99 protein-coding genes, 2 tRNA genes and 2 pseudogenes (2 of these 103 cut by a window edge) are annotated in these 115,343 nt (G+C 60.7%); 47 read left to right on the forward strand and 56 right to left on the reverse strand.

Going from position 1 to position 115,343, the window contains the following annotated elements; genetic code table 11:
• The 6 genes from ptsP to JH25_RS07460 all read right to left on the reverse strand — a co-directional run.
• On the reverse strand, positions 1-705 hold the beginning of the coding sequence (ptsP, locus tag JH25_RS07485; protein ID WP_032879625.1) for a phosphoenolpyruvate--protein phosphotransferase. Its footprint begins 1,806 nt before the window's first position; only the first 705 of its 2,511 coding nucleotides appear in the window; its start codon is at positions 703-705; its stop codon lies off the left edge, out of view.
• A gap of 30 nt (positions 706-735) precedes the next feature.
• Positions 736-1,746, reverse strand: a complete 1,011-nt coding sequence (locus JH25_RS07480; protein WP_032879626.1) for an SIS domain-containing protein — start codon at positions 1,744-1,746, stop codon at positions 736-738.
• Entirely contained in the window at positions 1,739-2,845 is a 1,107-nt protein-coding gene (nagA, locus tag JH25_RS07475; RefSeq protein WP_032879627.1) for an N-acetylglucosamine-6-phosphate deacetylase, read from the reverse strand. Before nagA ends, JH25_RS07480 begins: the two co-directional genes overlap by 8 nt.
• A 10-nt stretch (positions 2,846-2,855) precedes the next feature.
• Positions 2,856-3,614: a GntR family transcriptional regulator gene (locus JH25_RS07470; protein WP_005791139.1), complete on the reverse strand. Its 759-nt coding sequence runs from the start codon at positions 3,612-3,614 to the stop codon at positions 2,856-2,858.
• 261 nt (positions 3,615-3,875) lie between these two features.
• Positions 3,876-4,379: a L,D-transpeptidase family protein gene (locus JH25_RS07465; protein WP_032879628.1), complete on the reverse strand. Its 504-nt coding sequence runs from the start codon at positions 4,377-4,379 to the stop codon at positions 3,876-3,878.
• A gap of 37 nt (positions 4,380-4,416) precedes the next feature.
• A complete protein-coding gene (locus JH25_RS07460) occupies positions 4,417-4,965 on the reverse strand; it encodes an NUDIX hydrolase (RefSeq protein ID WP_032879629.1) in 549 nt (182 codons plus the stop codon).
• Between the two features lie 147 nt (positions 4,966-5,112).
• On the opposite strand from JH25_RS07460, the gene JH25_RS07455 reads away from it, so the two are divergent.
• From JH25_RS07455 to purT, 5 genes are all read left to right on the forward strand, one after another.
• The gene (locus JH25_RS07455; protein ID WP_005791136.1) at positions 5,113-5,715 is read left to right on the forward strand and encodes a CoA pyrophosphatase; all 603 of its coding nucleotides are present in this window, start codon (positions 5,113-5,115) and stop codon (positions 5,713-5,715) included.
• 35 nt (positions 5,716-5,750) lie between these two features.
• A complete protein-coding gene (locus JH25_RS07450) occupies positions 5,751-6,275 on the forward strand; it encodes a gamma carbonic anhydrase family protein (protein ID WP_032879630.1) in 525 nt (174 codons plus the stop codon).
• Entirely contained in the window at positions 6,272-6,487 is a 216-nt protein-coding gene (locus tag JH25_RS07445) for a DUF1289 domain-containing protein (RefSeq protein ID WP_032879631.1), read from the forward strand. The genes JH25_RS07450 and JH25_RS07445 overlap by 4 nt, the downstream gene beginning before the upstream one ends.
• A 151-nt stretch (positions 6,488-6,638) precedes the next feature.
• Positions 6,639-7,106: a preQ0 transporter gene (locus JH25_RS07440; protein ID WP_005791131.1), complete on the forward strand. Its 468-nt coding sequence runs from the start codon at positions 6,639-6,641 to the stop codon at positions 7,104-7,106.
• Between the two features lie 70 nt (positions 7,107-7,176).
• Positions 7,177-8,358, forward strand: coding sequence for a formate-dependent phosphoribosylglycinamide formyltransferase (purT, locus tag JH25_RS07435; RefSeq protein ID WP_019817237.1), 1,182 nt, complete (start codon positions 7,177-7,179; stop codon positions 8,356-8,358).
• A gap of 95 nt (positions 8,359-8,453) precedes the next feature.
• Here purT and JH25_RS07430 read toward each other — a convergent pair whose 3' ends face one another.
• The 3 genes from JH25_RS07430 to JH25_RS07420 form a co-directional block, all read right to left on the reverse strand.
• Positions 8,454-9,764 carry an MFS transporter gene (locus JH25_RS07430; RefSeq protein ID WP_005791128.1) on the reverse strand — a complete coding sequence of 437 codons (1,311 nt, stop codon included), beginning with the start codon at positions 9,762-9,764 and terminating at the stop codon, positions 8,454-8,456.
• A gap of 365 nt (positions 9,765-10,129) precedes the next feature.
• The gene (locus tag JH25_RS07425; protein WP_032879632.1) at positions 10,130-11,368 is read right to left on the reverse strand and encodes a transporter associated domain-containing protein; all 1,239 of its coding nucleotides are present in this window, start codon (positions 11,366-11,368) and stop codon (positions 10,130-10,132) included.
• Between the two features lie 12 nt (positions 11,369-11,380).
• Positions 11,381-12,193, reverse strand: a complete 813-nt coding sequence (locus JH25_RS07420; RefSeq protein ID WP_032879633.1) for a cytochrome C assembly family protein — start codon at positions 12,191-12,193, stop codon at positions 11,381-11,383.
• 232 nt (positions 12,194-12,425) lie between these two features.
• On the opposite strand from JH25_RS07420, the gene ffh reads away from it, so the two are divergent.
• From ffh to JH25_RS07390, 6 genes are all read left to right on the forward strand, one after another.
• Positions 12,426-13,802, forward strand: a complete 1,377-nt coding sequence (gene ffh, locus JH25_RS07415) for a signal recognition particle protein (RefSeq protein ID WP_017139724.1) — start codon at positions 12,426-12,428, stop codon at positions 13,800-13,802.
• A gap of 251 nt (positions 13,803-14,053) precedes the next feature.
• Positions 14,054-14,305, forward strand: coding sequence for a 30S ribosomal protein S16 (gene rpsP / locus JH25_RS07410; RefSeq protein ID WP_003175899.1), 252 nt, complete (start codon positions 14,054-14,056; stop codon positions 14,303-14,305).
• Between the two features lie 5 nt (positions 14,306-14,310).
• On the forward strand, positions 14,311-14,847 hold the full coding sequence (rimM, locus tag JH25_RS07405; protein WP_003175898.1) for a ribosome maturation factor RimM: 537 nt from the start codon (positions 14,311-14,313) through the stop codon (positions 14,845-14,847).
• Complete coding sequence (gene trmD, locus JH25_RS07400) at positions 14,829-15,602, forward strand: tRNA (guanosine(37)-N1)-methyltransferase TrmD (RefSeq protein WP_173664496.1); 774 nt, start codon at positions 14,829-14,831, stop codon at positions 15,600-15,602. Before rimM ends, trmD begins: the two co-directional genes overlap by 19 nt.
• 45 nt (positions 15,603-15,647) lie before the next feature.
• Positions 15,648-15,998 carry a 50S ribosomal protein L19 gene (rplS, locus tag JH25_RS07395; protein WP_003175895.1) on the forward strand — a complete coding sequence of 117 codons (351 nt, stop codon included), beginning with the start codon at positions 15,648-15,650 and terminating at the stop codon, positions 15,996-15,998.
• An 81-nt stretch (positions 15,999-16,079) separates the two neighbouring features.
• Positions 16,080-16,493, forward strand: coding sequence for an acyl-CoA thioesterase (locus JH25_RS07390; RefSeq protein ID WP_005791095.1), 414 nt, complete (start codon positions 16,080-16,082; stop codon positions 16,491-16,493).
• Here JH25_RS07390 and JH25_RS07385 read toward each other — a convergent pair whose 3' ends face one another.
• Positions 16,494-18,302 carry a cation:proton antiporter gene (locus JH25_RS07385; protein ID WP_032879635.1) on the reverse strand — a complete coding sequence of 603 codons (1,809 nt, stop codon included), beginning with the start codon at positions 18,300-18,302 and terminating at the stop codon, positions 16,494-16,496.
• A 107-nt stretch (positions 18,303-18,409) separates the two neighbouring features.
• On the opposite strand from JH25_RS07385, the gene xerD reads away from it, so the two are divergent.
• The 6 genes from xerD (at position 18,410) to JH25_RS07355 (ending at position 28,462) form a co-directional block, all read left to right on the forward strand.
• Positions 18,410-19,306: a site-specific tyrosine recombinase XerD gene (gene xerD / locus JH25_RS07380; RefSeq protein WP_032879636.1), complete on the forward strand. Its 897-nt coding sequence runs from the start codon at positions 18,410-18,412 to the stop codon at positions 19,304-19,306.
• A 148-nt stretch (positions 19,307-19,454) separates the two neighbouring features.
• Positions 19,455-20,186 (forward strand): thioredoxin fold domain-containing protein, encoded by a 732-nt coding sequence (locus JH25_RS07375; RefSeq protein WP_005791088.1) that lies wholly within the window; start codon positions 19,455-19,457, stop codon positions 20,184-20,186.
• A gap of 128 nt (positions 20,187-20,314) precedes the next feature.
• On the forward strand, positions 20,315-21,619 hold the full coding sequence (locus JH25_RS07370) for a homoserine dehydrogenase (protein ID WP_005791086.1): 1,305 nt from the start codon (positions 20,315-20,317) through the stop codon (positions 21,617-21,619).
• 67 nt (positions 21,620-21,686) lie between these two features.
• Entirely contained in the window at positions 21,687-23,096 is a 1,410-nt protein-coding gene (thrC, locus tag JH25_RS07365; RefSeq protein WP_032879637.1) for a threonine synthase, read from the forward strand.
• Positions 23,097-23,225: 129 nt separating this feature from the next.
• Entirely contained in the window at positions 23,226-26,795 is a 3,570-nt protein-coding gene (locus JH25_RS07360) for an ATP-binding protein (protein WP_032879639.1), read from the forward strand.
• A gap of 422 nt (positions 26,796-27,217) precedes the next feature.
• A complete protein-coding gene (locus tag JH25_RS07355) occupies positions 27,218-28,462 on the forward strand; it encodes an EAL domain-containing response regulator (RefSeq protein ID WP_032879641.1) in 1,245 nt (414 codons plus the stop codon).
• Here JH25_RS07355 and JH25_RS07350 read toward each other — a convergent pair.
• Positions 28,431-29,093, reverse strand: a complete 663-nt coding sequence (locus JH25_RS07350) for a response regulator transcription factor (RefSeq protein ID WP_032879643.1) — start codon at positions 29,091-29,093, stop codon at positions 28,431-28,433. The two genes, JH25_RS07355 and JH25_RS07350, sit on opposite strands and share 32 nt — an antisense overlap.
• Positions 29,094-29,299: 206 nt before the next feature.
• On the opposite strand from JH25_RS07350, the gene JH25_RS07345 reads away from it, so the two are divergent.
• Positions 29,300-29,584 (forward strand): DUF3509 domain-containing protein, encoded by a 285-nt coding sequence (locus tag JH25_RS07345; RefSeq protein WP_032803962.1) that lies wholly within the window; start codon positions 29,300-29,302, stop codon positions 29,582-29,584.
• Between the two features lie 170 nt (positions 29,585-29,754).
• Here the strand turns inward: JH25_RS07345 and JH25_RS07340 are convergent, their stop codons facing one another.
• Complete coding sequence (locus tag JH25_RS07340; protein ID WP_032879645.1) at positions 29,755-30,954, reverse strand: CaiB/BaiF CoA transferase family protein; 1,200 nt, start codon at positions 30,952-30,954, stop codon at positions 29,755-29,757.
• A gap of 137 nt (positions 30,955-31,091) precedes the next feature.
• Between JH25_RS07340 and JH25_RS07335 the strand changes: the two genes are divergently transcribed.
• A complete protein-coding gene (locus JH25_RS07335; RefSeq protein ID WP_003193952.1) occupies positions 31,092-31,634 on the forward strand; it encodes a YaeQ family protein in 543 nt (180 codons plus the stop codon).
• Positions 31,635-31,791: 157 nt separating this feature from the next.
• Positions 31,792-33,501, forward strand: coding sequence for a single-stranded-DNA-specific exonuclease RecJ (gene recJ, locus JH25_RS07330; protein ID WP_032879646.1), 1,710 nt, complete (start codon positions 31,792-31,794; stop codon positions 33,499-33,501).
• 76 nt (positions 33,502-33,577) lie between these two features.
• Here the strand turns inward: recJ and JH25_RS07325 are convergent, their stop codons facing one another.
• From JH25_RS07325 to JH25_RS07310, 4 genes are all read right to left on the reverse strand, one after another.
• Positions 33,578-34,858 carry a virulence factor family protein gene (locus JH25_RS07325; RefSeq protein WP_032879648.1) on the reverse strand — a complete coding sequence of 427 codons (1,281 nt, stop codon included), beginning with the start codon at positions 34,856-34,858 and terminating at the stop codon, positions 33,578-33,580.
• Positions 34,858-37,500, reverse strand: coding sequence for a bifunctional lysylphosphatidylglycerol flippase/synthetase MprF (mprF, locus tag JH25_RS07320; protein ID WP_005791060.1), 2,643 nt, complete (start codon positions 37,498-37,500; stop codon positions 34,858-34,860). Before mprF ends, JH25_RS07325 begins: the two co-directional genes overlap by 1 nt.
• A gap of 279 nt (positions 37,501-37,779) precedes the next feature.
• A tRNA-Met gene (locus tag JH25_RS07315) sits at positions 37,780-37,856 on the reverse strand.
• 174 nt (positions 37,857-38,030) lie between these two features.
• Positions 38,031-38,107, reverse strand: a tRNA-Met gene (locus tag JH25_RS07310).
• Positions 38,108-38,385: 278 nt separating this feature from the next.
• Between JH25_RS07310 and dinB the strand changes: the two genes are divergently transcribed.
• A complete protein-coding gene (dinB, locus tag JH25_RS07305) occupies positions 38,386-39,444 on the forward strand; it encodes a DNA polymerase IV (protein ID WP_032879650.1) in 1,059 nt (352 codons plus the stop codon).
• Positions 39,445-39,573: 129 nt separating this feature from the next.
• Here the strand turns inward: dinB and JH25_RS07300 are convergent, their stop codons facing one another.
• The 4 genes from JH25_RS07300 to JH25_RS07285 all read right to left on the reverse strand — a co-directional run bounded on the left by JH25_RS07300 (position 39,574) and on the right by JH25_RS07285 (position 44,351).
• Positions 39,574-40,527, reverse strand: a complete 954-nt coding sequence (locus JH25_RS07300) for a hypothetical protein (RefSeq protein WP_032879651.1) — start codon at positions 40,525-40,527, stop codon at positions 39,574-39,576.
• A 20-nt stretch (positions 40,528-40,547) separates the two neighbouring features.
• Entirely contained in the window at positions 40,548-42,263 is a 1,716-nt protein-coding gene (locus JH25_RS07295) for a proline--tRNA ligase (RefSeq protein WP_005791054.1), read from the reverse strand.
• A gap of 197 nt (positions 42,264-42,460) precedes the next feature.
• Entirely contained in the window at positions 42,461-43,993 is a 1,533-nt protein-coding gene (locus JH25_RS07290; protein WP_005791052.1) for an AmpG family muropeptide MFS transporter, read from the reverse strand.
• 43 nt (positions 43,994-44,036) lie between these two features.
• Positions 44,037-44,351 (reverse strand): MGMT family protein, encoded by a 315-nt coding sequence (locus JH25_RS07285; protein WP_050549437.1) that lies wholly within the window; start codon positions 44,349-44,351, stop codon positions 44,037-44,039.
• A 194-nt stretch (positions 44,352-44,545) separates the two neighbouring features.
• On the opposite strand from JH25_RS07285, the gene JH25_RS07280 reads away from it, so the two are divergent.
• From JH25_RS07280 to groL, 5 genes are all read left to right on the forward strand, one after another.
• Entirely contained in the window at positions 44,546-45,553 is a 1,008-nt protein-coding gene (locus JH25_RS07280; protein ID WP_032879652.1) for a DUF481 domain-containing protein, read from the forward strand.
• Between the two features lie 103 nt (positions 45,554-45,656).
• Complete coding sequence (locus JH25_RS07275; RefSeq protein ID WP_032879653.1) at positions 45,657-46,388, forward strand: HugZ family pyridoxamine 5'-phosphate oxidase; 732 nt, start codon at positions 45,657-45,659, stop codon at positions 46,386-46,388.
• 66 nt (positions 46,389-46,454) lie between these two features.
• Positions 46,455-46,931: an FxsA family protein gene (locus JH25_RS07270; RefSeq protein ID WP_032879654.1), complete on the forward strand. Its 477-nt coding sequence runs from the start codon at positions 46,455-46,457 to the stop codon at positions 46,929-46,931.
• Between the two features lie 250 nt (positions 46,932-47,181).
• Positions 47,182-47,475 carry a co-chaperone GroES gene (locus JH25_RS07265; RefSeq protein ID WP_003193940.1) on the forward strand — a complete coding sequence of 98 codons (294 nt, stop codon included), beginning with the start codon at positions 47,182-47,184 and terminating at the stop codon, positions 47,473-47,475.
• 50 nt (positions 47,476-47,525) lie between these two features.
• The gene (groL, locus tag JH25_RS07260) at positions 47,526-49,172 is read left to right on the forward strand and encodes a chaperonin GroEL (RefSeq protein ID WP_005791041.1); all 1,647 of its coding nucleotides are present in this window, start codon (positions 47,526-47,528) and stop codon (positions 49,170-49,172) included.
• 613 nt (positions 49,173-49,785) lie between these two features.
• Here groL and JH25_RS07255 read toward each other — a convergent pair.
• Both JH25_RS07255 and JH25_RS07250 read right to left on the reverse strand, forming a co-directional pair.
• Entirely contained in the window at positions 49,786-50,511 is a 726-nt protein-coding gene (locus tag JH25_RS07255) for a phosphatase PAP2 family protein (protein WP_032879655.1), read from the reverse strand.
• A gap of 50 nt (positions 50,512-50,561) precedes the next feature.
• The gene (locus JH25_RS07250; protein ID WP_032879656.1) at positions 50,562-52,511 is read right to left on the reverse strand and encodes an LTA synthase family protein; all 1,950 of its coding nucleotides are present in this window, start codon (positions 52,509-52,511) and stop codon (positions 50,562-50,564) included.
• A 200-nt stretch (positions 52,512-52,711) separates the two neighbouring features.
• Between JH25_RS07250 and colR the strand changes: the two genes are divergently transcribed.
• The 5 genes from colR to JH25_RS07225 all read left to right on the forward strand — a co-directional run bounded on the left by colR (position 52,712) and on the right by JH25_RS07225 (position 56,481).
• On the forward strand, positions 52,712-53,395 hold the full coding sequence (gene colR / locus JH25_RS07245; RefSeq protein WP_003175870.1) for a two-component system response regulator ColR: 684 nt from the start codon (positions 52,712-52,714) through the stop codon (positions 53,393-53,395).
• Positions 53,385-54,665, forward strand: coding sequence for a sensor histidine kinase (locus tag JH25_RS07240; RefSeq protein ID WP_005791031.1), 1,281 nt, complete (start codon positions 53,385-53,387; stop codon positions 54,663-54,665). The genes colR and JH25_RS07240 overlap by 11 nt, the downstream gene beginning before the upstream one ends.
• Before the next feature lie 188 nt (positions 54,666-54,853).
• Positions 54,854-55,534 carry a class I SAM-dependent methyltransferase gene (locus JH25_RS07235; RefSeq protein WP_005791029.1) on the forward strand — a complete coding sequence of 227 codons (681 nt, stop codon included), beginning with the start codon at positions 54,854-54,856 and terminating at the stop codon, positions 55,532-55,534.
• 3 nt (positions 55,535-55,537) lie between these two features.
• Positions 55,538-56,257, forward strand: a complete 720-nt coding sequence (locus tag JH25_RS07230) for a lipopolysaccharide kinase InaA family protein (RefSeq protein ID WP_005791027.1) — start codon at positions 55,538-55,540, stop codon at positions 56,255-56,257.
• Complete coding sequence (locus JH25_RS07225; RefSeq protein WP_005791025.1) at positions 56,254-56,481, forward strand: hypothetical protein; 228 nt, start codon at positions 56,254-56,256, stop codon at positions 56,479-56,481. The genes JH25_RS07230 and JH25_RS07225 overlap by 4 nt, the downstream gene beginning before the upstream one ends.
• 102 nt (positions 56,482-56,583) lie before the next feature.
• Here JH25_RS07225 and JH25_RS07220 read toward each other — a convergent pair whose 3' ends face one another.
• From JH25_RS07220 to JH25_RS07210, 3 genes are read right to left on the reverse strand one after another with little or no spacing between them, the layout of a single operon-like run.
• Complete coding sequence (locus JH25_RS07220) at positions 56,584-57,681, reverse strand: DUF1513 domain-containing protein (RefSeq protein WP_032879657.1); 1,098 nt, start codon at positions 57,679-57,681, stop codon at positions 56,584-56,586.
• 2 nt (positions 57,682-57,683) lie between these two features.
• Positions 57,684-58,748: an imelysin family protein gene (locus tag JH25_RS07215; protein ID WP_005791021.1), complete on the reverse strand. Its 1,065-nt coding sequence runs from the start codon at positions 58,746-58,748 to the stop codon at positions 57,684-57,686.
• A gap of 31 nt (positions 58,749-58,779) precedes the next feature.
• Positions 58,780-60,219 carry a di-heme oxidoreductase family protein gene (locus JH25_RS07210; RefSeq protein ID WP_032879658.1) on the reverse strand — a complete coding sequence of 480 codons (1,440 nt, stop codon included), beginning with the start codon at positions 60,217-60,219 and terminating at the stop codon, positions 58,780-58,782.
• A 139-nt stretch (positions 60,220-60,358) separates the two neighbouring features.
• Here JH25_RS07210 and JH25_RS07205 point away from each other — a divergent pair, with 139 nt between their 5' ends.
• Positions 60,359-60,922, forward strand: a complete 564-nt coding sequence (locus JH25_RS07205; RefSeq protein WP_032879659.1) for an NAD(P)H nitroreductase — start codon at positions 60,359-60,361, stop codon at positions 60,920-60,922.
• 407 nt (positions 60,923-61,329) lie between these two features.
• On the opposite strand, the pseudogene JH25_RS29270 reads toward JH25_RS07205, so the two are convergent.
• From JH25_RS29270 to gap, 8 genes and pseudogenes are all read right to left on the reverse strand, one after another.
• A pseudogene (locus JH25_RS29270) lies at positions 61,330-61,449 on the reverse strand (outer membrane lipoprotein carrier protein LolA); the annotation flags it as partial.
• 376 nt (positions 61,450-61,825) lie between these two features.
• Positions 61,826-63,964, reverse strand: coding sequence for a methyl-accepting chemotaxis protein (locus JH25_RS07200; RefSeq protein WP_032879661.1), 2,139 nt, complete (start codon positions 63,962-63,964; stop codon positions 61,826-61,828).
• A gap of 138 nt (positions 63,965-64,102) precedes the next feature.
• On the reverse strand, positions 64,103-64,504 hold the full coding sequence (locus JH25_RS07195; RefSeq protein WP_032879662.1) for a YbaN family protein: 402 nt from the start codon (positions 64,502-64,504) through the stop codon (positions 64,103-64,105).
• Positions 64,505-64,612: 108 nt separating this feature from the next.
• Positions 64,613-65,221: a biliverdin-producing heme oxygenase gene (locus JH25_RS07190; protein WP_032879663.1), complete on the reverse strand. Its 609-nt coding sequence runs from the start codon at positions 65,219-65,221 to the stop codon at positions 64,613-64,615.
• Between the two features lie 137 nt (positions 65,222-65,358).
• The gene (locus JH25_RS07185; RefSeq protein ID WP_032879664.1) at positions 65,359-67,923 is read right to left on the reverse strand and encodes a TonB-dependent receptor; all 2,565 of its coding nucleotides are present in this window, start codon (positions 67,921-67,923) and stop codon (positions 65,359-65,361) included.
• 115 nt (positions 67,924-68,038) lie between these two features.
• The gene (locus JH25_RS07180; protein ID WP_032879665.1) at positions 68,039-69,007 is read right to left on the reverse strand and encodes a FecR family protein; all 969 of its coding nucleotides are present in this window, start codon (positions 69,005-69,007) and stop codon (positions 68,039-68,041) included.
• A 75-nt stretch (positions 69,008-69,082) separates the two neighbouring features.
• The gene (locus JH25_RS07175; protein WP_005791005.1) at positions 69,083-69,601 is read right to left on the reverse strand and encodes an RNA polymerase sigma factor; all 519 of its coding nucleotides are present in this window, start codon (positions 69,599-69,601) and stop codon (positions 69,083-69,085) included.
• A gap of 132 nt (positions 69,602-69,733) precedes the next feature.
• Positions 69,734-70,735, reverse strand: coding sequence for a type I glyceraldehyde-3-phosphate dehydrogenase (gap, locus tag JH25_RS07170; RefSeq protein WP_005791003.1), 1,002 nt, complete (start codon positions 70,733-70,735; stop codon positions 69,734-69,736).
• A gap of 222 nt (positions 70,736-70,957) precedes the next feature.
• Here gap and edd point away from each other — a divergent pair, with 222 nt between their 5' ends.
• From edd to JH25_RS07150, 4 genes are all read left to right on the forward strand, one after another.
• Positions 70,958-72,784: a phosphogluconate dehydratase gene (gene edd, locus JH25_RS07165; RefSeq protein WP_032879666.1), complete on the forward strand. Its 1,827-nt coding sequence runs from the start codon at positions 70,958-70,960 to the stop codon at positions 72,782-72,784.
• On the forward strand, positions 72,781-73,737 hold the full coding sequence (locus JH25_RS07160; RefSeq protein ID WP_032879667.1) for a glucokinase: 957 nt from the start codon (positions 72,781-72,783) through the stop codon (positions 73,735-73,737). Before edd ends, JH25_RS07160 begins: the two co-directional genes overlap by 4 nt.
• Before the next feature lie 94 nt (positions 73,738-73,831).
• Positions 73,832-74,608, forward strand: a complete 777-nt coding sequence (locus JH25_RS07155) for a response regulator (protein ID WP_282443035.1) — start codon at positions 73,832-73,834, stop codon at positions 74,606-74,608.
• Between the two features lie 31 nt (positions 74,609-74,639).
• Entirely contained in the window at positions 74,640-76,067 is a 1,428-nt protein-coding gene (locus tag JH25_RS07150; RefSeq protein ID WP_201772885.1) for an ATP-binding protein, read from the forward strand.
• A 21-nt stretch (positions 76,068-76,088) separates the two neighbouring features.
• Here JH25_RS07150 and JH25_RS07145 read toward each other — a convergent pair whose 3' ends face one another.
• Positions 76,089-77,018, reverse strand: coding sequence for an AraC family transcriptional regulator (locus JH25_RS07145; RefSeq protein ID WP_032879669.1), 930 nt, complete (start codon positions 77,016-77,018; stop codon positions 76,089-76,091).
• Between the two features lie 328 nt (positions 77,019-77,346).
• Here JH25_RS07145 and JH25_RS07140 point away from each other — a divergent pair, with 328 nt between their 5' ends.
• Together JH25_RS07140 and JH25_RS07135 are read left to right on the forward strand one after the other, a co-directional pair.
• Entirely contained in the window at positions 77,347-77,688 is a 342-nt protein-coding gene (locus JH25_RS07140; protein WP_032879670.1) for an antibiotic biosynthesis monooxygenase family protein, read from the forward strand.
• A 45-nt stretch (positions 77,689-77,733) separates the two neighbouring features.
• Positions 77,734-77,982: a hypothetical protein gene (locus tag JH25_RS07135; protein WP_032879671.1), complete on the forward strand. Its 249-nt coding sequence runs from the start codon at positions 77,734-77,736 to the stop codon at positions 77,980-77,982.
• A 124-nt stretch (positions 77,983-78,106) separates the two neighbouring features.
• Here the strand turns inward: JH25_RS07135 and JH25_RS07130 are convergent, their stop codons facing one another.
• The 5 genes from JH25_RS07130 to JH25_RS07110 form a co-directional block, all read right to left on the reverse strand.
• Positions 78,107-78,739: a flavin reductase family protein gene (locus JH25_RS07130; RefSeq protein ID WP_032879672.1), complete on the reverse strand. Its 633-nt coding sequence runs from the start codon at positions 78,737-78,739 to the stop codon at positions 78,107-78,109.
• 74 nt (positions 78,740-78,813) lie between these two features.
• Complete coding sequence (locus JH25_RS07125) at positions 78,814-80,133, reverse strand: MFS transporter (protein ID WP_005790985.1); 1,320 nt, start codon at positions 80,131-80,133, stop codon at positions 78,814-78,816.
• 206 nt (positions 80,134-80,339) lie between these two features.
• On the reverse strand, positions 80,340-81,665 hold the full coding sequence (locus JH25_RS07120) for a sigma-54-dependent transcriptional regulator (RefSeq protein ID WP_032879673.1): 1,326 nt from the start codon (positions 81,663-81,665) through the stop codon (positions 80,340-80,342).
• Positions 81,659-83,425: an ATP-binding protein gene (locus JH25_RS07115; protein WP_032879674.1), complete on the reverse strand. Its 1,767-nt coding sequence runs from the start codon at positions 83,423-83,425 to the stop codon at positions 81,659-81,661. Before JH25_RS07115 ends, JH25_RS07120 begins: the two co-directional genes overlap by 7 nt.
• Positions 83,426-83,678: 253 nt before the next feature.
• Complete coding sequence (locus tag JH25_RS07110) at positions 83,679-85,202, reverse strand: fumarate hydratase (protein ID WP_032879675.1); 1,524 nt, start codon at positions 85,200-85,202, stop codon at positions 83,679-83,681.
• A 217-nt stretch (positions 85,203-85,419) separates the two neighbouring features.
• Between JH25_RS07110 and JH25_RS07105 the strand changes: the two genes are divergently transcribed.
• Positions 85,420-86,352, forward strand: coding sequence for an iron-sulfur-binding ferredoxin reductase (locus JH25_RS07105; protein ID WP_032879676.1), 933 nt, complete (start codon positions 85,420-85,422; stop codon positions 86,350-86,352).
• A 160-nt stretch (positions 86,353-86,512) separates the two neighbouring features.
• Here JH25_RS07105 and pyk read toward each other — a convergent pair whose 3' ends face one another.
• Positions 86,513-87,964 carry a pyruvate kinase gene (gene pyk, locus JH25_RS07100; RefSeq protein WP_005790976.1) on the reverse strand — a complete coding sequence of 484 codons (1,452 nt, stop codon included), beginning with the start codon at positions 87,962-87,964 and terminating at the stop codon, positions 86,513-86,515.
• 176 nt (positions 87,965-88,140) lie between these two features.
• On the opposite strand from pyk, the gene JH25_RS07095 reads away from it, so the two are divergent.
• Both JH25_RS07095 and JH25_RS07090 read left to right on the forward strand, forming a co-directional pair.
• Positions 88,141-88,515, forward strand: coding sequence for a tetratricopeptide repeat protein (locus JH25_RS07095; RefSeq protein ID WP_005790974.1), 375 nt, complete (start codon positions 88,141-88,143; stop codon positions 88,513-88,515).
• A 223-nt stretch (positions 88,516-88,738) separates the two neighbouring features.
• Complete coding sequence (locus JH25_RS07090; protein WP_032881230.1) at positions 88,739-89,098, forward strand: PilZ domain-containing protein; 360 nt, start codon at positions 88,739-88,741, stop codon at positions 89,096-89,098.
• A 9-nt stretch (positions 89,099-89,107) separates the two neighbouring features.
• Here the strand turns inward: JH25_RS07090 and JH25_RS07085 are convergent, their stop codons facing one another.
• From JH25_RS07085 to JH25_RS07060, 6 genes are read right to left on the reverse strand one after another with little or no spacing between them, the layout of a single operon-like run.
• On the reverse strand, positions 89,108-90,439 hold the full coding sequence (locus JH25_RS07085; protein WP_032879677.1) for a DUF58 domain-containing protein: 1,332 nt from the start codon (positions 90,437-90,439) through the stop codon (positions 89,108-89,110).
• Positions 90,440-90,446: 7 nt separating this feature from the next.
• On the reverse strand, positions 90,447-91,442 hold the full coding sequence (locus JH25_RS07080) for an AAA family ATPase (RefSeq protein ID WP_050549392.1): 996 nt from the start codon (positions 91,440-91,442) through the stop codon (positions 90,447-90,449).
• Positions 91,439-92,596 (reverse strand): DUF4350 domain-containing protein, encoded by a 1,158-nt coding sequence (locus JH25_RS07075; protein WP_032879679.1) that lies wholly within the window; start codon positions 92,594-92,596, stop codon positions 91,439-91,441. Before JH25_RS07075 ends, JH25_RS07080 begins: the two co-directional genes overlap by 4 nt.
• On the reverse strand, positions 92,593-94,122 hold the full coding sequence (locus tag JH25_RS07070) for a DUF4129 domain-containing protein (RefSeq protein ID WP_032879680.1): 1,530 nt from the start codon (positions 94,120-94,122) through the stop codon (positions 92,593-92,595). The genes JH25_RS07075 and JH25_RS07070 overlap by 4 nt, the downstream gene beginning before the upstream one ends.
• Entirely contained in the window at positions 94,109-95,089 is a 981-nt protein-coding gene (locus tag JH25_RS07065) for a stage II sporulation protein M (protein ID WP_032879682.1), read from the reverse strand. Before JH25_RS07065 ends, JH25_RS07070 begins: the two co-directional genes overlap by 14 nt.
• On the reverse strand, positions 95,086-95,778 hold the full coding sequence (locus tag JH25_RS07060) for an RDD family protein (protein WP_032879683.1): 693 nt from the start codon (positions 95,776-95,778) through the stop codon (positions 95,086-95,088). The genes JH25_RS07065 and JH25_RS07060 overlap by 4 nt, the downstream gene beginning before the upstream one ends.
• A gap of 167 nt (positions 95,779-95,945) precedes the next feature.
• Between JH25_RS07060 and sbcB the strand changes: the two genes are divergently transcribed.
• Positions 95,946-97,373, forward strand: a complete 1,428-nt coding sequence (gene sbcB, locus JH25_RS07055; RefSeq protein ID WP_032879684.1) for an exodeoxyribonuclease I — start codon at positions 95,946-95,948, stop codon at positions 97,371-97,373.
• A gap of 90 nt (positions 97,374-97,463) precedes the next feature.
• Here the strand turns inward: sbcB and mvaT are convergent, their stop codons facing one another.
• Positions 97,464-97,838, reverse strand: a complete 375-nt coding sequence (gene mvaT / locus JH25_RS07050) for a histone-like nucleoid-structuring protein MvaT (RefSeq protein ID WP_005790963.1) — start codon at positions 97,836-97,838, stop codon at positions 97,464-97,466.
• A 350-nt stretch (positions 97,839-98,188) separates the two neighbouring features.
• Between mvaT and purU the strand changes: the two genes are divergently transcribed.
• The gene (gene purU / locus JH25_RS07045; protein WP_005790961.1) at positions 98,189-99,037 is read left to right on the forward strand and encodes a formyltetrahydrofolate deformylase; all 849 of its coding nucleotides are present in this window, start codon (positions 98,189-98,191) and stop codon (positions 99,035-99,037) included.
• Between the two features lie 124 nt (positions 99,038-99,161).
• On the opposite strand, the gene JH25_RS07040 is transcribed toward purU, so the two are convergent.
• The 5 genes and pseudogenes from JH25_RS07040 to JH25_RS29430 all read right to left on the reverse strand — a co-directional run.
• A complete protein-coding gene (locus tag JH25_RS07040; protein WP_032879685.1) occupies positions 99,162-100,271 on the reverse strand; it encodes a lysylphosphatidylglycerol synthase transmembrane domain-containing protein in 1,110 nt (369 codons plus the stop codon).
• Positions 100,259-101,011, reverse strand: a complete 753-nt coding sequence (locus tag JH25_RS07035; protein WP_032879686.1) for a DUF2334 domain-containing protein — start codon at positions 101,009-101,011, stop codon at positions 100,259-100,261. Before JH25_RS07035 ends, JH25_RS07040 begins: the two co-directional genes overlap by 13 nt.
• Entirely contained in the window at positions 101,004-102,125 is a 1,122-nt protein-coding gene (locus JH25_RS07030; RefSeq protein WP_032879687.1) for a glycosyltransferase family 4 protein, read from the reverse strand. Before JH25_RS07030 ends, JH25_RS07035 begins: the two co-directional genes overlap by 8 nt.
• A gap of 148 nt (positions 102,126-102,273) precedes the next feature.
• The gene (locus JH25_RS29425; protein ID WP_371920269.1) at positions 102,274-103,038 is read right to left on the reverse strand and encodes a methyl-accepting chemotaxis protein; all 765 of its coding nucleotides are present in this window, start codon (positions 103,036-103,038) and stop codon (positions 102,274-102,276) included.
• 93 nt (positions 103,039-103,131) lie between these two features.
• A pseudogene (locus JH25_RS29430) lies at positions 103,132-104,163 on the reverse strand (HAMP domain-containing protein); the annotation flags it as partial.
• Between the two features lie 205 nt (positions 104,164-104,368).
• Between JH25_RS29430 and JH25_RS07020 the strand changes: the two are divergent.
• Positions 104,369-105,847, forward strand: a complete 1,479-nt coding sequence (locus JH25_RS07020) for a helicase HerA-like domain-containing protein (protein ID WP_032879689.1) — start codon at positions 104,369-104,371, stop codon at positions 105,845-105,847.
• Between the two features lie 3 nt (positions 105,848-105,850).
• Here JH25_RS07020 and JH25_RS07015 read toward each other — a convergent pair whose 3' ends face one another.
• Positions 105,851-106,306: a DUF721 domain-containing protein gene (locus tag JH25_RS07015; RefSeq protein WP_005790949.1), complete on the reverse strand. Its 456-nt coding sequence runs from the start codon at positions 106,304-106,306 to the stop codon at positions 105,851-105,853.
• A 306-nt stretch (positions 106,307-106,612) separates the two neighbouring features.
• Here JH25_RS07015 and secA point away from each other — a divergent pair, with 306 nt between their 5' ends.
• From secA to JH25_RS07000, 3 genes are all read left to right on the forward strand, one after another.
• Positions 106,613-109,348, forward strand: coding sequence for a preprotein translocase subunit SecA (gene secA / locus JH25_RS07010; RefSeq protein WP_032879692.1), 2,736 nt, complete (start codon positions 106,613-106,615; stop codon positions 109,346-109,348).
• 124 nt (positions 109,349-109,472) lie between these two features.
• Positions 109,473-110,690, forward strand: coding sequence for a bifunctional glutamate N-acetyltransferase/amino-acid acetyltransferase ArgJ (argJ, locus tag JH25_RS07005; protein WP_005790945.1), 1,218 nt, complete (start codon positions 109,473-109,475; stop codon positions 110,688-110,690).
• 19 nt (positions 110,691-110,709) lie between these two features.
• On the forward strand, positions 110,710-111,654 hold the full coding sequence (locus JH25_RS07000) for a Nudix family hydrolase (RefSeq protein WP_032881235.1): 945 nt from the start codon (positions 110,710-110,712) through the stop codon (positions 111,652-111,654).
• 118 nt (positions 111,655-111,772) lie between these two features.
• Here JH25_RS07000 and JH25_RS06995 read toward each other — a convergent pair whose 3' ends face one another.
• The 3 genes in view from JH25_RS06995 to JH25_RS06985 are tightly spaced (at most 46 nt apart) and all read right to left on the reverse strand, a layout consistent with a single transcriptional unit that may run on beyond the window.
• The gene (locus JH25_RS06995) at positions 111,773-112,351 is read right to left on the reverse strand and encodes a cob(I)yrinic acid a,c-diamide adenosyltransferase (RefSeq protein ID WP_005790941.1); all 579 of its coding nucleotides are present in this window, start codon (positions 112,349-112,351) and stop codon (positions 111,773-111,775) included.
• 2 nt (positions 112,352-112,353) lie between these two features.
• Positions 112,354-114,390, reverse strand: coding sequence for a sensor histidine kinase (locus tag JH25_RS06990; protein WP_032879693.1), 2,037 nt, complete (start codon positions 114,388-114,390; stop codon positions 112,354-112,356).
• A gap of 46 nt (positions 114,391-114,436) precedes the next feature.
• On the reverse strand, positions 114,437-115,343 hold the 3' portion of the coding sequence (locus JH25_RS06985; RefSeq protein WP_032879694.1) for a putative 2-dehydropantoate 2-reductase. It continues 11 nt past the right edge of the window; 907 of the gene's 918 nt are visible here — the last part of the coding sequence; the start codon falls outside the window, past its right edge; the stop codon is at positions 114,437-114,439.

Here is a 115,343-nt window from a genome sequence, read left to right on the forward strand (position 1 = left end):
GCAGGTCACCCGTACCTCGTCACCTTCGCCAATACCCAACCCCATCAGGCCGATCAGGCTGTCGCAAGCCGCGGTCTTATCACCGAAGTGCAGCTGCGATTGACTGCTGAAGCCCTGGGCAGTCTTGCGGATCAGCGCGGCAGGGCGCGCATGCAAGCCGCCACGATGGGTGATGCGTACCGTGGCGCTCACTTGCGCGACCGAGTTATCCACAGCGTTTTGAACCGGCGCGGATGTGCGCAGGGCAATCCGCATCAGTGATTCACCGAGCTTCACGGTCTTGCTCGCGATGGGTTGCAGTTCGAAGCGCTCACTGTTGGTCAGGATGATCAGGCTCACCAGGCTTTTGCACTGGCGCGCAATGCGGTCCAGATCAAACTGCACCAACGGCTGGCCCTCGCTCACCCGTGCGCCATCCTTCACCAGCAAGGCAAAGCCTTCGCCATTGAGCTCCACGGTGTCGATGCCCACGTGCATCAGCACTTCGGCACCGTTGTCGGCGCGGATGGTCAATGCATGACCGGTGCGGGCGACATGGATGATCACGCCGTCACAGGGTGCATGCAGGCAATCGTTCAACGGGTCGATGGCAATCCCGTCCCCCATGGCGCCGCTGGCGAACACTTCGTCGGGGACGCTGTTCAGGGCCAGCACCGGCCCACTCAAGGGGGCGCTTAAGGTCAATGGATTATTGTTGTTGGGCATGGGCACGGTACTCATCAGGAAAACGCCGCTTTAGTGCGTACGGGTGACTTTGCTCAGGTGGCGCGGCTGGTCCGGGTCCATGCCCCGTGCCTCAGCCAGGCCGGCGGCCATCACGTAGAAGCTCTGGATCGCCAGGATCGGGTCCAGGCTCGGGTGTTCGGCGCGACTAAGGGTCAGGTCGCGTTCGGCGATATCGTCCGGTGCGGCCAGCAGCACGCGGGCGCCGCGTTGGCGCATATCGGCGGCCAGGCTCAACAGGCCGGGCTGCTCGGCGCCGCGTGGGGCGAACACCAGTAGCGGGTAGTTTTCGTCGATCAAGGCCATCGGCCCGTGGCGTACCTCGGCGCTGCTGAAGGCTTCGGCCTGGATCGCCGAGGTTTCCTTGAGCTTGAGCGCTGCTTCCTGGGCGATGGCAAACCCGGCGCCGCGGCCGATTACCATCAATTGCTGGCAGTCGCGCAGGGCCTCGATGGCTTGGGTCCAATCTTGCCGGGCGGCTTCACGCAAACCGTCGGGCAGCGCCTGGCAGGCTTGGAGCAACTCGGTTTCCTGGTTCCAGTGGCCGATCAATTGCGCGCTGGCGCTGAGGGTGGCGATAAAGCTCTTGGTTGCGGCCACGCTTTGTTCCGGGCCGGCGCACAGTGGCACGTGGAATTCACAGGCGGCTTCCAGCGGCGAGTCTTCGGCGTTCACCAGCGAGATGCTCAGGGCGCCGCGCTTGCGCAGCAGTCGCAGGCTGTTGACCAGGTCCGGGCTCTGCCCCGACTGGGAGAACCCAAACGCCACCTGGCCGCTGACTTTCATCGGCGCCTGCAACAGGGTCACCACCGACATCGGCAACGACGCCACCGGGATGCCCACATGCTGCATGGCCAGGTAGGCGAAGTAGCTGGCGGCGTGGTCGGAGCTGCCGCGGGCAATGGTCATCGCCACTTGCGGCGGCTGGCGACGCAGGCGACCGGCCACTTCTTCCAGCAGCGGATTCAGGCGTTGCAGTTGTGCCGCAACGGCGTCGCAGGAGGCCAGGGCCTCTTCAAGCATTTTTGAAGTCAATGGTTTCTCCTTCGACCATTACGTCGGTGAGTGTCAGGGAGCGGTCCAGGCGCACGCAGTCGGCAAAGCTGCCGGGTTGCAGGCGGCCGCGTTCTTCCAGGCCCAGGTAGTCCGCAGGAAATTGCGACAGGCGTTGTGAGGCTTCGCTGATGGGCAGGCCGATTTTCACCAGGTTGCGCAGCGCCTGGTCCATGGTCAGCGTGCTGCCGGCCAGGGTGCCGTCGGCCAGGCGTACGCCACCCAGGCATTTGGTCACGGTGTGGCTGCCCAGCTTGTATTCGCCATCGGGCATACCGGCGGCGGCGGTGGAGTCGGTCACGCAGTACAGGCATGGGATCGAGCGCAGGGCCACGCGCATGGCACCGGGATGCACATGGAGCAGATCCGGGATCAACTCGGCGTATTGGGCGTGGGCCAGCGCGGCGCCGACGATGCCGGGCTCACGGTGATGCAGCGGGCTCATGGCGTTGTACAAATGGGTAAAGCTGGTGGCGCCGGCGGCGAGGGCGGCGACGCCTTCTTCATAACTGCCCAGGGTGTGGCCGATCTGCATGCGCACGCCGCGTTGGCTGAGGGCGCGGATCAGGCCGTCGTGGCCGGCGATTTCCGGGGCGATGGTGATCACTCGGATCGGCGCCAGGCGCAGGTAGTCTTCGACTTCGGCCATCAATGCGGTGTGGGCGAAGTTGGGTTGGGCGCCGAGTTTGCCCGGGTTGATGTAGGGGCCTTCCAGGTGCACGCCCAGTACCCGGGCGCTGCCTGTCGGGCGTTGCTCGCAGAACCTGCCGAGTTCACCGAGGACGCTGGTGATTTCTTCCACCGGCGCCGTCATGGTGGTGGCCAATAGCGAGGTGGTCCCAAAACGCACGTGGGTGCGGGTAATGGTCTCGAAGGCCTGCGCCCCTTCCATGATGTCGGCACCGCCACCGCCGTGTACATGCAGGTCGATAAAGCCTGGCAGCAGGTAGGGCAGGTCGTTGTCATCCGGGTCGCAAGGCGTGCCTTCGATGGCAACCACCTTGCCGTGTTCGTGCACCAGGCGGCCGCGCATCCAGCCGTTGGGCGTGAGGATATTGTCTTCTGACATGGGCAGTTCTCTAAATTCGCAATTCGGCGGAGTAGTCATGACGGCGCAGCTCTGCGACAAAGTCGTAGTAGTCGTTGCGGCAGTAGGTGTCGGTGATTTCAATCGGCGTGTTGTCGGCGGTGTAGCCCACGCGGGTCATCAGCAGCATGGCGGTGCCGGGGGCGATGCCCACCAGCTTGGCGAACTCGTCCGAGGCGTTGATCGCCTGGATATGTTGCAGGGCGCGCACGATGGGCTTGCCGATGCCTTCCAGGTATTCGTACAGCGAATTGCCGATGGCTTGCGGGTGTGGCAACACCGAGGCGGGCATGGCGGTCATTTCAATCGCCATGACCGTGTCATCGGCTTTGCGCAGACGCTTGAGGCGCGCCACTTTGTCGGTGGGCGACAGGCACAGGCGGATCAGCTCTTCGTGGGTCGGCGGGGTGATGTCGCGCTCCAGCCACTGGGAGGTGGGCACAAAGCCCTTGAGCCGCAGCATTTCGCTGAACCCCGACAAGCGCGACAAGGGTTGTTCCAGGCGCGGCGTGATAAAGGTGCCGGAGCCCTGGCTGCGGCGGATCAGGCCCTGGGCAAGCAACACTTCCAGCGCTTTACGGGCAGTGACCCGCGAGATGCTCAACTGCTCGCTGAGCGCACGCTCCGAGGGCAGGGCCTGCTCGGATTTCCACTGGCCGGCATGGATCGCGGCTTCAAGGCTGCGAGCCAGTTGCAGGTACAGCGGCGTGGATTGCTTGTCGTCGGGGCGCAGGGCCAGGATGGGATTCATCTGTCAGGTTTCCGATGCGTTATTGGAGTGTTGTCGCCCGGTAATGGCCGGAAATTAATACCACTTAAATACCATGTCAATGCCACCAAAAGTGCGCAGGTACCGGTTTTAGCGCATCTCAACGGTGCGCGGTATCAAGTGGTATTAGAGAGGTCTTTGTTGCGTGCACAAATGCGCAGCTCGCTCGGCGAACTGGTATTCACTGGCGCGGGCTGCCTGGGGCAGGAATTATTTTCGAATTATTTTACGAACGGTCCTGGATCAGGGCTGAATCTCGATCATGGTGCCGTCTTTGACCAGGCTCCAGACTTCGCGCATGTCCACGTTGCGCATGCCGATGCAGCCGTCGGTCCAGTCCAGGGTGTGAAACCACTGTTCCGGGTAGTCTTCGGTGTCGGGCGTGCCGTGGATCATGATCATGCTGCCCGGTTTTACCCCTTCGCGGCGGGCGCGGGCAGCGTCGCTGATGTTCGGGTAGGAGATGTGCATGGCCAGGTTGAAGCGGTCGCTGGTCTTGCGCCAGTCGATCCAGTAGAAACCCTCGGGGGTACGGCGGTCGCCTTCGATCAGCTTGTGGCCCTTGGGGTTCTTGCCCAGGGAAATGCGATAGGTCTTGAGGGGCTTGCCGTCGTTGATCAGTTGCAGTTGGTGCGCGGACTTGAGTACCAGGACTTTTTCGACGGTTTTACCGCCGAGAGTTTCCACCGTAGAGGCTGGGGACAGCGTGGCAAACGACAGGCAGATAAGAGCAAGCAACCAACGCATTGAAACGGTATCCCTGATAAAGGTGCTGCCTGGAAGGTTATTTGGTTGGGCGTGTCATCGGCGGGACCGACTCGCTGCGCACCGGGTACACCTGTTGGCGACGGTCAGCGAAAAAGCATTCTAAGGTACGCCCGACCGTGCGGAAAGCCAGCTCGGACCAAGGGATATCAGCTTCATCGAACAGCTTCACTTCAAGGCTTTCCGGGCCTGCGGCAAAGTCCAGGTCGATCAGCTCGGCGCGGTAGAAAATGTGCACCTGGCTGATGTGCGGCACATCGATCAGGGTATAGATGCTCAGGTTACGCACGCGGGCGCAGGCTTCTTCCAGGGTTTCACGCATGGCCGCCTGTTCCACGGTCTCGCCGTTTTCCATAAAGCCTGCGGGCAGGGTCCAGTAACCCAGGCGCGGCTCGATGGCACGGCGGCACAGCAGCACTTGATCGCCCCACACCGGTACGGTGCCGGCGACGATATTGGGGTTTTGATAGTGAATGGTCGAACAGTGATCACACACAAAACGCAGGCGTGCGTCGCCTTCGGGAATACGTTGGGTAACCGGTTTACCGCACTGGCTGCAGAAATTCATGCTGGGGTTCCTGGAGAATGGGCACATCTTGGCTTGGTGCCGGGCGTTCCTGCAAGTTGTCGTTTAGCGACAGCCCTGCGGTTTTGGGGTTGGGCGCTTGCACGCTTTGGTGCATGATGCAAGGTAGCCAACAGACCGAGATGACTCATGCTGGACGAGCTACTTCGCCGGGTAAGCAATCACACTCCCCACCTGCTTGAGACTGACGGGCGTTTCCCCGAGGCCGCGGTGCTGGTACCGATTACCCGCAGTGATGAACCTGAGCTGATCCTGACCCTGCGCGCCAGCGGCCTGTCGACCCATGGTGGCGAAGTGGCCTTTCCTGGTGGGCGGCGTGACCCGGAAGACCCGGACCTGATCTTTACCGCCTTGCGCGAAGCCGAAGAAGAAATCGGCCTGCCGCCAGGCCTGGTTGAGGTCATAGGCCCGTTGAGCCCGCTGATTTCCCTGCACGGCATCCGTGTAACGCCCTATGTAGGCGTGATCCCTGACTACGTCGAATACCTGGCCAACGACGCCGAAATCGCCGCCGTCTTCAGTGTGCCCCTGGAGTTTTTCCGACAGGACCCACGCGAACATACCCACCGCATCGATTACCAGGGCCGAAGTTGGTATGTGCCCAGCTACCGCTTCGGCGAATACAAGATCTGGGGGCTGACGGCGATCATGATCGTCGAGCTGATCAATCTGCTCTATGACGACGCCAAGATCAGCCTGCACCAGCCGCCCAAGAGTTTTATCAATATCTAAGCCATCGCATGAATGGCAAGCCGTGAGGGAAAACCATGAAATACCGCCTGGGCGATGCCCGCGTCGAGACCCATCCCAACAGTTGGGTCGCACCCAATGCCACGCTGGTGGGCAAGGTCAAGCTGGAGGAGGGCGCCAACGTCTGGTTCAACGCGGTGTTGCGCGGCGATAACGAACTGATCCTGATCGGCAAGAACAGCAACGTGCAGGACGGCAGCGTAATGCACACCGACATGGGCTACCCGCTTACCCTCGGCACCGGCGTGACCATCGGCCATAACGCCATGCTGCACGGCTGCAGCGTCGACGACTACAGCCTGATCGGCATTAACGCGGTGGTTCTCAATGGCGCCAAGATTGGCAAGCACTGCATTATCGGCGCGAACTCGCTGATCGGTGAAGGCAAGGAAATTCCCGATGGCTCGCTGGTCATGGGCTCGCCGGGCAAGGTGGTACGTGAGCTGACTGAGGCGCAGAAACGTATGCTCGAAGCCAGCGCCGCGCACTATGTGCATAATTCGCAGCGCTATGCCCGAGACTTGGTTGAGCAGGAAGAATGAGTGCAGTTGAACGGCCTGTAGCCTCGCCCTGTGTGAATATTTGCGCGCTGGACGAGGACGATATCTGTACCGGCTGCCAGCGCAACGTGGACGAGATTACGCGTTGGGGCCGCATGGATAATGCCGAACGCCGGGTGGTGTTGGGGTTGTGTCATGAGCGGGCGGTGGCCAGTGGGATGGTGTGGATGACGCCCAAAAGCTCGGGTGCCTGATCGATTGCTATCGGGAGCAAGCCCCCTCCCACACTTGAATGTGTTCACAGATCAAAATGTGGGAGGGGGCTTGCCCCCGATGAGGCCCTCCCAGACGACATATGTCTAATTGTGAAGTACCCTGTGTCCCTTGTTCACAGGTCATTCATCCATGTTTTTCCTGATCGCCTACATCAGCAGCGTCGTGCTGATCAACTTCGCCTTCTCCACCGCCCCGCACCTGGATGTCATCTGGTCCGCCTGGGGTGGCCTGGTATTTATCCTTCGCGACATGGTGCAAACCCGCTTCGGCCACGGCGCGATCATCGCCATGCTGGCGGCGCTGGTGCTGTCGTATATCACTTCCGACCCGTCCATCGCCCTGGCCAGTGCTACGGCGTTCGCGGTGTCCGAGTGCATCGACTGGCTGGTGTTCAGCATCACCAAACGCCCGCTGCATGATCGCCTGTGGATAAGTTCGGCACTGAGTATTCCCCTCGATACCTTTATTTTCTTCGGCTTGATCGGCGCGCTCACACCGGCGGTGGCGGGCACGGCGTTGGTGTCTAAATTTGCCGGTGTCACCGTGGTCTGGCTGATCATGGCCTGGCGCATCCGCCGCCGCACCATCGCCAACTGAGGCCAATTTTTACAGTTCATGTAAAATGCCGGCCTTTCTCCCCCATGATCCGCTCCCCTGAGGACCTGAGATGACCCGAATCGGAACTCCATTGTCGCCAACCGCGACCCGCGTTTTGCTGTGTGGCTGCGGTGAGCTGGGCAAGGAAGTGGTGATCGAACTGCAACGCCTGGGTGTTGAAGTGATCGCCGTGGATCGCTACGCCAACGCGCCGGCGATGCAGGTGGCGCACCGTAGCCACGTGATCAACATGCTCGACGGTGCGGCGCTGCGTGCAGTCATCGAGGCGGAGAAGCCGCACTTCATCGTGCCGGAAATCGAAGCCATCGCCACCGCCACTCTGGTGGAACTGGAGGCGGAAGGCTTCACGGTTATCCCGACCGCCCGCGCCACGTCGTTGACCATGAACCGTGAGGGCATCCGTCGCCTGGCCGCCGAAGAACTGGACCTGCCGACCTCGCCGTACCACTTCGCCGACACCTTCGAAGACTACAGCAAGGCCGTCCAGGACCTGGGCTTCCCCTGCGTGGTCAAGCCGGTGATGAGTTCGTCGGGCAAGGGCCAGAGCCTGCTGCGCAGCACCGATGATGTGCAGAAAGCCTGGGATTACGCGCAGGAAGGCGGGCGTGCCGGTAAGGGTCGAGTCATCATCGAAGGCTTTATCGATTTCGACTACGAAATCACCCTGCTGACCGTGCGCCACATTGGCGGCACCACCTTCTGCGCGCCGGTTGGCCATCGTCAGGAGAAGGGCGACTATCAGGAGTCCTGGCAGCCACAGGCCATGAGCCCGATCGCCCTGGCCGAATCCGAGCGCGTTGCCAAGGCGGTAACCGAAGCCCTGGGTGGCCGTGGCCTGTTTGGTGTGGAGTTGTTCATCAAGGGCGATCAGGTGTGGTTCAGCGAAGTGTCGCCGCGCCCACATGACACCGGTTTGGTCACACTGATTTCTCAGGACCTGTCGCAGTTCGCGCTGCACGCTCGCGCCATCCTGGGCTTGCCGATCCCATTGATCCGTCAGTTCGGGCCTTCGGCGTCGGCGGTGATCCTGGTGGAAGGGCAATCGACCCAGACGGCGTTTGCCAACCTCGGCGCGGCATTGAGCGAGCCGGACACGGCGTTGCGCCTGTTTGGCAAGCCAGAAGTGAATGGCCAGCGCCGTATGGGTGTGGCGTTGGCGCGGGATGAGTCGATTGAAGCGGCTCGCGCCAAGGCGACCCGGGCCTCCCAAGCGGTTGTTGTAGAGCTCTAAAAGCATCGGGAGCAAGCCCCCTCCCACATTTAACCGCGTATAACCTTTGGAATGCGGTCGAATGTGGGAGGGGGCTTGCTCCCGATAGCGGTTTATCAGGCGACCTTGTTCAAATCATTATCCCGCGTCTCTTTCAGGCACAGCACCGCAATCAAACTCAGCAACGCTGCCGCCGACACATACCCACCGACATAACTGAGCCCACCCATCGCCACCAGCTTGGTCGCGAAGAACGGTGCTGCAGACGCCCCGACAATCCCACCCAGGTTATACGCCGCCGAAGCACCGGTATAACGCACACGCGTCGGGAACAACTCCGGCAGCAGGGCACCCATCGGTGCGAAGGTCACACCCATCAGAAACAGCTCCAACGCCAGGAACAGCGCCACGGCCCAGGTCGAGCCGTGGGTCAGCAGTGGCTCCATGGTAAAGCCCGAGAGAATCGCCAGGATCGCCCCAACGATCAGCACCGGCTTACGTCCATAACGATCACTCGCCAGCGCTGCCAGCGGCGTCGCCAAGCCCATGAACAGCACGGCAAAGCACAGTAAGCCGAGGAACGTCTCGCGGCTGTAGCCCAGTGTGGAAACGCCATAGCTCAGGGAAAACGCCGTGGTGATGTAGAACAGCGCGTAGCACACCACCATCGACGCGGCGCCCAGCAGCACCGGCAGCCAATGCTGGCTGAACAGTTCCACCAGTGGCACCTTCACCGGTGCTTCTTTGGCTACGGAGTTGGCGAATACTGGGGTTTCATGCAGCTTCAGGCGTGCATACAGACCCACCATCACCAGTGCGGCGCTGAGAATGAACGGAATACGCCAGCCCCAGCTACGGAACTGCTCGTCATTCAGGCTCATGGCCAGGATCAGGAATAAACCGTTGGCCGCCAGAAAGCCAATCGATGGGCCCAATTGCGGGAACATGCCGAACCAGGCGCGCTTGCCCTTGGGCGCGTTCTCGGTCGCCAGCAAGGCCGCGCCGCCCCATTCCCCGCCAAGGCCCAGGCCCTGGCCGAAGCGCAATACGCACAACAGAATCGGTGCCCAGGCGCCGATGCTGTCATAGCCGGGCAGCAAGCCGATCAAGGTGGTGCACACACCCATCAACAGCAGCGAGGCCACCAGAGTGGATTTGCGCCCGATTCGGTCGCCGAAATGGCCGAACAGCGCCGACCCCAGCGGGCGTGCGATAAAGGCGATGCCAAAGGTCAGGAACGACGCCAGCATCTGCGCCGTACCGGAGCTCTGGGGAAAGAACACCGGGCCGATCACCAGCGCAGCAGCCGTGGCGTAGATATAGAAGTCGTAGAACTCGATGGCGGTGCCGACGATGCTCGCCGTGGCGACGCGGGCGGTCGAATTGGTCGGGGCGGCGGTCGCAGCCTCTTGGTAGGTGGTGCTCATGGCAGTATCCCTGACGGTCATTGCGCGTTTGGACGCGGATTATTATTGGTCGAACACCCATGGATCAGGGTTGTGCGCGGGGCGGCTCGGGATGGGAGCAAACACCGGTCGGACATGATTAAGCGGTGCCTGGACACGCTGAGTGCGGGTAGCACGCGGTCGGGCGGGGCTTGGGTAAGCCGGATGGATTATAGGAAGGGGGCCAAGGATCCAACAAGGGGCTGGTGAGGATCTATGGCCTGGAACTGGATCAATGTGGGAGCTGGCTTGCCTGCGATAGCATCACCTCGGTTCAACTGAAGGACCGAGTCGCCTGCATCGCAGGCAAGCCAGCTCCCACATTGACCGGGTTGAGCCTGCTGAGGTCAGGCAGCGACGGGCACATGGCTGGTATGCCAGATCAACACCTTGCTCACCCGGTTGTCCTCGGTTTCGAGGATTTCCAGGCGATAGCGGCCGATCTTCAGGCACACCGCGCAATCGGGGATGGTTTCCAGCGCTTCGGTCACCAGGCCGTTGAGGGTCTTGGGGCCGTCGCTGGGCAGGTGCCAGCCCAGGCTTTTGTTCAGTTCGCGGATCGAAGCGGCGCCGTCAATGATGTAGCGGCCATCGGGCTGGGCCTCGATGTGGGGGTTATCCACAGCCTGATCGCTTTCGAACTCGCCGACGATTTCTTCCAGGATATCTTCCAGGGTAACGATGCCCAGCACTTCGCCGTATTCGTCCACCACCATGCCCAGGCGCCGTTGCTGCTTGTGAAAATTCAGCAGTTGCAGCTGCAATGGTGTGCTTTCCGGAACGAAATAGGGTTCGTGACAGGCAGCGAGCAGCGCCTCTTTGGTCAGGCTGGCGTCGGGGAGCAGGTGCTGGACCTGGCGCGTGTTGAGCACCGCTTCGACCTGGTTGATATCACTGTGGAACACCGGCAGGCGCGTGCGTTGGGAGCTGCGCAGCTGCTCGATGATCTCGCCGATCGAGTCATCCAGGTTGATGCCGTCCACTTCACTGCGGGGTACCAGGATGTCGTTGACGGTGATGTTATCCAGCGCGTGGATGCCGGGCATACCGGGCGCGCGGTCCTCGTCGGCCTCAGGCGGGGCTTGGTCGTCATGGTCCGGCAGCGGCTCATCGCTGTTTTTCACCACACCGGACTTGCGCGCGAACGGGCGCAGCAGCAACAGGCTGATGCCGTTGAGCAGCCAGGCCAGCGGGTAGAGCATTTTCAGCGGCACGCCCAGCAGGGCGTTACCGAAACCCAACACCGCTTGCGGATGGCGGGTGGCCAGGATGCGAGGCAGGTAGTCGGCGAGAATCAGCAGCAGTGCACAAGAGATCAGCCAACCCAGCCATGGGCCGTTCTGCGCCCAGGCATAGATTGCCAGCAGCGTGCAAAGGATCACCACGGCGGCGCGGCACAGGCTGTTGCACAGAATCAGGCTATGGCGCGGGAAGCTCAGGCGTGCGGCAGCCTTATCGCCCTGGCGGGTGCCGGGGCGCAGGGCCAACAGATGCTGTTGTGCTGCTTCGATGGCGGTAAACAGCGCCGCCCATAAAATCAGCAAGGCAATGACGGCGAGCATCGGCTCCAAAGGCAAGTTATCCATGATCGCTGCCCGTCAGATATGCAGGATGTATTCGCGAACCAGCTTGCTGCCGAAATAGGCCAGCATCAGCAGGCAGAACCCGGCCAGGGTCCAACGTATTGCCTTGTGCCCACGCCAGCCGAGGCGGTTGCGGCCCCACAGCAGCACGCTGAACACCACCCAGGCCAGGCACGCCAGCAGGGTCTTGTGCACCAGGTGCTGGGCGAACAGGTTCTCGACGAACAGCCAGCCGGAAATCAGCGACAGCGACAGCAGGGTCCAGCCGGCCCACAGGAACCCGAACAGCAGGCTTTCCATGGTTTGCAGCGGCGGGAAGTTCTTGATCAGCCCTGAGGGGTGCTTGTGCTTGAGCTGGTGATCCTGCAGCAACAGGAGCAGGGCCTGGAACACCGCAATGGTGAACATGCCGTAGGCGAGGATCGACAACAGGATATGGGCAAGGATACCCGGCTCTTCGTCAATCACCTGTACGGTACCGGTGGGCGTGAACTGCGCCAGCAATACCGTCAGCACACCCAAGGGGTATAGCAGCACCAGCAGGTTCTCGACCGGAATGCGGTAGCAGGCCAGCAACGTCAGTGCGATGACGGCCGCGGCGATCAGGCTGGCGGCGCTGAAAAAGTCCAGGCCCAGGCCCACCGGCGTCATCAGGTGAGTGAACAGGCTGGCGGCATGGGCCAGCAGGGCCAGCACGCCAAGGCCGACGAGCAGACGTTTGTCCGCTTTGGCGCCTTGGGCCAGACGAGTGCCCTGATAGAGAGTCGCAGCGGCATACAGAATGGCGGCGGCGAGGCTGGGTAGCAAACTGGGTGACAAGGGGAGCATAAATCCTGGTAGGCAAGCCCGAAAGGCGTTGAGTTTGGCACACACCTGCGCTGCAAGAAAGACTCCCGGGCCAGACAGCGGGTGTGCATGGGCGCAGTCTTCGCTATAATCCGCGACCTGCCCACGCCGCAGGCTCGGCGAGCGCTGTTTTTAATAGCGATTGACCACAGCCTGGGCCGCCATTACCTCGGTCTACCTGCATTTCGATGAGTAGGGCCTGAAAGGATCGCGCATGTTTGAAAACTTGACTGACCGTCTCTCGCAGACGCTGCGCCACGTTACCGGCAAGGCCAAGCTGACCGAGGACAATATTAAAGACACCCTGCGTGAAGTGCGCATGGCGTTGCTGGAAGCCGACGTGGCCTTGCCGGTGGTGAAGGATTTCGTCAACTCGGTCAAAGAGCGCGCGGTCGGCACCGAAGTGTCCCGCAGCCTGACCCCGGGCCAGGCCTTCGTGAAGGTCGTCCAGGCCGAACTCGAAAGCCTGATGGGCGCGGCCAACGAAGACTTGAACCTGAGCGCTGTGCCGCCAGCCGTCGTATTGATGGCCGGCCTGCAAGGCGCGGGTAAGACCACCACCGCCGGCAAGCTGGCGCGCTTCCTTAAAGAGCGCAAGAAGAAATCCGTGATGGTGGTGTCGGCCGACGTGTACCGTCCGGCGGCCATCAAGCAGTTGGAAATGCTCGCGGGCGAAGTGGGTGTGACCTTCTTCCCGTCCGACCTGAGCCAGAAGCCGGTCGACATCGCCAACGCCGCTATTAAAGAAGCCAAGCTCAAGTTCATCGACGTGGTCATCGTCGATACCGCCGGTCGCCTGCACATCGACGAAGAGATGATGGGCGAGATCAAGGCGCTGCATGCCGCGATCAACCCGGTCGAGACGCTGTTTGTGGTCGACGCCATGACCGGCCAGGATGCGGCCAACACCGCCAAGGCCTTTGGTGATGCGCTGCCGCTGACCGGCGTGATCCTTACCAAGGTCGACGGCGACGCACGCGGCGGTGCCGCGCTGTCGGTACGTGCCATTACTGGCAAGCCGATCAAGTTCATCGGTATGGGCGAGAAGAGCGACGCGCTCGAACCGTTCCACCCCGAGCGTATCGCCTCGCGTATCCTCGGCATGGGTGACGTGCTCAGCCTGATCGAACAGGCCGAAGCCACGCTCGACAAGGACAAGGCCGACAAGCTGGCCAAGAAGCTGAAGAAGGGCAAGGGCTTCGACCTCGAAGACTTCCGTGACCAGTTGCAACAGATGAAGAACATGGGCGGCCTCGGCGGCCTGATGGACAAGCTCCCCAACATCGGCGGTGTGAACCTGGCGCAAATGGGCAATGCCCAAGGCGCGGCAGAGAAGCAGTTCAAGCAGATGGAAGCCATCATCAACTCCATGACCCCGGCCGAGCGCCGCGACCCTGAGCTGATCAGCGGTTCGCGCAAACGCCGGATCGCCATGGGTTCCGGCACCCAGGTGCAGGACATCGGTCGCTTGATCAAGCAGCACAAGCAGATGCAGAAGATGATGAAGAAATTCTCCGCCAAAGGCGGGATGGCCAAGATGATGCGCGGCATGGGCGGTATGTTGCCCGGCGGCGGCATGCCGAAAATGTAAAGTATTCGAGCGGGAGCCCAGCTCCTGCTCCGACCCACAGGGATGTGGGATCTCCAGCAAACCCGCCGTTGGCGGGGGCTGACTCGCCGTTTTAACCGACGGCTCTATAGCAGATCTGAATGGCACGCTGATAGGCGCCAGAAAAAGACATTTGCAAAAGTCCGGATATTCCTTAGAATATGCGGCCTTTCGGGCACCTATGCCCGCTGTGCATTTAGATTTGCAGCACCGACTACAGGAACGATGTTCACATGCTAACAATCCGTCTTGCCCTTGGCGGCTCCAAAAAGCGCCCGTTTTACCACTTGACCGTAACCGACAGCCGCAACCCGCGCGACGGTTCGCACAAGGAACAGGTTGGTTTCTTCAACCCTGTTGCTCGTGGTCAAGAAGTTCGTCTGTCCGTGAACCAAGAGCGCGTAGCCTACTGGCTGAGCGTTGGCGCACAGCCATCCGAGCGCGTTGCAAAACTGTTGAAGGACTCGGCTAAGGCCGCAGCCTGAGCAATATGAACGCGACGCCAGCTGTTGCTGATGATTTGATCGTTATCGGCAAGATTTACTCTGTTCATGGCGTTCGCGGCGAAGTGAAGGTGTATTCCTTTACTGATCCGACTGAAAACCTGTTGCAGTACAAAACCTGGACGCTCAAGCGCGAAGGGAGTGTGAAACAGGTCGAGCTGGTCAGTGGACGCGGGAGCGACAAGTTCCTGGTCGCAAAGCTCAAGGGTCTTGATGATCGTGAAGAAGCTCGTCTTCTGGCCGGTTACGAGATCTGCGTGCCGCGCAACCTGTTCCCTGAATTGACCGACGGCGAGTACTACTGGTACCAGCTGGAAGGTCTGAAGGTTATTGATCAACTCGGGCAATTGCTGGGGAAAATCGATCATCTTCTGGAAACCGGCGCCAATGATGTAATGGTGGTCAAGCCTTGCGCTGGCAGCCTGGATGATCGCGAACGCCTGTTGCCCTATACCGAGCAATGCGTGTTGGCCGTCGACCTGGCAGCGGGCGAGATGAAGGTGGAATGGGACGCGGACTTCTAAGCGTGGCTAATTTGCGCATTGAAGTGATCAGTTTGTTTCCCGAGATGTTTTCCGCCATCAGCGAGTACGGCATCACCAGTCGGGCGGTGAAACAGGGGCTGTTGCAGCTCACCTGTTGGAACCCGCGAGACTACACGACGGATCGACATCACACTGTGGACGATCGCCCATTTGGCGGTGGCCCGGGCATGGTGATGAAGATCAAGCCCCTGGAAGATGCATTGGTTCAGGCCAAGGCAGCCGCCGGGGAGAAGGCGAAGGTAATTTACCTGTCCCCTCAAGGCCGTCAGCTGAAACAGGCGGCGGTACGCGAACTGGCGAATGAGGAAAGTTTGATCCTGATTGCCGGTCGCTATGAAGGCATTGACGAGCGTTTTATTGAAGCTCATGTCGATGAAGAGTGGTCGATTGGGGACTATGTATTGTCTGGCGGCGAGCTGCCGGCAATGGTCCTGATAGATGCGGTTACACGACTGCTGCCTGGAGCTTTAGGGCATGTGGACTCTGCGGAGGAGGATTCCTTCACGGATGGTTTGCTGGATTGCCCGCACTACACCCGACCGGAGGTGTATGCGGATCAGCGTGTTCCCGACGTATTGCTAAGTGGCAATCACGCACACATCCGGCGTTGGCGTTTACAGCAGTCCCTTGGTCGGACCTATGAACGACGCGCCGATCTTCTGGAAAGCCGCTCGCTTTCTGGAGAAGAGAAGAAGCTGCTCGAGGAATACATCCTCGCGCGGGACGATAGTTAACAACGTATCGATGGTAGGTCCATTGACTTACCTTAGGAGCACAGCATGACTAACAAAATCATCCTTGCACTCGAAGCAGAGCAGATGACCAAAGAGATCCCTACCTTTGCCCCGGGCGACACCATTGTCGTTCAGGTGAAAGTGAAGGAAGGCGACCGTTCGCGTCTGCAAGCGTTCGAAGGCGTGGTAATCGCCAAGCGTAACCGTGGTGTGAACAGTGCTTTCACTGTTCGTAAAATCTCCAACGGTGTTGGCGTAGAGCGTACTTTCCAGACCTACAGCCCGCAAATCGACAGCATGGCCGTCAAGCGTCGCGGTGACGTACGTAAAGCCAAGCTGTACTACCTGCGTGACCTGTCCGGTAAAGCAGCTCGCATCAAGGAAAAACTGGCTTAAGTCCAGCTTCCCGATGCAGAAAAAAGCAGCCTACGGGCTGCTTTTTTGTGTCTGAAATTTGTCCATTTGCCGGTATTGACCATGACCACCCGTCTCGAAGAAATCCAGCGCCGCACCGACCTGTCCGTCACCCGCGTGACCAAGGCCGTGTTCCCGCCTACCACCAACCACCACAACACCCTGTTCGGCGGCACCGCCTTGGCATGGATGGACGAAGTGTCGTTCATCGCCGCCACGCGCTTCTGTCGCTTGCCGTTGGTGACGGTCTCCACCGACCGTATCGACTTCAATCACGCAATCCCGGCCGGCTCCATCGTTGAGCTGATCGGCCGAGTGATCAAAGTCGGCAACACCAGCCTCAAGGTTGAAGTGGAAGTGTTTGTCGAGAGCATGAGCGCTGATGGCCGTGAAAAGGCGATCCAGGGCGTGTTCAGCTTTGTCGCGATTGACGCGGACAAACGCCCTGTACCGGTACTGCCTGGGTTTGCCGACTGATTACGTGGCGCTGCCGTTCTCCGGCTGAATCACCGCCAGCAGGGTCCAGCCGGCCGCCGGCTTCAAGCTGCTCTCGGGCGTGACCACATGCACCCAGCCGCTGGTGTCCCGGGCAAACAGCAAGGTGGCGCGCTCCCCGTGCAACGCCTGGTACTGCTCCCAGCCAAAGCCGTCGGTGAGGTTGGTGCTATACAGTTCGGCGCCCTGGCCCAACAGGCTGGCCAGTTTGGTATAGCTCAGGGGTTGGCTGCCCAGCAGGTGGCCGCGGTGTTCGTGGCTGGCCTTGTGTTTGTCGGTGCGACGGCTTTCCTGGCTGCTGGCCAGGGCGAACAGGCGATGGCCGAAATCATGGCGAAAACGCATGGTCGCCAAGGCGTTCAGCTCGCCGGACGGGGAGAGCGCGAGCAAATGCCCCAGGCCGACCAGATCCAGATGGGACTCGGCATGTTGGGAGGCGGGGTTGCCGAAGTAGGTCGGCAGGCCCTCCATGCGACTGGCGCGGATATTTTCCCAGCTGGAATCCGTCAGCAACACGCGGCTGCCCAATTGTTGCAACGCCTTGCCGAGCGCCCGCGCCGGGCCGTTCGCGCCGACGATCAGGAAACCGCTGGGCGCAGGCTCGGCGACTTTCAGCAGGCGCGCCAAGGGGCGTGCCGTGGCGCTTTGCAGCACCACGGTGCCGATGATCACCGCGAAGGTCAGCGGCACCAGCAATAACGCGCCTTCATGCCCTGCCTCATCCAGGCGAATCGCAAAGATCGCCGACACCGCCGCCGCCACAATCCCCCGTGGTGCGATCCAGGCCAGCAGCGCACGCTCGCGCCAGTTCAGTCCGGAGCCAAAGGTTGAGAGCGCTACGTTCAGTGGGCGTGCAATAAACTGGATGATCACCAGCAGAATCAGCACGAATGGCCCCAGGGCGATCAAGGCATTCAGGTCCAGGCGCGCCGCCAGCAGGATGAACAGCCCGGAAATCAGCAGCACACTGAGGTTTTCCTTGAAGTGCAGGATGTGTCTTACATCCACACCCTTCATGTTCGCCATCCACATGCCCATCAGCGTGACCGCCAGCAGGCCGGACTCATGCATCACCTGGTTGGCAGCGATAAAGATGCCCAGCACACCGGCCAGCGTCGCGAGGTTATGCAGGTATTCCGGCAACCACTGCCGGCGCATGATCTGCCCCAGTACCCAGCCGCCGGCGATCCCGAACAGGCTACCGCAGAGGATGACGCCGCCAAAGGTCAGCAGGCTATGGCTCAAGCCGTCGCCCGAAGCCCGGGCAATAATGAAGCTGTAGACCACTACCGCCAGCAGCGCGCCAATCGGGTCGATGACGATGCCTTCCCAGCGCAGGATATTGGCGATGGAGGCTTTGGGGCGCACCACGCGTAGCATCGGCACGATCACGGTTGGCCCGGTCACCAGGGTCAGCGTGCCGAACAGCAGCGCGAGCATCCAGTCAAAGCCCAACAGCCAGTGAGTGGCCAGGGTGATCACTGCCCAGGTCGACAGGGCGCCAACCGTGACCAGGCGATGCACCACGCTGCCGATTTCCTTCCACTCCGAAAGGTGCAGGGTCAGGCTGCCTTCGAACAGGATCAGCGCTACGGCCAGGGACACCAACGGCATCAGCAGGGGGCCGAACATCTCCTGAGGGTCGAGCCAGCCCAGTACCGGCCCCGCCAAAATACCCGTTAATAACAGAAACAGGATCGCCGGCAGCTTGAGCCGCCAGGCCAGCCATTGGCAGCCCAGCGCCGCTACTCCAATACCACCAAAGGCCAGCAAAATCTGTTGTTCATTCATTGAAGCTTCCTGTTCCTTGAAGTAGCGGGCTATGAAAGACTAGCGGCCCTTGTCACAGTTCACTAAATAATTCGCACAGCCCCCATGCTGCGCCGCTTTGAGTACCCATGCCCGCCATCGACCACCCTTTGATCGACCGTTTCCTCGACGCCCTCTGGCTGGAAAAAGGCCTCTCGGATAACACGCGCCAGGCCTACCGCAGTGATCTGGCCCTGTTCAATGGCTGGTTGCAGGAAAAAAACCTTGAGCTGATCAACGCCGGGCGCGAGCTGATCCTCGATCACCTGGCCTGGCGCCTGGAGCAGAACTATAAGCCACGCTCTACTGCACGATTCCTTTCCGGCGTGCGTGGCTTTTATCGCTACCTGTTGCGGGAAAAGCTCATCGCGACCGATCCAACTCTACAAGTCGATATGCCGCAATTAGGTAGGCCTCTTCCTAAGTCTTTGTCGGAAGCTGACGTGGAGGCTTTGCTGGCTGCGCCGGATCTCAGCGAAGCCATCGGCCAACGCGACCGCGCCATGCTGGAAGTGTTGTACGCCTGCGGCCTGCGTGTGACCGAGCTGATCAGCCTGACGCTGGAGCAGGTCAACCTGCGCCAGGGCGTATTGCGTGTGATGGGCAAGGGCAGCAAGGAGCGGCTGGTGCCCATGGGCGAGGAGGCGATTGTGTGGGTCGAGCGCTACATGCGCGATGCGCGCCACGAATTGCTCGGTGGGCGCCCCAGTGATGTGCTGTTTCCCAGCCTGCGCGGCGAGCAGATGACCCGCCAGACCTTCTGGCACCGCATCAAGCACCAGGCCAAAGTGGCTGGAATCGACAAGGCCCTGTCGCCTCACACACTGCGCCATGCGTTCGCCACCCATTTGCTCAACCATGGTGCCGATTTGCGTGTGGTACAGATGCTGCTCGGGCACAGCGACTTATCCACAACCCAGATCTACACCCATGTGGCACGCGCACGTTTGCAGGATATGCACGCCAAGCATCACCCACGCGGATAAAAACGTCAGAAATGGCCCATTTTACTTGTCGCGGTCTGCCCTCCCGCCCAACTGTGGTAGGCTTTGCCGGTTCGCAAAGGGGACGGCACCCGTTGTGTTCCAGATCAGTATTCTGCTCCCGTCCCTGCCTCTGCCTTCAGGAGTTCCCATGCGCTTGACCCAGATTATTGCCGCCGCAGCCATTGCGTTGGTTTCCACCTTTGCTGTCGCCGATGATGCGGCCGAGCAGACCATTCGCAAGAGCCTGGCCAACCTGGCGCTCGACACCCCGATCGAAAGCATCAGCGCCAGCCCCATGGCCGGCCTGTATGAAGTCAAGCTCAAAGGCAGCCGCGTGCTGTACGCCAGTGCCGATGGCCAGTACATCGTGCAGGGCTACCTGTTCCAGCTCAAGGACGGCAAGCCGGTCAACCTGACCGAAAAAGCCGAGCGCCTGGGCGTTTCCAAGCTGATCAACGGCATCCCGGTGGCTGAAACCGTGGTTTACCCCGCCATCGGCGAAACCAAGACCCACATCACCGTGTTCACCGACACCACCTGCCCGTACTGCCACAAGCTGCACGCCGAGATACCGGCACTGAACAAGCTGGGTGTGGAAGTGCGCTACGTCGCGTTCCCGCGCCAGGGCCTGGGTTCGCCGGGTGACGAGCAGTTGCAAGCCGTATGGTGCTCGGCCGACAAGAAGGCCGCCATGGACAAGATGGTCGACGGCAAGGAAATCAAATCGGCCAAATGCGCCAACCCGGTTTCCAAGCAGTTCGCCCTGGGCCAGTCCATTGGTGTGAACGGTACACCGGCCATCGTTTTGGCCGACGGCCAGGTGATTCCGGGCTACCAGCCGGCGCCGCAAGTTGCCAAACTGGCACTGGGTGCCAAGTAAGCATTAATCGTCGAGCCTTTGACGATCATGACCCGCCGAACTGTCGACGGGTCATTAATTGAGAGCCGCAGTTGTGCGGCTGTTTTCACGGCCGACCTAGCGTCGGCCGTTTCATGGGGAGTTCTTCAGTGAAACCGGTCAAAGTAGGCATCTGTGGGTTAGGGACCGTCGGTGGCGGTACCTTCAACGTACTTCAGCGTAACGCTGAAGAAATTTCCCGCCGCGCAGGTCGCGGGATTGAAGTGGCGCAAATTGCCACGCGTTCGCCAAAGCCTCAGTTCGAAACGACCGGTATTGCGATTACCAACGATGTATTCGCCGTGGCCACCAACCCTGAGATCGATATCGTCATCGAGCTGGTAGGCGGCTACACCGTGGCCCGCGAGCTGGTGCTCAAGGCCATCGAGCACGGCAAGCACGTGGTCACCGCCAACAAGGCGCTGATCGCCGTGCACGGCAACGAGATCTTCGCCAAGGCTCGCGAGAAGGGCGTGATCGTGGCGTTCGAAGCCGCGGTGGCCGGCGGTATCCCGGTGATCAAGGCGATCCGTGAGGGCCTGTCTGCCAACCGCATCAACTGGGTGGCCGGCATCATCAACGGCACCGGTAACTTCATCCTCACCGAAATGCGCGAGAAAGGCCGTACCTTCGAAGACGTACTGGCCGAAGCCCAGGCCCTGGGTTACGCCGAGGCCGACCCGACCTTTGACGTGGAAGGCATCGACGCAGCGCACAAGCTGACCATCCTGGCCTCCATTGCCTTTGGTATCCCGCTGCAGTTCGACAAGGCCTACACCGAAGGCATCACCAAGCTGACCACTGCCGACGTGAACTACGCCGAAGCCCTGGGCTACCGCATCAAGCACCTGGGCGTGGCGCGCAGCACCCCGGCAGGCATCGAGTTGCGTGTGCACCCGACGCTGATCCCGGCCGACCGCCTGATCGCCAACGTCAATGGCGTGATGAATGCGGTGATGGTCAACGGCGACGCCGCCGGCTCCACCCTGTTCTACGGCGCCGGCGCCGGCATGGAGCCGACCGCCTCGTCGGTGATCGCCGACCTGGTGGATGTGGTCCGCGCTATGACCAGCGACCCGGAAAACCGCGTACCGCACCTGGCCTTCCAGCCGGACTCGCTGTCGGCCCACCCGATCCTGCCGATCGAAGCCTGCGAAAGCGCCTACTACCTGCGCATCCAGGCCCAGGACCATCCGGGCGTGCTGGCCCAGGTCGCCAGCATTCTGTCGGAGCGCGGTATCAACATCGAATCGATCATGCAGAAGGAAGTCGAGGAGCAAAACGGCCAGGTGCCGATGATCCTGCTGACCCATCGCGTGCTCGAGCAGCATATCAACGATGCCATCCACGCCCTCGAAGCCCTGCAAGGTGTGGTCGGCCCGGTGGTGCGCATTCGCGTCGAGCACTTGAACTAACCGATTTGTTCCAGGGGCCCCGCACCTTCGGCGGCCTCTGTTCGAGAATGTTTTAGAGGAGCCACTCATGCGTTACATCAGCACCCGCGGCCAGGCACCGGCCCTGAATTTCGAAGACGTCCTGCTGGCAGGCCTTGCCACCGACGGCGGCCTGTACGTGCCGGAAAACCTGCCACGCTTCACCCAGGAAGAAATCGCTTCCTGGGCCGGCCTGCCGTACTACGAGCTGGCGTTCCGGGTAATGCGCCCGTTCGTCACCGGCAGCATTCCGGATGCGGACTTCAAGAAGATCCTGGAAGAGACGTACGGCGTGTTTGCCCACAGCGCCATCGCGCCTTTGCGCCAGCTGAACGGCAACGAGTGGGTGCTGGAGCTGTTCCACGGCCCGACCCTGGCGTTCAAGGACTTCGCCCTGCAACTGCTGGGGCGCCTGCTGGACTACGTGCTGGAAAAGCGCGGCGAGCGCGTGGTGATCATCGGCGCCACCTCCGGTGACACCGGTTCGGCTGCCATCGAAGGGTGCAAGCACTGCGAAAACGTCGACATCTTCATCCTGCACCCGCACAAGCGCGTGTCGGAGGTGCAACGTCGCCAGATGACCACCATCTTCGGTGAGAACATCCACAACATCGCCATCGAAGGCAACTTCGATGACTGCCAGGAAATGGTCAAGAACAGCTTCGCTGACCAGAGCTTCCTCAAGGGCACACGCCTGGTGGCGGTGAACTCGATCAACTGGGCGCGGATCATGGCCCAGATCGTCTACTACTTCCACGCCTCCCTGCAGCTGGGCGGCCCGGCGCGTTCGGTGTCGTTCTCGGTGCCGACCGGCAACTTCGGCGACATCTTCGCCGGTTATCTGGCACGCAACATGGGCCTGCCGATCAATCAGTTGATCGTTGCTACCAACCGCAATGACATCCTGCACCGCTTCATGAGCGGCAACCAGTACGTCAAGGAAACCCTGCACGCCACACTGTCGCCATCCATGGACATCATGGTGTCGTCTAACTTCGAACGCTTGCTGTTCGACATGCACGGTCGCAATGGCGCGGCGCTGGCCGAGTTGATGAGCAGCTTCAAGCAGGGTGGCGGTTTCAGCGTCGAGCAAGAGCGCTGGACCGAAACCCGCAAGCTGTTCGACTCCCTGGCCGTGGATGATGCGCAGACGTGCGAAACCATTGCCGAGGTCTATGCCCAGACCGGCGAAGTGCTCGACCCCCACACAGCTATCGGCGTGAAGGCTGCGCGCGAATGCCGCCGTAGCCTGGATATTCCGATGGTGATCCTGGGTACCGCGCACCCGGTCAAATTCCCCGAAGCGGTGGAGAAGGCCGGTGTTGGCAAGGCACTGGAATTGCCGGAGCACCTGGCCGACCTGTTCGAGCGTGAAGAGCGCTGCACCGTGCTGGCTAACGACCTGAAGGCGGTGCAGGCGTTTGTCAGCCAGCATGGCAATCGTGGCAAGCCGCTCTGATGCCCGCGGTTGATCAGATTACATCCGGCAGTTAGCTTTTTTGCAGTCGGCCAAGCCCGTCCTCGTGACGGGCTTTTTTATTTTGGCGAGCCATACTTGTTCCTTCGCCCAATCAAGGAAGCCAAATCGGTGCAGGTTTTGATTCAATGGACAGTGCGGCTGATGTGCATGCTGTGGCTTACCCAACTACCGGTAAGCCTGGCGGCCGTCAGCCTGCCTTTCAAGCTGGTGCCGGCGTTTATCCCGCTTGAGCCTTTGCCCCTGGCGCCCGCAGAGCAGCAGTGGCTGGCGACGCATCGGACGTTGAAGGTGGGTATTTCCATTGATGACTATCAGCCGATCGATATCACCCGCGACCGCAACCGCTACCAGGGTATCAGTGCCGATTACCTGAGCCTGGTCGGCGCGCGCTTGCAGGTGCCGATGCAGGTGCTGGGCTTTGCCGAGCGGGCCCAGGCGGTCGAGGCGCTGCGCAGTGGAGCCATCGATATCCTGACCAGCGCCAACGGCTATGAGCGCGATGTGCCCGGCTTGCAGTTCACCCAGGACTACATGCCCGATCGGTCAGTGGTGGTGCTGCGTCGCGATGAGCTTCAAGAGGACGACCTGGCGGGCAAGAAAGTCGTATTGCTCGATGGCTACGCCAATGTGCATAACGTGCAGGCGGCCTACCCCGATAGCCACATCATGCTCGCGCCCAACCTCTACAGCGGCCTGGAGGCGCTCAAGCAAGGTGATGCCGATGCGTTTATCGGCAATGAAGTGATTGTGCGGGCCTACAAATCGCTGCGGCCTTACCTGGGGTTGCAGATCAAGGAACAAAGCCGGTTGGCGCCCATCGGCTTTGCTTTCGCCACCCGCCAGGCCGACCCATTGCTGGGGGCGATGATGAACCGCGCCTTGGCGAGCATTGACGAGTCGGTGCAGCGGGAGATCCTGGGCCGCTGGACCACAGGGCTCGGTGTCGGCTTCAGGGGTGAGCGCGTTGAATTGTCGGCCTCGGAGCGCACCTGGCTGTTGCAGCATCCCCATGTCGTGGTGGTGGCGCAGCAGATGTCACCTTACATATTCAAAGACAAGGACGGTCACTGGGTGGGTTTGAATGTCGACCTGCTGCACCGCATTTCGCGCATGACCGGTTTGCAGTTTGTCTTCGAAGAGGTGCACTCCACCGCGCAAACCCTGGAATGGCTGGAAACCGGCAGGGCGCAGATGAACACCACCCTGGCGTCGAATCAGGAGCGCAGGGCGCTGCTCGACTTCAGTCATGGCTTTGGCGGCTCCGGCTGGGTGTTCGTCGAACGCGCCGATGCCACGCCGCTGACTGGGTTGAAGCAGTTGGAAGGCAAGGTCCTGGCGCTGCCGGCGCGCCATGTGCTGGAGAGTTACATCCGCCAGATGCACCCGCAGATCAAGCTGCGCCTGGTGGACAATTACGCCCAGGCCCGCGAACTGGTGCAACGGGGCGAGGCCGCTGCCACGTTGCAGACTGAGGTGGAGGTCCAGAGTTACTCCCAGGAAGGCTTGCGTATTGGCCGCAGTGTCGACGGCAAGTGGTCATCCAATTGCTTGTCGGTACGCAAGGACCAGCCTGAGCTGCTGAGTATCCTGAACAAGGCCCTGGAAGCCTTGCCGGTGGCCGAGTTGAGCGCACTGCGCCTGCGCTGGATCGGCGCTGTGGCGATCCCCCTGCCGGCCTGGCAACGGGTGCCGCCCTGGGCGTATTGGATGGTGGCCACGGCGCTGCTGTTTGTGCTGGTATCGCTGGTGTGGAACAGCCGGCTCAAGCGTCAGATTCGCCAGCGGCTGGAGGCCGAGCAGCGGCTCAATGACCAATTGGCGTTCAAACGTGCGTTACTCGACGGCATGCCCAACCCGCTGTTTGTGCGCGACCTGGCCGGGCGGCTGGTGACCTGCAACAAAAGCTATGAACAGCAACTGGCGACCCGGCTTGAGCTGATTCAGGGGCTGACGCTGCTGGAAAGTGGGGTAATGCCCGAGGCCACAGCGGCGCGCCTGCACGCCGGCCATATGGAACAACTGGCCACGCAACAGTCGTTGTTTGTCGATCGCGAACTGGAGTTCAACGGCGGCAGCTTTCACGTTTATCAGTGGACCGTGCCGTTCTTCGATGCCCAGGGCCGCTTGCAGGGGCTGCTGGGCGGCTGGATCGATATCAACGAACGCAAAGACCTGGAGCACCAACTGATGGATGCCCGCCAGGCTGCCGACGAAGCGAACTACGCCAAAAGTGCATTTCTTTCTGCGCTAAGTCATGAAATTCGCACACCCATGACCGCCATCATCGGTTTGCTCGAGCTGGAGAAGGAACGCTGCCTGGCAAGCGGCCAGCCCGTCTCTGAAGCATTACAGGTGGCCCATCGTTCGGCGCGCGAGCTGATCGCGCTGATGGGCGACAGCCTGGACCTGGCCAAGATCGAGGCCGGTCACCTGCAACTGGTTCCGCAAACCACCGAGTTGAAGGGTTTTTTCGAAGGCATTCAGCGTCTGTTCGAAGCCACGGCGCAAAAAAAGGGCCTGCATTTGACCCTGGCGTTTGATCCTGCGGCCAAGGGCTATTACTGGTTCGATCCGCTGCGTTTACGCCAAGTGATGCACAACCTGCTGGGTAATGCGCTGAAGTTTACCGAGCAGGGCGGGGTGCGGCTCAGCGTCACCTGCCAGCGGGATGAGTCTGATACCGAATACCTGCACCTGTGCGTCGAAGACAGCGGCCCGGGGATCAGCGCCGAACAGCAGCCAAGGTTGTTCAAGCCGTTTACCCAAGTGAGCGCATTGACCGCGGCGGAACATGGCGGCACCGGGCTGGGCCTGAGTATCTGCAAGCAATTGGTGGAGTTGATGGGCGGTCGCATTCACTTGGCAAGCGTGGTGGGTGAGGGCACCGAGGTGTGCATCGACCTGCGCCTTGATCGGGTCAGCACCGACGATGTGCCGGCCACGCCAGCGCCAGCGTTGCCCCCAGCGGGGCGTAACCTGTCGGTGCTGGTGGTGGATGATTTGGCGGCCAACCGCTTGGTGCTGGCGCAGCAGTTGCAGTTCCTGGGGCATCAGGTGATTGCTCTGGATTCGGCCGAGGCCGCGTTGCAGCGTTGGCGTGAGCAGCGTTTCGACGTGCTGGTGACCGATTGCCAGATGCCGGGTATGTCCGGCTATGCCTTGAGCGAGGCGGTCCGGCGTATCGAAACCGAAGAACAACGGCCCCGTTGTGCGTTGATCGGTTGCACGGCGAACGCGATGAAAGATGAACAAAGACGCTGCGAGGACGCGGGTATGGATGAGCTGCTGGTCAAACCGGTGACTCTGGAGGATTGGACGCGCGTGCTGGCGCGGGTGGCGCCGCAGCGTTCGTTTGATATCCAGGCCCTGCGTACCATGACCCAGGCTGACGGGCCTGTGCTGCATAGCATGTTGCAAGAACTGGCAAAAAGCCTGGACCACGAGCATGAGGTATTGGCCAGCGCATTGGCCGAGCGTGATGTGGCGCGCTTGAATGCGGCGCTGCATCGGCTCAAGGGTATTTGTTCGCTGGTGGATGCGCTGCCGTTGGCCAAGGCTTGTGTGGTGCTTGAGCAATGCGCGCGGGAGCAGCGTGGGGCTGAGCTTGAGGAGCCGTGGTTGAGGTTGTCTGAGGTGTTGAAGGTGTTTCGTCGCGATCTGCAGCCTTATCTGGACTGATAGCTGACGCGATGCAATGTGGGAGGAGATTTGCTCCCGTGACGGCTTGGCAGCAGATGAGTATCTAACTGATGGTATTGGTCCCAAATGTGGGAGGTGGCTTGCCCGGCTCGGTGTGCCCGTAATTCGCCATGGATTTGGGGGGCCGCCGCCACGCGCCATCCATGGCGCGGGGCGGCTAAACCGGCATCCCTGCCGGTTTACCCCCCAAATCTCTGTCGAATTCCGGCCAGCGTGGTTTGACGGGGCGCCTGAGATCAAAAGCAGGTCAAGATCAAGATCGGCTTGCTTCGCATCGTGGTTAGCGGTGGCGTCAACCAAGTTGTGCGCTCCGCTCGACAGTATTTCGGACACGTCCTATGGGACGCTTCGCGTCTTATGGCTACTGTGAAGGACTTTTCCCAGTACCGACTCCATGACCCATGCGCTCTCTCAATGTCCTGATCCTCGAAGACAACCCGTTTCAGCTGATGGCACTGCACCAGATGCTCAATGCCAATGGCGTGTTCAATGTATTGACTGCTGAAGATGTCGAAACGGCTCGCCAGTCCCTGGACAGCAAAGGCCCGGTGGATGTCGCCATCTGCGATCTGTATCTGGAGCAGGGCGATGGGCTGGAGTTGATCCGCGAACTCGCCGAGCGCCGTTTGGCTCAAGTGCTGGTTCTGCTCAGCAATGCTGAGCCCGATGTGCTCGAAGGCGTGGCGAACATGGCCCGGCAATTGGGCCTCAACGTGCTGGCGTGCTTGCCCAAGCCGGCCTCGGCAACGCTGATCGGGCAGGTGTTGGCCGATTGTCAGCGGCACTTGCGCCCGGGGCCAGCGGTGCTGTCCTGGGAGCGTGTGCGCCAGTTGCTGGGGTTGAGCGCGCGGGAACAACTGCCACCGTCGGCGGATGTCAGCCAGGCCACCATCGCGGCCTGCGGCAGGGTCTGGTACCAACCCATCGTCAGCCAGGCCGGGGTGTTGCAAGGGGTGGAGGCGCTGGCGCGTTGGCAGTTGCCGCACGCTCAATTGCTGCTGCCCGAAGAGTTCCTGCCGGTGTTGGAGTTTGCCGGCATGGAAGAGGCCTTTACCTGGCATGTGCTGGAACAGGCACTTGGCCTGGCCAACCAGGTCATGGGCGAGACCGGCCAGGTGCTGCCGGTGGCGGTGAACATTCCCGGACGTATGCTTGAGCGCACACACTTCCCACAAATATTGCAGGGGCTGCTGCAACTTCACGGCATACCCGCCCATAGCCTCACCCTGGAGCTGGTGGAAACCTCAACGCTGAAAACCGACAGTGCCCACCTCACTGGCTTGCTGCGCCTGCGGATGCTGGGTTGCCAGTTGTCCATCGGGGATTTCGGCATGGGTGGCACCAGCTTGCAACATTTGCTGGAGTTGCCTTTCACCGAACTGAAAATCCCCCCGGCGTTTGCCTGCGGAATGGCCGATGACGATCGCAAGGCGGCGGTGGTGGCGGGGGCCATGAGCATGGCCGCGCGCCTGGATATCGCCGTGGTCGTCACCGGGGTTGAAAGTGCTGCCGACTACCACGCTGTGGGTGAGCTGGGGGCGGCGTGGCTGCAAGGCTGCTTCATTGCCCGGCCGATGGAGGCCGAGGCGCTCAAGCAGTGGATTGCGTTCCAGGCTAGGCCAGCCCGTGTTCCTGCACATAAATAAACAGGGCGGCATCATTGGTCAGCCCCAGTTTGCGCATGGCGCTGACTTTTTGCGCACTTACGGTCTGCTTGCTGCGATGCAGATGCGCGGCGATCTGGCCCACCGTCATGCCAGTGGCCAACAGGCGAATCACCTCCAGCTCCCGGGGTGACAACTGTTCCTGGGAGTGCAGGCGATCGGCACCGACTTCTCCGGCCAGGCTCAGCGCCTGGCGAATGGTCTGGGCCACGTAGGTGCGTTGCTGGCGGACCTGACGAATCGCCTGCGGCAGTTCATCGGCCAGGCTGGCCTTGCTCAAAAGGCCCATCACGCCCAATGCCAGAATCGAATGAAACAAACCGGCATTGTTGAGCATGGTGACCACCACAATCGGCAGGTCCGGGTAGTGTCGGCGCAGTTGGTCGATCAGGCGCAACCCGTCGGCATGGGGCTCGGCAGGCATCATAAAGTCGGTCACCAGCACATCGCAGGCACAGTCTTGCAGCAACGCATTGAGGGCCTGCGGCGAGTTGGCCTCCCCGACGATGCTGATGTGCGGGTCACGCTCAAGCACGGCGCGCAGGCCAATCAGGAAAATCGGATGATCGTCGGCAATGACGACGCGCAAAGGTGTTTCAGACGCAGCTCTCAAGGCAGGCTCCCAGGTAATCCAGGGATTCTAGCGTGTGAGCCTGTGTTTTTTCTCTGTCATCTTTTCCGTGCATGCTCGTTTTCCTCAAGCAGTGGATTACACAAAAGGTAGAACTTTCTGCTTTGAGCACGGGTCACTTGAATGTCAGCCTCTTCGTGACATTTTTGTTTTTCGAACCTTTTTCGAATGATTGAGTGGTGATCGAGATGGAAAGTATCCACCTATTGCTCAGTGAAGCACTGAGCCCTTATCAGGTTACGCTGACCACTTCTGGTGTGCGGGAAGACTGCCTGGTAACCGTAAAGAATCCCGGCGGCGCGATTGTGGTCGAGCGCGACGTCGATCGCGCGCAATTGTCCGACAAGCGTGCGCTGGTGGATGTCGCGGATTGCCTGCTTCGCGACGTGAAAATCGCCGAAGGGCGCCTGGAACCCTCGGTCATTGCTGCCTTGCGCAATGCTGCCCAAACCCGTGGCGGCGCACTCGCATGAAACATTATTTTTCTTCGGAACCTTCCTACGCGGCGGTCAGTCAGAGTCCGTAACAGCAAGAGCAATCATTGTGCTCCGGTGTTTGTCGCTTGCTGTGCGTGCCTTTTTAAGGCCACGTTTAACCCCGAGTTGTCTCCCCACTGCTCGGGGTTTCTTTTTGCCCGCGATTCTCAGATCGCGCCATTTTCACGCAGACGTGCAATAGCTGCCGCGTCGTAGCCCAGGGCATTGAGCAGCACATTGTTGTGTTCACCCAGTTGCGGGCCCACCCATTCACAACTGCCCGGTGTATCCGAAAGCTTGGGCACGATGCCTGGCATCTTGAAGTGCTTGCCGTCCGGGAGCTGAGCCTTGAGGAACATCTCTCGGGCCAGAAATTGCGGGTCGCCCAGCATGTCTTCGGCGCTGTAGATACGGCTGGCGGGTACTTCAGCCTTGTTCAGTTGCTCAATCACCTGCTCCAGCGGCAGCGAGTTGACCCAGCGGTCGATCACGCCATACAGCTCGTCGCGGCGGCTGTCACGCCCATCGTTGCTGGCCAATTGCGGGTCGTTCGCCAAGTCGTCACGGCCGATGCTCGCCATAAAGCGCTTGAAGATTGCATCGCCATTGGCGCCGATCTGCACATGCTTGCCGTCGGCGCTGGTGTGGATCGAAGACGGTGTAATGCCGGGCATGATGTTACCGGTACGCTCGCGAATAAATCCGAACACATCGAACTCGGGAATCATGCTTTCCATCATGGCGAAGATGGCTTGGTACAGCGCCACATCCACCACTTGGCCCAAGCCGCCGTTGACCTCGCGATGACGCAGCGCCATCAGCGCGCCGATCACCGCCCACAGCGCGGCAATCGAGTCGCCGATGGAGATCCCGGTGCGCACCGGCGGGCGGTCTTCGAAGCCGGTGATATAGCGCAAGCCGCCCATGGATTCACCCACGGCACCAAACCCTGGCTGATCCTTCATCGGCCCGGTCTGGCCGAAGCCCGAGAGGCGCACCATCACCAGCTTGGGGTTCAGAGCGTGCAGGGTTTCCCAGCTCAGGCCGAGTTTTTCCAGCACGCCGGGGCGGAAGTTCTCGATCAGGATGTCGGCGTCGGCCAATAGTTTTTTGAGGATTGCCAGGCCGTCGGGGTGCTTGAGGTTGAGGGTCAGCGACTGCTTGTTACGGGCCTGTACGAACCACCACAGCGAGGTGCCTTCATACAGCTTGCGCCATTTGCGCAGCGGGTCGCCGCCGTCCGGGGATTCGACCTTGATCACCTCGGCACCGAATTCAGCGCAAATGCGTGAGGCAAACGGGCCGGCGATCAGGGTGCCCAGTTCGATGACTTTCAGGCCGGCAAGTGGTTTGGCGTTGAGCGACATGGGGATCCTTACAAGCGCGGGACGATGGTGTCCTGCTTTTTAACATAGGCGAGCCGCCCGGATGCAGCGCAGTATTCGTTGAATGACCTCGCCATCGGTTAGACTGGCCGCCTTTCCTTGTCTTTAGAAGCCCGTTCATGGCCCAGCCGTCCACGACCTACAAGTTCGAACTCAACCTCACCGACCTCGACCGTTCGGTGTACGAGAGTGTCAAACAGACCATTGCCCGCCACCCTTCGGAAACCGAAGAGCGCATGACCGTGCGCCTGCTGGCCTACGCCCTCTGGTACAACGAGCAACTGGCGTTCGGGCGTGGCCTGTCGGATGTAGACGAACCAGCCCTGTGGGAAAAAAGCCTGGATGATCGGGTCCTGCACTGGATCGAAGTCGGCCAGCCGGATGCCGATCGCCTGACCTGGTGCTCGCGCCGCACCGAGCGCACCAGCCTGCTGGCCTATGGCAGCCTGCGTGTGTGGGAAGGCAAGGTAGTGCCGGTGGCCAATAACCTGAAGAACGTGCACATCGCTGCCGTGCCTCAGGAAGTGTTGGAGACCCTGGCCAAGGACATGCCGCGGGTGATCAAGTGGGATGTGATGATCAGCGAAGGTACGATCTTCGTGACCGACGACCGTGGCCAGCATGAAGTGCAACTGCAATGGCTGGTTGGCGAGCGCGGTTGAAAAGTTGGGAGCTGGCTTGCCTGCGATGCATACCACTCGGTACATCAGACACACCGAGTGGATGCCATCGCAGGCAAGCCAGCTCCCACACTTGATCTTTGTTGCGTTCAATATCTGTGTTTAACCGATGTATTAGAAGAGAAGCGCCCGTCACCCCATGCGTATCGATCCCCGCCCATTGCCCCCCGTCCTGCCTTTTCTCGGTGAATTGCCGCCGCTGTTGACCCGTCTCTATGCCGCGCGCGGGGTGCAATCGGAAGCTGAGCTGGACAAGAGCCTGGCGCGGTTGATTCCCTACCAGCAGCTCAAAGGGATCGACGCGGCGGTGGACTTGCTGGTGACCGCCCTGGAGCAGCGCCAACGCATCCTGATCGTTGGTGACTTCGACGCCGATGGCGCCACGGCGAGCACCGTAGGTACCCTGGGCCTGCGCTTGCTTGGGGCGGCCCATGTCGATTACCTGGTGCCCAACCGTTTCGAGTACGGCTACGGCCTGACGCCGGAAATCGTCGCGGTGGCGTTGCAGCGCGAGCCCCAGTTGCTGATTACCGTGGACAACGGCATCTCCAGCGTCGAAGGCGTGGCGGCGGCGAAAGCGGCGGGGCTGAAGGTGCTGGTCACCGACCACCACTTGCCCGGCGATGAACTGCCGGCCGCCGACGCCATCGTCAATCCGAACCAGCCGGGCTGCACGTTTCCCAGCAAGGCCCTGGCCGGTGTCGGCGTGATCTTCTACGTGTTGATGGCCCTGCGCGCGCGGTTACGCAGCCTGGGTTGGTATGACAACAAACCCCAGCCGAACATCGGTGAACTGCTTGATCTGGTGGCGTTGGGCAGCGTCGCCGACGTGGTGCCGCTGGACGCCAACAATCGCATCCTCGTTCATCAAGGCCTGGAGCGCATTCGTGCCGGTCGGGCGCGGCCAGGCATCAAGGCGATCCTGGAAGTGGCCAAGCGCGACCACGCTCGCATCACCTCCACCGATCTGGGGTTTATCCTCGGCCCGCGGCTGAACGCGGCCGGGCGCCTGGATGACATGAGCCTGGGCATCGAATGCCTGCTCACCACCGACGCTGGCGCCGCACGGGAAATGGCTGCGCAACTGGACGGCATGAACCAGGACCGTAAATCCATTGAACAAGGCATGCAGCGCGAGGCCCTGGCCCAGCTCAAGGACTTGCCGGTGGAGTCGATGCCGTACGGTTTGTGCCTGTTCGACCCGGAGTGGCACCAGGGGGTGATCGGCATCCTCGCGTCGCGCATGAAAGAACGTTACTTCCGCCCGACCATTGCCTTTGCTGACGCGGGCGACGGCCTGCTCAAGGGTTCTGGGCGTTCGGTGCAAGGCTTTCATATCCGCGATGCGCTGGCGGTTGTTGCAAGCCAGCATCCCAACCTGATCACCAAATACGGCGGCCACGCCATGGCGGCGGGGCTGACCTTGCCCGAAGCGAACTTCCCACTGTTTGCGCAAGCCTTCGATGCCGAAGTGCGTCGGCAGCTGCGTGAAGAGGACCTCACCGGCCGCCTGCTCTCCGACGGCACCTTGGCCGTGGAAGAGTTCCACCTGGAGCTGGCCCGCGCCCTGCGCCATGCCGGCCCATGGGGGCAGCACTTTCCGGAGCCGTTGTTTCACGGTGTGTTCCAGTTGGTGGAGCAGCGGGTAGTGGGGGAGCGGCACCTGAAGGTGGTGCTCAAGAGCGAATGCGGGTCAGTGAGGCTTGATGGTATCGCTTTTGGCGTTGACCGCGAGGTATGGCCGAACCCTACTGTGCGCTGGGTGGAATTGGCCTACAAGCTGGATGTGAATGAGTTTCGTGGCAATGAGACTGTGCAGCTGATGATTGCGCACATCGAACCACGTTAGATATTCCTGACAATGCAAGACAAATGTGGGAGGGGGCAACCCCCCTCCCACATTGGGTCCTGTGTGCAGCCTGGAGCTACTCGGCTTTGCCCTGGTGCTTGACGATAATGTCCACCAAGCGCTTGGCCAGCGCCGGGTAGTTCTCATCGAAGTGATGCCCGCCCGGCAGCTTCATGGCTTCGCCCACTGCGGTCTTGTCGGTGCAGCCACTCTCGTCGACTTCCTCTGCACCATAGATGCACACGACCTTCTCAGGTGGCAGCTTGGCCATTTCCGGGCCGGTGGCGGCTTCTTTGCCGGCGTTGCCCAGCCAACCTTCCACTTCGATTTCAAAGCTGCCAGTGCGCGCAAATGCCAACAGGATGATCGCATCGACGCGCTGCTGTTCGTTTTCCGGCATACGGTTGTAAATGGCCGGCAGTACATCGGCGCCGAACGAATAACCGGTCAGCACGAAGCGCTTGGTGCCCCACTTCTGCCGATAGTGTTGCATCAACTCGGTGAGGTCCTTGGCGCTTTGCTCCGGGCTCTTGTGCTGCCAGTAGTAGCGCAGTGTGTCGATGCCGACCACCGGGTAGCCGATCTTCGCCATCTCGCCGGCCACATCGCGGTCCAGGTCACGCCAGCCGCCGTCACCGGAGAGGAACAGGGTCACGGTGTCTTTGGCCTGCCCGGCAGGAACTTCCACCACGGGAATCGCCAGGCCACCGTTGTCCGAACCGACCAGTTGCTTGCGCAGCTCGTTGTTCAGCACTTGCGGGTAATGAATGTCGTAGTCGCTGATGCTGGTGGTGGCACGCGGCGTGTCACGTACGAAGCTGGCGCTTTCATCGTCGGGATTGTCGTTCCACGCCACCAGCCAGTTGCCGTGGGCAGAGGTCGTGGGCAGCGGGTCGTTGCAGCCTTCCTGTTTCAGGGCAAAGCCGACGGAGATCGCGTTAGCCTTGTCATCATTCTGAGTGGCCAGCCAGCGCCAGGCGAGCGCAGCGCCAGGGCCGATGCCGCTGACCAGGGTCGCCGGGCCTTTGAGCTGGGCCAGGGCGCCTTGCAGCGCTTGTTCCTGCAGCTTGCAGTCATCCTTAGGCAGGATCACCTGAACGATTTGCGCCGCGCCGCCCTGGCTCAGGGCAACCAGTTGGCTGTCGGTCAGCGCTTCATCGGCCATCACGGCCACAGCCACACGGGCTTTGGCGGCGCTGGCGGGGGTGACGCGGGTCATTACCGAGCCATCGGCCTGGGGCAATTGCTCCAGGGTCGGTTGCGGGGCAGGGCGATTCCAGTACCAAAAACCACCCGCCACGACCAGCGCGAGCAGCACTACAAAGGCCAATACATACCGCCAGGAGCGTCGAATCATCAGCGTTTCACCAATCCAGTCAAGCCGCCCGCGATCAGGGCGGCGGTATCGGCCAGTGCCACCAGCGGATCAAGTCCTGCGGGCACGGCCATGTAACGGGGTTCCCAGTCGGGCTGGAACTTGTCTTTGAAGCGGCGCAAACCTTGGAAGTTATACAGTTGCTCGCCACGGCGGAACACCATCGAGCCCAGGCGCTGGGTCAGCGGTGCGCCACGGCGCGGTTGCAAGCCCGACAGCGGCACCATACCGAGGCTGAAGCGGGCGTAGCCGTGGTTCTTATAATGTTGAATCAGGCCCACCATCATGAATTCCATCGTGAGCTTGGGCGCGTCGGGGTGGGCGCGCATCAGGTCAAGGCTGGCCAGGTCATGATTGTAGGTCTCGAGCAGGTTGGCGAAGGCTACCGGGCGCCCTTCGAAGCGAATGATCGCGATACGGAAGTGCTTGAGGTAGTCGTCGCTGAAACGGCCCAGGGAGAAGCCTTTTTCCCGTACATTCTTACCTGTAAGCCAGGCATCGGAGATGACTTTTAATTCATCCATCGGCGCCTGGCCCGGTTCGAAGATTTCCAGGGACAAGCCGTCCCGGGTGCCACGGTTCCAGGTGTAGCGCAAATCCTTCATCTCTTTGCCCTTGGCTTCCAGGTCAAAGCGTTTCAGGTCGACGCGGGCTTCTTCGCCCAGCTTGATCGCGGTGAGGCCGATGTCCATGTAGTACGGCAGGTTCTCGGCGCGTACCTGGTAGAACACCGGTCTTGCGTGGTGGATATCGCACAGGTCACGGAACTGCCAGATCATCTCGGCGCGCGGCTGGGTCGGGCCGATCGGGTCGTACAAGGCCACCAGGCTGCGCCCGCGACGGGCGTACATCAGGAAGGCTTCATCGTTGGGGTGAAACAGCAGCGCCTTGTCGCCGGTCAGCGCCAGGCCGCCGTCGGGTTGGGACGAGGCCATCAGGATCTTGCTGGCGCGCTCCAGTTCTTCCGGGGTGGGCAAGTGGATGACCGGGCGCGCCGTGCGCAGCAGCCAGGTCAGCGATACGATCACCAGCAGCACCGCAGCGCCCAGCAACGAGCGCAAACCGCGGGGGGCGTTGGCGTCGAGGGTGAACTGCCACCACAGTTGATGGCTGTAAGGCACATCCTGATAGGCGAACAACAGCAGCCAGATCGAGGCGCCGAGTACACAGACACTGGCCACCAGGTAAAGCGGCGAAAACGGCAGCTCGGTCAAGCGGCTGGCGCGGTAGAACGAGCGGCGAAAGATCGCCAGCAGCACCGCGGTCATGGTCATCAGGCTGGCTTCTTCCCAGTCGAAGCCCTTGAGCAACGAGAGCAGGGCGCCGACCAGCAGCAGCACCATGGTCAGCATCCAGGCCGCCGACAAACGTCGACGCAGGCCCTGGGCGAGCAACAGGCACAACACGCCGATCAGGCTGGCACCAAAGTGCGAGGCGTCAATCAGGCGGTGGGGAATCAGGAAGCCGATGTTTTCCAGGCGTGAGTCGATCTCTGGCGTGGCGCCGGAAAACAGCAGGACCACGCCGGACAAAAAAACCAGGACGGCCAATACCGGCGCTGCCAGCCCCGACGCCACCCGCAGGCTTTGCTGGGTCTGGAACAGGCGCTGGGCCTCGTTGACCAGCAGGAACACACAGGCGATCAGCAGCGGCAATACCACGTAGATCATCCGGTACAGCAGCAAGGCGGCAGCCAGGGGCGCGGCACCGAGTTTGTCGGCGAAGGCCGCCAGCAGGATCGCTTCGAATACACCCACGCCCCCCGGCACATGGCTGAGCACACCGGCGGCCAGTGCCAGCAGGTACACCAGCAGGAACGGGCCGAAGGGCGGTGCTTCCGGCAACAGCATATAAAGGACGGCAGCGGCAGCGGCTACGTCGAGGGCGGTGATGATCAACTGCAGGAAGGTCAGGCGGCGGCCCGGCAGGCGCAGGGTGCGACGCCCGGCCTTGACCAGCAGGTTATCGGGGTAGGGCTGTTCCGGCAGGCGACGACGATAGATGCCGATGCACAGCATGGCCGACAACACCAACACGGCGCCGGAAATCCCCCCGAGCAGGCTTTGCGGTAAATGCAGGTAAGTCGAAGCCGCCGGCAAATTGCTCAGCGTGGCCAATGCGGCCAGTGGCGGCAGGGCACAGCCCAGGGCCAGGCTGGCGAACACGGTCATGTGCGCCACTTCCGATGCGCCGATGCCGTGGCGTGCATATAAACGGTAGCGCACCGAACCGCCCGAGAGCATCGACAAGCCAATGGCGTTGCCGATGGCAAAGGCGGTGAAGCCACCCAGGGCCAGGGTCTTGGCGGGTAACTTCACGCCGGCATAGCGTGCGCCGGAAAATTCATAACCAAGCAGGATAATGAAACCTGCGACTGCCGCTGCAAACGCACCGAGCAAGGCTGGCTTGGGCACTTCCAGAATCGAATCGTGGAGTGCGTAGAGGTCCAGTTCCAGCAGCAGGTGTCGGCAGGCGATCAGGGCGATTGCAAACAGCAGCAGCGTTACGGCCAGGCCAATGGGCTGGCGATACTTGCTCAACAAATCCAGCCATCGCAAGCGGGTCGGCGTGATCGGTTGTTCTGCTGTGACGGTGTCTTGTGGTTCAGACGAGTTGGCGCGCATCAATCACCTCGTGGATTGTGCGCGACAGGATGGGGGTATCCGGCCAAGTTACCAATCCCTATGGACAAAATAATTACAAATATTAACGCGGATCACCGGGGTCGGCGACTGCGGCCATTGGTCGTAGAGGGTAGCGCTTGAGCATTGAGCCTAGCGTGCAATGAGATGGACTCTACAAACCGACTACGGTTTCATGAAAGATGCCATGCCATTGTTTCAGAAGAACTTTTTCGTCGGATACAAAAAAGGCCACTCTTTCGAGTAGCCTTTTTTGATGTTTGGTTGCGGGAGCCGGATTTGAACCGACGACCTTCGGGTTATGAGCCCGACGAGCTACCAGACTGCTCCATCCCGCGTCTGTGGGCGGCATTCTACAGCCAAGCGGCGAGGTGTCAACCGTTAATGAGCCGATGGACCAAATAAGCGCGAATTATTCTGAAATCAAAGTGTTGGCGGTGTTTTCAGGCGCAGCGGGAGAAAACACGCGAGCACAAAAAAGGCCACTCTTTCGAGTAGCCTTTTTTGATGTTTGGTTGCGGGAGCCGGATTTGAACCGACGACCTTCGGGTTATGAGCCCGACGAGCTACCAGACTGCTCCATCCCGCGTCTGTGTGTCGGCATTCTACAGAGGAACGCTAGTGTGTCAACCTGTAAATCAAACAAAAGCGCTTGTGGTTCAATCGGTTAGCTCTCCAAGGCGGGGTCATGAAGCGCTTCGGGCCAGTCAGGCTGAGGCTTTCAGCTCTATCGGAAGGCTGAATTCGATTGAGAAAATAAATTCATCGGGGAAACTTCCTACCACTTGGAAGGAAGAATCAAACTACTGGTGCTATATACAGGGGTGAATGCGATACTGGCCACCCGTTGGTTCACACCCCGTTTATATGACGCAGCGCAAAATCATCCACGTCGACTGTGATTGCTTCTACGCCGCCATCGAGATGCGTGACGACCCGAGCCTGGCGCAAAAGCCCTTGGCTGTGGGGGGCTCGGCGGACCGGCGGGGGGTTATCGCTACCTGCAACTACGAAGCGCGTGCGTATGGAGTTCGTTCTGCGATGTCGTCGCGCCACGCCTTGAAGCTGTGCCCCGACCTGACCATCGTCAAGCCGCGCATGGATGCCTATAAAGAAGCATCGAAGGAAATCCAGACGATCTTTCGCGACTACACCGACTTGATCGAGCCGTTGTCGCTGGATGAAGCCTACCTCGACGTCTCCGACAGCCCGCATTTTGGCGGCAGCGCCACGCGTATTGCCCAGGACATCCGTCGGCGGGTCTCCAACCAGCTGCATATCACCGTGTCTGCCGGGGTGGCGCCGAACAAGTTCCTGGCCAAGATCGCCAGCGACTGGAAGAAACCCAACGGCCTGTTCGTGATTACCCCGGACCAGGTCGAAGACTTTGTCTCGCAGCTGCGGGTCAGCAAGCTGCACGGCGTTGGCAAGGTCACCGCCGATAAGCTCGCGCGCCTGGGCATCGAAGACTGCTTGCAGCTGCGCGAGTGGAACAAACTGGCGCTGGTGCGCGAATTCGGCAGTTTTGGCGAAAGACTCTGGAGCCTGGCCCGTGGGATTGATGACCGCGTGGTGCAAAACGACAGTCGTCGACAGTCCATCAGTGTGGAAAATACCTACGATGTGGACTTGCCGGATCTTTCAAGCTGCCTGGCTAAACTTCCCGAATTGATGGAAACCCTCGCGGGGCGTATGGCGCGCATCGACAGCAGCTATCGGGCGGGCAAGCCGTTCGTCAAAGTGAAGTTTCATGACTTTACCCAGACGACGCTGGAGCAGGCGGGGGCAGGGCGGGATCTGGAGAGTTATCGGCAGTTGCTGACCCAGGCGTTTAATCGCGGGGGGAAACCGGTGCGATTGCTGGGGATTGGGGTGCGGTTGCTGGACTTGAGCGGCGGAAACGAACAGCTCGAGTTCTCCTGGTAGAAACCCGAAACAAATGTGGGAGCTGGCTTGCCTGCGATAGCGGAGTGTCAGTCAAGAATGCTTTAACTGATACACCGCTATCGCAGGCAAGCCAGCTCCCACAGTTTGATCTTCACAGGTATTGCGCGATCAGCGTGCGCCAGGATCTGCGACCAACCGCCCCGCATCCTTGGTCAGTGCCTGCACAAACTCCTGCTGCAATTCCGGATCATTGCGGGTCAGCTCGATCAGGCTTTGTTCCAGTTCGCTGGCTTCTTCTTCCAGGCCCAGTTCCGACAGGCGCTTGACGCGGTGCACCCATTGGTTCACTTCGTCATCTTCCAGGTCGTCGTAGATCAAGGCATGGGCTTCCAGCAATTTGCCACGCAGGCCGTTGCTGACCGCCAGGGTCGAGTCTGTGTGCACATCGTCCTGACCATCTGCCACGCTGATCTTCAAGGTGGTGACGCGGTTCAGGTCCTGCTCGGCAAACGGGCTGTCCAACAGGTTCAGGCGCAGGATGCCGTTGCGGTCGGTGGTCAGCTCATGGGTCTGCTTGCCGGCAGTGACTTGTACCGGGCGCTCGCTCCACGGCAGGCTCGAATACTCCAGGCGCTTGTCGCGCTGGACTTCATCGATAGCTGCCAGGTTCTGTTGCGCACGGCCATGGGATTGCACGTTCATGAACGGGTTGATGCCGTCCACGCCATAGCTCAGCCAGTCTCGCGTCACACTCGTGGGCAGGTTGCCGAGGGCGAAGATATTCGCCACGTTGGCACCCACGCCCGCCACCAACGCCACGGCACCCAGCGGCATCTCATAGAGTTTGCGCCAGGGCTGGTAGGGCGTGTAGCGATCGTAACGACGGGTGACTTCGAATTCGGTGACCTCGAAGGTCTTCTGCTCATGAATGCGAACCCGGCGTTGCGGCAGCTCCAGCACTTTGGGTTCGCCTACATCGATCTGCAGGCTGTGATCGAGCAATTTACGCTCGACCCGCTCCTCGTGCTCACTGCGTTGCGACATCTGATTGGCGCAGCCGCTGACCAGCAGGGCGCCGCACAAGGCGGCGCCCCCCAGGGCTTTGGTGTTTCGCTTGAACATGACTTCTCTTGATCTGGTTTTCAGCGACGAATACGCGCCTGAAGGAAAGACAGCACGTCAGCCACCGGCAACGGTTGGGCTTGCGCTTCGGTCCGGCTCTTGTATTCCAGATTGCCATCGGCCAGGCCACGGTCACTGACCACGATCCGGTGCGGGATGCCAATCAGTTCCATGTCGGCGAACTTGATGCCCGGGCTGGTTTTCTTGTCCCGGTCATCGAGCAGCACTTCAAAACCGGCAGCGGTCAGTTCAGCGTACAGCTTGTCGGTGGCTTCGCGTACTTGCTCGGTTTCATAGCGCAACGGCACCAGGGCCACCTGGAACGGCGCCAAAGCGTCACTCCAGATGATGCCTTTCTCGTCGTTGTTCTGCTCGATGGCAGCGGCGACCACGCGGGAAACACCAATGCCGTAGCAGCCCATGTCCAGGGTGATCGGCTTGCCGTTCTCGCCCAGCACTTCGCACTTCATCGCCTTGCTGTACTTGTTGCCCAGCTGGAAGATGTGCCCGACTTCGATGCCGCGCTTGATTTCCAGGGTGCCCTTGCCATCCGGGCTTGGGTCACCGGCTACGACGTTGCGCAGGTCGGCCACGGTCGGAACCGGCAGGTCACGCTCCCAGTTCACGCCGAAGTAGTGCTTGTCGTCGATGTTCGCGCCGATACCGAAGTCGCTCATCAGCTCGACGGAACGGTCGATGATGATCGGCAGCGGCAGGTTCAGCGGGCCTAGGGAACCGGCACCGGCACCAATGGCGTCGCGCAGTTCGGCATCGGTGGCCATGACCAGCGGGCTGGCTACGCCAGGCTGGTTGGCGGCCTTGATTTCGTTGAGCTCGTGGTCGCCACGGATCACCAGGGCGATCAGCTTGCCTTCTTCTTCAGCGCGCACGATCAGGGTCTTGATGGTCTTTTCAATCGGCAGATTGAATTTCTCCACCAGGGCCGCGATGGTTTTGGTGTCCGGCGTGTCGACCAGGCGCAGCTCCTCGGTGGGAGCAGGGCGCGAGGTTTCACGTGGTATGGCTTCGGCCTTCTCGATGTTCGCCGCGTAGTCGGAACCGTTGCTGAACACAATATCGTCTTCACCGGATTCGGCCAGCACGTGGAATTCGTGGGAGCCGGCACCGCCGATGGAGCCGTTGTCCGCTTCAACCGGGCGGAACTTCAGGCCCAGGCGCGTGAATACATTGCAGTAGGCCTGGTGCATGCGGTCGTAGGTCGCTTGCAGGGAAGCCTGGTCGGCGTGGAACGAATAGGCGTCCTTCATGATGAATTCGCGACCACGCATCAAGCCGAAGCGCGGGCGGATTTCATCGCGGAATTTGGTCTGGATCTGATACAGGTTCAGCGGCAACTGTTTATAGCTGCTCAACTCGTTGCGCATCAGGTCGGTGATGACTTCTTCATGGGTCGGGCCGGCGCAGAAATCGCGGCCATGACGGTCCTTGAAGCGCAGCAACTCAGGGCCGTACTCTTCCCAGCGCCCGGATTCCTGCCACAACTCAGCCGGTTGGGTGCTCGGCATCAACACTTCCAGAGAGCCGGCAGCGTTCATTTCTTCGCGAACGATGGCTTCGACCTTGCGCATCACCTTCAAGCCCATGGGCAACCAGGTGTACAGGCCCGAGGCCAGTTTGCGGATCATGCCGGCGCGCAGCATCAGCTGATGGCTGATCACAACCGCGTCGGAAGGCGTTTCTTTCTGTGTGGCGAGCAAATATTGACTGGTACGCATGGTAGGCCGTTGTCGGTTGCTTGGACTTGAAATGACTTGGGATTGTACGGGCGGTTGCTGCTGGAGTACAGGCGTGAGGTGGTGGGGCGTATTTGTCGTAACCGTCGCTTGTGTGGGAGCTGGCTTGCCTGCGATAGCGGCGTTGGGTTCACCATCGCTATCGCAGGCAAGCCAGCTCCCACATTGACCGAGTCGTATCAGTCTTCCTGTGGTGGATTAAGCCGGGCGCGCCGGTTCTCCTGGAACCAGTGCAATGCAATCAGGAGCAGCGTCGGCACCCCCAGCAAGCAGGTGATCATAAAGAAGTTGTGATAACCGAACTTCTCCACCATCACCCCCGAATACCCGCCGATCAGGCGTGGCAGCAACAGCATGATCGAGCTGAGCAACGCATATTGGGTAGCGGAGAACTTGAGGTTGGTCAGGCTCGACAGGTACGCCACGAACGCCGAGGTGGCCATGCCCGAACTGAAGTTGTCCAGGGAAATGGTGACGATCAGCATCTGCAGGTCGGGGCCCATGTCGGCGAGCATCACGAACAAAAGGTTGGTGCCGGCCGAGGCCACGCCACCGATGAACAGGATCGGCAGGATCCCGAACCGCACAATCAACAGGCCGCCCATTCCGGCGCCGAGCAGGGTCATGATCAGGCCGAAGATCTTGCTCACTCCGGCGATCTGGTCCTTGGTGAAACCCTGGTCGATATAGAACACGTTGGCCATCACGCCCATCACCGTGTCGGACATGCGATACGTGGCAATCAGCCCGAGCAGCAGCAGCGCCTGCCAGCGATAGCGCAGGATAAAGTCGTTGACCGGCGTCAGCACCGGCGCCAGGCCCCGACGGCCCATGGCCGAAAGGCACAGGGTGGTGAGGATGATATAAAGGATGGCACGCAGGAACGCGCGGTCTTCCATCAGCAGTTCCCACAGGCTCACGCCTTGGAACAGCACGCTGGCGAAGTCGGTGTTGTACAGCTGGGTGAACATCGCCGGCACCGAGACCAGCAGCACGATCAGCACAAACACCGACACCAACTGGTGCATGAAACTGTAGCGGCCGGCCTGCAACTGGGTGCGCAGTGGCACATCAGGTTCACGCATGAGGAAGGTGGTGAGCAACGCCGGCACCATCAACACGCCGAACAGCACATAGGTGCCGGTCCAGGCCGAGTGTTTATAGTTGAAGCCGGTGGAGCCAAAGCCTTCGGCAAAGAACAGCGCACCGGCCGTGGCCAGCAGGGCGGCAATGCGGTAGCCGGACATGTAGCTCGCGGCCAGGGCGGCCTGGCGGCTGTCGTCGGCGATTTCCAGGCGGTAGGCATCCACGGCGATATCTTGGGTGGCCGACGCGAAGGCGACGATCACCGCGATGGCGATCAACCAGGACAGGTGTTTTTGCGGGTCACAAAAACCCATGCCGATCAATCCGAGGATCACCAGCGATTGGGCCAGCACCAGCCAGGAGCGACGACGCCCCAGTTTACCGAGCAACGGCAAGCGCCATTGATCGAGCAGCGGCGACCAGACCCATTTAAAGGCGTAGGCCAGGCCGATCAGGCTTGCATAGCCGATGGTCTCGCGAGCCACACCGGCTTCACGCAGCCACACTGAAAGCGTCGAGAACACCAACATGTAAGGCATGCCGGCGGCGAAGCCGAGCAACAACAGCACTAATGTCGAGGGGCTGGCATAGGCGGCGAGCGCGGCGCGCCAGGTTTTACGGGGCATGGGCTGGAGTCTGCCTCAGGTTTGCGGAAACAAAGCGCGCACTCTAACCGCTGTGCTCTACCGGACGCCAGCCATGGCGCTGAATATCAACACGATTGTTCAAGATAGTGACGCCTTCGCTACGCAAACGCGCACGTTGTTCGTCGCCTGAGGCGCTGCCCGCCGGCAGACTTATCCGACCACCGGCGCCCAACACCCGATGCCAAGGTAATCGGGTGTCTTCGGGCAACTGGCTCAGGGTGCGCCCGACCCATCGGGCGGCACGGCCCAGACCCGCCAGGTGAGCCAGCTCGCCGTAGCTCACCACACAGCCTTCGGGCACTTGCGACAAGGTCAGGTACAGCGCGGTACGCCGCATTTCGGCGGGGCTTTGCGGCGTATCGGCAGGTGGCTTCACTATGGGGATATCCGTTGAGATCGTCGCGGTTTTGTCAGAAACGTCTGTAAACATGACGATGAGCATTGAACTCAATATAAATCCTTGAGTCAGTTCTAGCCATGTAACACTATAACGCCCCTATTTTTTGCCACCCCTGAGCCCCGTATCTGCTTATGTTGTCCAGAACCCTGTTGTGCCTTGCTGTTTTCAGTGCTTCCACGCCCTTGCTCGCCGATACCGTCTGGTTGAAAAACGGCGACCGGCTGACCGGCAAGATCAAAGTCTTCGACGGTGGCAAACTGCTGATCCAAACCACCTACGCAGGCTCGATCCCGGTGGATTGGAAGCAGGTCAAGACCCTGGAAAGCGATCAGGAGTTGCTGGTCAAGCAGGACGCCTACAGCGGCGAAAAGGCCAAGTCGTTGCAGGCGTCGGATGACGGCAAGGTGGTGCTGGCCAATGGCGAGGCACCCAAGACGGTCGACCTGGCAAGCATCCAACAGATCATGAAGCCCAAGCCAGTGATCGAAGACCTGGTGTGGAAGGGCAACGTCGACCTGGCGCTGGACTACAAGCGTGCCGACAAAGACACCAACGACTACGACATCGACTTCAAGACCTCGGCCCGTCATGGCCAATGGCGTCATACGGGCAAGGGCGAATACAACCGCGAGTTCCAGGACGACGTTACCACCACCGATAACTGGGCGCTGGAGTACAACCTGGACCGCTTCATCACCGAGCACTGGTTCTGGCAGGGCCGCCTGACCTACAAGCGCGACAAGGTCGAAGACCTGGCCCGTCAGCGCGTTGTCGGTACCGGCCCGGGCTATCAGTTCTGGGACGATGAACTGGGCGCGTTCTCCCTCGGTTCGCTGGTTAACCGCACCGACTACGAATACGCCGACGGCGGCAAGGACAACTTCTATTCCCTGGCCATGAAGTGGAACTACAACCGCTACCTGGTGGGCAAGACCGTCGAGTTCTTCACCAACGGCGAATTGGGCAAACCCCTTGCCGGGCCGTCCGAGTATTCCCTGGATGCGGAAATGGGCCTGCGCTACAAGGTTACCGAGTGGGCCTCGCTCAACTTGAAGGCCGAGCGCAACGAGGTCAGCGGCAGTTCCGAGAGCAGCCTGAGCAAGACTCGCTACACCGCAGGCTTTGGTGTGGCCTGGTAAAAGCTGCGTCGGCCACTCTGGCAACCTGCGCGGATATTGATTACCTTGTGTTGAGATCCATTCCCATATGCCATGGGCGGCGGAACACCCGAGGAGTCATACGTTGAGCGCGCACGTTGCCAAGAACGCCCGAGAGCTGTTGCTCAAGGAATACCGTGGGGCTTTGGCCACACAGTCAAAAGCCATGCCCGGTTTTCCCTTCGGCTCGGTCGTGCCCTACTGCCTCGATGAGCAGGGCCGTCCGCTGATCCTGATCAGCCGCATCGCCCAGCACACCCATAACCTGCAAAAAGACCCCAAGTGCTCATTGCTGGTGGGTGAGCGCGAGGCTGATGATGTGCAGGCCGTGGGGCGTCTGACCTACCTGGCCGAGGCCGAGAAACTGGAAGACGGCGCAGCCATTGAAGCGGCCGCCGAGCGTTACTACCGCTACTTCCCCGATTCGGCCAACTACCACAAGGCCCACGATTTCGATTTCTGGGTGCTCAAGCCGGTGCGCCACCGTTATATCGGTGGGTTTGGCGCGATTCACTGGGTCGACCAGTTGACCCTGGCCAATCCGTTTGCAGGCAAGGCCGAGCGCAGCATGATCGAGCACATGAACAGCGATCACACCAAGGCCATCGCCCATTACGTCGACCTCAGCGGTTTGCCGACTGGCGAGCCTGCGCAGTTGGCCGGCATCGACAGCGAAGGCATGCACCTGCGTATTGGCCAAAGCTTGCATTGGTTGCCTTTCGAGACGCCTTGCAACACACCGACACAAGTACGCGAGGCCCTGGTTTCATTGGCTCACGCCGCGGTGTGGCCGAAAAAAACCACTGCCGAAGCTTGAATTCACACAATGGCGACGTCATCTAAGGTGAACTGGCAAGGCATTCTTGCGTTGAGGAACCATTTGATGCGCCCTTTTTTATTGCTCTTTCTGCTGTTCCCGGTGTTGGAGCTGTTCGTATTCGTCAAAGTCAGCGGTGCGATCGGGTTTTTCCCGGCGCTGCTGCTGATCATCGCAGGCTCCATGCTCGGCGTCCTGGTGCTGCGCGTGGCCGGCCTGGCCACGGCGTTGCGTGCCCGTGAAAGCCTGAACCGCGGCGAACTGCCGGCCCAGACCATGCTTGAGGGCCTGATGATGGCCCTGGCCGGTGGCCTGCTGATCCTGCCGGGCTTTATCAGCGACGTGCTCGGCCTGGTCCTGCTGCTGCCGTTTACCCGCAAACTGCTGGCCGGCAAGATGCGCCAGCGCGCCGAAGAAGCGGCGATTCGCCAACGCGCGTTTGCCGACGACCTGCAACCCCGTGGCGGCCCGGCCCCGCGTCAACCGCTGGGGCGTGAAGGCGACGTGATCGAAGGCGAGTTCGAACACCGCGACAACAAATAACTGCTTCACTGGCACGGCACCTTCGGGTGCCGTGTTGCATTGGCCCGGGGAGCGATCTGAGAAAAAATTTCCTCCCGGCCCCCTTGTAATAAGCGTATGCGCCCTTATGTAACGGTCACCGCAAGGTTTCTGGTGGTGACATCAGACAGACTTCCGCGTCTCGCCCAGCGAGCCGCGACCGGCACCGCCGGAATTTAACCCGCCGGAATTGATACCGGCCGATGAAAAACACAATTAGGAGAGATCGACAATGAAGCTTCGTCCTCTGCACGACCGCGTCGTAATCCGTCGCAGCGAAGAAGAAAAGAAAACCGCTGGCGGGATCGTTCTGCCAGGTTCGGCTGCTGAAAAAGCCAACCACGGTGTGATCGTCGCTGCTGGCCCAGGCAAGACCCTGGAGAACGGTGATGTACGCGCACTGGCCGTGAAAGTGGGTGACAAGGTTGTTTTCGGCCCTTACTCCGGCAGCAACACTGTGAAAGTAGACGGCGAAGACCTGCTGGTCATGGCTGAGAACGAAATTCTCGCCGTACTGGAAGACTGATTTCCTCGCTCATTTTCCCGTTACTACAAAGTATTTAAGGAATATCGATCATGGCTGCTAAAGAAGTTAAATTCGGCGACTCCGCCCGCAAGAAAATGCTCACCGGTGTCAACGTCCTGGCTGACGCAGTAAAAGCGACCCTGGGCCCGAAAGGCCGTAACGTGATCATCGAGAAGAGCTTCGGCGCTCCGACCATCACCAAGGACGGCGTTTCCGTCGCCAAAGAAATCGAACTGGAAGACCGTTTCGAGAACATGGGCGCGCAGCTGGTCAAAGACGTTGCCTCCCGTGCCAACGACGACGCAGGCGACGGCACCACCACCGCTACCGTACTGGCTCAGGCGATCGTCAACGAGGGCTACAAGGCCGTCGCTGCCGGCATGAACCCTATGGACCTCAAGCGTGGTATCGACAAGGCGACCATCGCCATCGTTGCCGAGCTGAAAAACCTGTCCAAGCCATGCGCCGACACCAAGGCCATCGCTCAGGTAGGCACCATCTCCGCCAACTCCGACAGCTCCATCGGTGACATCATTGCCGAAGCCATGGAAAAAGTCGGTAAAGAAGGCGTGATCACCGTTGAAGAAGGCTCGGGCCTGGAAAACGAACTGTCGGTTGTAGAAGGCATGCAGTTCGACCGTGGCTACCTGTCTCCGTACTTCGTCAACAAGCCAGAGACCATGGTTGCCGAGCTGGACAACCCGCTGATCCTGCTGGTTGACAAGAAGATCTCCAACATTCGCGAAATGCTGCCAGTACTGGAAGCCGTTGCCAAAGCCGGCCGCCCATTGCTGATCGTTTCCGAAGACGTTGAAGGCGAAGCCCTGGCGACCCTGGTTGTGAACAACATGCGTGGCATCGTCAAGGTTGCAGCCGTCAAGGCTCCAGGCTTCGGCGACCGTCGCAAGGCCATGCTGCAGGACATCGCCGTATTGACTGGCGGTACCGTTATCTCCGAAGAGATCGGCCTGAGCCTGGAAAGCGCCACCCTGGAAAACCTGGGTAGCGCCAAGCGCGTGACCATCTCCAAGGAAAACACCATCATCGTTGACGGTGCTGGCGTTGAAGGCGACATCGAGTCCCGTATCGCGCAGATCCGTGCCCAGGTTGCCGAAACCTCCTCGGACTACGACCGTGAAAAACTGCAAGAGCGTCTGGCCAAGCTGTCCGGCGGCGTTGCAGTGATCAAGGTTGGCGCTGGCTCCGAAGTTGAAATGAAAGAGAAGAAGGCCCGCGTTGAAGACGCCCTGCACGCAACCCGTGCAGCCGTTGAAGAAGGCGTGGTACCTGGCGGTGGCGTTGCGCTGATCCGTGCTCTGGAAGCCCTGACCAACCTGACCGGCGACAATGCCGACCAGAACGTTGGTATCGCTGTGCTGCGTCGTGCCGTTGAAGCACCGCTGCGCCAGATCGCTGCCAACTCCGGCGACGAGCCAAGCGTTGTGGTCAACGAAGTCAAGAACGGCAAAGGTAACTACGGTTATAACGCTGCGACTGGCGTCTATGGCGACATGATCGAAATGGGCATCCTGGACCCTACCAAGGTGACCCGTTCCGCGCTGCAGGCAGCAGCCTCCATCGGTGGCCTGATCCTGACTACCGAAGCTGCCATCGCTGACAAGCCGAAGGCTGAAGGCGCAGCTGGCGGCGGTATGCCAGATATGGGCGGCATGGGTGGCATGGGCGGCATGATGTAAGCCAGCCTTACCCGGCGCTATAAAAAGCCCCGCCTGCAGTGATGCAGGCGGGGCTTTTTTGTGAGCGGCTGTATCTACTCAACTTCGGTAGGACACTGGACCTGTGGCGAGGGAGCTTGCTCCCGCTGGCGGCCTGACAGCCGACGCCTATCTACCTGACACCCCTCGGTCCCAATGTGGGAGGGGGCTTGCTCCCGATGGCGGCCTGCCAGCCGACACAGTTATACCGAGTACACATCCATTCCTGCGGTAACGGCCACTTAGGGTTCCGCCCTGACGGCGGCTCACTTTGCAAAAGCCGGGATGCCGGCCCAGGCCAAAGTAAGCAACGCTCTTGCCCCACCACTCGGCACTTCGCCCAGGCTCGGTGTGCCCGTAATCCGCCAGGGATTTGGGGGGCCGCCGCCACGCGCCATCCATGGCGCGGGGCGGCTAAACCGGCATCCCTGCCGGTTTACCCCCCAAATCCCTGTCGAATTCCGGCCAGCGTGGTTTAACGGGGCGCCCAAGATCAAAAGCAGATCAAGATCAAGAGCGGCTCGCTTCGCATCGTGGTTACCGTTGTCTTTCGCAGGCAAGCCCGCTCCTACACGGAATCTTCGTTGCGTTTCGCTTAACTGATCGGCATTACGGCTTGCCGTGAAGGCCGGTACAGCAACAAGCAATACAAACCCAGGCAAATCAGCCAGCAAAAAATCGCTGTCCACACGTTGTGGGAAAAAAAGTGTGCCCCTTGCAGCATACGGCTGACTGAGAAGACGCTGCCCAGGCTGACGGCAAAAATGAACGCGTTGCGCGCCAGTCGTGGTCGCCGATCCCTCAGCGCGAAGAACCAGGCGAACAAGGCAAAACCGGTGGCTGCATGTCCGCCGGGCCAACAGCGGCCAGGTTTATCGGTAGGTGGGCGCGGGCTGAGCAGTTCGCTGTAGGTTTCCTGGCCGCCGAATTCCTTGAGGCTCCAGGGGCATTGCACGGCGGTGATGGTTTTCAGTGGCGACACGAACGCCGTCGCCATTCCCAGCGACAGCACCAGGCACACCAGTTCGCGGCGGTACGGCTTGAGTCGTTGCAGAATGAAGCTGCCGACCAGCCCCAGGATCGCCAGTACCGAAAACAGGATCACCAGTTGCTTGGCCCGATCATGCAGGATGTCTTCAAGGAAGAAGCTATAGCGGCCGATGAAGCCGCCAGCCTCCGCGCTGTAGAAGCGCCTGGCCAGGTCCATGTCCAATGAGGTCAGTTCCAGCAACAGCAAGACCACTGCGGCGCCGGCAGGCAGGCCCAGGCACAGCCAGAAATTGAGCGGTTTGGAAACCGGTAAAGAAGAGGAGGATTTCATCACGAACCTTGGTGAGAAAGCCCCGTGCTCACCTGCACGGGGCTTTTTGATTAGCGTTTGCTTAAGACTGGAGCTTCTTCCTTGGGCGCTTTCCAGCTCAGCAGTTGCTGTTTGTAGTCGTAGCTGGCGGCCTGATAATAGGTAATTGCCCGCTGGATCAATGGGTCATCGCTACCGACGCGCAACTCCTGGCTTTCTCCAAGAGCCTGGTCATGGCGACGCAGGCCTTGGCGCGGGCTGAGGATTGCCAGGTCCTTGCCGTCAAACAAGCCCAGATGCTGGTAGTTGCCCACCACGACCCGCGGTGGCAGCGGGTTGTCTTGCAACAGATTACGGCCGAAGAACGTCGACTCGTAGCTGAGGTTGATCAGGCCCAGCAAGGTCGGCGCAAGGTCGATCTGGCTGGCCAGTTGCGCGGACTCCCGTGCGTCGATCAGCTTGGGCGCATAGATAAACAACGGGATCTGGTAGTTGGTGATCGGCAGGTCTTCCTTGCCTGCGCTGCCGGCCGTGTGGTCGGCGACGAACACAAAAATGGTGTTGTCGAACCAGGGTTTCTGGCGTGCAGCTTCAAGGAACTGGTTGATGGCGTAGTCGGTGTATTTCACTGCACCATCGCGACCCTTGCCGGATTTGATATCGATGCGCCCATCCGGGTAGGTATAGGGGCGATGGTTGGAAGTCGTCATCAGTTGCAGTAAGAACGGCTGTTGCTTGGCGTAGTCGGCGTCGGCCAGTTTAAGCGTCTGTTTGAACAGGTCTTCGTCGGCCATGCCCCAGGCATTTTTGAACGAGATTTCTGACTCGGGCACGCTGCTTTGGTCCACGACCCGATACCCGTTGCCGCTGAAAAACGCGTTCATATTGTCGAAGTAACCGCGACCGCCGTAGACAAACACGCTGTCGTAACCGATGGCCGTGAGTTGTTGGCCGAGGCTCGCGAACCCGCTTTCACGACCGATGCGCTTGACGATCGAGCGGCCTGGCGTGGGTGGGATCGCCAGGGTAATGGCTTCCAGGCCCCGGTCGGTTCGTGTCCCGGTGGCATAGAAGTTATTGAAGTACAGGCTTTGTTTGCGCAACGCATCCAGGTTGGGCGTGAGGTTGCGTTGATCGCCGTTGCTGCCCATGTACTTGGCGCTGAAGCTTTCGATGGTGACCAGCACGATGTTGGGCTTGCGCAGTGTGCCCGGGTTGGTGATGGCGCGGCGAATATCCAGCGGGTCCGGGTCGATAAAGCGCGCATTGGGCTCGCTGAGTTCGGCGCGCAGTTGCCGGGCGACCACGTCAGTGGGCAGGCTCTGATAGAACTGGGTGTAGTCCAATTCGTTATTGCGGAACGCAGCGAAGAATTGATAAGGGCCGTTGCTGGCCAGTTCGTTCTTGTAAGCGTTACCGCCCTGGGTACGCGGGCTGTCCTGGCTGATCAGTTGCAGGCTGAGGCCGGCGACCACCAACAGGCCCAGGGCATTGACCAAACGGCCACGCAGTGTCGGCAACGGTGCCGCCATGGCGGCATTGAAGGGTTTACGCAGGGCCAGGCTCATGAGGATCGCCAGCATTGCCAGCAGGCTCAGCAGCTTGCCGATCGGGTAAGACTCCAGCAGGTTGTTCAGCACCTCATCGGAATACACCAGATAGTCGACCGCAATAAAGTTGAAGCGCACCCCAAACTCATCCCAGAACAGCCATTCGGCCACCGAGGTGAACAGCATGGCGAACAGGCTGATTGTCAGCAGCGCCTGCAAGAACCAGCGGTGGCCGCGGCGGCGCCACAGTGCGGGTGGGCAGAGCAGCAAATACAAGCCCAGCGGCAAGGCCGCATAGGCGAGGAAGCCCAGGTCGTAGACCAGACCCACGCCAAACACCGGCAGCAAGTTGCCGCCCACTTCATTCAGGTGAGTCACGAGCAACACGCTGCGAGTGAGCAGGAAAACCAATAACCAGGCAGCGGTTATCAACAGCAAATAGCGCATTGGCGCTGTTTTGAGAAAGCCCATGTCCAGGTTCCTTAGATCGATGGGCGCGATCTTCACCCTGACACTGTGGTCTGTTTGTGAAGCTATAGTGAAAAACTCGTTTGTCCCTGTAATCAGTTGAAAACCCTCATCAGTGGGCCTTTCAGCTCTATCCCTGAGCCCCGCTTGGCCTTAAGCTGCGCGAGCCAACACGGCTGTTACCGCGTACGGAGACACTGCCCATGCGAATTTTATTGGTTGAAGACAACCGCGATATTCTGGCCAACCTGGCCGATTACCTGGGGCTCAAAGGCTACACAGTGGACTGTGCGCAGGACGGCTTGTCGGGCCTGCACCTTGCGGCCACCGAGCATTACGACCTGATCGTGCTCGATATCATGCTGCCTGGCATCGATGGCTACACCCTGTGCAAACGCCTGCGCGAAGACGCACGGCGCGATACGCCGGTGATCATGCTCACCGCACGCGATCAACTGGATGACCGCCTGCAAGGCTTCAAGTCCGGGGCTGATGATTACCTGCTCAAGCCATTTGCCTTGTCGGAACTGGCCGCGCGGATCGAGGCGGTGTTGCGGCGTGCCCAGGGTGGTGGCCGCCGCGCCCTGCAGGTGGGTGACCTGAGCTACGATCTCGATACCTTGGAAGTCACCCGCGAAGGGCGCCTGCTCAAGCTCAACCCCGTCGGCCTGAAACTGCTGGCAGTGCTGATGCAGAAGAGCCCGCACGTGCTACGCCGGGAAATTCTCGAAGAAGCCCTGTGGGGCGATGACTGCCCGGACAGCGACAGCCTGCGCAGCCACGTTCACCAATTGCGCCAGGTGATCGATAAGCCCTTTGCCAAGCCGTTGCTGCAAACGGTGCACGGGGTGGGTTATCGCTTGGCCGAGGGACGTGATGGAGTTTAGACAAAGCCTTGCCCAACGGATCATCATCGCCTTTGCCTTGATGAGTGCGTTGGTGGCGGGGGCCTTCGCCATGGGGATCGTTGCGACGGTGCACCTGGTGGAAGAGAAGCTGATCTCGGCGGGCCTGGGCGGTGACCTGCAACGCCTGCTGTTGATGGACAGCATGGAAGACTGGCGACATCGGCCGGAGCCGGACCAGTTGTTTTACTTCAGCGGCGGGCAAGGCGATTTCGAGTTGCCCAAGGATCTTCGGCATCTGGACCCGGGCTTCCACGAAGTATTTCGCGAGTCTCTGTCGTACCACGCCATGGTCGAGGTGATCGACGGTCGGCGTTATGTGCTGTTGCAGGATCAAAGCGATTTTGAAGAGCGCGAGCGCGTGCTGTTTGCCGTGGTGCTGGTGGGGTTCGTGCTCAGCCTGGCGCTGGCGGTGTTCCTCGGCTGGGTGCTGGCCCGCAAGGTGATGGCGCCGGTAGTGCGCCTGGCTCGCCAGGTGCGACATCGTGACCAGTTATTAGGGCTGGCGCCGCCCTTGGCACCGGATTATGCAGCCGATGAAGTGGGCGAGCTGGCGGTGGCGTTCGATGCCACACTGGGTCGCCTGCGGCAGGCGTTGTCCCGTGAGCAGTTGTTTACCAGCGATGTAAGCCATGAGTTGCGCACGCCCTTGATGGTGTTGGCCAGCTCCTGTGAGCTGCTGCTGGAAAACCCCGCCATCGATCAACGCGGCCGTAATCAGGTCCAGCGAATCGCGCGGGCCTGTGAGGAAATGCGTGAACTGGTGCAGACCTTCCTGATGCTGGCCCGCGCCAAGCACGATGATGCTGTCATGTCGGCTCAGGTCAACCTGACGCAGGTCGCCGAAGATTTGCTTGGGATCTGGCGTGGGCCCATCGAGCAAAAAGGCCTTGAGTTGATCTACTGCCCTGGCAATCCTCTGGATACTCGCTACAACACTACGTTCCTGCACGCAGTGATGGGTAACCTGTTGCGCAATGCACTGCATTACACCGAGCAAGGGTTTATCCGCCTCACGCTGGAGCCGAGTGGTTTTGTGGTGGAGGACTCTGGCGTGGGCATTCCTGAAGACAAGCGCGAAGCGATGTTCGAGCCTTTTGTGCGCGGCAGCGAGAACCGTGGCGAGGGGCTGGGGCTTGGTCTGTCGCTGGTGCAACGGATCTGCGAGAGCCAGGGCTGGAGCGTGAGCCTGACGACGATGGAGCCCAATGGCTGCCGTTTTCATGTGGAGCTGAGCCAGGTCAAAAGCTGACCGTTCAGTCTGTCGTTTTGCGGATGCAGACTGCCTGCTTTTCAGCGAAGATGGCCCGATGCTACTGAATGTTTCTGTAAAGTCTTGAAATGTATGCAGTTGGACAGGACAAGATTTTCACAATGAGTTGACCTGTTGATTACGTTTAACTGCTTAAGGTTGCAGGCATCAGTTACCGGAGACGTACGATGCCTTCCCCAATCAAGTTGGAATTTTCCGAAAAGTACGACGATCAACACGCGCAACAATATTTGCTCAAACATCAGGACAATCTGGCTCGCCGGTTGTCCCACAAACGCGACGAGCAACTGGCGCGTGGTGCACTGGCCATGGCCGGTGAGCCGGGCCTGGTGCTGGACCTGCCTTGTGGCGCTGGACGTTTCTGGCCGTTGCTGGCCGAAAAACCCAACCGTGTGATTATCGGGGCTGACAATTCGGCGTCGATGTTGAAGATCGCCACCACCGCGCAACCGGCGGAGGTGGTGAAACGGGTACGCCCTTTGCAGACATCTGCCTTTGATATCGATTTGCCAGATAACTCCGTCGACAGTATTTTCTGCATGCGCTTGATGCACCACATCGGTGAAGCGGAGCACAGGCTGACAATACTGCGTGAGTTTCAGCGAGTTACCCGTGACAGCGTGATTATTTCGCTGTGGGTGGACGGCAATTTCAAGGCCTGGAAGCGCAAGCGCAGCGAAGTACGTCGTCGCAAAAGAGGTGAGCAGGAAGGTTACCAAAACCGGTTTGTGTTACCGGCTGCTACTGTCGAGGCAGAATTCGAGCAGGCCGGTTTCCGTGTTCAGGAGTCCCTGGACTTCATACCGCTCTACGCCATGTGGCGAGTGTATGTATTGCGCAAGAGGTAACAGATGGCAGTTGAGTGCGTAGCAGGCAGTCATGTAGCTCCCGAGGAGCGGTTTGATTATTTCTGGCGCCAGAAGGGTGAGTGGGTCGAAGAACCCAATCGCCGGCGTGGCGGTGAAAGTGGTGTGCAGCGAGTGGTCAGCCCTAATGGGCGTTTGCTGTATTGCAAGCGTCAGACCGGGCACATCTACCGCAGTTGGTTGCATCCATTCGGGCGTCCGACGGTGCTGCGTGAGCGTGATGCCTTGAAGGGCCTGCGTTTGCTGGATGTGCGCGTGCCGGAGTTGGTGTTTTGCGAGGCGCGACGCGACCCGGAGCATCAATGGAAAGCCCTGTTGGTGACCGCGTCATTGGACGGTTTCGACGAGATCGAAAACTGGTACGCCGCCGGTGGCCGTGAGCAGTACGGCGAGGCGGTCCACGAGCGTTTGCTCCAGGAGCTGGCCGGCACCCTGGCCCGTATGCACAAGGGTCGCTGGCAGCACGGTTGTTTGTATATCAAGCACATTTTCGTGCGGGTAACCGGTGAGCCTGATGCGGCGATTGTGGAAGTGGCCCTGCTGGACTTTGAAAAATGTCGCCAGCGTTTGACCGCTTATCGGGCCGCGTCCCATGACATGCTGCAATTGCGCCGCCATTCGTCGTGGAACGATACCGACTGGAAAAAACTCAGCTACTTTTACGAGACGGCGTTTGGCAGCGCTATCAAGGGTTTAACCAGATGAAGCTAGAAATAGCACGAGGTTTGTTTTTGGTCGGGGCGTTGGGCATTTCAGCCCTTGCCCTGGCAGCGTGGGAACAACCTCGCACACAAGTGCTCAGTGCGGTAGACGGTGGCGGGCAATGCCTGCTGCCGCGGATTGCCAAGGCAAGTGTGGCGGCCAGGCCTGATCATGATTTGCTGCTATTCATGTTCGGGATGTCTCAAGCAATGAGGCCGCAAAGTTGAAACGAGTAAAACTCCTGGAAAGGGCCTTGCGATGCGAGGCCCTTTTTTTACGCCTGACGCTTTAACGGTAGGAGCAAGCTCGCTCCTGCAGAGGGGCGATTTTCAGATCAGGTGCAGGTGGTTATCCCAAAACCCCGCCGGTAATTCCAATGGCTTGGCCATCAGTCGTTCCTGACGACAATCATAGAAGCGGCAACGTCCCTGTCCCGACGTAACCACAAACCCGTCCGCCACTGCACCCACACCGGCGCAGTCGGGCAACGGCCCATCCAGGCGCAGCTCGGCGCTGTCCATATCCCAGATGAAGAAACGATTGCCACGCGGCGCCGTGAGCGCTACCAGGCGCAGTTCGCTGTGCACCGCCACGCTGGCGGTGTAGTGCCCCATCGCTTGCAGTTGCTCATCGGCTACCGGGAACGCCATAAAAGGCTGGCCCGGGCGCTTGATTGCGAGCAACTCGGAACGCTCCTGGGACGGCCCCATGAACTGCTGCCCGGTGAGGATGGTGCCATCGCTGGCGATCCCCATATGGCGCACGCTGTTCATTTGCTGGCCCAACGTTTCCTTGCTGATCAAGGTGCCATCGCGCTGCATCAGCACCAGGCTCGGTTCCATGGCGTTGAGGTTCATCTCCACGCGGCTTTCGGCTTCGGTGCGAATGCCGCCGTTGGCCACCACCAGGGTTTCGCCGTCGGGCATCCAGGAGACCTGGTGCGGGCCGATGCCGTGGGTGGAAATCTCGCCGCTGTGTACCAGCCGCTCGCCTTCGAACTTATACACACCCAACAACCCACGACCGGGATCTGAGGTGTCGTTCTCGGTGGCGTACAGCCAGTCGCCGCTCTTGTGGATCACCGCATGGCCGTAAAAGTGCCGGTTGGCGTTTGAGGTGATGGTTTGCAGCAGCGTGCCATCGCGCAGGTCGATCAGGTAGCTCTCGGTGCCCGGACGACGGGCGACGAACAACGCAATTGGCAGTGTGGGGTGGTTGATGATGTCGTGACAGCGCTGGCCGACCTGGGTGGCAAAGACGGGCTTGCCGTCCAGGCGATAGCCGACAGCGTAGTGCTTGCCGTCGGCATCATCGCGTGCCGAGAGCAGCAGCGGTCCCTTGTCTTTGCCTTTGAACAGCGTCCAGCCGCCCAACGTGAGGGCGCTGAGCAGCACGCTACCCAGCGCCAAAGCCTGTCGCCTGAGCATCATCAGTCACCGTCGTTGGCGTTGAAGCCCAGTTGGACGCCCAATGCTTTGGCCAGCTCGCCCTCGTGAAGGCGATGGACCACATTGAGGCTGTCGTAGATATCGTTGAGTTGCTGGCGCCCGGCGTCATCGTTCAACAGTTCGTTGAGGGAGCGCTGGTTGCTGGCGAACAGTTTCAGGGACGCAGCATAGGCGGCGTCGATCTTCTCGGCCAACGGCTTCTGATCGCTCGGCAGCAGGCCGCGCAGGCCTTTGTTGTCGACACCGACCCATACGGTCTGGGCGGCGGCGAGGCTGGCCTCCAGGCTTTGCAGGGAGGACTGGCTGCGCCATGCATCGGCCTGGAAGGGTTGCGGGATGCCCTTGGTCTGGCGGCCCATCGGCGTGCCGAGTTTTTTCTTCAGGGTGTCCAGTGCGGTTACTTGCACGCGCAGCAGATCGGCAATGGCTTCGTGGGAATCAGCGTAGCGCTGGTTCGGAAACTTGGTCATCTGCGCGAGCATACCGTCGGTGCTGTTCCAACTGGCGAGGATCTCTTCAGCCAGGGCCTTTTGACGCTCGCCGATGGCCATCAGCAGCGGGCAGTAGCGGGCTTTCTGGGTTTCGTCGGCAACGTCGGGCTTGGCGTCGTAGAGGATGTATTCGTAGGCCGACAGGCCCTGCACCACCACGCTCGATTTGGCCAGGGCGGCCGCATCGATCTGCGGCTGGGCGCTGACTAGTTGCTCGACCTGGCGACCTACCAGGTTCTTCTTGTCCGGCCAGAACTGCACCTGCCAGGCGCGGTTGCCTTCGGCCAGTGGGCCGATCAGCAACGGTTGCAACTCGGCCCAGGCTTTTTGTGCGTGCAGGAAGTCGGCGCGGGCAGTGTCCAGGCTTTCCTTGCCCTGGCAGTAGGCCAGGGCGCTTACGGCCAACTGGCGGTCGGCTTCAACCCAGCGGCTGTAGGTCGGCAGGATCACCTGCTTGGCGATAGCCGCCGAGGTCACCGCTTGCGGGTCCTGGGGCGAGCACGCGCCCAGGGCAAGGGCGGCGAGGCTGGTGAACAACAACTTGGGACGAAACATGTCGAGCTCCCTTTTGTGAGTGGGGCGAAGCTTATAAAGAATTCAGGAACGCCAGCAACGCGGCCCGCTGTTCGGCGTTAAATGACAACACATGTTGCTGTGCCGCTTGTGCTTGCCCGCCGTGCCACAGCACGGCCTCAAGCAGGTTGCGGGCGCGGCCGTCATGCAAGAACTGGGTGTGACCACTGACGGTTTGCGTCAGGCCAATGCCCCACAGCGGCGGGGTGCGCCACTCACGGCCAGTGGCGTTGAATTCGGTACGGTTGTCGGCCAGGCCTTCGCCCATATCGTGCAACAACAGGTCGCTGTAGGGGCGTATCACCTGGTTGGCCAGCTCGGGTTCGGCGGCGTTGGCGGCCGTGGTGAATGTCGGCTTGTGACAGCCCTGGCAACCGGCCTCGTAGAACAGGTTCTTGCCGGCCAACACTTGAGGCGTGTTGACGTCTCGGCGCGCAGGCACCGCGAGGTTGCGGGTGTAAAACAGCACCAGGCGCAGGATGTTGTCGCTGACTTCCGGCTCGCCGTCAGGGCCATTGCCGTTTGGAGCCTGCTTGCACGCCACTTGGGCGTCGGTGCAGTCATCAAAGGGTCTCAGGGAGGTCGTGAGACCCATATCACCCGAAAACGCGTGAACATTTTGTTGGTTGAGGTTGGGTTGCCCGGCTTTCCAGCCAAAACGCCCAAGTACGGTTTTATGCTGGGCGTCATCCCAGACCCAATTGGCGCGGCCGACGATTGCGTCTTTGTCGGCGGTCTTGGGGTCGGTGTTGCGCAGGATATCGGCGTCGCTGATTGCTTCGAGCAGGCCCAGGCCGATCATCGGCGGCGCGATGCGTGCCGAGAAGCGTGTGTCGGGGTGCATCGGGCCGTAGCCGAGCTGGGTAATTTTCAGGTCGGGTTTGCGCAGTTCGACGACGGTGCCGTCCTTGAAGCTGACCTGGACAGGGCTGTAGTCGACCCGCACCTTGCCTTCCGGAACGACGCCCGGCACGGACATGTCTTGCAACTGCCCGCCATACACCGGCTCGGGCACCACGCCGAGCTGTTCGATCAGCTTGGCGTAGGGGGGCTGCTCTGTAATGGAGAGAGGAATTGAGAGGCGTACCAGCATCGACACGGCATTGGGCGCATCGGGCAGCGGCGGGTGGCCACGGCCGTCCTTGATATGGCAGTTCTGGCAGGCGTTGGTATTGAACAGCGGGCCCAGGCCATCCCGTGCCGTGGTGGTGGCCGGCGCGATCACCCAGGGGTTGCGAAAGAAGCTGTTGCCGACGCTGAAATCCAGGCGACGGCTGGGTGCCAGGTTGGCCGAGGGCAGGGAAAAGGCGTTCTGGTCGCGCTTGTTTACCGTTGTCGCGCCACCGGATCGCGATTCACCCGGCTCGGCCTTGGTGAAGCGAGGGGCGTCGTCGCAAGCAGTCAGGCATAGAGCCAGCAACGCTGCAGACAGGTAGGAAAGCGAACGGAACATCGAGATTCCTGGACGAGGGGGCAAAATCTGGTCGCAAAGTCTAACAGGGCCGGGCGGTTTGAATAAGAGCAATTATCGTTTGGTGGCATCGCGATTCTTTCCCGCTAGAATGACCACACATTTTTTTTGGAGGTGGCCAATGCAGGCTCTCGACGCTTTGCTCAACCGTGTTTCCGTGCCGCGTTTACTCGACCCGGCACCGACCCAGGAGCAGCGCGACCTGTTGTTCGCTGCCGCCATGCGGGCGCCCGATCACGGTCAATTGCGCCCTTGGCGTTTCCTCACCGTAGAAGGCGCAGCCCGTGAGCAAATGGGCACGCTGTTGGCTGAAGCCGCCCGGCTGCAGGACGCCGACGCACCGCAAGCCGTCATCGACAAGGCGCAGAACGGCCCGCTGCGTGCGCCGTTGGTAGTTGTGGTGATTGCGCGTTTGCAGGAGCACTTCAAAGTGCCCAAGTCCGAGCAATTGCTGGCGGCGGCCTGTGCGGCCCACGGCATCCTGCTGGCGGCGTATGCCCAGGGGATTGGTGCGGTGTGGCGGACCGGGGAGTTGTCCTACTCGGCCCATGTGGCCAAAGGCTTGGGGCTGACGGCGGGTGAAGAAGTGATTGGCTTCCTTTACCTCGGTACGCCGCAGAACCCGCCGCGTACGGCGCCGAAGGAAGACCTGACGCCGTTTGTCCAGGCCTGGAGCGGACGCTAAGCGGTGTGCGGTCAAAATGTGGGAGGGGGCTTGACAGCTAACTAGGATGTTGGGGGGGCGAGTACATATCCATTGCTGCGGTAACGGCCACTTAGGGTTCCGCTCTTACAGCGGCTCACTTTTGGAAGGACCGGAATGCCGGCCCAGCCAAAAGTAAGCAAAAGGTCCTCGCCCCACCACTCGGCACCTCGCCTAGGCTCGGTGTGCCCGAACGAAGGCTTGAATCCGTGGGCCGCCGCAATGGGCCATCCCTGGCCCAGTGCGGCTAACCCGGCGTCCTGCCGGGTTACCCACGGATTCAAGCCTGCGTTCGGCCAGCGTGGTTTAACGGGGCGCTTGAGATCAAAAGCAAGATCAAGAGCGGCTCGCTTCGCATCGTAGATACGCTGGCGGTGCTTCTGCTTTTCTGTAGGAGCGAGCTTGCTCGCGAAAAACCTGAGGGCGCCGCGCTCATTCTGATTTCCCCCGTCATCGTTAACGACCTTCGCGAGCAAGCCCGCTCCCACAGGGGTACGCGCACGCTTCAACGATCAGGTCGGCTATAAGGCCGCCTCGCTGTGCTTTTGATCTTGATCTTAGGCGCCCCGTTAAACCACGCTGGCCGGAATTCGACATGGATTTGGGGGGCCGCCGCCCCGCGCCATGGATGGCGCGGGGCGGCGGCCCCCCAAATCAATGTCGGATTACGGGCACACCGAGCCTAAGCGAGGTGCCGAGTGGTGGGGCAAGAGCGCTTTGGTTACTTTCGCGCTTTTCGAAAGTGACCCGCTGTAAGAGCGGAACCTATAGTGGCCGTTACCTAAATAACGGATATGTACTCGGCCCAACCACCCAACCACCCGGTCACATCGTCAACGTGGGGCTGTCGCGCAGCCCCCTCCCACATTGGACCTGTGGTGTGAATTACACCCTGAACTGATCCATCAACTTCATCTGCTGGCTGGCCAGGGCATTGAGCTGGCTGCTGATCGCCGCCGACTCGGTGGCCTGGCCGGTGAGGGTTTCGGTCACGGTGCGAATCGCCGAGACGTTGCGGTTGACCTCTTCGGCCACCGCGCTCTGCTCTTCGGCAGCGCTGGCGATTTGCAGGTTCATGTCGCTGATCACGGTGACCGCGTCACTGATCTTGCCCAGCGCCTGCACCGCCTGATGGATCTGCCCGGCATTGCTCTGGGCCTGGTGCTGACTGGAGTGCATGGTCGCCACTACCCCACGGGTACCGCTTTGGATGCGCTCGATCACCACGCGGATTTCCTCGACCGAATCCTGGGTGCGTTTGGCCAGGTTGCGTACTTCGTCGGCCACTACCGCAAACCCGCGCCCGCTTTCGCCGGCGCGTGCTGCTTCGATCGCGGCGTTCAATGCCAGCAGGTTGGTCTGTTCGGCAATGCTGCGGATCACTTCCAGGACTGAACCGATTTGCTCGCTGTTGACTGCCAGGGCTTCAACTTCGGTCACGGCCTTGCTGACTTCCTCGGCAAGGGTGGTGATGTCGCGGGTGCTCTGCTCGATGATCGACATGCCTTCGCGGGCCGACTGATCGGCGCCGCGTGCCGCGCTGGCGGCATTGGAGGCGCTGTTGGCGACGTCGTGGGCGGTGGCGCTCATTTCATTCGACGCGGTGGCGACCTGGTCGATTTCACGGAACTGCACCTGCATACCTTCGCTGGTCTGGCGTGCAATGGCCGAGGATTGATCCGCCGTACCTCGGGCTTCGGTGATGCTTTGTTTGATCTGGGCGATGGTCGGTTGCAGCTTGTCGAGGAAGCGGTTGAACCAATTCACCAGCTCGCCCAGTTCGTCTTTCTTGGTGTAGGCCAGGCGTTGGGTGAGGTCGCCGTCGCCGCTGGCAATGTCCTTGAGCATGGCCGCCACGCTGTTGATCGGACGGGTCACGCCGGTGGCGGTCAGCCAGATCAGCAACAAGCCCAGCAAGCCGGCGGCGGCTGCCACCAGCAAGGCTTTGAGGGTGCCGGTAGCCTGGGCTTCGTCGAGCACGGCTTGCAGCTTTTCGTTATCAGCCAGCATCACACTTTTAGGCAGTTTGATCACCACACCCCAGGATTTGGCATCGGCAATCGGCTTGACCGGGTACACGGCGCGAATCGTGTCGTTCTGTTCGCGGATCATGGGCCGATCATTGCCCAGCAGTTGCACGATCTCCTTGCCTTCGGCGCCGAGGGTGTCGACCAGGTTCTTGCCGACCCTGGCCGGTTCGCCGCTGTAGGCTGCAATCAGGCCGGTGCTGGACAGGATTTCCAGGTGAGCAGCCCCGTTGAACACGTCCTTTTGTGCCGCATCGGTGGTGGCTTGCAGGGCAGTGAGGGCGATATCGACACCCACGACGCCGATGACTTTGCCGTCGACGATCAGAGGCAGGGAAATGGTGGTCATCAGCACAGGTTTGCCGGCCACCGTGTCTTCATACGGGTCCAGCAGGCAGGTGCTGCGGGTGTCGCGTGGGCAGGTATACCAAATGTTGTAAGGCGTACCGCTAAGGTTGAGGGTGGTCTTGGTCAGGTCATCCTCGACCATGATGGTGTTCAGGCTTTCGCCGCCGGCACGGCTCCAGTAGCTGGAAAAGCGACCTTTTTCGTTGGAGACGCGAGCCTTGTCGTCAACGAATTCACTGTCCTTGCCATCCAGGCCGTTGGGCTCGAACGACAGCCAGATGCCCAGCACCTTGGTGTTGCGCTCGAACGCGGTTTTCACGCTCTGGTTGATTTCTTCGCGCAGGGCGCCGGCTTCAATGGAGCGCTTGGTCCCCAACTGACGCAGGTCCTTGATCTGGTCGGCGAGGGCGGTAACCGCCAGCAGGTTTTCACCGAAGGTCTTTTGTAACTGTACGGCCTGTTCAGCGGCCTTGGCTTGCAGCAGCTGTTCCACGCTGGCGGTGAGCATTCGTGAGCTTGAATCACTGACCAACCGATCGTTCTGGTTGGTGTTGTAGATATTGATGCCGACCACCAGTGCGATCACTCCCAGCAGGCAGAGGCCGGACAGCAGCACGATTTTCAAGCGGATAGAAAGGGTGTCGAACATAGGTTCACTCACGAATGGACTTGTGGGTATGCACGCAGCAGAGCCAAGTCCATTCGGCGCCGTTCCTGAAACATCGGCGTCACAAATCAATTCATGAGTAATAGGCGATGAGCGGTAGGAAAATGCCTACGCCGGGCGTTATACGGGCCGTGCGAGCTGCTCGGGGCGGGACCAGATCCACAGGTTGCCCAGGCTCATCCCGGCGATTGCCAGGTACACCGGCCAGCCATGATCAAGCATCACCAGCATCAGCAGGGCACACAGCAACATGCTTACGGTGGCGCTGACCTTGGCCCGGCGTGCAATGATCTTGCCGTTGCGCCAGTTGAACAGGATCGGCCCGAACAGGCGGTGGTTTTCCAGCCAGGCGCTTAAGCGCGGTGAGCTTTTGGTGGCGGCCCAGGCGGCCAGCAGGATGAATTCGGTGGTCGGCAAACCCGGTATGACAATCGCGACCAAACCGATCCCCAGGCTGACGTAGGCCAGCAGGCCATAGAGAAGTTGGGCGATCTTTGAGGAGGATTGGGTTTTGCCGGTCATGCTGCAATTTTCTGGTGGGAGGGTTTACACATGATCTGCCATGAAATGCACTCAAATGTGGGAGCTGGCTTGCCTGCTCCCACATTGAACCGATGTCTACCGGAACATTTACGCCATTTCTGGGGCGCTAGCGTACGCCTGTTCCAGCAACACGGTGAAGCGCACAAACGCATCGATCGCGCCTTTTTCTACCGCAGCTTCTTCTTCGGCGCTGAACTCCAGGCTGTCGAGGGTGCGGGTGAAGCTTTTCCAGCCTTCGGCGCGGCCACCGGCCGGTTCGCCCAGGTGGCGGGCCCCGAAGGTTTCGCTCAGGCCCAGGCCGACGGCGCGCTTGATCAGAAACGCGGCGCCCAGCTTGGAGCCTTCGGACACGAACAGCCAACCCAGGGCTTCGGCCTGGCTTGGGTTTTTCACCGCGCCGGCGACTGGAGCCGGAACGTCGGTGTCCAGGTCAGCCAGGTCGAGCTTGGCGGCTTCGGCGCGGCAGCGGGCGGCCAGGTCGGGAATGATCGTGTTCAGCGCGGCATCGTTGTACAGCGCCACCAGTTCCGACTGGAACAGGTACTGGGCCACCACGAAGCGGGCGAAGTTGGCTTGGGTTTCGAACGGCGCATGAGCCTTCACCAACGCATCCAGCTTGGTGTGCGGTTCATTGGTGATCTGGTTCAGGCGCTGGGAGCGCAGGCTTGGGCGTTCTGCGGTAGGAGAAACGGTCATGTAAAAAGTCCTTGAAAGAGGGAGCGCCTGGGTGCCCTTAAAGAGAGCTGTTATCAACTAGACGAACAAGAAGACGTGGCACAGTAAAAAATCCTCACCCCGCCGCTGATGGATTCCGGCGAGGTGAGGCGGGTGGATCAGATGTCCCAGATCAGGTTGATCGCAAAGTTGCGACCGGGCTGGGTCAGGCGGTCAAGGTTGGCCGGGCCGGTTACGCCAGCTTCGCCGACGCTGTCGTAACTGCGCACGTCATCCCAGTTCCAGTACTTCTTGTCGGTGAGGTTGTAGAGGCCACCGTTGATGGTCACGTCGTTGGTGACCTTGTAGTAGGCGGTCAGGTCGAGGATGCCGAAGCCCGGGGTCTTGAACGGGCCGTCGGTGCTGCCGTCGGGAGCGTGGAAGGTGGTGCTGTCGACGCGGTTCTGTTTTTTCACCAGGGTCCAGCTCAGCAGGCCGCCGTAATTGTCCTGGTCGTAGCCCAGGCCAAACACGCCCTTGAGCGGGTTGACGCTGTTCAATGGTTCGCCATTGTCGTCGTTGCGACCGTGGGCGTAGGCAATCGAACCCTGGGTGTACAGTCCCTTCGGCGCGCCGAACGCATCCAGGTTCAGGCGGCCCTTGGCTTCCATGCCCTTGATGGTGGCGCGCTTGATATTGACGGCCTGGAACTGCTCCACGGTGCCGCCGACCACGGCGTTGTCTTCGTCGATAAAGTCGCGGTACTTGTTGTAGTACACCGCGATGTCGAAGGAGCCTTCGTCAAACTTGCCGCGTATCCCGGTCTCGATGCCTTTGCTGGTCTCCGGCTTGAGGTCGGGGTTGGGTTCGACGGTGTAGCCAATGTTGAGGTTTTCGAAGCGGCCATACAGGGCCTTCGCCGAGGGGGTGCGGAAGCCTTCGGCGTATTGGCCGAACCAGGTGTAGTTATCGGTCAGGGCGTAGGTCAGGCCGAACTTTGGCGTGACGCGGTGCCAGGTTTTGTCCTTGCCATCGACGGCATATTCGCCGGTCGGGTTGACGGTGTTGAGGAACTCCTGGGTCAGCTTGGGCTTGAGCCGGGTGTAGTCATACCGCACGGCGGGCAGGAAGGTCCATTTATCCCAGCTGATCTGGTCCTGGGCAAACAACGAGTAAGTGTTGATGGTCGGGTCGGGGAAGTCGCTCGCCTTCTTCACGCTGTCGCTTGCTTGCGGGCTGGGCGCGCCGATGGCGGTGCAGCCGCCACCAATGGCCAGGCACGAGGCGGAGCCTTCGCGCGAGCCGGTGACTTTCTGCTGCTTGAGGGTGGTGCCGTAGGTCACCTGGTGGTCGGTTTCGCCGACGCTGAACGCCTTGTCCAGTTGAGCGTCGAAGACCCACTGTTTTTCTTCGTAAAGGGTGTCGCGGGTACGCAGTACGCGGCGACCAGCCTGGTAGATCTCGGCGGTGGTCTGGTCGGTCTTGGCGATCTGGTAGTTGAGGCTGGTCTTGATGCGATCAGCAATCGGCGACTCCAGGGCAAAAGTGTTTTCCAGGCCGAAGCGCTCGCGGGTGATGGTGTCGTTGCCCGAGCGGGCACGGTAGAGGTTCATGCCTCGACCGCCGATGAACGGGCCGCCTACGGCATTCTTCAGGTTGACGTCGCGGTCATCCTTGAACTTCTCGTAGGTCAGGCCCAGGCGGTTTTCATCACCATAGTTCCAGCCCAGCTTGGCCAGCACGTTGGTGGTGCGCGCGTCTTCCGGGTTGGCGCCGGTGCGGGCCAGGCCGGTGGCGTTGTTGCCGTCGTAGGATTCGGTTTCATGACCATTGCGCTGGCTCAGGTGCAGCAAGCCATCGAAGTCCTGTACCCGTCCTGCGAAGGTGCCGGAGGTCAGCCAGCTCTCGTCGGCGGAGCTGTAGCCGGTCTTGAGGCGGGCGCCGACGTCCTTGCCGGGCTTGATGATATCGTCCGGGTCGAGGGTGAAATAGCTCACCGCGCCGCCGATGGCGTTGCTGCCGTACAGGGCCGAGGCCGGGCCGCGCAGGATCTCCACGCGCTTGACGATTTCCGGGTCGACGTAGTTGCGACGGGTCTTGGCGTAGGGGCCGTTGAAGAAGTTGTTGGGCACTTCGACGCCGTCCACCTGGGTGAGGATGCGGTCGCCGTCGATACCACGGATGTTATAGCCCGCGTTGCCTGAGCGGGTGCCGGCGCCGCCGACGGAGACACCGGGCTCGTAGCGCACCAGTTCGCGGATGTTGTTGGTGTTCTGGCGGTCCAGTTCCTCGCGGTCGTGCACGCTGACGGTGCTGGGTACGCTGTTCACATCCTGTTCGTTACGGGTGGCGCTGATGGTCACCTGTTGCAGGGCGAGGGCGCCGCCCGCGGCGCGTTTCTCCAGCACGATGTTGTTATTGCCCAGTTTGCGGTAGCTCAGGTTGGTCCCCACCAACAACCGCTCCAGGGCTTTTTCCGGCGACAGCGGGCCGCGCACGCCAGGGGACGACACTCCCTGGCCCAGCTCTGCCGGCAGGCCGACTTGCCAGCCGGTCACCGCGGTAAAGGCGTTGAGCGCCGACACCAGCGGTTGCTGCTCGATGCTGAAGTTGTAATTACCGTGGCTGCGAGGGGCGGGTTCGGCGGCGGTGGCGCTCATGACGGGCGCGCCAGCCAGCAGGATCGCAGCGGTCAGCAAAGACAAAACGGGCGAAGAACACCGGCGGTTGAAACGAGAGGACATCGAGAGCGCTCCGGGATACGAATCTTATAGTTGCGAACCGAACCAAATAGGAATCAGTTGCATTGGCTATAACGAGACGTATCGCCGGTTAACATCGAGTAAAAATAATTCTCATTTAGTTCAGGATCACCAGCGCCGGGTATTCCGACAGCTTGGCCGAGGTGATGTGGGCCAGGGAGCGCACCACGTCCAGGGGCTGGTCGAGACGATAGTTGCCGGTGACGGCGACGCTGGCCAGTTGCTCATTGTTGTTGACGATCCAGCCAGGGTAATAGCGGCGCAGTTCAGCCAGGACTTCGCTCAGCGGGCAATTTTCGAACACCAGCCTACCCTGCACCCAGGCCAGATCCTTGCCGACATCGAGCTTGGCCGGTTGGCCGAAGCCCTTGGGGCCGATGCGGATGCTTTGCCCGGCACTCAGGCGTACGCGGGCATCGTCGAAGGTGTTGCTCAGGTCGACATCGCCACGCTGCACCTGTACCTGGGCCTCGCCATCGAGGTAGCGCACGGCGAAGGCGGTGTCGCGCACGCTGGCACGTACGGGGCCGGCGTCGATTTCCAGGGCCAGGCCACGGCTGGGGGCTATGTCGAAGAACGCTTCGCCCTGGTACAGGCGCGCAATGCGCTGGTGGTCGGTGATGCGGCTGGAAAATGCCGAGTTGGTGTTGAGCAGCACCTTGGACCCATCGTCCAGTTGCAGGCGCTGGCGCTCGCCGACCACGGTGAGGTGATCGGCCTGCAAGCGCATCGGCAAGTTGCTGAAGCTGAACAGACCGATCAACAGCACGGCCGCGGTGGCCAAGGGCTTCCAGTGCGGTTTGATCCGGCGCCAGCCGCTTGGCTTGCGTGGCACCGCCAGGGCCACGGCGGCGCTGTGTACCGGTGCACCTGCCCAGGCCGCCTGAGCCTTGCTGAACGCGTGGACATGCGCCGGGTCCGCGGCTAGCCAGGCGTCGAACTCGGCCTGCTGCCCGGGTTGCGGGCACTGCAAGGCGATCAGCCAATCGAGGGCTTGGTCCATGGCCGTGTCTTGCAGCACCTCATGAGCCAACGCATGGGGGCGCAGTTTATTCGGGTCCGTCACGGTGTTCCTCGGGTCTTCGCCACGTTCTATTCATTTTTTCGTACAGCGTGGATCGATAGCTCTGTCGGATGGAGCTTAAGGCTGATCCAGCCGTTCGGCCACACCTACACAGATGGCCATGATCAATTTCAGTTCCTTTTGTACGGTGCTCAAGGACACGTTCAACTGATCGGCAATCTCCTGGTAGCTGCAACCGTGCAGGCGGCTGAGGATGAAAATCCGCTGCTGACGAGCGCTCAGCTGGCCGAGGCTGACGCTCAGATGCTCCAGCAGTTGCTCGGCCTGAATGGCTTCTTCAGGCGTGCTGGCAGGGGCGGCGACGCTTTGCAGCACGTCCAGCGGGACGTCTTCCTGCAACGTGCGGGCCTGGATCCGGCGCGAGCGCAGGTGATCCAGCGCCAGGTTGCGCGCGGTCTGGTACACAAAGGGTTCAAGGTGGTCGATCGGCCGCTCGCTCAGGGCCCGAGTGACGCGCAGGTAGGTTTCCTGCAACAGGTCCTCGGCAGTGCTGTGGTTATTCACCATCCGCTGCAAGGTGCGTAGCAGAATCACCCGTTGGGTGAGAAAGACTTGGTTGAAGCGAGATTGGCTCACAGTGATACCAGATCGATTTGCAGCGAATGATAATGCTTATCATCAACCGAAATGGCAAGTGGCTATTTCCCTGAACCTACGCTGGACAAAATGTAACTGTGGGAGGGGGCTTGCTCCCTCCCACAGGTGGGGTTACTCGGCGTTGCACAGCGCCAGGCAGTTATCCAGCATACGGTTGGAGAAGCCCCACTCGTTGTCGTACCAGGCCAGCACCTTGAGCAGCTTGCCGCTGACCTTGGTGTGATTGGCATCGAAGATCGACGACAGCGGGTTATGGTTGAAGTCACTGGAAACCAGCGGCAGGGTGTTGTAACCGAGGATCTTCGAGTGCTGGCTGGCCTGTTTCAGCAGGGCGTTGACTTCATCGGCCGTGGCTTCTTTCTTCAACTGCACAGTCAGGTCCACCAGAGACACGTTGATCACCGGTACCCGTACCGCCATGCCGGTCAGCTTGCCCGCCAGTTCCGGCAGTACCAGGCCAACGGCTTCAGCCGCGCCGGTTTTGCTCGGGATCATGTTCTGGGTGGCCGAGCGCGCGCGGTACGGGTCGGTGTGGTAGACGTCGGTCAGGTTCTGGTCGTTGGTGTAGGCGTGAATGGTGGTCATCAGGCCGCTTTCGATACCCAGCTCACGGTGCAGCACCTGCGCGACCGGCGCCAGGCAGTTGGTGGTGCACGACGCGTTGGAGATGATCTGGTGGGACTGACGCAAAATGTCATGGTTTACGCCATAAACCACAGTGGCATCCGCGCCCTTGGCCGGAGCCGAGATGATCACCTTGCGCGCGCCGGCGGTAATATGGGCGGCAGCCTTGTCACGGTCGGTGAACAGGCCGGTGCATTCGAACACCACGTCGATCTTGTGCGCAGCCCACGGCAGGTCGGCGGGGTTGCGAATGGCACTGACGGCAATCCGGTCACCATTGACGGTCAGGCTTTCCTGATCGTGGGCGACCTCTGCATCGAAAGTGCCGTGTACGGTGTCGTACTTGAGCAGGTGGGCGTTGATCGAACTGTCGCCCAAATCATTGATGGCGACGATCTGCAAATCCTGGCGATAGCCTTGGGTATACAGTGCGCGCAGGACATTACGGCCGATACGGCCAAAACCATTGATTGCGATACGTAGAGTCATTGGAAAAGTGCCTGTCGTCGATTTGTTGTAAGAATTACAAGATTATTCGCATAAAAATAGAAAACAAGCCTTTTTAGTGGCAATATTTTGTTCAATCTACAACGAGTGACCTGAATCAACTGGTCCGATGATCCAAACGACCCCCTGCCATCCCATGAGCCGTGGGCGTTTGATCAGCATAGACACTCAGGTCGCCACATCCGTTAGCCTGGAGTTCTATACATGCATCCCCGCGTTCTTGAGGTCACCGAACGGCTTATCGCCCGCAGCCGCGCCACCCGCGAGGCTTACCTTGCGCTCATCCGCGGCGCAGCCAGCGACGGTCCGATGCGTGGCAAGCTGCAATGCGCCAACTTTGCCCACGGTGTGGCCGGTTGCGGCACCGAAGACAAAAACAGCCTGCGCATGATGAATGCCGCCAACGTGGCAATTGTTTCTTCTTATAACGACATGCTCTCGGCGCATCAGCCCTACGAACATTTTCCTGAACAAATAAAGAAAGCCCTGCGTGAAGTGGGCTCGGTCGGCCAGTTCGCCGGCGGCACCCCCGCCATGTGCGACGGTGTGACCCAGGGCGAGCCGGGCATGGAACTGAGCCTGCTCAGCCGTGAAGTCATCGCCATGTCCACGGCGGTAGCGCTGTCCCACAACATGTTCGACGCCGCGCTGATGCTGGGGATCTGCGACAAGATCGTCCCCGGCCTGATGATGGGCGCGCTGCGCTACGGCCATCTGCCGATGATCTTCGTGCCGGGCGGCCCGATGCCGTCGGGTATCTCCAACAAGCAGAAAGCCGATGTGCGCCAGCGCTACGCCGAAGGCAAGGCCAGCCGCGAAGAGCTGCTGGAATCGGAGATGAAGTCCTACCACAGCCCCGGTACCTGTACCTTCTACGGCACCGCCAACACCAACCAGTTGTTGATGGAAGTGATGGGCCTGCATTTGCCGGGCGCGTCATTCGTCAATCCGTACACGCCGCTGCGTGACGCGTTGACCCGCGAAGCGGCGCACCAGGTCACGCGCTTGACCAAGGCCAATGGCAACTTCACGCCGATCGGCGAGATCGTCGACGAGAAATCCATCGTCAACTCCATCGTTGCGCTAAACGCTACCGGCGGTTCCACCAACCATACGCTGCACATGCCGGCCATTGCCATGTCGGCGGGCATCATCCTGACCTGGCAAGACATGGCCGACCTCTCCGAGGTGGTGCCGACCCTGTCCCACGTGTACCCAAACGGCAAGGCCGACATCAATCACTTCCAGGCGGCGGGTGGCATGTCGTTCCTGATCCGCGAACTGCTCGAAGCCGGCCTGCTCCACGAAGACGTCAACACCGTGGCCGGCAAGGGCTTGAGCCGCTATATCCAGGAGCCGTTCCTGGTGGACGGCGAGCTGGTCTGGCGCGATGGCCCGATCGAGAGCCTCGACGAAACCATCCTGCGCCCCGTGGCCCGTGCGTTCTCGCCGGAAGGCGGCTTGCGCGTGATGGAAGGCAACCTTGGCCGTGGCGTGATGAAAGTTTCGGCTGTCGCGCCCGAGCATCAGGTGGTTGAAGCGCCGGCGGTGGTGTTCCAGGACCAGCAAGACCTGGCCGACGCCTTCAAGGCGGGCCAGCTGGAAAAAGACTTCGTTGCGGTGATGCGCTTTCAGGGGCCACGTTCCAACGGTATGCCGGAATTGCACAAGATGACCCCGTTTCTCGGCGTGTTGCAGGACCGTGGTTTCAAAGTGGCGTTGGTAACAGATGGGCGAATGTCCGGCGCCTCGGGTAAGATCCCTGCCGCGATCCACGTCAACCCCGAAGCCCAGAGCGGCGGGCCGCTGGCGCGGGTGCAGGATGGCGATATCATCCGCGTCGATGGCGTCACCGGCACCCTGGAGCTTAAAGTGGACGCCGAAGTATTTGCAGCGCGCGCGCCTGCCACGGGCCTGTTGGGCAATAACGTGGGAGCAGGTCGCGAGCTGTTTGCATTCATGCGCTTGGCCGCAAGCTCCGCAGAGCAGGGCGCCAGCGCCTTTACCTCTGCCTTGGAGACGCTTAAGTGAAGCTTGCGCTGGTCGGTGATATCGGGGGTACCAACGCCCGTTTTGCGTTATGGCGAGATCAGGAGCTGCATTCGATCCGCGTGCATGCCACAGCGGATCACCAAAGCCCTGAAGAAGCGATCAAGGTCTATCTCGCAGAGGAAGGCCTGGAAACCGGGGACATCGGTGCGGTGTGCCTGTCGGTGGCCGGGCCGGTGAGTGGCGATGAGTTCAAGTTCACCAACAATCACTGGCGCCTGAGCAAGACGGCGTTTTGCCAAGCCCTGCAAGTGGATGAACTGCTGCTGGTCAATGATTTCTCGGCCATGGCCCTGGGCATGACGCGTCTTAAGCCCGACGAGTTCCGCGTGGTCTGCGAAGGCACGCCGGAGCCGTTGCGCCCAGCGGTGGTGATCGGCCCGGGCACTGGCCTGGGCGTTGGCACCTTGCTGGACCTTGGCGCCGGGCGTTTCGCGGCATTGCCGGGGGAGGGCGGGCACGTCGACCTGCCCCTGAGCAGCCCGCGGGAGACCCAGCTGTGGCAGCATATTTACACGGAGATCGGCCATGTCAGCGCCGAGACCGTATTGAGCGGCGGCGGGTTGCCGCGTCTGTATCGCGCTATTTGTGCGGTGGACGGGCACGAGCCGGTGCTGGATACGCCCGAAGCCATCACCGCAGCGGGCCTGGCCGGTGACGCGGTCGCCATGGAAGTGCTGGACCAGTTCAGCATCTGGCTGGGGCGGGTCGCGGGCAATAACGTCTTGACCACCGGTGGGCGCGGTGGCGTGTACATCGTGGGTGGGGTGATACCCAGGTTTGCCGACTTCTTTATCGCCAGCGGTTTCGCCAAAAGTTTTGCGGATAAAGGCTGCATGAGCGACTACTTCAAAGGTATTCCGGTGTGGTTGGTGACAGCGCCGTATTCGGGGCTGACCGGGGCTGGCGTGGCGCTTGAGCAGGCTTTTGCATAGGCTGTGATGGCCTCTTCGCGAGCAAGCCCGCTTCCACATTTGACCGCGTTCCAACTCTGGAATGCAGGCAAATGTGGGAGGGGGCTTGCCCCTGATGAGGCCCTACAGAACACCCCATAACAACAAGGAGGCCCCCGTGAGCGTAATCAGTAAATCCATTCTCCTCGTCGACGACGATCAGGAGATCCGCGAATTGCTGCAAACCTACCTCAGTCGCGCCGGCTTCCAGGTCCGTGGCGTGGCCGATGGTGCGGGGTTCCGCCAGGCGATGAACGAGGCGCCGTGCGACCTGGTCATCCTCGATGTGATGTTGCCGGATGAAGACGGGTTCAGTCTGTGCCGCTGGATCCGCCAGCACCCGCGCCAGGCGCAGGTACCGATCATCATGCTCACCGCCAGTTCCGACGAAGCCGACCGCGTGATCGGCCTGGAACTGGGCGCTGACGACTATATCGGCAAACCGTTCAGCCCTCGCGAGTTGCAGGCGCGGATCAAGGCACTGCTGCGCCGTTGCCAATTCGGCCAGGAGCGCAGCACTGGCGGTGATGTGCTGGTCTTCGATGAATGGCGCCTGGACATGATCAGCCACCGCTTGTTTCACGTTGATGGCGAAGAGGTCATCCTTTCCGGCGCGGACTTTGCCTTGCTCAAGTTGTTTCTTGATCACCCGCAACAGATCCTCGACCGCGACACTATCGGCAACGCTACCCGTGGCCGTGACCTGATGCCGCTTGACCGTATCGTCGATATGGCCGTCAGCCGCCTGCGCCAACGCCTGCGCGATACCGAAAAACCCCCGAGGCTGATCCGCACCGTGCGCGGCAGCGGTTATCAACTGGCAGCCAGCGTGGTTGCCGGCAATGCCCACTGAACCTTTGACCGAGCGCCGCCGCCGCTTTCCGGTGCCACGCTCGCTGCTGGGGCGCATGTTACTGCTGACCTTGCTCGCCGTGCTGTTCGCCCAGGCGCTGTCCAGCGTGATCTGGGTGTCGCAATTGCGCGCCACCCAGCTTGAGGGCCTGGTGACCAGCGCCCGCAGCCTGGCGCACTCGATGACCGCCAGCGTGAGTTATTTCCGTTCGCTGCCGGTGGCCTATCGGCCTTTGGTTCTTGATCAGTTGCGCAGCATGGGCGGTACCCGCTTTGTAGTGACCCTCAATGATCGCCCGCTGGATATGGCGATCCTGCCGCAGACGCCACGCAAGCAAGCGGTGCTGGAGGCGGTCGATGAGGTGCTACGCCAAACCCTGGGCGCCGATGTACATATCTCGGTGGAGTTCGTCAGCGCCGAAGACCTGCGCATCTTCAATGCCGGCCTCAAGCTCGACGAACTGCCACGCTCCTGGGCCCATTACGCGTTAACCCTGGAGCCGGTTAACCCACCGGTATTGGTCACCCAGATTCAACTGGCTCCCGGCGAATGGCTGTACATCGCCTCGCTGTTGCCAGAGCCGTACACCAGCCTTGAAGAACAGGGCCTGCCGTCCCAGCAGGTGTGGTTTATCGTGCTGACCAGTGGTTTTTTGCTGCTGTTTATCGGTTTGCTGGTGCATTGGCAAAGCCGGCCGCTCAAGCGCCTGGCGCGGGCGGCGCGGGATATGTCGCTGGGCGCCGATGTAGAACCGGTGGCCGAAGGCGGCGGCAGTGAAGTGGTGGAGGTGGGCCGCGCATTCAACGCAATGCGCGAACGCATCAGCCGTTACCTGACCGAACGCAGCCAGTTGTTCAGCGCAATTTCCCACGACTTGCGCACCCCGATTACCCGCCTGCGGTTGCGTGTGGAATTGCTCGAAGACGAGAACCTGCAAACCAAATTCGGCCGCGACCTGGATGAGCTGGAACTGCTGGTCAAAGGCGCGCTGCAATGCGTGAAAGACACCGACATCCACGAAAACATCCAGCCGGTTGACCTCAATCATGTACTCGAATGCCTGGTGGAACCGTACCTGGCGCCCAACGGCAACGGCCGGGTAACCCTTGAAGGCGCGGCCCTGGCGGCCTACCCGGGCAAGCCGCTGGCGCTCAAGCGTTGCATCGGTAACCTGATCGACAACGCCTTGAAGTACGGGCAGAACGCGCATCTGCATATCGAGGACGATGGTGTGCAGTTCGTCCTGCATGTGGATGACGAAGGCCCCGGTGTGCCGGAGCAGCGTCTGGAGCAGGTGTTCGAACCGCACTTTCGCCTGGCTGGCCAGCAGCAGGGGTATGGCCTGGGGCTGGGGATCGCGCGCAACATTGCCCATAGCCATGGCGGTGAAGTGAGTTTGCAGAACCTGCGCGAAGGCGGCCTGCGCGTCACCCTGCAACTACCAAGAACCTTGGACTAACAAACACCTGAGCTGCGTACATCAGATGCTTTGGCGCAACCGGGCCAGGTCGCGCAGCGGTGGCGCTCCAAACAACCGGCTGTATTCCCGGCTGAATTGCGACGGGCTTTCATACCCCACCCGATACCCCGCGGCCGAGGCTTCCAGTCCTTCGGCAATCATCAAGCGCCGGGCTTCCTGCAAGCGCAGCTGCTTCTGGTACTGCAGCGGGCTCATGGCCGTAATCGCCTTGAAGCGATGGTGCAAGGTCGAGACGCTCAGGTTCACTTCCTTGGCCAGGTCGTCGATGCGCAGCGGTTGTTCGTAGTTGCCGTTCAACCACTTGATCGCCTGGCTGACGCGATGGCTCTGGCTGTTGGCCACGGCAATTTCATACAGGCGATAACCCTGTGGGCCCCGCAGCAAGCGATAGAGAATTTCACGGTTGATCAACGGCGCGAGCATGGCGATGTCTTTGGGCGTGTCCAGCAGGCGGGCCAGGCGCAGCACGGCGTCGAGCAACGGGGTGTCGATGCGGTCCACATACATGCCACGAGAGGTGGGACGCGACGGCACACCCATAGGCCCGGCTTCGGCAATCAGCGCGGTGAGCTGGGCCGGATCGATATTGATGCGCACCGACAGGTTGGGGTCTTGCGGGGTGGCATCGATGATTCTACCGGCTACCGGCATGGCGACCGAGAACACCAGATAATTGAGCGGGTCGTAGGCAAAGATTTCGTCGGCCAGGCGCACTTCCTTGCTGCCGCTGGCGAGGATGCACAGCGCAGGTTCCACCAGCACCGGCATGAAATCGCGTGGCGTGTTGTGGCGGTTCAGATACAGCGAGGTGATCGCCGTGCCGTAGGAGCCATCTTCCCAGGTGTGGCGGTGCACGATACTGGCCAGCTCGGCGCGTTGTTTCTCCATCTCGGCATCGACGGGGATGGGCTTTGGTTCGGGCGACGACATGGGGCGTCCTCTACACGCTGCTTTGATGGGCTCAGCTTAGCGGCAGCTTTTCAAAAAGTGTTACGTCGATTCTGCAGGATCCTTGCCTGATCCTGCGATAGGTAGTGAATCAGGCAAGCAGGCCGCCTGTCATCTCCCTGAAACACTGGACCGGTGCATGGAATAAATCCCGGGGGCCAAACGTCCTCTCTATGTTTCTCGCAGGATTGTGCAATAAGCCTGCAGGAATCGACTAACCGCATCCACAGCCGGGCCGCTATCTTTGATCCTGTGGCAACACACCCTCACCGTGCTTGCCGAGCATCACTTCTCAACGGGAGAGTCGAACATGTCCACCCCCATTCCCGCGAGCCACATGGCCTTTATCCGCGCCCGTAGCGGGTGCAGCACCGAACTCGGTGCACGCTTGAGCAGTTTGATCGAACCGGGTCGCCAAGCCCCAGGTTGCCTGCAATTTTCGTTGCAGCATTCCCAGGTCGATCCTGATATATGGCTGGTATCAGGTTTTTGGAGCAGCGAGGAGGCCATGAGTGCCTACTTCAGCTCACCGACCTTGATGATTTTTACGGAGTTGCTCAACGACATGGTCGTGCGCAGCATGGACTTCCAGACCTTCACCGATGCATCTGCCGTCAACGCCTACGGCGAGTACCTGCAACTGGCCGGTTGAACCGGTTTACAATGGCCGACTTTTCCATTGGCCAGGACCTGCAACATGGCACGTAAACAATTTGCCCACCACGAAGCCGTTTCCGCCTTGGTACGTGAAGAAGAGGGTGGCTATAGCGCTGCCATCGCCGTCAAGGCACTGGATGGCATGGGCGCCCCCAAGTTCCACAAGATCCTCGACGGGCAGAAGTTCAAGACGGCTTCGGATGCCGATGATGCGGCCACTGTGCAGCTAGAGGACCTGGTCGACGTGGACGCGGAAGGTCAACTGACTTGGGCAACGGCTTCCAACTAACGAACGCTGCCGATCAAATGTGGGAGGGGGCTTGCTCCCGATAGCGGTGTATCAGCCAGCAAATTTTTAGCTGATACATAGCCATCGGGAGCAAGCCCCCTCCCACAATTTGACTGTATGTCAGTCAGGGTTTTGTGGCGCCTGGGCGGTACATCTTGAACAGCGCTTGCGGCCCCAACTGGAAGTAATCCGCCGGGCCGCCGCCGCGCAAAATCGGCTCGGCGGCAGCAGTGTCGTAGATCCCATCCTTTAGCAACCACTTGGCGATGTGCACCGCAACCACTTCGCCCAGTACCAGCCAACTCGGCACCAGCTCCTTGTCGGCGCGTTGCAGTTGGATGATCTGCGTCACTTTGCATTCAAACGACACCGGGCTCTCGCCGACGCGGGGTACAGCGACGACTTTCGAAGCCACCGGCGTCAGGCCGGACAACTCGAATTCATTCACATCCGGTGAGACCGCCGCGCAACTCTGGTTCATCTGCTCGGCCAACGGGCGAGTGGCCAGGTTCCACACAAACTCGCCGGTCTGCTCAATGTTATTCAAGCTGTCTTTGCGCCCCACACTGGAAAACCCAATGATCGGTGGGATGTAGTTGAATGCATTGAAGAAGCTGTAAGGCGCCAGGTTCAGGCGGCCTTCGCTGTCGTGCGAGGAGATCCAGCCAATCGGGCGTGGGCCGACGATGGCATTGAACGGGTCATGGGGCAGGCCGTGGCCGTTGGCGGGTTCGTAGAAGTGGATATCGTCGGACATGACCTGTTCTGCTCTCGATTCTGGGGCCCACATCATATCCAATGTGGGAGGGGGGTTGTCCCCTCCCACATTTTTTAGTCCGTGGTAATCCGCGAGTGCTTGCGGGTGTCTTTCATGGTCACGTAGACCATCAGCGACACTGCGATACATGCGGTCACGTACCAGTAGTAGCCAGTTTCCATACCGATGCTCTTGAACCACAGCGCGATGTATTCAGCGGTACCGCCGAAGATCGACACCGTCAGCGCATACGGCAGGCCCACGCCCAGGGCGCGGATTTCGGTGGGGAACAGTTCGGCTTTCACCACGGCGTTGATCGAGGTATAGCCGCTGACGATGATCAGCGCTGCCATGATCAGGAAGAACGCGCCCCACCAGCTCTGGATGGTGTGCAGGGTGGTGAGGATCGGCACGGTGAACAGGGTACCCAGGACACCGAAGGCAATCAGGATCGGGCGACGGCCGACTTTATCCGAAAGCCCGCCGATGATCGGCTGCAGGCACATGAACAGAAACAGCGTGGCTGCCGAAATGGTGGTGGAGTCGGAGATGCTCATGCCGACCGTGTTCACCAGGTATTTCTGCATATAGGTGGTGTAGGTGTAGAACGCCAGGGTGCCGCCCATGGTCAGGCCGACCACTGTCATCAGTTCCTTGGGGTGGCGCATCAAGGTGCGCATTGCGCTTTCCTTGGCCTTTTCCTTCTTGGTGAACGACTCGGTTTCTTCCATGCCACGACGCAGATAGAGCGCGACCACTGCACACAAGGCGCCGATGGCGAACGGGATACGCCAGCCCCATGCGTACAACTGTTCGGTAGTCAGCAGTTGTTGCAGCACGATCAGCACCGCCAGCGCGATGAGTTGGCCGGAGATCAGGGTCACGTATTGGAAGCTGGAGTAGAAACCACGACGTTCCTTGGTCGCCATCTCGCTGAGGTAAGTGGCGGAAGTGCCGTATTCGCCACCGACCGACAGGCCCTGCAGCAAACGGGCAAACACCAGCAGGATCGGCGCACCGATACCGATGAGTTCATAGCCAGGGCTCAGGGCAATCAGCAGCGAGCCGAAGCACATCAGGTAGACCGAGGCCATCAGGGCTTTTTTACGCCCGACCTTGTCGGCATACAGGCCCATCAGCCAACCACCGATAGGGCGCATCAGGAAGCCCACGGCGAAGATCGCGGCGGTGTTGAGCAGTTGGGCGGTGGTGTCGCCTTTGGGGAAGAACGTCTTGGCGAAGTACAGCGAGAAGGCGGCGTAGACGTACCAGTCGTACCACTCGACCATGTTGCCGACCGATCCACTGAAGATCGACTTGATGCGGCTGGAAGTGGTGCGTTCTTTTGCCGGCGCAGACGCCGATCCCAGAGGCAGGGAGTTGGAGTTATCCATTGAAGGATCCTTCATCTAGTTGTTTTTATGGAGCGTGCTTGAGCACTGCCTGGCTTGGGCTATAGCAGAAGCTGTGCCAAGTGGATGAAGGCCCGGAATAGAAGGGTTGCGAGGTTTTTTTGAGCGGAAAGTTGCCGATTATTTTTGCGGGATGAGCGGAAATCCGCTTATGGCTGCTGGACCCTTCGCGAGCTACATAAGCAGGATCAGAGGAACATTTCCCGCACCAGCCCATGCCGCTGCATCTTTTCATTAAAGGTCCGACGCGGCAGTTGCAGCTCGGCCAGCACCGCTTTGATATCGCCTTTATGCCGGGTCAGCGCGGCTTTCAGGCAATGCGCCTCGAAAGCCTCCTGCTGCGCCGCCAGCGATTGCCCAGGTTCAATACCTTCAGGTTCAGGCTCTCCAAGCCCCAGCACCTGGCGCTCGGCGACGTTGGCCAGTTCACGTACGTTGCCCGGCCAGTCATGGCTGAGCAGGCGACTCAGCTGCGGCCCACTCAATGGCTCAAGATGGCGGCCCAAACGTTCGGCAGCGCTTTGGGCGAAATGCTCATACAACAACGGAATGTCTTCGCGACGCTCGCGCAGGGGCGGCAGGCGCAGTTGTGCGACGTTCAGGCGATAAGCCAGGTCCTCGCGAAAACGCCCGGCGCGTGCTTCTTCGAGCAGGTCCGGCTTGGTAGCGGCGATGATGCGCAGGTCGACATTGATGCTCTGGTTGGAACCCAATCGCTCCAACTTCTGCTCTTGCAACACGCGCAGCAGTTTTACCTGTTGCGCCAGGGGCATGCTTTCAATTTCGTCGAGGAACACGGTGCCGCCATGGGCGTACTCCAGCTTGCCGATACGCTTGCCCTGGGCGCCGGTGAAGGCGCCGCTTTCGTGGCCGAACAGCTCGGCTTCAAATAATTGCTCGGGGATAGCCGCGCAATTGAGCGCCACAAACGGCTTTTTGGCTCGTGGGCCGAAATCATGCAGGCAGCGGGCAACCAGTTCTTTACCGCTGCCGGTCTCGCCACGGATCAACACATTGACCGGCAGTGTCGCCAGGTCCAGCACCTGGCGACGCAGGGTTTGCAGGCCCTTGGACACCCCCAACAAGCTGGATTCCAGTTGTGCACGGTGATCGGCCTGTTGGTGCAGGCGACGGTTTTCCAGGATCAGGCCGCGCTTGTCCAGCGCCCGACGCAGGCTGTTGAGCAGGGCATCCGGGCTGAAGGGTTTTTCCAGGAAGTCGTAGGCGCCGTCGCGCATGGCTTCGACGGCCATCGGCACGTCACCATGGCCGGTGAGCAAAATCACCGGCAAGTCGGCATCGCGCCGCTGTACCTCGGCCAGCAATTCAAGGCCACTGAGCCCGGGCATACGCACATCGCTCAAGATCACCCCGGGGAAGTCCTTCGGCAGGTGCGCCAGGCACTCCTCGGCACGGCTGTACAACTGAACGTCAAACCCCGACAGGCTCAGCCACTGCTCGACGGCCGTACGAATGCTGGCTTCGTCATCCACCACAATCACTGCGTTCAACATAGGCCAGGTGTCTCCAGCGCGACGGGCAGGGTCAGGGTAAAGACTGCGCCGTCGCCACGATTGCCGGCGATCAGGCGCCCGCCCAATTCATGCACGATAGCGTAGGACACCGCCAGGCCCAAGCCGAGCCCGTCACCCACCGGTTTGGTGGTGAAGAACGGGTCGAATACGTTGTTCAAATGTTCTTCGGCAATCCCGCCACCGCTGTCGCTGACGCTCAACTGCCACAGCTGCTGATCGGCGTGCAGACGGATTTCCAGGCGTTTGTGCGGCTTGTCGGCCATGGCGTCCAGGGCGTTGCGCAGCAGGTTGATCAGCACCTGTTCCAAGCGAATCGCATCGCCGCGTACCCAGGCCGGGCGGGCCAGGTCCAGCACCACGCCGATGGCCTCATCGCGCAGGCGCGCGTCAAGCAGGTGCAGGGACTGGTCGACCACGGTGGCCAGATCCAGGCGTTCGCGCAGGCCGCTGGGGCTTTTGCGTGCGAAGGTCTTGAGGTGGCCGGTCAGCGCGGCCATGCGCGTCAGCATGTCATCCAACGGCGTGAGCGCCTTGTAGGCGTCGTCCACACGGCCATGGTCGAGCAACAGCCGCAGGGTGGCCAGCTGCATGCGTTGTGCGGTCAGCGGTTGATTGATCTCATGGGCAAGGGCGGCGGACATCTGCCCCAGCGCCGCCAGTTTGGCTGATTGAACCAGGCCATCCTGGGCGGTGCGCAGGGCCTGGGTGCGTTCTTCTACCAAGTGTTCGAGTTCTTCGCGGCTGCGTTGGCGAAGGCGAGCCAGGCGCCAGCGTTGACTCAGGAACAGCACAAGAAACACCAGCGCCAGCCAGGACCCGGCGGCGGCGAGGCCGGCATTGCGTTGGTCTTCAAACGGGAACTGCGGTTTGCGCAGCAGGTGCAGGGTCCAGCCTTCGGCTTTCAGCGGCAGGGATTCCCAGATGTAGTTGGCGCTGCCGTCCGGGCCGTTGACGCGCATCAGGTGGCTGTTGTCGTCGAAGCGCTGCAGGGTCTGGGTCTCCAATGGTTGCAGCTGCTTCTTGTCGTATTGGCGAGTGGCCTTGAGTTCCGCCAGGTCACTCTCTGATAGCGGCCGCAGGTTGCGATAACGCCAGCCCGGCTGGTTGGCGATAAACACAATGCCGCGTGCATCGCTGACCAGCAGCAAGTCATTGCCCTGAGCCCATTCGCGTTCCAGTTCGGGAAACTCCAGCTTGACCACCATGGCGCCGAGGAACTGCTCGTGTTCATCGACCACCGCGCTGGACAGGAAATACCCCGGAATGCCGGTCGTCACCCCCACCGCGTAAAAGCGCCCGGTGCCTTGGCTCAAGGTCTGGCTGAAATACGGACGGAACGCGTAATTGTGGCCGACATAGCTGCTGGGCAAATTCCAGTTGCTGGCGGCCACTGCCAGGCCGGTGCGGTCCATCAGCTCCAGCGTGGAGGACTGGGCGGCGCCGTTGATGCGTTCGAGCTTGCGATTGAGTACATCCTGGGTGGCGCTATCGAGTGGGCCCTTCAGCGCGCTGATCATTTCCGAATCCAGCGCCAGCACGGCGGGGAGGGCGCGGTAGCGTTCGATCAAGGTATGCAGCGAGTTGGCATACAACGCCAGCTGTTGATTGGCTCGAGCGGCTTCATCCACCAGGGCCTGGCGCTCGGCATGGCGGGTGGCCAAGGCGGCGGCCAGGACTGCGCCGGCGATGATCAGCAACGAGTAAAACGTCAGACGCAGAGGGCGAGGGATCACGATCATACGATGATGAGCAGGCACAGTGAGGGGCGAGCACCATAGCATGAGCTGTCTGGATCTTGTGGCGAACGAGCTTGTGTGGGAGCTGGCTTGCCTGCGATGCAGACACCTCGGTGCTTCAGTCACACCGAATTGATGTCATCGCAGGCAAGCCAGCTCCCACATTTGACAGAGTTCGCCATGGCAATCGCTTCAGGTATAAAAAAGGCGACTGGGCCATGGGCCGCAGTCGCCTTTATGCTTGTGGAGAAAGCGCTTACTGCACTTCCACCGCCAGGCTCTCACTGATCTTTTTCTGCCAGATGGCAGGACCGGTGATGTGTACCGATTCGCCGTTGCTATCGACTGCAACGGTGACCGGCATGTCTTTCACGTCGAACTCGTAGATGGCTTCCATGCCCAGCTCGGCGAACGCCACCACGCGGGACTTCTTGATCGCTTGGGCCACCAGGTAGGCGGCGCCGCCCACGGCCATCAGGTACACGGCCTTGTGGTCCTTGATCGCTTCGATAGCGGTAGGGCCGCGCTCGGACTTGCCGATCATGCCCAACAGGCCGGTCTGCTCGAGGATCTGACGGGTGAACTTGTCCATCCGCGTCGCGGTGGTCGGGCCCGCTGGGCCAACCACTTCCTCGCGCACCGGATCAACCGGGCCGACGTAGTAGATAAAGCGGCCCTTGAGGTCCACCGGCAGGGTTTCGCCCTTGTTCAGCATCTCGACCATGCGCTTGTGCGCCGCGTCGCGACCGGTGAGCATCTTGCCGTTGAGCAATACGGTTTCGCCCGGCTTCCAGCTTTGCACTTCTTCCGGGGTCAGGGTATCGAGGTTGACGCGGCGGGCCGATGGGCCGGCTTCCCAGACGATTTCCGGGTAGGCGTCCAGCGATGGCGCTTCCAGCGACGCCGGGCCCGAACCGTCGAGCACGAAGTGCGCGTGACGGGTGGCGGCGCAGTTGGGGATCATGCACACCGGCAGGGACGCGGCGTGAGTCGGGTAGTCCATGATCTTCACGTCGAGCACGGTGGTCAGGCCACCCAGGCCCTGGGCGCCGATGCCCAGTTGGTTGACCTTCTCGAACAGCTCCAGGCGCATCTCTTCGATACGGTTCTGCGGGCCGCGCTTTTTCAGCTCGTGGATGTCGATGGATTCCATCAACACTTCCTTGGCCATTACCGCGGCTTTCTCGGCAGTGCCGCCGATGCCGATGCCGAGCATACCTGGTGGGCACCAGCCGGCACCCATGGTCGGAACGGTCTTGAGCACCCAGTCGACGATCGAGTCGGACGGGTTGAGCATAGCCATTTTCGACTTGTTTTCGGAACCGCCGCCCTTGGCCGCCACGTCCACTTCCACGGTGTTACCCGGGACGATGGAGTAGTGGATCACCGCAGGGGTGTTGTCCTTGGTGTTCTTGCGCGCGCCTGCCGGGTCGGCGAGGATCGAGGCACGCAGAACGTTTTCCGGCAGGTTGTAGGCGCGACGCACGCCTTCGTTGATCATGTCGTCCAGGCCCATGGTGGCGCCGTCCCAGCGCACATCCATGCCTACGCGCACGAACACGGTGACGATACCGGTGTCCTGGCAGATCGGGCGATGGCCGGTGGCACACATGCGCGAGTTGATCAGGATCTGGGCGATGGAGTCACGGGCCGCCGGCGATTCTTCGCGCAGGTAGGCTTCGTGCATGGCCTGGATGAAATCAACGGGGTGGTAGTAGGAAATGAATTGCAGGGCGTCGGCAACGCTCTGAATCAGGTCGTCTTGCTTGATCACGGTCATGAGTCGCGCTCCTCTATAAGGGAACATTCAATAAAGGTGGCTTCAGTGTTACGTCGGTCGGCTGAAACCATCTTTCCAAGGCACGCCAAAGTGGTGCAGGCGCGACGCTAAAAAGGCGCGGCAGTATAACCCGGCGCGGTGGCCGATACACCCGACTATGGTCAAACTGTCGCAGGCATGATTCCCTGTGCGCGCTCCTTATGCTTGAGACCCTGATATGCCTGAACTGTACGTCGGCGAACGCCACTGGTCGGTCACCACCGGCAGCAACCTGCTGGATGCCTTGAATCAGGCAGGTGTGGCCGTGCCCTACAGTTGCCGGGCCGGCAGTTGCCATGCGTGCCTGGTGCGTTGCCAGGGCGAAGTCGACGACCAGCAGCCTGACGCGCTGAGCTCGGCGCAACGCCAGGACGGGTGGCGCCTGGCGTGTCAGTGCCGGATCAGCGCTGATCTGAGGGTCGAGGCGTTTGATCCGTTGCGTGATGGCCTGCCTGCGCGGGTGGAGGGGGCCGATTGGTTGAGTCCGACGGTGCTGCGCCTGCGCCTTCAACCCGAGCGTGGCCTGCGGTACCGCGCCGGGCAGCATCTGGTGTTGTGGGCAGGGCAGGTGGCACGCCCCTATTCCCTGGCGAGCGTGCCCCAGCAGGACCCGTACCTGGAGTTTCATATCGATTGCCGTCAACCCGGGGAATTCAGCGATGCTGCTCGCCACTTCAAGGTCGGTGAGCCGTTACGCTTGGGCGAGTTGCGCGGCGGGGCGTTGCACTACGACCCTGACTGGCAAGCCCGGCCCTTGTGGCTGCTGGCCTCCGGCACTGGGCTGGGTCCGTTGTGGGGTGTGTTGCGCGAAGCGCTGCGCCAGGATCACCAGGGTGCCATCCGTGTCATTCACCTGGCCCATGATGCCCAGGCTCACTACCTGGCCGAACCCCTGGCGGCGCTGGCCGCGCAGCATCAGAACCTTGTGGTGGAGTTATGGACCGCAGATGAGTTGGCCCAGGCATTGGGGCAACTGCGGCTTGCTTCGCGACAAACCCTGGCCTTGGTCTGCGGGCATCCTGCCAGCGTCGAAGCCTTTTCCAAGCGCTTGTTTCTGGCGGGGCTGCCGCGTAATCAACTGTTGGCCGATGTGTTCCTGCCCCGTGGTTGAGTGCTGACTGTCGAGTACAGGCTTTGCGGGTGTACGCGATTAACTGTGGGAGGGGGCTTGCTCCCGATGAGGCCCGACGGTTCAACACCTCAGCCGGCATTTGAAATGCAAAAAGCCCCGCCATTCTCATGGCGGGGCTTTTGTTTTTTCAGCCTGTCACTCAGACCTGTGGGTCGCCCACATGCAGGATCTTCATGCCATTGGTGCCACCGGTGGTGTGGTAGCTGTCGCCCTTGGTCAGGATGACCCAGTCGCCTTTCTCCACGACGCCGCGCTTGACCAATTCGTCGATAGCCTTCTGGCTGACTTCGTTCGGTGCCAGCGATGCCGGGTCGAACGGGATGGTGTATACGCCACGGAACATGGCCGCGCGGGCCTGGGCTTCGCGGTGCGGGGTGAACGCGTAGATTGGCACCGAGGAGCGAATGCGCGACATGATCAACGGCGTGTAGCCACTTTCGGTCAAGGCGATGATCGCTTTAACGCCCGGGAAGTGGTTGGCGGTGTACATGGCTGCCAGGGCGATGCTCTGGTCGCAGCTTTCGAAGACCTTGCCAATGCGGTGGCTGGAGGTCTTGCTGGTCGGGTGCTTTTCCGCGCCGACGCAGATGCGTGCCATGGCCTGGACGGCTTCCAGCGGGTACGGGCCGGCGGCACTTTCAGCCGAGAGCATCACGGCGTCGGTGTAGTCGAGCACGGCGTTGGCCACGTCGGACACTTCGGCGCGGGTCGGCATCGGGTTCTGGATCATCGACTCCATCATCTGGGTCGCGACGATCACCGCCTTGTTGTGGCGGCGTGCGTGCAGGATGATCTTCTTCTGGATACCGATCAGCTCGGCGTCACCGATTTCCACACCCAGGTCGCCACGGGCAACCATCACGGCGTCGGATGCCTTGATCAGACCGTCGAGGGTTTCGTCGTCGGCCACGGCTTCGGCACGTTCGATCTTCGCTACCAGCCAGGCGGTACCGCCGGCTTCGTCGCGCAGTTTACGGGCGTATTCCATGTCGGCGGCGTCGCGAGGGAAGGACACCGCGAGGTAGTCGACTTCCATTTCGGCGGCGAGCTTGATGTCGGCCTTGTCTTTTTCAGTCAGGGCCGGCGCTGTCAGGCCGCCACCGCGGCGGTTGATGCCTTTATGGTCGGACAGCGGACCACCGATGATCACGGTGCAGTGCAGCTCGGTCGGGGTCGCAGTGTCGACGCGCATGACCACGCGACCGTCGTCCAGCAGCAGTTCGTCACCGACGCCGCAATCCTTGACCAGGTCGGGGTAGTCGATACCGACAACGTCCTGGGTGCCTTCGGTCAGCGGGTGGCTGGTGGAGAAGGTGAACTTGTCACCGATCTTCAGCTCGATCCGCTTGTTGGCGAATTTGGCGATACGGATTTTCGGGCCTTGCAGGTCACCCAGCAATGCGACGAAGCGGCCATGCTTGGCGGCAAGGTCACGCACCAGCTTGGCGCGAGCCTTGTGCTCGTCCGGGGTGCCGTGGGAGAAGTTCAGACGGGCGACGTCCAAACCAGCCAGAATCAGCTGTTCGAGGACTTCCGGCGAGTTGCTGGCCGGGCCAAGGGTGGCGACGATTTTGGTACGACGGACGGACATGCACAGACTCCTGAGTTCAAGCGCTGGGGAAGGCTACTATGCTCTTTCGTTGTAGTCATTGTTCGTTTGCACTACTTATCGACGATTGCCTTTGTTTTTGCTGCAGTTGGATGGGCAAACAGCCTTGAAGATTTTCGCCCGGGGGTCGATACACTGCACAAGACAGGAGAACCCCCATGCGAATTTTGCTTGTTGCTGCCCTGGCCGTCAGTGTTGTCGGCTGTACCCGCTGGTCGATGGACCACCACTTGAACAACGCCTACCGTGCCTATGGGGTGGGCGACTGCGCACGTGTCACCCTGGAGTTGTCCCAGGTCGATCGCGAAAGCCGTACCCGTCGCTATGTGCAACCGGAGGTTTCGATGTTGCGCGGGCAGTGCCTGGAGCGGCAGAAACTGTTTGTCGATGCCGCACAAACCTATCAGTTCATCATCAGCCAATACCCGTCGAGCGAGTATGCCTACCGCGCTCGCGCCCGGCTCGATACCTTGCAGCAGCTGGGGCATTACCAGGGCGGGAGCGCCGTAAAACCACGGCCCGCGTCGTTGTAATGATATTTGTCATTTCATAGCTGGCCCGTTGCCAGTCTTGGGCTATTCTTTGGAGGTCTGTTTGTATAGGTTTTCATTCGAACGGATGCAAGGCCCGGATTCGGCAGCTGTCTGGTGACAAGCGGTACCTGTTGTCAAACCGGGATCCAGGGAGAGCGAGCGGTTGCTCGTTCCGAATCACTGGCACAGTCAGACTCTTGGCTATTGGATGGCGACTTTCATCATGTTTACTGCGCGACGGATCGAACGGCATCAATTGCCTTACTTTTTGCAGGTGTTCAACCGTATCACCGACAAACCAATAGGTTTTTTGGGCAATGTGTCTGAAAACGGGCTGATGTTGATCAGCCAATTACCCATGATGATCAATGTGGATTTTGAGCTGTGCCTGAAAGTACCAACGGCACAAGGCGAATTTCAGACGATTGATCTCACAGCGACCTGTTTATGGAGTCATGAGGATGTCAATCCTCAGCACTATGACTCCGGGTTCCGGGTGCAGAATGCATCCGAAGAGTACAGGCAATTGATTGATGCCCTGTTGCAGTACTTCAGCTTTGATCCTCAACAGGCCTCCGTCTGAACACAGCAGTTAGAAAACCCCGGCTTTTTTCCATCCCAGGTAGCGCGTCACCAGCGTGGCGCCCATTTCTGAAGGCAACGTGTCCAATACTGAAAGCCCATGAGCGCTCAAGCGATCATGGAGTTGGTTTCGGCTGTTGAGGTAATCGACGGTGCCACTGTAGGCCAGTGCTTCGGGCAATGTTTGCACAGGGGCCTGGCGCAGTTGATCGAGGATTTCCTCTCGCAGGCTGGCTACCAGTACGCGGTGTCGCCTACCGATTCGTTTGACGGCGCTCATCAGCGCTTCATCATCCTCATCCCGCAGGTTTGTGACGATGATCACCAGTGCCCGGCGTTTTTGGCGTGCCAGCAATTGATGGGCGGCAGCCTCATAGTCGGCGGTGTTTCGGGTGGCCTCCAGATCGTAGACAGCATTGAGCAAAGTGTTCAACTGGCCACTGCCCTTGACCGGCTTCAGGTAGCGCGGTTGGTCGCTGGCAAAGGTGCACAACCCCACGGCGTCGCCCTGTCTCAGGGCGACGTAGCTCAAGAGCAGGCAGGCGTTGAGGGCGTGGTCGAAATGAGATAGCTCGGCATCCTGGCTGCGCATGCGCTGGCCGCAATCGAGCATGAATACGATTTGCTGGTCGCGCTCGTCCTGGTATTCCCGGGCGATCGGTGTGCGTTGACGGGCGGTGGCTTTCCAGTCGATCTGGCGCAGGCTGTCGCCTTCACGAAACTCGCGCAGTTGATGAAATTCCAGGCCTAATCCCCGGCGTTGATGTTGGCGCACGCCCAACTGGCTCAGCCAGTTATCCACACCCAGCAACTGCGCGCCATACAAGCGGGCGAAATCCGGGTAGACCCGGGTGGCGTCGTGGGTTTCGATGCATCGCCGTGCCGACCACAGCCCCAATGGGCTGGGCAGCCAAAGTTCGCAGCGACTGAAACTGAAATGTCCGCGTCGCAAGGGGCGAACGCGATAGCCCAACTCGCCGCGCTCGCCAGGGCGCAATTCAATGGATTGAGGCAGGTTATCCACACTCAGGCCATCGGGCACGTGATCGAATACCTGCACGGTCAGTGGCTGAGGAAAGTCGTGCTCCAGGCACAGGCGCACTTCTTCCCAGCGCCCCAGCGCCAGGCTGCCGGGCAGTTTCCTGTGGACGCGCGCCGTGGGGCGACGGTGCAAGCGTACGGCATCCAGCAGCGCCAGCAGCAGCAAAGCCAGCAGCAGGCCCCAGGCCACTGAATACAAGGTTTCAGGTACCTTGAGCTGCAACGCGACCGAAGCGCCCAACAAGGTGTTCAGGCCAAGCAGCACACCCAGCCAGATCAGGAGCAGACGGGTCGGTTTCATGGGCGTGTCATTGCCTTGGCGCCGCTACTTGATCCAGCAACTGCTTGAGCACCTGATCCACCTCCAGGCCGTCGATGTCCAGTTCCGGCGCAATGCGTACCCGATGTCGCAGCACTGCCAGGGCACAGCCCTTGATGTCATCGGGTGTCACGAATTCTGCACCACGCAACAGCGCCCGGGCACGGCCGCCGCGTACCAGGGCGATAGAGGCCCTGGGCCCGGCACCGATGGTCAGTCCTGGCCAACTGCGTGTGGCGCGCGCCAGGCGCACAGCGTAATCGAGCACCTGTTCATCCAGGGGCACGTCACTGGCGATCTGCTGCATCAGCACCACATCCTCGGCCTGCAGCACAGTGCGCAACGGCTGCACATCCAGCATGTCTGCCCTGGATGAGCGCGTCACTTCGCGGACCATGTCCAGTTCTTGTTGGGCGTCGGGGTAGTCCATGCGGACCTTGAGCATGAACCGGTCCAACTCGGCCTCGGGCAACGGGTAGGTGCCTTCCTGCTCGATGGGGTTCTGGGTCGCCAGCACCATGAAGGGCTCGCCGATGGGCAATGCCTCGCCCTCAAGGGTGACTTGGCGTTCCTGCATGGCTTCGAGCAACGCTGCCTGGGTCTTGGCCGGGGCGCGATTGATTTCGTCGGCCAGCAACAGGTGGGTAAACAATGGCCCCTTGCGCAGTTTGAACTGTTCGGTCTGCAGGTCGTACACGGCGTGGCCGGTGACATCGCTGGGCATCAGGTCCGGGGTGAACTGGATACGGGCGAAATCACCGCCAAAGCATCGGGCCAGGGCACGTACCAGCAAGGTCTTGCCGAGCCCGGGTACGCCTTCGAGCAGTACATGGCCGCCTGCGATCAAGGCGGTGAGCACATCGTCAATCACCTGATCCTGGCCAATCACTGCCTTGCGCAATTCCACACGCAGGGCCTGGGCTTGCTGGCTGGCACGTTGCAGGTTCTCGGTGGTCAGGGCGGTGGCCATTGGAGAGTCGCTCATAAGGCATTCCTGAGGGTTTGCAGGCACGCAACCTGTCGGCTGAAGTCGGCGCTGGAGAGCCGTTTCTGCGTCAGTGGTTCGAGCGCCTGGCTGATGATGTGAGGGGGTTGTCGCGTCAGGTGTTCCAGCACCTGCCACTGCTCTGCTGTATCGAGATGCTCAAAGCCTGGATGGCGTCGCCGGGCGGCGCGCAGGATGTCGTGCTGCAAGGCTTGCAGCAAGGTGCCCTGGCCGCTGCGGCGCAGCAGGAAATCGGCGCTGGCCTTCAAATGTTCCTGGAGCTGCCGACGTGCCTTGGGCGCTGGTGCCTGGATCGGGCCCTGGCGCATGGCGGCCTGCCATAGCGCCAGGGCAAGCAGTGCCGCAAGCGCGACGAGGGCCTGTGGGAAATATCGAATCAACAGGGTAAACAGATCGTCCGTTTCACTGTTGAACAGCAAGGTGACGTCAGTCTCCTGGGTCAGGTACCACAGTAACCAGGCGTTATCGTGTTGGCCGATGCTCGGGGTTTTCCACAGGTCGCTATCGGTAATCACAGTGACGCGGCCGTGCCCCAGGTTGAGTTGCATCAGGTGGCTTGAATGGGCGCTGTTGGCGGAAAACTGCGCCAGGTGTTTGGGGTCGATGAGGTTGAAGTCGGTGTCAAAACTGAAATACGCCGGGGCGGTTTCGTTGTCGACATAAAGCCTGGTCAGGTCTGCCGCAGGCTGTTTACGGGCAGGCGCCGGTTCGTCGAAGGTTTCGCTCAAAGCCTGGTGGATATCAAGGCGATCAAGCAGCAGGTCGCCGCTCTTGCTGGTCTCCTCGTCCCACAATGCCTCGGCGACCAGCAGCAAGTGCCCGCCGGCGTTTGTCCAACTCAGCAGTTGCTCGACCTGGCGCGGGGTCATGTTGCTGCGTTCCCCCAGCAGCAACAGGCTATGACCTTTGGCGGGTAGGTCCGCGAGCCGTTCAAGGCCGTTGGCGCTTTCCACCACCAGGCCTTGCTGGTGCAGGAAATGCTCGGCGGCCAGATAAGGATTGGCGAGTGCATCCGGCGATGGGCCGCGATCCACCACTTCGTCATAGGGGATTGCCTTGTGCCAGGCGTACAAGCCACCCATGCCCAGCAGGCACACCAGCAGCAGCGCCACCCACAATAATGGCCGGTTCATTGGCTGGCTCCGTCATTGAACAGAGCGCGCCAATCGCTGCACAGCTTTTGTTGGGTCGAGGAGGGCGGCAGGCGATGACCATAGGCGAGGTTTTGCCAGTGACGCGTCAGTTCGTCACTGAACGCCAGCAACTGCGGTTGTTGCAAGTGTCGAACGCGCTCCAGCACCTGGCCTTCGGTGTCGGCGCTTTTGAGCGGCAGGTCGAATTCATGCAGCAGCCGGCTGAGCAGGCCGCGATACAGCAGGCCAAGGGCTTGCCTTGGCTGAGTGGGCCATAGTTGTTCGGCGGCGCTGGCGATGTCTTGCGGCAATGTATCGAGCCCCAGCTCAAGCCCGAACAACTGAGCGGGGGTAGGTGTGGCGGTTGCAGGGCGGGCGCGCCGGCTGCGGCTGACAAAGGTGCGTAGCCACTCACGGTAACGCCACACCACCAGGGCCAGCCCACCAATCACCAGGCTCCACAATAGTATTTCCAGGGTTTTGGCGAGGGGTTTGAAGGTGTCGCTGTTGAGGTTGTCGAGTAAGGCCTGGAGCCAACCGGGTAATTTACCGTCGCCACGGGCTGTGCTTTTAACCGGTGTTTTTTCTTCACCAAACCGATAACGGGTGACGGTTTCCGGATTCTTGAAGGGCGGCTTGTCCAGCAGTGCCTTGATGGACTGACTGGCAGCCTGGGTATTGAGTGGCTTATGACCCGTTGATTCATCGGCCATGGCGGGTGGGCTGAACGGTATGAGCGTCAGCCCGACGACCAGCAACAACAGCGACGCAGCACTGCTCAGGCGCTGACGCAAACGGCGCAATACCAACTCCAGGTCCCAGGCTTCCAGAGCCGTACGACGATTGAGGTACAGGCTGAAACCACAGGCAACGTAGATGGGTTCCCAGAACACCAGGATCAGCGCGTAAAAGGCATTGCCCAGGTGCTCCAGCCACAGCACGTTCGGGCTGGTTGCCAGTGCCAGGCGTTGCCAGTCCCAATCCATTTCCAGCTGCTGCGGGATGAATAAATAGAACAGCGCCATGGCGCCGAACCACAGGCCGATTTCCAGGTGTACGCCGATAATGGTCAGCCAGCGGGCGGCACCAGCGTTACGTTGCAGCAATATCCCCAGGCGCTGTTGCCGCGCCTGACCCTCGAGGCCTTCAAGTTGACCTACCGGCAACGTAAAGCTGCGGCTCATGCTCAGGCGTCGCCAGGTCAGGCTGGCGAACAGTTGGCCCTTGAGCAGTTGCGGCCACTGGCGAACGGCCTGTTTGAGACGGGGGGGCTCGCCAAACAGGGCTTTGGAAAGAATGTACAGCGGCAAGCGGTCAAAGGCCGGCTTGAGCCACCAGAACAGAAACATGGCCAGCGACGGGTAATTCCACAGCAGCACGGTCAGCGAGATAAACACCGGCAGGCTCACCATTGCCCAACTGCCCATCAGCAGCAAACGATGTTCCCTGGCCATCAGTACGCCCAGGTCCATGGCTTCCCAGGAAGTACGCGGGCGAATCACCACGCTGGCGTCAGTCAGGCGCATGGCGAGTCCGTCCGGCGAAGATCAGATAAACGGCCACCAGCAGCCAGAGCGCGGTGCCTACCAGGTATTTGAGCCAGGGCTCGATGTGGGTGGTGGAGGACCAATAGGCTTCGATGAACGCCGCGATCAGCAGAAACACCATGACGCCGCAGAGTATCCGCACACTTTTGTGGGCTGCCAGGCGCAAGGCCTCGCTGCGTGCCAGCCGCCCGGGAGCGATCAGTGACCAACCCAATTGCAAACCCGCGGCACCGGCCAGCGCAATGGCGCTCAATTCGAATGCGCCATGACCGATGACGAATGACCAGAAGGTTTGACCATAGCCAATGTCGGTCAGGTGCCCTGAGACAGCGCCGATGACCAAGCCGTTGAAAATCAGGAAGAACACGCTGCCCAGGCCAAACAACAGGCCGGCGGCAAACGTCTGGAAGGCGATGCCGATGTTGTGCATCACGTAATAGCCAAACATCATCCAGTCCTCGCTGGCTGCACGCTCGGCAGCGCGCCCCAGACGACTGGCGGCGGGGTCGTACATGCCCTGCATCTCGGCCACCTGTTGGGCGCTGACGATGCTGTAGATCAGGTCGGGGAACAGGTAGACCAGCAGTGCAATGCCCACCAGGCTGCCGAAGAACAGCAGACCGGCGATCAGTACGAAGCGCCACTGTTCACGTACCAGGCATGGGAAATCGGCGAGCAGGAACGCCAGCATCTTGGCCGCCAGTTGGCTGCGATGGCGATACAACTGTTGATGGCCGCGCAGCGCCAGTTGCTGCAGCCGGTCTACCAGGTAGCTGCTGTAGCCACGCTGTTGGGCCAGGGCCAGGTGTTGGCACAGGCGTCGATACTGGTGAGGGAAGTCAGCCACTCCGCCAGCCTTGGCTTTGCCTTGCTCCAACTGCTCAAGTTGCTGCGCGTAGGTTTGCCATTGCTGCTGGTGGCGGCTTTCAAAAAGACTCTGCTTCATGTCGGCCCCAATAAGCCACGGGCCACACCGTTGAGTTGCTCCACGGCGCGCGCCGGAGGCACTTGCAGGGGCGTGGCGAGGATCGCCGCCAGTTCATGCACGCGTTCGGCAGACAGCTCCGCCTGGCGCTCGGCAAAACCGAGGATGGCCCGCTGTTCGCTCAACTCCAGTGCAAAGGGCAGGCGCAGCGCGGCGGCTTGAGGGATACGCGGGCGCACCAGCGGTAGTTCGCGGTAGACCACCAGTGTACCGGCGGCCAGATCGCCCAGACGCTTGAAGTGCGGGTGTTGCAGGCAGCTGATCGCACCGAGGAAATAACCAAAAGGCAGCATGTCGACAAAGCGCAGCAGGTTGCGGATCAGCGACGCCGACCAGCCAATCGGGGTGCCGTCATCCTGCACCACCCGCAGGCCCATGACCTGCTTGCCCGGCGAGCAGCCCTGGTTGAGCACTTCAAACAGCACCATGTACCACCAGCTCACCAGGAACAGCAGCAGCGACCCCAGCCCGATGCCAATATTGCCCAGCAGCGCCAGGGGCACCAGCAGGATGCCCATGATGATGCCACGCACACCCAGGTCGAATGCAAAAGCCAATGCCCGGGATGGCAGGCCGGCAGGGCGCAAGGGCAGGTCGATCCCCTCCGGGGTCTCGATTTGGTAATGGGTATCCAAAGGAGCTGGCGGCATTGCGATCCCTGGCAGTGCAAAGTGGTTAGGAGACACGGATGCTAGCAGTGTCGACGCTGGAAGCAACCACTCAAGGTTTTGCTGGATATTTATACAGTAAAGGTATCGCTGGCCCCAGGCACCTTGCAGCGCCTAGACTTTGTCGGTCTTCAGCACAGGAATAGCCCGTGACCTCGATTTTCTGGTACGACTATGAAACCACCGGTATCAACCCGCGCAACGATCGCCCGCTCCAGGTAGCCGGTATTCGCACCGATCTCGAACTCAACGAGGTCGGTGCGCCGATCAATCTTTATTGTCAGCCCGGCGACGATATTCTGCCCCATCCGGCTGCGTGCGCGATCACCGGCATCACGCCAGGCGTCCTGGCACAGAAGGGCCTTGCCGAAGCCGACTTCATGACCCGGGTGCACGCCGAGTTGGCCGCGCCAGGCACCTGCGGCGCCGGTTACAACACGCTGCGGTTTGACGATGAAATGACGCGCTACAGCCTGTACCGCAATTTTTTCGACCCTTACGCGCGCGAGTGGCAGGGCGGTAACAGCCGTTGGGATTTGATCGACGTGATGCGCACTGCCTATGCGCTGCGGCCGGAGGGCATTATCTGGCCTGAGCAGGACGGGCGCGTGACGCTCAAGCTGGAGCGGCTGACCCACGCCAATGGTATCGACCATGGTCAGGCACACGATGCGTTATCTGATGTGCGTGCAACCATCGCCCTGGCGCGATTGGTTCGGCAAAAGCAGCCCAGGCTGTACGAGTGGTTATTTCAACTGCGCAGCAAGCAGCGAGTTATGGATGAGGTGCGGTTGTTGCAACCAATGGTGCATATCTCCGGGCGTTTTTCCGCCGAGCGCCATTACCTGGGCGTGGTCTTGCCCCTGGCCTGGCACCCGCGCAACCGCAATGCGTTGATCGTCTGCGACCTTGGGCTCGACCCACAGGGGTTGCTGGACCTGGATGCACAGACCTTGCGCGAGCGCCTCTATACGCGCCGTGATGAGTTGGCGGACGGTGAACTGCCGGTGCCCCTCAAGTTGTTGCATATCAACCGCTGCCCGGTGGTAGCACCGTTGAAGGTGTTGCGTGCGCAAGACCGCGAGCGTCTGCAACTGGATATGAACACCTATCAGGCGCGGGCGCTGCGGCTAACTGACGCACAGGAAGTTTGGCGCGACAAGTTGGCGGCCATTTACGCCGAGGAAGACTTTGCCTCGAATGCAGACCCGGAGCAGCAGCTCTACGATGGTTTTATTGGCGATCGGGATCGCCGGTTATGTGAACAAGTTCGCATGGCAGAGCCCGCCCAATTAGCACATCAATCGTGGCCGTTCGATGATCATCGTTTGCCGGAATTATTATTTCGCTATCGCGCACGTAACTTCCCTGAAACCTTGAATACAGAGGAACAACAACGCTGGAGACTTTTCTGTCGGCAACGTTTGTCAGATCCGCAGTGGGGAGCACCGAATACCCTGATGGCATTTAAGCAGGCGCGCGAGGAGTTGGCGCTTAGTGCCACCTCATTTCAGTGCCAGGTGCTGGATCAATGGCAGGAGTATGCCGATTCTTTAGCGGCCCGCCTGAGCCTGTAGGCCGGTAATTGCTGAGTATTCAGACAATAAAAAACGCCAGCAAGCTGGCGTTTTTAATGTGTAGCGTATCGGGTGAGCGTCCGACCAGGCTTAGCCCAGCAGAGTCGCCCAACCTTCAACTACGTCACCGCCCCACTTGGCTTTCCACTCTTTCAGAGTTTTGTGGTTGCCACCTTTGGTTTCAATCACTTCGCCGTTGTGCGGGTTTTTGTATTGCTTGACTTTGCGAGCACGCTTGGTGCCGGTAGTTTTTACAGCGCCGCGCGGCGCTTTAACTTTCGACTCTGGATCCAGCAGCGCGATGATGTCACGCAGGGATTTGGAGTATTCACCCATCAGGGTGCGCAGTTTGCCTTCGAATTCCAGCTCGGTTTGCAGCTTGTCGTCTTGGGACAGGTTCTTCAAACGGGCTTGCAGCTCTTTGATTGCTTCTTCGGTGGCGCGGTATTCGTTGATCAGGGACATGTGGACTACCTTATGTAGAACGCTGATTGACAGGGTGAGTGGCCTAATAATAGTCAGGCAATTTCACCAAGTAAACATTTAAGAAAATATTTATGTGAAGCAGATTGAATGTTTGTGGCAAAGCGATGCAAAAGTGTTAATTGGCAGCCGTTACGCCGAAAGATAAATACCTTAATTTTTCGCTAACTGTCTGGGCGTGCCGTTGTACGGTCATATAGCGATGGTAAAGCCTTACGCTATTAAGGGCTGTTGCCACCAGGCGGCTGCAGAATAAGGCGCAAGGAATACTGCAGTTTTTCTGCGCAATCGCTAGAATAGCGGCCTTTGCGAAGTTCTGGAGTTTCCCCCTAATGCGCACTTTTCGGCTGGTGATTGCTTGCCCGGACCGGGTTGGCATCGTTGCCAAGGTCAGTAACTTTCTGGCTTCCCACAATGGTTGGATCACCGAGGCGAGCCATCACTCGGACGATCTCAGCGGTTGGTTTTTCATGCGTCACGAAATTCGTGCCGATACGCTGCCCTTTGGCCTGGAAGCTTTCCGCGAGGCGTTTGCGCCCATCGCTGAAGAGTTTTCGATGACCTGGCACATCACCGACACGGAACAGAAAAAACGCGTGGTGCTGATGGCCAGCCGCGAATCCCACTGCCTGGCAGATCTACTGCACCGTTGGCACAGCGACGAGCTGGACTGCGAGATCGCCTGCGTGATCTCCAACCATGACGACCTGCGCAGCATGGTCGAGTGGCATGGCATCCCGTACTACCACGTACCGGTCAACCCGCAGGACAAGGAGCCGGCATTCGCCGAGGTTTCGCGCCTGGTCAAGCAGCACGAAGCGGATGTGGTGGTGCTGGCGCGCTATATGCAGATCCTGCCACCTGAACTGTGCCGCGAATACGCCGGCAAGGTGATCAATATCCATCACAGTTTCTTGCCATCGTTTGTTGGGGCCAAGCCGTATCACCAGGCTTCCCTGCGCGGCGTGAAATTGATTGGCGCGACGTGCCACTACGTCACCGAAGAGCTGGACGCCGGCCCGATCATCGAACAGGACGTGGTGCGTGTCAGCCACAGCGACAGTATCGAAGACATGGTGCGGTTTGGCCGGGACGTCGAGAAGATGGTGCTGGCGCGTGGCCTGCGTTACCACCTGGAAGATCGGGTATTGGTACACGGCAACAAGACCGTGGTGTTCTGATCGTTCGGGTTTGGTTGAATAAGCAGGGGCCTGGGAGTAAAACTCCTCAGGCCCTTTTTTATTCCTGCTCTCAAGGAGGCCTCTATGACCGATCCACTCGATAAAGCCACCTCCAGGGCGCCCGCTACGGTGGGCGAGGGTTGTCTGAGTCGCTACGACCCGCAGGCGCTGGGCGCCGAGGATGGTACTGAGTTTCCCGATGCGGCCCGTTTGTGGGAACAGCTGCAGGCGCAGGACGAGCCGCCTGTCGACCCTGTAAAAGACGCTTGAGCAGCGGTTTGCCGACCAGCAGCACAAAGACTGGGGCGCCGGCCAGCAGATAGAAGTAATAGGTGACCGCCCGCCAGATCAGGATTGCCGCTGCCGCAGTGGACTTGCCGACCATGGGGGCCAGTAAGGCCGCTGATGTCAGCTCTGCCGCTCCCGCCCCGCCCGGCAACAGACTGAACTGCCCCGCCGTCAGGGACAGCATCTGGATCAGGAAGCTCAAGGCCCACTGCACATCCCCGCCCAAACCGCGCAGCGCCAGGTACAACACGCTGTAGCGCAACAACCAATGCAGGCTGGTCAGCGCGAACACTCCGAGCAACAAGGGCCAGGGTAATTTCAGTGTGGCAGTGAACGCCGCGAGAAAACGCAGCAACCTGCGAGCCCAGCGCCGACGGGTGGGGGCCCTTACCCTAATGGCCTTGAGCATCGCGCCGGCCAGGCGAATCAGCCGACGATGAAAACGCACCACCGCCAGGCCACTGATGATCCCGCCGATCATCGATATGACACTGAGCCCCAGCAACCATTCCAGGCGCGGGTTGAGGCTATGGAACAGCGCATACAAAACGATTCCCGCCAAGGCGCACAGAAAAAACAGCAAATCGCTCAACTGGTCCATGGCGAATACCGCGCTCGCACGGGCAGGGCGTATGCCATTGCGCGCCAGCAACGCCATCAGGGTCAGCGGTCCGCCGCTGCCGCCGGGCGTGGCGCACATGGCGAACTCGGTCGATATCACTGCCCCCAGGCTTTTGAGCCGTCCCAGTTGGCTGCCTTGCTCGCCCAGTAACAGGCGCAGACGCAGGCTGTTGATCAGCCAGCAGCCGATAATCATGGCAAACATCCCCACTAGTTGGGGTAAGGGAAACTGCCGCAGGCGCGCAACCGTTTCGCCGCCGCCCAGCCATACGGGTATCAACAGTGCGACCAAGAGGGCCAACAGCAGCCAGATCAATCGGCCCATGACTGCGTCTTCAGCCAGGCGGCCTTGGTGTGGGGACGACGACCCGCGTTGAGCAGGCGTTGCAGGGTTTGCAGCCAATAACGACGGGAAAACTCGTGGCGCATGTCCACCGGGTGCAATCCCAATCGGATCAGCGGGGCCTCGCGCCAGCGCTGTTCGCGCCGGTCGCTGAGCACTTTGGACAGCCTGCGGCGCCAGGCGCTGCGGGCGCTCCAGACCAGACCCGGGGCATCGATAGGAGTGAAGTCAGGCAGGCGATAAAGATGCTGCGGGTCGCTGGTGTAGCAAAGCGGTAACTGGCGCAACGCCTGGCGGGTGCCTTCGCTCATCAACCAGGCCGGGGCGACAAAGCCGTGCAACGGCCAGTCATTGCGCTGGAATATTTCGATGCCGGCAGTAAGACGCCGTAACGCCTCGGCCTCGGACAACTGGTAAAACTCGCCTTCATGGGTGTAGATGCGCCGCATGAACCACTCTTTCGGCGAACGCGGCGCAGGTTGGTCGTCGCAGTGGTAATAGCCGTGCAAGGCGAGTTCGTCGCCCTTGGCGATGCGGCTGTCGAGCAGTTGGCGAAAATCGCGGTGGGCTGCTAGGGCATCATGGTGATGGAAGTCCGGCACCACCAGCCAGGTGATGGGCACGTTGCCCAAGGCATCGACGGCCTCGACAAAGGGCCGGTAGTCGGCCCAGGTGCTCGGTGCCACGTCGTGCAGCACCAGCATCAGCGCAGGTTCAGCCATGGGCGAGCATCGGCTTATGACTGCCCAGCACCGCGTGGTAATGCCCCAGCAGGCTGTCGACCACCGTGTCCCACGCGTAATGCTGCTCGACATGGCGCCGAGCCTGGGCGCCCAAACGCCGGCTGTCGGTGCTGAACAGTTCGCGCACCGAATCGGCCATCGCCTTGGGATCGTTGGGGGCACACAGCAGGCCACAGCGCTCATCGACAATCTCGGTAAAGGCCCCGGCCGCGACGGCGACGACCGGGATGCCACTGGCCATGGCTTCCAGAATCACCAGGCCGAAGGTTTCCTGGTCGCCGCCATGCAACAAGGCGTCGGCGCTGGCCATCAGCCGGGCGACATGGTGAGCGGGGCGGAAACCATCTATCACAGTGACATTGTCCGGCACGCTGGCTGGCATACCGGAGCCCACCAGCAACAAGTGGTAGCCCTCGCCCAGGCGCTTCATGCAGTTGAGCAGTACCGGCAGGTTCTTCTCCTTGGAACCGCGTCCGGCGAAGATCAACAGCCGTGTATCTTGGCCAATTCCCAGTTCGGCACGCAGGCCGGGGTCGCGCGCATCCGGGGTGAAGGTGTGCAGGTCAACCCCCAGAGGTTGGACGAAGACGTTTTTTACCCCGAGTCCACTGAGTTTGTCGGCCATTACCTGGCTGGGGGCGAGCACCCGGTCAAAATTCCCATAGAGTTTGCTGACATAGGCTTCAACGTTGGGAGTAAACCAGGGACCCATGCGGTTGCTCACCAGCAGCGGCAGGTCGGAGTGGTAGAAGCCGATGACCGGCACATCCAACTGACGCCGGGCATCCAGCGCGGCCCAGGCAGTCAGGTATGGATCGCCGACCTCGATCAGATCGGGCTGTAAATCGTGCAGGACATTTCGCCAGGGCGCCAGGCGAAGGGGGAAGCGGTAACCCTTGCCAAAGGGCAGGGCAGGGGCCGGCACTTTGAAGACCCCGTCCTGTTCGCTCAAGTGCGCGCCGGGGATCAACAGGCTATGGCAAATCCCGGGCTTGAGCGCCAGACGTCGATGCTTGGCATCGAGGTAAGTGCGTACGCCACCGCTTGCCGGGGCGTAGAACATGGTTATGTCAGCGATATGCACGATGAACATCCCTCCGATCCATTGCTCTCCCTAGATGGACCTGAGGTAAGGATAGATGTTCGGTTTAGATTCGCAGGATGAAGGTGGCGGGAGCGGACAAATGCACTGTGTAGGAGCGAGCTTGCTCGCTCCTACAGGTGGATTAAGGTGGGGGACCTCAGATCCGGAAGCTACCCACCAATTGCTTCAGACGCGAGGCCTGTTGTTCCAGGTCCGAGCAGGCGCGCAGCGTCGATTGCAGGTTTTCCACCCCTTCCTGATTGAGGGTGTTGATCTCGGTGATGTCCATGTTGATCGACTCCACTACCGAGGTCTGTTCTTCAGTGGCGGTGGCGACCGACTGGTTCATGCCGTCGATCTCGCCAATGCGCTGGGTCACGCTGTTCAAGCGCTCACCGGCCAGGTTGGCGATTTCAACGCTGTCCAGGCTGTGACGCTGGCTTTCACTCATGGTACTGACCGAATCGCGCGCGCCCACTTGTAGCTCCTCGATCATCGTTTGCACCTGTTGCGCCGATTCCTGAGTGCGATGGGCCAGGTTGCGCACTTCATCGGCCACCACCGCAAAGCCACGCCCGGCTTCCCCGGCGCGCGCCGCTTCGATGGCGGCGTTGAGCGCCAGCAGGTTGGTTTGCTGGGAAATGCTGGTGATCACTTCCAGGATCTGGCCGATATTCACTGTTTTGTTGTTAAGTGCTTCGATATTGCTGCTGGAGGCGCTGATCATGCTCGATAACTGCGTCATTGCCTTGATATTGCGCTCAACCACTTGCTGGCCGTCTTCAGCCAAATGCCGGGCGTCGCTGGCCTGATTGGAGGCTTGCGCAGCGTTGCGCGCGATCTCTTGGGCGGCGGCACCCAATTGGTTGATGGCGGCGGCGACGCTGTTGGTGCGGTTGGCCTGTTCGTCGGAGTTGACCATCGACGAATTGGAGGCGCTGACCACGCGCAGCGCCACTTCATTGACCTGCTCGGTGGCTGACGAGACTTCGCGAATCGAGGTGTGGATGCGCTCCACGAAGCGGTTGAAGGCCGTACCCAGGGTGCCGAACTCATCGTTGTTCTGGATGACCAGGCGCCGGGTCAGGTCACCCTCGCCGTCGGCGATGTCCTGCATGGCCCGGGTCATCAGGTGCAACGGCTGTAGCAGCACGCGGATCAACATGCCCAGCAAGGCGATGATGATCACCACCGCGATGATCGTGGCGATCACGGCTGATGTACGGAACTCACTGAGCATGGCGAACGATTTGGCTTTATCCACCGAAACACCCAGGTACCAGTTCACCGATGGCAGACCCTTGATCGGGGTAAACGTCACGATGTTGGTTTTGCCGTTGGCTTGTACTTCGCTGAAGTCGCTGCTGATCTTCGGCGTGTCCTTTGGATACACGTCAGCCAGGGTCTTCATCACCAGGGTTTTGTCCGGGTGCACCAGCACCTTGCCGTCGGCACTGACCAGGAATGCATAACCCATGCCGCCGAAATCCAGCGCGCCAATGTTATCCACCAGGGTTTGCAGGCTCAGGTCGCCGCCTACCACACCGATACTTTGGCCCCCCTTGGCGCTGGGGGTGGCCACGGAGATGATCAGTTGCCCGGTGGCCGCGTCTATATAAGGTTCGGTCAGGGTTGAGCCATTGCTGGCCTGGGCGCCCTTGTACCAGGGGCGAACACGCGGGTCGAAGCCGTCGGGCATCTTGGTGTCAGGGCGAATGGTGAAGGTGCCCTGGCTGTCACCCACGTAGGTCGCCATGAACGAAGACGTCAGCGCTTTCTGTTCCAGCAGGCTGGCAACCACGGACGGTTCAGGATTGATGGCAATGTTTTGCGCAGCGTTTTCCACCAGGGCGATACGCCCGGTGAGCCAGGTCTGGATATTGCTGGCGGTAACGTCGCCCATTTCGTGCAGGTAGTTATTGAGGTCGTCACGAATCGCATTGCGCTGCAGGTAGTCGTTGTAAAGGGTAAACAACGCGAAGGCGGCGATGACGATAAGGGAGGCTGCAAGCAGGATCTTGTGGCTGAAGCGCAGATTTTTATTCATGGCTTGTAGGGTCCGCTAAGGTCTTAATATCCGAGGCGCGTCCTATAGGGGAGGCGCAAAATGGCAGCGTTAAAAAAGGTGTGGTATTTCTGGTGATAGCTCCGTTGGTCCATATCGGAATTATCTGACCATTTTTTAGTCTTTGTCGGGCTTACATCCGTCTATATCGACCTCGCGGCACTAAAGATTAACCATAGGTGACGAAATGCCTGACTCCACACAACTGCTTATCGGTGCCGGCCTTGACGGCCAGCCCATCGCCCAGTCCATGCGCCTGGCCAACCGTCACGGGTTGATCGCCGGCGCCACCGGCACCGGCAAGACCGTCACCTTGCAGCGCCTGGCCGAAGCCTTCAGTGATGCGGGCGTGGCGGTGTTCGCCGCTGACATCAAGGGCGACCTCTGTGGCCTGGGCGCCGCCGCCAACCCTCAGGGCAAAGTGGCCGAGCGCATTGCCGGTATGCCGTTCCTGGATTACACGGCCCAGGCGTATCCGGTCACCCTGTGGGAAATCCACGGGCAGTCCGGCCATCCGCTGCGCACCACCATCAGCGAAATGGGCCCGTTGTTGCTCGGCAGCTTGTTGGAGCTGACTGACAGCCAGCAATCGGCGCTCTATGCGACCTTCAAGGTGGCCGACCGCGAAGGTCTGTTGCTGCTGGATCTCAAGGATCTCAAGGCACTGCTCAATCACCTGCGCTATCACCCGGAGCTGCTGGGTGACGACGCGGCGTTGATGACCACCGGTTCCAGCCAGGCGCTGTTGCGGCGCCTGGCGGTGCTGGAGCAGCAGGGCGCCGAAGCCTTGTTTGGCGAGCCGGCCCTGCAACTGGAAGATATTCTGCAACCGGCCAGCGATGGCCGCGGGCGCATTCATCTGCTCGATGCCAGCCGGCTGGTGCATGAAGCGCCGAAGGTCTACGCGACCTTCCTGTTGTGGCTGCTGGCAGAGTTGTTCGAGCAATTGCCGGAGCGTGGCGATGCCGACAAACCGCTGCTGGCGCTGTTTTTCGACGAGGCGCATTTGCTGTTCGCGGATACGCCAAAAGCCTTGCAGGAACGTCTGGAGCAAGTCGTACGCTTGATCCGCTCCAAAGGCGTCGGCGTGTACTTTGTCACCCAATCGCCGGGCGACTTGCCGGATACGGTGCTGGCGCAACTGGGTTTGCGCATTCAGCATGGTTTGCGCGCGTTCACCGCCAAAGAGCAGAAATCCCTGCGGGCGGTGGCCGACGGTTTCCGGCCCAACCCGACCTTCGATACCTTGTCGGTGCTCACAGAGTTGGGGACGGGTGAGGCGTTGGTGGGAACCTTGCAGGAAAAGGGCACCCCGGAAGTCGTCCAGCGCGTACTGGTTGCTCCCCCGCAATCGCGGATCGGACCGCTCAGCACAGCAGAGCGTGCGGCGTTGGTCGCCAGTTCGCCGCTGTTGGGCCGCTATGACAAGCCGGTTGACCGGGAGTCGGCCTATGAAGTGCTGATGGCTCGCAAGGAACTTGGGCCCACCGAGGAAACCGCACCGACCGCCGAAGAACCGAGCTTTACCGACAAGGCCGGTGCATTCCTGGGGACTACTGCCGGCAAGGCGCTGAAGTCAGCCATGCAGCAGGCGGCCAATCAAATGGGGCGCCAGTTGGTGCGTGGCCTGTTGGGCTCGTTGCTGGGCGGCAGCAAACGCAAGTAGTGTTCAGGCTTTGGGCCGGGCATGGGCGGCCAGCCGTTCCAGGGCTGCGCGCAAGCCTGGGTCGCTGATCCCTTCGGCGGTTGCCTGGAGGGTTTCGGCCGCATTTTCCGACAGGTCCATCGTATGCCCCACTGCGCCTTGCGGCACGGTGGGCGGCTGTACCTTGAACTGAATGCGCGTCAAACCGGCGAACTCGTCAAAGACCATCAACTGGCGCTGCAAGCGTTTTTGCTGATAGCGCAAGCGTGTGGCCCAATGGCCATCAGTGACAATTAATAGCAGATTGCCTTCTCGCCAGGACGCCACATGACAATGCTCACGTGCGGCCGGTTGCAACTGGCTTTCAAGCAGGCGCTGCAAACGGCCCAAGCGTTGCGCATGGCCAAAGATGGCTTTCAACGGCTTGGCTTCGCGAAGCAACACGCCGGGAGCGCGGGCTGTAAGAGGGCGAAATGCCATGTTTAGACACCTTAGGTAACAGAGCGGTTATCTTACCAGAAAGCGCCGGTACGCCCCGCGGCCATGCCTTGGCTGGGCTTTACCCATGAAATCAATAAGTAACTTCTGCGCTCTATGGGTTGAAGTTCGCGCAAAAGCCCTTATTTTAAACAAGCCCTCTCATAGCGCCGCGCCTGCATCGGGAAACAACGTTACTTTCCTCACCCACGATTCCGGGTAGAATGCGCGTTCGCAATGCGGCCGTGAGGGCTGCTCGGGCCACTCACGGTGCGCCCTCCATCCCTATGTGTGGAAGAACCTGCCGATATGTTTGCGCCTTTGTTAAAGAAACTTTTTGGAAGCAAGAATGAGCGCGAAGTCAAACGCATGCTCAAGACGGTGCAGCTGGTCAATGCCTTCGAGGAGCAGATGGTTGCTCTGTCGGACGAGCAATTGCGCGCCAAGACCCAAGAGTTCAAGGCCCGCATAGCCAAAGGTGAAACCCTCGACAAGCTGCTGCCCGAAGCCTTCGCGGTCGCCCGCGAAGCCGGTAAGCGCGTTATGGGCATGCGCCACTTCGACGTCCAGTTGATCGGCGGCATGACCTTGCATGAAGGCATGATTGCCGAAATGCGTACCGGTGAAGGCAAGACCCTGGTGGCAACCCTGGGCGTTTACCTCAACGCACTGTCCGGCAAGGGCGTGCACGTTGTGACGGTGAACGACTACCTGGCCCGCCGGGACGCCAACTGGATGCGCCCGCTGTATGAATTCCTCGGCCTGACCGTCGGCGTGGTAACGCCGTTCCAGCCGCCGGAAGAGAAGCGCGCTGCCTACGCCGCCGATATCACCTACGGCACCAACAACGAATTCGGTTTCGACTACCTGCGCGATAACATGGCGTTCAGCATGGAAGAAAAATTCCAGCGTGAACTCAACTTTGCCGTGATCGACGAAGTCGACTCCATCCTCATCGACGAAGCCCGTACGCCGCTGATCATCTCCGGTCAGGCCGAAGACAGCTCGCGCCTGTACACCGAGATCAACAAGTTGATCCCGCGCCTGGAGCAGCACATCGAGGAAGTCGAAGGCGTGGTGACCAAAGAAGGTCACTTCACCATCGACGAGAAGACCCGCCAGGTCGAACTCAACGAAGCCGGTCACCAGTTCGTCGAAGAGATGCTGACCCAGATCGGCGAACTGGCCGAGGGTGAAAGCCTGTACTCCGCGCACAACCTGGGCCTGTTGACCCACGTGTACGCCGGCCTGCGCGCCCACAAGCTGTTCCATCGCAACGTCGAATACATCGTGCAGGACGGCCAGGTCGTGCTGGTTGACGAACACACCGGTCGTACCATGCCCGGTCGCCGTCTGTCCGAAGGCCTGCACCAGGCCATCGAAGCGAAGGAACACCTCAACATCCAGGCCGAAAGCCAGACGTTGGCGTCCACCACCTTCCAGAACTACTTCCGTCTGTACAACAAACTGTCCGGCATGACCGGTACGGCCGACACCGAAGCGTTCGAATTCCACCAGATCTACAACCTGGCCGTGATGGTCATTCCGCCGAACAAACCGTTGGCGCGTAAAGACTACAACGACCTGGTGTTCCTGACTGCCGAAGAGAAATACGCGGCGATCATCAACGATATCAAGGACGGCATGGCCAAGGGCCGCCCGATCCTGGTGGGTACCGCCACTATCGAAACTTCCGAGCACGTGTCCAACCTGCTTAACAAGGAAGGCATCGAGCACAAGGTACTCAACGCCAAGTTCCACGAAAAGGAAGCCGAGATCATTGCCCAGGCCGGTCGCCCTGGCGCGCTGACCATCGCCACCAACATGGCCGGTCGTGGTACCGACATCCTGTTGGGCGGCAATTGGGAAGTGGAAGTGGCCTCGCTCGACAACCCGACCCCTGAGCAGATCGCCCAGATCAAGGCTGACTGGCAGAAGCGCCACCAGGCCGTGCTGGAATCCGGCGGCTTGCAGGTGATCGCCTCCGAGCGTCACGAATCGCGCCGTATCGACAATCAGCTGCGTGGCCGTGCCGGCCGTCAGGGGGACGCCGGTTCCAGCCGTTTCTACCTGTCGCTGGAAGACAGCCTGATGCGCATCTTCGCCTCTGATCGGGTGAAGAACTTCATGAAGGCCCTGGGCATGCAGTCCGGTGAAGCGATCGAGCACCGCATGGTGACCAACGCCATCGAGAAAGCCCAGCGCAAGGTCGAAGGCCGCAACTTCGACATTCGCAAGCAACTGCTCGAGTTCGATGACGTCAACAACGAACAGCGTAAAGTGATCTATCACATGCGTAACACGTTGCTGGCCGCCGACAATATTGGCGAGACCATCGCTGACTTCCGTCAGGACGTGCTCAACGCTACCGTCAGCGCCCATATCCCGCCACAGTCCCTGCCTGAACAGTGGGATGTTGCCGGCCTGGAAGCCGCGTTGAAGAGCGACTTCGGTGTCGACCTGCCGGTTCAGCAATGGCTGGACGAAGACGACCACCTGTACGAAGAAACCCTGCGCGAAAAACTGATGGCCGAACTGCTGGCCGCGTACAACGAGAAAGAAGAGCAGGCGAGTGCCGAAGCACTGCGCACCTTCGAGAAGCAAATCGTGCTGCGCGTGCTGGATGACCTGTGGAAAGACCACCTGTCGACCATGGACCACCTGCGTCACGGCATCCACCTGCGCGGTTACGCCCAGAAGAACCCGAAGCAGGAGTACAAGCGCGAGTCGTTCACGCTGTTCTCCGAGCTGCTGGATTCGATCAAGCGCGATTCGATTCGCGTGCTGTCCCACGTTCAGGTGCGTCGCGAAGACCCGATCGAGGAAGAGGCACGCCTGCGTCAGGAAGCCGAGGCGCTGGCTGCGCGCATGCAGTTCCAGCATGACGAGGCTCCGGGCCTGGACGCGCCTGAAGCGTTGGGCGAAGAAGTCGACGTGGCCCTGGCTCAAAGCCCGGTTCGCAATGATCAGAAACTGGGCCGCAACGAGCTGTGCTTCTGCGGTTCGGGCAAGAAATACAAACACTGCCACGGCCAGATCGAATAAGATTTTCGCCTGACGCTGCAACACCCCTGCGCCGCGACCGGCACCAGCCGTCGCGGCGTTTTGCCATTAATTCCCACCGTCGATAGCGACGGCACAGACATCATCTATTTCAAGGAGCGCATACATGGCTGTTGGTCTTGGTCCTTTGCCCACATTGCACCCGGTCGCCGGTTTTGAACTCGGTATCGCTTCGGCCGGCATCAAGCGCCCGGGGCGCAAGGATGTGGTAGTGATGCGCTGTGCCGAAGGCTCGACCGTGGCAGGTGTATTCACCCTCAACGCTTTTTGCGCCGCGCCAGTGATCCTGGCCAAGCAGCGGGTGGCCGGGTCGATTCGCTACCTGCTGACCAATACCGGCAACGCCAACGCCGGCACCGGCGAGCCTGGCCTGGTGGCGGCTGCGCGCACCTGCGCCAAGCTGGCGCAACTGGCCGGCGTGGACGCCAGCCAAGTGCTGCCGTACTCCACCGGCGTGATCGGTGAGCCGCTGCCAGTGGAAAAAATCGAAGGCGCCCTTCAGGCTGCGCTGGATGACCTGTCTGTGGATAACTGGGCGGCTGCGGCCACCGGCATCATGACCACGGACACCTTGCCAAAAGGCGCGAGCCGCCAGTTCGTGCATGACGGCGTGACCGTCACCGTGACCGGTATCAGCAAGGGCGCAGGCATGATCCGTCCGAACATGGCCACCATGCTCGGTTATATCGCCACCGACGCCAAAGTCTCCCGCGATGTGCTGCAGCGCCTGATGCTCGATGGCGCCAACAAGTCGTTCAACCGCATCACCATCGACGGCGACACTTCCACCAACGACTGCTGCATGCTGATCGCCACTGGCCAGGCCAACTTGCCGGAAATCACGTCCACCGAAGGCCCGTTGTTTGCGGCGTTGAAACAGGCCGTGTTTGAAGTGTGCATGGAGGTGGCCCAGGCCATCGTGCGCGACGGCGAGGGCGCGACCAAGTTCGTCACGGTTGAAGTCAATGGCGGCGGCAACCATCAGGAATGCCTGGATGTGGGTTACACCGTTGCTCACTCGCCGCTGATCAAGACCGCACTGTTTGCATCGGACCCGAACTGGGGGCGTATCCTGGCCGCCGTTGGCCGTGCCGGCGTGCCGGACCTGGACGTGAGCAAGATCGACGTGTTCCTGGGCGACGTATGCATCGCCAGCCGCGGTGCCCGTGCCGAAACCTACACCGAAGCCCAGGGCTCGGCGGTGATGCAGCAGGAAGAAATCACCATCCGCATCGAACTGGGCCGCGGCGAGTGCAGCGAAACCATCTGGACTACCGACCTGTCCCACGAATACGTGAAGATCAACGCGGAATACCGTACCTGATACCAAGAGGAAACTGGTGGTGAAACGAGTGCATGTAGCAGCAGCGGTGATCCGCGGTGTCGACGGCAGGATCCTGTTGGCGCGCCGTGCCGATACACAGCATCAAGGCGGCCTCTGGGAATTTCCCGGCGGCAAGGTGGAGGCCGATGAGTCGGTCGCCACGGCCTTGTCCCGTGAATTGCAGGAAGAGCTGGGCATCCAGGTCACCACGGCGCGGCCGCTGATCAAGGTGCAGCACGACTACCCGGACAAGCAGGTATTGCTGGATGTCTGGGAAGTCTCGGCTTTTACCGGCGAGCCTCATGGGGCCGAAGGGCAGCCGTTGGAATGGGTGTCGCCGCGGGACTTGCTCAACTACGAGTTCCCGGCGGCGAATGCGCCGATTGTTGCTGCTGCGCGCCTGCCGGCCGAGTACCTGATCACCCCCGGTGAGCTGGAAACCCCGATGTTGTTGCGCGGTATCCAGAAGGCCATCGCTGGTGGCATCAAGCTGGTTCAACTGCGTGCGCCCAACGGTTATGACCCCAAATACCGCGATCTGGCGGTGGATGCGGTTGGCTTGTGTGCCGGCAAGGCACAACTGATGCTTAAAGGGCCGTTCGAATGGCTGGGGGATTTCCCTGCCGCCGGCTGGCACATGACCTCGGCGCAACTGCGTAAGTATGCGAGCAAAGGCCGACCGCTGCCGAAGGATCGCTGGTTGGCGGCTTCTTGCCACAACGCCGAAGAGCTGGCACTGGCAGAGATGATGGACGTGGACTTTGTCACGCTGTCGCCGGTACAGCCGACCCAGACGCATCCGGATGCGCAGCCTTTAGGTTGGGAGCAGGCGGCGCAGTTGATCGCCGGGTTCAGTAAGCCGGTGTTTCTGCTGGGCGGGGTTGGGCCTGCGCAGCGGGAGCAGGCCTGGGAAGCCGGAGCGCAAGGCGTGGCTGGGATTCGGGCGTTCTGGCCGCAGGTTTGATGTTGCGCTGACGGGCCCTATCGGGAGCAAGCCCCCTCCCACACTTGAATGTATTCACAATTCAAAATGTGGGAGGGGGCTTGCTCCCGATGAGGTCTTGCCAGTCACCCGATAAATCTCAGTGTGGCTTGGCAGCCGCCTGCCACAACACTTCAGCAACACCTTGGCGCCGGGCAATCACCCTGGCCGCCACAAACAGCAAGTCCGACAACCGATTGATATACGCCAATCCCACGCCTTCCAGCGGCTCCAGCGCATTCAGGTGCTGACACCGCCGCTCCGCACTGCGCGCCAGGCTACGACACACATGGGCTTGGGCGATCAACGCCGAGCCGCCAGGCAGGATGAAGTTCTCCAGCGGCCCAACCTCCTCATTCCAGCGATCAATCGCCGCTTCCAGCCGATCCACTTCCGCCGCATTCAATGCCTTGTACACCGGCATCGCCAGCTCGCCGCCCAGGTCGAAAAGGCGATGTTGGCAAGGTGTGAGCACCTCAATCACATCCATTAGCGCCGGATGCTTGCCGCTTTGCTCTTCAAGGTTGGCCAGCAGCAAGCCCAACTGGCTGTTCAGCGTATCCACCTCGCCAATCGCCTCCACGCGTGGGTGGTCCTTGGGCACGCGGCGGCCGTCGCCGAGGCCGGTCTCGCCCTTGTCGCCGGTACGGGTGTAGATCTTCGACAGGCGAAAGCCCATGGTCAGTTCTCCAGTTGGGTAAGTTCAGTGGGGGGCAATTGGCTGCCGGCAAGCGGCAGGCGCAAGGTAAAGCACGTGCCCTGGCCCAGGGTGGAATGCACTTCCATCTGGCCCTTGTGGTTGTTGGTAATGATGAAATACGACACCGACAGCCCAAGCCCGGTGCCCTGGCCGATTTCCTTGGTGGTGAAGAACGGCTCGAACGTGCGTTTGCGCACGTTTTCGCTCATGCCGATGCCGTTGTCTTCCACCTGGATTTCTGCCCACGGCGGGTTGAGGCGGGTGCGCAGGATAATGCGCCCCGGTTCGCTGTCGTCTTCACGCAGGTGAATGGCCTGGGCGGCGTTCTTCAGCAAATTGAGCAGCACTTGTTCCAGCTCGTTGGCGGTGCCGGGCACGGGGCCCAGTTGCGGGTCGAACTGGCGGATGATCGCTTGGCCCTTGAAGTCGAAGCCGATGGTGAGGTCGAAATCGTTGCCGGCAATTTCCACGGCCTGGTCGATCAAGGCCGGCAAGTCGCAGGGGGCCATCTGGCGATTACTGCGCCGGCTGAAGCTGAGCATGTGGGTGACGATTTTCGCGGCGCGGGCGCCAGCTTGCTGGATGCCGTCGAGCAACTGCGGGACTTCGCGGCCTTGCAGGTAGCGATTGACCGTGTCCAGTTCAATCCCCACTTGTTCGGCGAGCTCCAGGTTCTTGGGCAGGTCGGGGGACAGGCGGCGGCGAATGTTCTGCACGTTATGCAGGATGGCGCCCAGAGGGTTGTTGATCTCATGGGCCATACCGGCCGCGAGGCCGCCGACCGAGAGCATCTTCTCAGATTGCACCATCATTTCTTCCAGGGACAGGCGCTGGGTGATGTCGTCGATCCGGATCACCACGCCGCGCCCGGCACCGCCCATCAATGGATAGAACGTCAGGGCGTAATGCTTGGGCTCGTCGTCCTTGATCCAGGTGACCCGTTCTATCCGCTCCACCGAGTGTTGCTCCACCGTTGCCTTGATTTGTGGCAGGTACGGCTTGAGGGGCTGGAAGGCCAGAAAGATCGGCTGGTTCAGGGCTTCGTCCAGGCGCGTGCCGGAGAGAGCAGTGGCTTCCTGGTTCCACTGAGTGACGTAGAGCTGTTCATCCAGGGCGATCAGCGCCGAGGGCATCGAGTCGATGATGCTGTTGAGGTAGTTCTGGAAACCGGTGAGTTTTTTCTCGATCTTGCTGCGCACCTGAACTTCCAGTTCGAGCTTGCGGTTGGTATGCCGGGTTTCTTCGGCCAAACCCTGGGCCTGGTCGTAGGCGGCCTGGGAGTCGTCGCGGGCGCGCTTGAGTTGCTGCTCGCGGGCTTCGATACGCGACAGCATGGTGTTGAAAGCTTCGGCCAGGCTGCCGATTTCATCATGGTTGCCAGGCCCTGCGCGCAGGGCGTAGTTCTCTTCGCGGGTGACCTGGCGCGAAAGCTCTTCCAGTTCATGGATGGGGCGGGTAATCAGGCGTTTGATCTGCCGGGCGATGACCAGCCACAGCAACACACTGAAGATCAGGATGCCCAGGCTCGCGGTCAGCGTGCCGGTATAGAAGGCCACCGGCAGCTCACTTGTGGCCACCAGCAACAAATGCCCGGAAGGCTGGTTGCCACGGGGCAGGGTGATGACCTGGTTGCTGCGAAACTCGGTAACACGCCACGCTTCAATATGCCGGTAGTGGTCCGGCAGGTGCAGGCGGTCGCCGTGTTGCATCTGCGCCAGGCGGTTGCCTTCGCCGTCATACAGGGCGGCGGCGCGCAACGGTGAATAGCTGGTCAGTTCGTTGAGCAGTGCCTCGGCCTTGGCCGGGGATTCAAGCGCCTGTTCGGCAAGCGACGGGTTGGACACCAGCCGACCGATGGCCTGCAAGGCCTGGGGGGCCATGCTTTCCTGGGAGATCCAGTAAGCAGCGCTGATAAACGTCAGGTTGGCCACCAGCAATACGGTGGTCAACAGTACTAGCAGGGCCGCCAGCAGTTTCTGCCCTACCGGTAGATTTTCAAGACGCTGGCGCAGTGGCATCAGGGGGTTCCCAGGTGATAGACAGGTAGGCAGGGTAGCGCGTGCCTCAGTCGCTGGCCAATCCGCGTGCGAGCAAATGCGTCACCAGGCGCGTGTGCACCTGTTGCAGATGCGGCACTGCCAACTGATGGCGGGCCGCGGCCTGGCAAGCGTAGCCCAGCAGGTAGCTGATCTCGGTACGTCGGGCGTTGGCGACGTCCTGGTACATGGAGGAATAGTTGGCGGCGGTGGCCTGGATTACTCGCTCGACTTCGCTGTGCAAGTCCTGTGCAGCCGCAGGCTGGCCGCAGCGCTCCAGCAGTTCGGCCAGCTCGGCGCAGAGCGTGGCGACCTCGCAGTGGTGGGCGCTTAAACCGCCGTTGCGGCAGTGGTACAGCACGGTCAGTGGGTTGATGGCGCAATTGAGCGCGAGCTTGCGCCACAGGCGGGTCAGGATATCGGTGGCCCATTCATGGGGAATGCCCGCCGCTTGCAGATCATCCAGCCACAGCGGTGGGGTGGGATGGCTCGCGTCACCCAGCCAAGTGTAGCCATGGCCGGCGAATACCACGCGCCAATCGCCATCGCGAAATGCACCTTCAGTGCTGGAGGCAAAGATGCAGCGCGCCGACGGCCATTGCGCAGCCACCGCGTCCTGGCTGCCGAGGCCGTTTTGCAGCAGGATCAATTCGGCGTCCGGCGCCAGCCGATGCTGCAACTGGGCGATGGCGCTTTGAGCGTCGTAGGCTTTGCATGCTACTAGCAGACGCCGAATCGGCTCCGGGTTGTCAGGCGTTTCGCCGATGACCGGATAAGTGTGTTCCACACCGCGTTCCACCAAGGTCAGCCCTTGGCTGGCGCGATAGCTGGCCAGGCGCGCCTGGTTACGAAGAATCAGCCTGACGGGCACGCCGGCGCGCGCCAGTCGCGTGGCCCAGAGGGTGCCCAGGCTGCCGGCGCCAAGAATATGCCAG

It is taken from the genome of Pseudomonas sp. BRG-100 (genome assembly GCF_000737955.1).
In the GTDB taxonomy this organism is placed as follows: Bacteria; Pseudomonadota; Gammaproteobacteria; order Pseudomonadales; family Pseudomonadaceae; genus Aquipseudomonas; species Aquipseudomonas synxantha_A.

Bases quoted from the DNA above. Each gene is read 5' to 3' on its own strand.
- JH25_RS07295 (WP_005791054.1), bottom strand. From the start codon at position 42,263: ATGCGTACCAGTCAATATTTGCTCGCCACACAGAAAGAAACGCCTTCC.
- rplS (WP_003175895.1), top strand. From the start codon at position 15,648: ATGACTAACAAAATCATCCTTGCACTCGAAGCAGAGCAGATGACCAAA.
- JH25_RS07480 (WP_032879626.1), bottom strand. From the start codon at position 1,746: ATGCTTGAAGAGGCCCTGGCCTCCTGCGACGCCGTTGCGGCACAACTG.
- purU (WP_005790961.1), top strand. From the start codon at position 98,189: ATGCGCACTTTTCGGCTGGTGATTGCTTGCCCGGACCGGGTTGGCATC.
- JH25_RS07200 (WP_032879661.1), bottom strand. From the start codon at position 63,964: ATGTTCGACACCCTTTCTATCCGCTTGAAAATCGTGCTGCTGTCCGGC.
- JH25_RS07465 (WP_032879628.1), bottom strand. From the start codon at position 4,379: ATGCGTTGGTTGCTTGCTCTTATCTGCCTGTCGTTTGCCACGCTGTCC.
- JH25_RS07375 (WP_005791088.1), top strand. From the start codon at position 19,455: ATGCGCTTGACCCAGATTATTGCCGCCGCAGCCATTGCGTTGGTTTCC.
- dinB (WP_032879650.1), top strand. From the start codon at position 38,386: ATGACGCAGCGCAAAATCATCCACGTCGACTGTGATTGCTTCTACGCC.
- JH25_RS07230 (WP_005791027.1), top strand. From the start codon at position 55,538: ATGGCAGTTGAGTGCGTAGCAGGCAGTCATGTAGCTCCCGAGGAGCGG.
- JH25_RS07185 (WP_032879664.1), bottom strand. From the start codon at position 67,923: ATGTCCTCTCGTTTCAACCGCCGGTGTTCTTCGCCCGTTTTGTCTTTG.
- JH25_RS07020 (WP_032879689.1), top strand. From the start codon at position 104,369: ATGCCTGACTCCACACAACTGCTTATCGGTGCCGGCCTTGACGGCCAG.
- JH25_RS29425 (WP_371920269.1), bottom strand. From the start codon at position 103,038: ATGGTCAACTCCGACGAACAGGCCAACCGCACCAACAGCGTCGCCGCC.
- JH25_RS07355 (WP_032879641.1), top strand. From the start codon at position 27,218: ATGCGCTCTCTCAATGTCCTGATCCTCGAAGACAACCCGTTTCAGCTG.
- secA (WP_032879692.1), top strand. From the start codon at position 106,613: ATGTTTGCGCCTTTGTTAAAGAAACTTTTTGGAAGCAAGAATGAGCGC.
- JH25_RS07425 (WP_032879632.1), bottom strand. From the start codon at position 11,368: ATGGATAACTTGCCTTTGGAGCCGATGCTCGCCGTCATTGCCTTGCTG.
- JH25_RS07060 (WP_032879683.1), bottom strand. From the start codon at position 95,778: ATGCCGCCAGCTCCTTTGGATACCCATTACCAAATCGAGACCCCGGAG.
- gap (WP_005791003.1), bottom strand. From the start codon at position 70,735: ATGACTCTACGTATCGCAATCAATGGTTTTGGCCGTATCGGCCGTAAT.
- JH25_RS07225 (WP_005791025.1), top strand. From the start codon at position 56,254: ATGAAGCTAGAAATAGCACGAGGTTTGTTTTTGGTCGGGGCGTTGGGC.
- ffh (WP_017139724.1), top strand. From the start codon at position 12,426: ATGTTTGAAAACTTGACTGACCGTCTCTCGCAGACGCTGCGCCACGTT.
- JH25_RS07345 (WP_032803962.1), top strand. From the start codon at position 29,300: ATGGAAAGTATCCACCTATTGCTCAGTGAAGCACTGAGCCCTTATCAG.
- JH25_RS07190 (WP_032879663.1), bottom strand. From the start codon at position 65,221: ATGACCGTTTCTCCTACCGCAGAACGCCCAAGCCTGCGCTCCCAGCGC.
- JH25_RS07340 (WP_032879645.1), bottom strand. From the start codon at position 30,954: ATGTCGCTCAACGCCAAACCACTTGCCGGCCTGAAAGTCATCGAACTG.
- mprF (WP_005791060.1), bottom strand. From the start codon at position 37,500: ATGCGCGCCAACTCGTCTGAACCACAAGACACCGTCACAGCAGAACAA.
- JH25_RS06995 (WP_005790941.1), bottom strand. From the start codon at position 112,351: ATGGGCTTTCGCCTGTCGAAGATCTACACCCGTACCGGCGACAAGGGC.
- JH25_RS07265 (WP_003193940.1), top strand. From the start codon at position 47,182: ATGAAGCTTCGTCCTCTGCACGACCGCGTCGTAATCCGTCGCAGCGAA.
- purT (WP_019817237.1), top strand. From the start codon at position 7,177: ATGACCCGAATCGGAACTCCATTGTCGCCAACCGCGACCCGCGTTTTG.
- JH25_RS07195 (WP_032879662.1), bottom strand. From the start codon at position 64,504: ATGACCGGCAAAACCCAATCCTCCTCAAAGATCGCCCAACTTCTCTAT.
- JH25_RS07155 (WP_282443035.1), top strand. From the start codon at position 73,832: ATGAGGCCCTACAGAACACCCCATAACAACAAGGAGGCCCCCGTGAGC.
- JH25_RS07460 (WP_032879629.1), bottom strand. From the start codon at position 4,965: ATGAATTTCTGCAGCCAGTGCGGTAAACCGGTTACCCAACGTATTCCC.
- JH25_RS07090 (WP_032881230.1), top strand. From the start codon at position 88,739: ATGTTTACTGCGCGACGGATCGAACGGCATCAATTGCCTTACTTTTTG.
- JH25_RS07440 (WP_005791131.1), top strand. From the start codon at position 6,639: ATGTTTTTCCTGATCGCCTACATCAGCAGCGTCGTGCTGATCAACTTC.
- JH25_RS07215 (WP_005791021.1), bottom strand. From the start codon at position 58,748: ATGTTTCGTCCCAAGTTGTTGTTCACCAGCCTCGCCGCCCTTGCCCTG.
- edd (WP_032879666.1), top strand. From the start codon at position 70,958: ATGCATCCCCGCGTTCTTGAGGTCACCGAACGGCTTATCGCCCGCAGC.
- argJ (WP_005790945.1), top strand. From the start codon at position 109,473: ATGGCTGTTGGTCTTGGTCCTTTGCCCACATTGCACCCGGTCGCCGGT.
- JH25_RS07255 (WP_032879655.1), bottom strand. From the start codon at position 50,511: ATGAAATCCTCCTCTTCTTTACCGGTTTCCAAACCGCTCAATTTCTGG.
- JH25_RS07420 (WP_032879633.1), bottom strand. From the start codon at position 12,193: ATGCTCCCCTTGTCACCCAGTTTGCTACCCAGCCTCGCCGCCGCCATT.
- JH25_RS07470 (WP_005791139.1), bottom strand. From the start codon at position 3,614: ATGAATCCCATCCTGGCCCTGCGCCCCGACGACAAGCAATCCACGCCG.
- JH25_RS07135 (WP_032879671.1), top strand. From the start codon at position 77,734: ATGGCACGTAAACAATTTGCCCACCACGAAGCCGTTTCCGCCTTGGTA.
- JH25_RS07075 (WP_032879679.1), bottom strand. From the start codon at position 92,596: ATGAACCGGCCATTATTGTGGGTGGCGCTGCTGCTGGTGTGCCTGCTG.
- JH25_RS07280 (WP_032879652.1), top strand. From the start codon at position 44,546: ATGTTGTCCAGAACCCTGTTGTGCCTTGCTGTTTTCAGTGCTTCCACG.
- JH25_RS07085 (WP_032879677.1), bottom strand. From the start codon at position 90,439: ATGAAACCGACCCGTCTGCTCCTGATCTGGCTGGGTGTGCTGCTTGGC.
- JH25_RS07145 (WP_032879669.1), bottom strand. From the start codon at position 77,018: ATGTCGTCGCCCGAACCAAAGCCCATCCCCGTCGATGCCGAGATGGAG.
- colR (WP_003175870.1), top strand. From the start codon at position 52,712: ATGCGAATTTTATTGGTTGAAGACAACCGCGATATTCTGGCCAACCTG.
- JH25_RS07120 (WP_032879673.1), bottom strand. From the start codon at position 81,665: ATGTTGAACGCAGTGATTGTGGTGGATGACGAAGCCAGCATTCGTACG.
- groL (WP_005791041.1), top strand. From the start codon at position 47,526: ATGGCTGCTAAAGAAGTTAAATTCGGCGACTCCGCCCGCAAGAAAATG.
- JH25_RS07095 (WP_005790974.1), top strand. From the start codon at position 88,141: ATGCGAATTTTGCTTGTTGCTGCCCTGGCCGTCAGTGTTGTCGGCTGT.
- JH25_RS07110 (WP_032879675.1), bottom strand. From the start codon at position 85,202: ATGACCGTGATCAAGCAAGACGACCTGATTCAGAGCGTTGCCGACGCC.
- JH25_RS07105 (WP_032879676.1), top strand. From the start codon at position 85,420: ATGCCTGAACTGTACGTCGGCGAACGCCACTGGTCGGTCACCACCGGC.
- JH25_RS07235 (WP_005791029.1), top strand. From the start codon at position 54,854: ATGCCTTCCCCAATCAAGTTGGAATTTTCCGAAAAGTACGACGATCAA.
- JH25_RS07070 (WP_032879680.1), bottom strand. From the start codon at position 94,122: ATGCGCCTGACTGACGCCAGCGTGGTGATTCGCCCGCGTACTTCCTGG.
- JH25_RS07125 (WP_005790985.1), bottom strand. From the start codon at position 80,133: ATGGATAACTCCAACTCCCTGCCTCTGGGATCGGCGTCTGCGCCGGCA.
- JH25_RS07335 (WP_003193952.1), top strand. From the start codon at position 31,092: ATGGCCCAGCCGTCCACGACCTACAAGTTCGAACTCAACCTCACCGAC.
- JH25_RS07030 (WP_032879687.1), bottom strand. From the start codon at position 102,125: ATGTTCATCGTGCATATCGCTGACATAACCATGTTCTACGCCCCGGCA.
- JH25_RS07290 (WP_005791052.1), bottom strand. From the start codon at position 43,993: ATGCCCCGTAAAACCTGGCGCGCCGCGCTCGCCGCCTATGCCAGCCCC.
- nagA (WP_032879627.1), bottom strand. From the start codon at position 2,845: ATGTCAGAAGACAATATCCTCACGCCCAACGGCTGGATGCGCGGCCGC.
- JH25_RS06990 (WP_032879693.1), bottom strand. From the start codon at position 114,390: ATGCCACTGCGCCAGCGTCTTGAAAATCTACCGGTAGGGCAGAAACTG.
- JH25_RS07130 (WP_032879672.1), bottom strand. From the start codon at position 78,739: ATGTCCGACGATATCCACTTCTACGAACCCGCCAACGGCCACGGCCTG.
- trmD (WP_173664496.1), top strand. From the start codon at position 14,829: ATGGGACGCGGACTTCTAAGCGTGGCTAATTTGCGCATTGAAGTGATC.
- JH25_RS07445 (WP_032879631.1), top strand. From the start codon at position 6,272: ATGAGTGCAGTTGAACGGCCTGTAGCCTCGCCCTGTGTGAATATTTGC.
- JH25_RS07035 (WP_032879686.1), bottom strand. From the start codon at position 101,011: ATGGCTGAACCTGCGCTGATGCTGGTGCTGCACGACGTGGCACCGAGC.
- xerD (WP_032879636.1), top strand. From the start codon at position 18,410: ATGCCCGCCATCGACCACCCTTTGATCGACCGTTTCCTCGACGCCCTC.
- rimM (WP_003175898.1), top strand. From the start codon at position 14,311: ATGAACGCGACGCCAGCTGTTGCTGATGATTTGATCGTTATCGGCAAG.
- JH25_RS07140 (WP_032879670.1), top strand. From the start codon at position 77,347: ATGTCCACCCCCATTCCCGCGAGCCACATGGCCTTTATCCGCGCCCGT.
- rpsP (WP_003175899.1), top strand. From the start codon at position 14,054: ATGCTAACAATCCGTCTTGCCCTTGGCGGCTCCAAAAAGCGCCCGTTT.
- JH25_RS07205 (WP_032879659.1), top strand. From the start codon at position 60,359: ATGCAGGCTCTCGACGCTTTGCTCAACCGTGTTTCCGTGCCGCGTTTA.
- JH25_RS07450 (WP_032879630.1), top strand. From the start codon at position 5,751: ATGAAATACCGCCTGGGCGATGCCCGCGTCGAGACCCATCCCAACAGT.
- recJ (WP_032879646.1), top strand. From the start codon at position 31,792: ATGCGTATCGATCCCCGCCCATTGCCCCCCGTCCTGCCTTTTCTCGGT.
- JH25_RS07250 (WP_032879656.1), bottom strand. From the start codon at position 52,511: ATGGGCTTTCTCAAAACAGCGCCAATGCGCTATTTGCTGTTGATAACC.
- JH25_RS07040 (WP_032879685.1), bottom strand. From the start codon at position 100,271: ATGGGCCGATTGATCTGGCTGCTGTTGGCCCTCTTGGTCGCACTGTTG.
- JH25_RS07065 (WP_032879682.1), bottom strand. From the start codon at position 95,089: ATGAAGCAGAGTCTTTTTGAAAGCCGCCACCAGCAGCAATGGCAAACC.
- pyk (WP_005790976.1), bottom strand. From the start codon at position 87,964: ATGTCCGTCCGTCGTACCAAAATCGTCGCCACCCTTGGCCCGGCCAGC.
- JH25_RS07430 (WP_005791128.1), bottom strand. From the start codon at position 9,764: ATGAGCACCACCTACCAAGAGGCTGCGACCGCCGCCCCGACCAATTCG.
- JH25_RS07285 (WP_050549437.1), bottom strand. From the start codon at position 44,351: ATGCGGCGTACCGCGCTGTACCTGACCTTGTCGCAAGTGCCCGAAGGC.
- JH25_RS07220 (WP_032879657.1), bottom strand. From the start codon at position 57,681: ATGCTCAGGCGACAGGCTTTGGCGCTGGGTAGCGTGCTGCTCAGCGCC.
- JH25_RS07390 (WP_005791095.1), top strand. From the start codon at position 16,080: ATGACCACCCGTCTCGAAGAAATCCAGCGCCGCACCGACCTGTCCGTC.
- JH25_RS07325 (WP_032879648.1), bottom strand. From the start codon at position 34,858: ATGATTCGACGCTCCTGGCGGTATGTATTGGCCTTTGTAGTGCTGCTC.
- thrC (WP_032879637.1), top strand. From the start codon at position 21,687: ATGCGTTACATCAGCACCCGCGGCCAGGCACCGGCCCTGAATTTCGAA.
- JH25_RS07455 (WP_005791136.1), top strand. From the start codon at position 5,113: ATGCTGGACGAGCTACTTCGCCGGGTAAGCAATCACACTCCCCACCTG.
- JH25_RS07240 (WP_005791031.1), top strand. From the start codon at position 53,385: ATGGAGTTTAGACAAAGCCTTGCCCAACGGATCATCATCGCCTTTGCC.
- JH25_RS07115 (WP_032879674.1), bottom strand. From the start codon at position 83,425: ATGATCGTGATCCCTCGCCCTCTGCGTCTGACGTTTTACTCGTTGCTG.
- JH25_RS07080 (WP_050549392.1), bottom strand. From the start codon at position 91,442: ATGAGCGACTCTCCAATGGCCACCGCCCTGACCACCGAGAACCTGCAA.
- mvaT (WP_005790963.1), bottom strand. From the start codon at position 97,838: ATGTCCCTGATCAACGAATACCGCGCCACCGAAGAAGCAATCAAAGAG.
- JH25_RS07015 (WP_005790949.1), bottom strand. From the start codon at position 106,306: ATGGCATTTCGCCCTCTTACAGCCCGCGCTCCCGGCGTGTTGCTTCGC.
- JH25_RS07270 (WP_032879654.1), top strand. From the start codon at position 46,455: ATGCGCCCTTTTTTATTGCTCTTTCTGCTGTTCCCGGTGTTGGAGCTG.
- JH25_RS07210 (WP_032879658.1), bottom strand. From the start codon at position 60,219: ATGTTCCGTTCGCTTTCCTACCTGTCTGCAGCGTTGCTGGCTCTATGC.
- JH25_RS07300 (WP_032879651.1), bottom strand. From the start codon at position 40,527: ATGTTCAAGCGAAACACCAAAGCCCTGGGGGGCGCCGCCTTGTGCGGC.
- JH25_RS07385 (WP_032879635.1), bottom strand. From the start codon at position 18,302: ATGAATGAACAACAGATTTTGCTGGCCTTTGGTGGTATTGGAGTAGCG.